Source organism: Alteromonas sp. ABV4_150 (genome assembly GCF_056311745.1).
This window is the reverse complement of sequence record NZ_CM149971.1, coordinates 2,364,016-2,479,358: the sequence shown is the minus strand read 5'-3', so window position 1 is coordinate 2,479,358 and position 115,343 is coordinate 2,364,016. Positions and strand designations below refer to the sequence as shown.

At 42.6% G+C, this 115,343-nt stretch carries 91 protein-coding genes, 2 tRNA genes and 3 rRNA genes (1 of these 96 running past the window's edge); 41 read left to right on the top strand and 55 right to left on the bottom strand.

The genetic code is table 11. The features are described from left to right. Together ACYX4M_RS10810 and dld are read right to left on the bottom strand one after the other, a co-directional pair. Nucleotides 1-1,887: the 5' portion of a BCCT family transporter gene (locus ACYX4M_RS10810; protein ID WP_476080109.1), read on the bottom strand. It extends 144 nt beyond the left edge of the window; the window shows 1,887 of its 2,031 coding nt (coding positions 1-1,887); it begins with the start codon at nt 1,885-1,887; its stop codon lies off the left edge, out of view. A 243-nt stretch (nt 1,888-2,130) separates the two neighbouring features. Continuing rightward, nucleotides 2,131-3,789 carry a D-lactate dehydrogenase gene (gene dld / locus ACYX4M_RS10805; RefSeq protein ID WP_476082869.1) on the bottom strand — a complete coding sequence of 553 codons (1,659 nt, stop codon included), beginning with the start codon at nt 3,787-3,789 and terminating at the stop codon, nt 2,131-2,133. Nucleotides 3,790-4,138: 349 nt separating this feature from the next. Between dld and ACYX4M_RS10800 the strand changes: the two genes are divergently transcribed. Continuing rightward, nucleotides 4,139-4,816: a helix-turn-helix transcriptional regulator gene (locus ACYX4M_RS10800; protein WP_476080108.1), complete on the top strand. Its 678-nt coding sequence runs from the start codon at nt 4,139-4,141 to the stop codon at nt 4,814-4,816. Nucleotides 4,817-4,853: 37 nt separating this feature from the next. On the opposite strand, the gene ACYX4M_RS10795 is transcribed toward ACYX4M_RS10800, so the two are convergent. From ACYX4M_RS10795 to ACYX4M_RS10775, 5 genes are read right to left on the bottom strand one after another with little or no spacing between them, the layout of a single operon-like run. Further along, nucleotides 4,854-5,615 carry a CsgG/HfaB family protein gene (locus ACYX4M_RS10795; protein WP_474871832.1) on the bottom strand — a complete coding sequence of 254 codons (762 nt, stop codon included), beginning with the start codon at nt 5,613-5,615 and terminating at the stop codon, nt 4,854-4,856. A gap of 8 nt (nt 5,616-5,623) precedes the next feature. Next, nucleotides 5,624-6,079 (bottom strand): curli assembly protein CsgF, encoded by a 456-nt coding sequence (locus ACYX4M_RS10790; RefSeq protein WP_474871834.1) that lies wholly within the window; start codon nt 6,077-6,079, stop codon nt 5,624-5,626. Then, a complete protein-coding gene (locus ACYX4M_RS10785; protein ID WP_474871836.1) occupies nt 6,073-6,465 on the bottom strand; it encodes a CsgE family curli-type amyloid fiber assembly protein in 393 nt (130 codons plus the stop codon). Before ACYX4M_RS10785 ends, ACYX4M_RS10790 begins: the two co-directional genes overlap by 7 nt. Before the next feature lie 55 nt (nt 6,466-6,520). Beyond that, entirely contained in the window at nt 6,521-7,966 is a 1,446-nt protein-coding gene (locus ACYX4M_RS10780; RefSeq protein WP_476080107.1) for an autotransporter outer membrane beta-barrel domain-containing protein, read from the bottom strand. Between the two features lie 30 nt (nt 7,967-7,996). Beyond that, nucleotides 7,997-8,509, bottom strand: a complete 513-nt coding sequence (locus tag ACYX4M_RS10775; protein ID WP_476080106.1) for a curlin subunit CsgB — start codon at nt 8,507-8,509, stop codon at nt 7,997-7,999. Between the two features lie 440 nt (nt 8,510-8,949). On the opposite strand from ACYX4M_RS10775, the gene ACYX4M_RS10770 reads away from it, so the two are divergent. From ACYX4M_RS10770 to ACYX4M_RS10745, 6 genes are all read left to right on the top strand, one after another. Further along, nucleotides 8,950-11,469, top strand: a complete 2,520-nt coding sequence (locus tag ACYX4M_RS10770; RefSeq protein ID WP_476080105.1) for a S8 family serine peptidase — start codon at nt 8,950-8,952, stop codon at nt 11,467-11,469. 208 nt (nt 11,470-11,677) lie between these two features. Continuing rightward, nucleotides 11,678-12,334 (top strand): response regulator, encoded by a 657-nt coding sequence (locus ACYX4M_RS10765; protein WP_476080104.1) that lies wholly within the window; start codon nt 11,678-11,680, stop codon nt 12,332-12,334. Further along, nucleotides 12,334-13,905: a sensor histidine kinase gene (locus ACYX4M_RS10760; protein ID WP_476080103.1), complete on the top strand. Its 1,572-nt coding sequence runs from the start codon at nt 12,334-12,336 to the stop codon at nt 13,903-13,905. Before ACYX4M_RS10765 ends, ACYX4M_RS10760 begins: the two co-directional genes overlap by 1 nt. A 290-nt stretch (nt 13,906-14,195) precedes the next feature. After that, complete coding sequence (locus ACYX4M_RS10755) at nt 14,196-14,951, top strand: SDR family NAD(P)-dependent oxidoreductase (protein WP_476080102.1); 756 nt, start codon at nt 14,196-14,198, stop codon at nt 14,949-14,951. 8 nt (nt 14,952-14,959) lie between these two features. After that, the gene (locus ACYX4M_RS10750; RefSeq protein ID WP_476080101.1) at nt 14,960-15,784 is read left to right on the top strand and encodes a 2-keto-4-pentenoate hydratase; all 825 of its coding nucleotides are present in this window, start codon (nt 14,960-14,962) and stop codon (nt 15,782-15,784) included. 101 nt (nt 15,785-15,885) lie between these two features. Then, nucleotides 15,886-16,704, top strand: a complete 819-nt coding sequence (locus ACYX4M_RS10745; protein ID WP_476080100.1) for a thioredoxin family protein — start codon at nt 15,886-15,888, stop codon at nt 16,702-16,704. A gap of 99 nt (nt 16,705-16,803) precedes the next feature. On the opposite strand, the gene ACYX4M_RS10740 is transcribed toward ACYX4M_RS10745, so the two are convergent. Next, nucleotides 16,804-18,252, bottom strand: coding sequence for a DEAD/DEAH box helicase (locus ACYX4M_RS10740; protein WP_476080099.1), 1,449 nt, complete (start codon nt 18,250-18,252; stop codon nt 16,804-16,806). Between the two features lie 555 nt (nt 18,253-18,807). Here ACYX4M_RS10740 and ACYX4M_RS10735 point away from each other — a divergent pair. Then, nucleotides 18,808-20,748 carry a bifunctional diguanylate cyclase/phosphodiesterase gene (locus ACYX4M_RS10735; protein ID WP_476080098.1) on the top strand — a complete coding sequence of 647 codons (1,941 nt, stop codon included), beginning with the start codon at nt 18,808-18,810 and terminating at the stop codon, nt 20,746-20,748. Between the two features lie 11 nt (nt 20,749-20,759). On the opposite strand, the gene ACYX4M_RS10730 is transcribed toward ACYX4M_RS10735, so the two are convergent. The 5 genes from ACYX4M_RS10730 to ACYX4M_RS10710 all read right to left on the bottom strand — a co-directional run bounded on the left by ACYX4M_RS10730 (nt 20,760) and on the right by ACYX4M_RS10710 (nt 26,496). Further along, nucleotides 20,760-21,188 carry a hypothetical protein gene (locus ACYX4M_RS10730; RefSeq protein ID WP_476080097.1) on the bottom strand — a complete coding sequence of 143 codons (429 nt, stop codon included), beginning with the start codon at nt 21,186-21,188 and terminating at the stop codon, nt 20,760-20,762. Beyond that, entirely contained in the window at nt 21,188-22,444 is a 1,257-nt protein-coding gene (locus ACYX4M_RS10725; RefSeq protein ID WP_476080096.1) for a hypothetical protein, read from the bottom strand. The genes ACYX4M_RS10730 and ACYX4M_RS10725 overlap by 1 nt, the downstream gene beginning before the upstream one ends. A gap of 109 nt (nt 22,445-22,553) precedes the next feature. After that, nucleotides 22,554-23,165 (bottom strand): bifunctional 4-hydroxy-2-oxoglutarate aldolase/2-dehydro-3-deoxy-phosphogluconate aldolase, encoded by a 612-nt coding sequence (gene eda / locus ACYX4M_RS10720; RefSeq protein ID WP_476080095.1) that lies wholly within the window; start codon nt 23,163-23,165, stop codon nt 22,554-22,556. 90 nt (nt 23,166-23,255) lie between these two features. Beyond that, on the bottom strand, nt 23,256-24,182 hold the full coding sequence (locus tag ACYX4M_RS10715) for a sugar kinase (RefSeq protein WP_476080094.1): 927 nt from the start codon (nt 24,180-24,182) through the stop codon (nt 23,256-23,258). A gap of 85 nt (nt 24,183-24,267) precedes the next feature. Then, nucleotides 24,268-26,496 carry a polysaccharide lyase 6 family protein gene (locus tag ACYX4M_RS10710; protein ID WP_476080093.1) on the bottom strand — a complete coding sequence of 743 codons (2,229 nt, stop codon included), beginning with the start codon at nt 26,494-26,496 and terminating at the stop codon, nt 24,268-24,270. 372 nt (nt 26,497-26,868) lie between these two features. On the opposite strand from ACYX4M_RS10710, the gene ACYX4M_RS10705 reads away from it, so the two are divergent. Then, nucleotides 26,869-27,600: a FadR/GntR family transcriptional regulator gene (locus ACYX4M_RS10705; RefSeq protein WP_476080092.1), complete on the top strand. Its 732-nt coding sequence runs from the start codon at nt 26,869-26,871 to the stop codon at nt 27,598-27,600. Between the two features lie 642 nt (nt 27,601-28,242). Then, nucleotides 28,243-29,568: a mechanosensitive ion channel family protein gene (locus ACYX4M_RS10700; protein ID WP_476080091.1), complete on the top strand. Its 1,326-nt coding sequence runs from the start codon at nt 28,243-28,245 to the stop codon at nt 29,566-29,568. A gap of 52 nt (nt 29,569-29,620) precedes the next feature. On the opposite strand, the gene ACYX4M_RS10695 is transcribed toward ACYX4M_RS10700, so the two are convergent. Further along, nucleotides 29,621-30,187 carry a hypothetical protein gene (locus ACYX4M_RS10695; RefSeq protein ID WP_476080090.1) on the bottom strand — a complete coding sequence of 189 codons (567 nt, stop codon included), beginning with the start codon at nt 30,185-30,187 and terminating at the stop codon, nt 29,621-29,623. Between the two features lie 120 nt (nt 30,188-30,307). Next, complete coding sequence (gene katG, locus ACYX4M_RS10690) at nt 30,308-32,608, bottom strand: catalase/peroxidase HPI (RefSeq protein WP_476080089.1); 2,301 nt, start codon at nt 32,606-32,608, stop codon at nt 30,308-30,310. 510 nt (nt 32,609-33,118) lie between these two features. On the opposite strand from katG, the gene ACYX4M_RS10685 reads away from it, so the two are divergent. Beyond that, complete coding sequence (locus ACYX4M_RS10685; protein WP_476080088.1) at nt 33,119-33,715, top strand: porin family protein; 597 nt, start codon at nt 33,119-33,121, stop codon at nt 33,713-33,715. Nucleotides 33,716-33,794: 79 nt separating this feature from the next. Here the strand turns inward: ACYX4M_RS10685 and ACYX4M_RS10680 are convergent, their stop codons facing one another. Next, nucleotides 33,795-35,537: a PAS domain S-box protein gene (locus tag ACYX4M_RS10680; protein ID WP_476080087.1), complete on the bottom strand. Its 1,743-nt coding sequence runs from the start codon at nt 35,535-35,537 to the stop codon at nt 33,795-33,797. Nucleotides 35,538-35,789: 252 nt separating this feature from the next. On the opposite strand from ACYX4M_RS10680, the gene ACYX4M_RS10675 reads away from it, so the two are divergent. Further along, entirely contained in the window at nt 35,790-38,006 is a 2,217-nt protein-coding gene (locus ACYX4M_RS10675) for a VTT domain-containing protein (protein WP_476080086.1), read from the top strand. Beyond that, nucleotides 37,994-38,701, top strand: coding sequence for an endonuclease/exonuclease/phosphatase family protein (locus tag ACYX4M_RS10670; RefSeq protein WP_476080085.1), 708 nt, complete (start codon nt 37,994-37,996; stop codon nt 38,699-38,701). Before ACYX4M_RS10675 ends, ACYX4M_RS10670 begins: the two co-directional genes overlap by 13 nt. Before the next feature lie 49 nt (nt 38,702-38,750). Here ACYX4M_RS10670 and ACYX4M_RS10665 read toward each other — a convergent pair whose 3' ends face one another. Next, nucleotides 38,751-39,731 carry a LysR family transcriptional regulator gene (locus ACYX4M_RS10665; protein ID WP_476080084.1) on the bottom strand — a complete coding sequence of 327 codons (981 nt, stop codon included), beginning with the start codon at nt 39,729-39,731 and terminating at the stop codon, nt 38,751-38,753. A 398-nt stretch (nt 39,732-40,129) separates the two neighbouring features. Here ACYX4M_RS10665 and ACYX4M_RS10660 point away from each other — a divergent pair, with 398 nt between their 5' ends. The 6 genes from ACYX4M_RS10660 (at nt 40,130) to ACYX4M_RS10635 (ending at nt 47,370) form a co-directional block, all read left to right on the top strand. Beyond that, nucleotides 40,130-42,730, top strand: a complete 2,601-nt coding sequence (locus ACYX4M_RS10660; protein ID WP_476080083.1) for a TonB-dependent receptor plug domain-containing protein — start codon at nt 40,130-40,132, stop codon at nt 42,728-42,730. A gap of 115 nt (nt 42,731-42,845) precedes the next feature. Further along, complete coding sequence (locus tag ACYX4M_RS10655) at nt 42,846-43,667, top strand: sulfite exporter TauE/SafE family protein (protein ID WP_476080082.1); 822 nt, start codon at nt 42,846-42,848, stop codon at nt 43,665-43,667. Between the two features lie 19 nt (nt 43,668-43,686). Next, the gene (locus ACYX4M_RS10650) at nt 43,687-44,865 is read left to right on the top strand and encodes a pyridoxal phosphate-dependent aminotransferase (RefSeq protein ID WP_476080081.1); all 1,179 of its coding nucleotides are present in this window, start codon (nt 43,687-43,689) and stop codon (nt 44,863-44,865) included. Between the two features lie 248 nt (nt 44,866-45,113). After that, on the top strand, nt 45,114-45,479 hold the full coding sequence (locus ACYX4M_RS10645; protein WP_476080080.1) for a response regulator: 366 nt from the start codon (nt 45,114-45,116) through the stop codon (nt 45,477-45,479). Then, the gene (locus ACYX4M_RS10640) at nt 45,476-46,060 is read left to right on the top strand and encodes a chemotaxis protein CheX (RefSeq protein WP_476080079.1); all 585 of its coding nucleotides are present in this window, start codon (nt 45,476-45,478) and stop codon (nt 46,058-46,060) included. Before ACYX4M_RS10645 ends, ACYX4M_RS10640 begins: the two co-directional genes overlap by 4 nt. Continuing rightward, a complete protein-coding gene (locus tag ACYX4M_RS10635) occupies nt 46,060-47,370 on the top strand; it encodes a sensor histidine kinase (protein WP_476080078.1) in 1,311 nt (436 codons plus the stop codon). Before ACYX4M_RS10640 ends, ACYX4M_RS10635 begins: the two co-directional genes overlap by 1 nt. A 65-nt stretch (nt 47,371-47,435) precedes the next feature. On the opposite strand, the gene ACYX4M_RS10630 is transcribed toward ACYX4M_RS10635, so the two are convergent. Further along, nucleotides 47,436-48,467, bottom strand: coding sequence for an MBL fold metallo-hydrolase (locus tag ACYX4M_RS10630; protein WP_476082868.1), 1,032 nt, complete (start codon nt 48,465-48,467; stop codon nt 47,436-47,438). 436 nt (nt 48,468-48,903) lie between these two features. Between ACYX4M_RS10630 and ACYX4M_RS10625 the strand changes: the two genes are divergently transcribed. The 3 genes from ACYX4M_RS10625 (at nt 48,904) to ACYX4M_RS10615 (ending at nt 54,202) form a co-directional block, all read left to right on the top strand. Then, on the top strand, nt 48,904-51,273 hold the full coding sequence (locus ACYX4M_RS10625; RefSeq protein ID WP_476080077.1) for a DNA polymerase II: 2,370 nt from the start codon (nt 48,904-48,906) through the stop codon (nt 51,271-51,273). A 256-nt stretch (nt 51,274-51,529) separates the two neighbouring features. Then, entirely contained in the window at nt 51,530-52,108 is a 579-nt protein-coding gene (locus ACYX4M_RS10620; RefSeq protein WP_476080076.1) for an EF-hand domain-containing protein, read from the top strand. 357 nt (nt 52,109-52,465) lie between these two features. After that, on the top strand, nt 52,466-54,202 hold the full coding sequence (locus tag ACYX4M_RS10615; RefSeq protein ID WP_476080075.1) for an AMP-binding protein: 1,737 nt from the start codon (nt 52,466-52,468) through the stop codon (nt 54,200-54,202). 247 nt (nt 54,203-54,449) lie between these two features. On the opposite strand, the gene rrf is transcribed toward ACYX4M_RS10615, so the two are convergent. The 5 genes from rrf to ACYX4M_RS10590 form a co-directional block, all read right to left on the bottom strand. Next, nucleotides 54,450-54,565: ribosomal RNA gene (rrf, locus tag ACYX4M_RS10610) — 5S ribosomal RNA — on the bottom strand. A 124-nt stretch (nt 54,566-54,689) separates the two neighbouring features. Further along, a 23S ribosomal RNA gene (locus ACYX4M_RS10605) occupies nt 54,690-57,565 on the bottom strand. 349 nt (nt 57,566-57,914) lie between these two features. Then, nucleotides 57,915-57,991 (bottom strand) — tRNA-Ile (locus ACYX4M_RS10600). Nucleotides 57,992-58,037: 46 nt separating this feature from the next. Continuing rightward, nucleotides 58,038-58,113 (bottom strand) — tRNA-Ala (locus ACYX4M_RS10595). A 78-nt stretch (nt 58,114-58,191) separates the two neighbouring features. Beyond that, a 16S ribosomal RNA gene (locus ACYX4M_RS10590) occupies nt 58,192-59,724 on the bottom strand. Together the 16S, 23S and 5S rRNA genes with 2 tRNA genes alongside form the textbook arrangement of a ribosomal RNA operon. Before the next feature lie 493 nt (nt 59,725-60,217). On the opposite strand from ACYX4M_RS10590, the gene ACYX4M_RS10585 reads away from it, so the two are divergent. After that, nucleotides 60,218-60,682, top strand: coding sequence for an RNA recognition motif domain-containing protein (locus tag ACYX4M_RS10585; protein WP_269918397.1), 465 nt, complete (start codon nt 60,218-60,220; stop codon nt 60,680-60,682). A 76-nt stretch (nt 60,683-60,758) separates the two neighbouring features. Here the strand turns inward: ACYX4M_RS10585 and ACYX4M_RS10580 are convergent, their stop codons facing one another. Further along, nucleotides 60,759-62,075: a DUF5610 domain-containing protein gene (locus tag ACYX4M_RS10580; RefSeq protein ID WP_476080074.1), complete on the bottom strand. Its 1,317-nt coding sequence runs from the start codon at nt 62,073-62,075 to the stop codon at nt 60,759-60,761. Between the two features lie 190 nt (nt 62,076-62,265). Here ACYX4M_RS10580 and trmA point away from each other — a divergent pair, with 190 nt between their 5' ends. Continuing rightward, entirely contained in the window at nt 62,266-63,363 is a 1,098-nt protein-coding gene (gene trmA / locus ACYX4M_RS10575) for a tRNA (uridine(54)-C5)-methyltransferase TrmA (RefSeq protein ID WP_476080073.1), read from the top strand. Nucleotides 63,364-63,441: 78 nt separating this feature from the next. Here trmA and fabR read toward each other — a convergent pair whose 3' ends face one another. Further along, the gene (gene fabR, locus ACYX4M_RS10570) at nt 63,442-64,035 is read right to left on the bottom strand and encodes an HTH-type transcriptional repressor FabR (protein ID WP_269918394.1); all 594 of its coding nucleotides are present in this window, start codon (nt 64,033-64,035) and stop codon (nt 63,442-63,444) included. Nucleotides 64,036-64,374: 339 nt separating this feature from the next. Between fabR and ACYX4M_RS10565 the strand changes: the two genes are divergently transcribed. Further along, complete coding sequence (locus tag ACYX4M_RS10565) at nt 64,375-65,502, top strand: acyl-CoA desaturase (RefSeq protein WP_476080072.1); 1,128 nt, start codon at nt 64,375-64,377, stop codon at nt 65,500-65,502. 183 nt (nt 65,503-65,685) lie between these two features. Continuing rightward, a complete protein-coding gene (gene sthA / locus ACYX4M_RS10560) occupies nt 65,686-67,107 on the top strand; it encodes a Si-specific NAD(P)(+) transhydrogenase (protein ID WP_476080071.1) in 1,422 nt (473 codons plus the stop codon). Nucleotides 67,108-67,161: 54 nt separating this feature from the next. Here sthA and ACYX4M_RS10555 read toward each other — a convergent pair whose 3' ends face one another. After that, on the bottom strand, nt 67,162-67,467 hold the full coding sequence (locus tag ACYX4M_RS10555) for a hypothetical protein (protein ID WP_025254039.1): 306 nt from the start codon (nt 67,465-67,467) through the stop codon (nt 67,162-67,164). Nucleotides 67,468-67,580: 113 nt separating this feature from the next. Here ACYX4M_RS10555 and ACYX4M_RS10550 point away from each other — a divergent pair, with 113 nt between their 5' ends. Further along, complete coding sequence (locus ACYX4M_RS10550; protein WP_476080070.1) at nt 67,581-68,159, top strand: uracil-DNA glycosylase family protein; 579 nt, start codon at nt 67,581-67,583, stop codon at nt 68,157-68,159. Here ACYX4M_RS10550 and ACYX4M_RS10545 read toward each other — a convergent pair. Beyond that, nucleotides 68,156-70,381, bottom strand: a complete 2,226-nt coding sequence (locus ACYX4M_RS10545; protein WP_476080069.1) for a bifunctional diguanylate cyclase/phosphodiesterase — start codon at nt 70,379-70,381, stop codon at nt 68,156-68,158. The genes ACYX4M_RS10550 and ACYX4M_RS10545 overlap by 4 nt on opposite strands. Nucleotides 70,382-70,523: 142 nt before the next feature. Here ACYX4M_RS10545 and ACYX4M_RS10540 point away from each other — a divergent pair, with 142 nt between their 5' ends. Continuing rightward, the gene (locus ACYX4M_RS10540; RefSeq protein ID WP_476080068.1) at nt 70,524-71,435 is read left to right on the top strand and encodes a TIGR03899 family protein; all 912 of its coding nucleotides are present in this window, start codon (nt 70,524-70,526) and stop codon (nt 71,433-71,435) included. Here ACYX4M_RS10540 and ACYX4M_RS10535 read toward each other — a convergent pair. From ACYX4M_RS10535 to dusA, 10 genes are all read right to left on the bottom strand, one after another. Then, a complete protein-coding gene (locus tag ACYX4M_RS10535; protein WP_476080067.1) occupies nt 71,432-72,178 on the bottom strand; it encodes a phosphoadenylyl-sulfate reductase in 747 nt (248 codons plus the stop codon). The genes ACYX4M_RS10540 and ACYX4M_RS10535 overlap by 4 nt on opposite strands. Beyond that, entirely contained in the window at nt 72,168-73,889 is a 1,722-nt protein-coding gene (gene cysI / locus ACYX4M_RS10530) for an assimilatory sulfite reductase (NADPH) hemoprotein subunit (protein WP_118492179.1), read from the bottom strand. The genes ACYX4M_RS10535 and cysI overlap by 11 nt, the downstream gene beginning before the upstream one ends. Next, complete coding sequence (locus ACYX4M_RS10525) at nt 73,889-75,712, bottom strand: assimilatory sulfite reductase (NADPH) flavoprotein subunit (RefSeq protein ID WP_476080066.1); 1,824 nt, start codon at nt 75,710-75,712, stop codon at nt 73,889-73,891. The genes cysI and ACYX4M_RS10525 overlap by 1 nt, the downstream gene beginning before the upstream one ends. A 199-nt stretch (nt 75,713-75,911) precedes the next feature. Continuing rightward, nucleotides 75,912-76,667: a TIGR04219 family outer membrane beta-barrel protein gene (locus ACYX4M_RS10520; RefSeq protein ID WP_476080065.1), complete on the bottom strand. Its 756-nt coding sequence runs from the start codon at nt 76,665-76,667 to the stop codon at nt 75,912-75,914. Between the two features lie 3 nt (nt 76,668-76,670). After that, nucleotides 76,671-77,663 carry a DUF2333 family protein gene (locus ACYX4M_RS10515; RefSeq protein WP_474874469.1) on the bottom strand — a complete coding sequence of 331 codons (993 nt, stop codon included), beginning with the start codon at nt 77,661-77,663 and terminating at the stop codon, nt 76,671-76,673. 156 nt (nt 77,664-77,819) lie between these two features. Further along, nucleotides 77,820-78,182, bottom strand: a complete 363-nt coding sequence (locus tag ACYX4M_RS10510; RefSeq protein WP_474874468.1) for a hypothetical protein — start codon at nt 78,180-78,182, stop codon at nt 77,820-77,822. Next, a complete protein-coding gene (locus tag ACYX4M_RS10505) occupies nt 78,182-78,382 on the bottom strand; it encodes a PspC domain-containing protein (RefSeq protein WP_476080064.1) in 201 nt (66 codons plus the stop codon). Before ACYX4M_RS10505 ends, ACYX4M_RS10510 begins: the two co-directional genes overlap by 1 nt. A gap of 62 nt (nt 78,383-78,444) precedes the next feature. After that, nucleotides 78,445-79,113 carry a phage shock protein PspA gene (pspA, locus tag ACYX4M_RS10500; RefSeq protein WP_476080063.1) on the bottom strand — a complete coding sequence of 223 codons (669 nt, stop codon included), beginning with the start codon at nt 79,111-79,113 and terminating at the stop codon, nt 78,445-78,447. A 344-nt stretch (nt 79,114-79,457) separates the two neighbouring features. Further along, entirely contained in the window at nt 79,458-79,742 is a 285-nt protein-coding gene (locus ACYX4M_RS10495) for a hypothetical protein (RefSeq protein ID WP_476080062.1), read from the bottom strand. Nucleotides 79,743-79,934: 192 nt separating this feature from the next. Further along, on the bottom strand, nt 79,935-80,981 hold the full coding sequence (gene dusA / locus ACYX4M_RS10490) for a tRNA dihydrouridine(20/20a) synthase DusA (RefSeq protein ID WP_476080061.1): 1,047 nt from the start codon (nt 80,979-80,981) through the stop codon (nt 79,935-79,937). A 79-nt stretch (nt 80,982-81,060) separates the two neighbouring features. On the opposite strand from dusA, the gene ACYX4M_RS10485 reads away from it, so the two are divergent. Both ACYX4M_RS10485 and ACYX4M_RS10480 read left to right on the top strand, forming a co-directional pair. Next, complete coding sequence (locus ACYX4M_RS10485) at nt 81,061-82,203, top strand: tyrosine-type recombinase/integrase (RefSeq protein ID WP_476080060.1); 1,143 nt, start codon at nt 81,061-81,063, stop codon at nt 82,201-82,203. Between the two features lie 140 nt (nt 82,204-82,343). Continuing rightward, complete coding sequence (locus ACYX4M_RS10480; RefSeq protein ID WP_476080059.1) at nt 82,344-83,498, top strand: site-specific integrase; 1,155 nt, start codon at nt 82,344-82,346, stop codon at nt 83,496-83,498. A 207-nt stretch (nt 83,499-83,705) separates the two neighbouring features. On the opposite strand, the gene ACYX4M_RS10475 is transcribed toward ACYX4M_RS10480, so the two are convergent. The 7 genes from ACYX4M_RS10475 to ACYX4M_RS10445 form a co-directional block, all read right to left on the bottom strand. Continuing rightward, nucleotides 83,706-84,722, bottom strand: coding sequence for a hypothetical protein (locus tag ACYX4M_RS10475; RefSeq protein ID WP_476080058.1), 1,017 nt, complete (start codon nt 84,720-84,722; stop codon nt 83,706-83,708). A gap of 364 nt (nt 84,723-85,086) precedes the next feature. Beyond that, the gene (locus tag ACYX4M_RS10470) at nt 85,087-86,247 is read right to left on the bottom strand and encodes an IS30 family transposase (RefSeq protein WP_476080057.1); all 1,161 of its coding nucleotides are present in this window, start codon (nt 86,245-86,247) and stop codon (nt 85,087-85,089) included. A gap of 218 nt (nt 86,248-86,465) precedes the next feature. Continuing rightward, complete coding sequence (locus ACYX4M_RS10465; RefSeq protein WP_476080056.1) at nt 86,466-87,572, bottom strand: hypothetical protein; 1,107 nt, start codon at nt 87,570-87,572, stop codon at nt 86,466-86,468. A 415-nt stretch (nt 87,573-87,987) separates the two neighbouring features. Then, a complete protein-coding gene (locus ACYX4M_RS10460; RefSeq protein ID WP_476080055.1) occupies nt 87,988-88,665 on the bottom strand; it encodes a cold-shock protein in 678 nt (225 codons plus the stop codon). Nucleotides 88,666-88,755: 90 nt separating this feature from the next. Continuing rightward, nucleotides 88,756-89,583 (bottom strand): hypothetical protein, encoded by an 828-nt coding sequence (locus ACYX4M_RS10455; RefSeq protein ID WP_476080054.1) that lies wholly within the window; start codon nt 89,581-89,583, stop codon nt 88,756-88,758. 482 nt (nt 89,584-90,065) lie between these two features. Then, entirely contained in the window at nt 90,066-90,836 is a 771-nt protein-coding gene (locus tag ACYX4M_RS10450) for an HNH endonuclease (protein WP_476080053.1), read from the bottom strand. A 729-nt stretch (nt 90,837-91,565) separates the two neighbouring features. Further along, on the bottom strand, nt 91,566-91,937 hold the full coding sequence (locus tag ACYX4M_RS10445) for a hypothetical protein (RefSeq protein WP_476080052.1): 372 nt from the start codon (nt 91,935-91,937) through the stop codon (nt 91,566-91,568). A 906-nt stretch (nt 91,938-92,843) separates the two neighbouring features. Between ACYX4M_RS10445 and ACYX4M_RS10440 the strand changes: the two genes are divergently transcribed. Further along, nucleotides 92,844-93,713 carry a hypothetical protein gene (locus ACYX4M_RS10440; protein ID WP_476080051.1) on the top strand — a complete coding sequence of 290 codons (870 nt, stop codon included), beginning with the start codon at nt 92,844-92,846 and terminating at the stop codon, nt 93,711-93,713. Between the two features lie 392 nt (nt 93,714-94,105). Here the strand turns inward: ACYX4M_RS10440 and ACYX4M_RS10435 are convergent, their stop codons facing one another. From ACYX4M_RS10435 to ACYX4M_RS10415, 5 genes are all read right to left on the bottom strand, one after another. Continuing rightward, on the bottom strand, nt 94,106-94,366 hold the full coding sequence (locus ACYX4M_RS10435; RefSeq protein WP_100972921.1) for a hypothetical protein: 261 nt from the start codon (nt 94,364-94,366) through the stop codon (nt 94,106-94,108). 129 nt (nt 94,367-94,495) lie between these two features. After that, nucleotides 94,496-95,287, bottom strand: coding sequence for a hypothetical protein (locus ACYX4M_RS10430; RefSeq protein ID WP_476080050.1), 792 nt, complete (start codon nt 95,285-95,287; stop codon nt 94,496-94,498). 277 nt (nt 95,288-95,564) lie between these two features. After that, nucleotides 95,565-96,533: a hypothetical protein gene (locus ACYX4M_RS10425; RefSeq protein ID WP_476080049.1), complete on the bottom strand. Its 969-nt coding sequence runs from the start codon at nt 96,531-96,533 to the stop codon at nt 95,565-95,567. A 12-nt stretch (nt 96,534-96,545) separates the two neighbouring features. Next, entirely contained in the window at nt 96,546-98,447 is a 1,902-nt protein-coding gene (locus tag ACYX4M_RS10420; protein ID WP_476080048.1) for a nuclease-related domain-containing DEAD/DEAH box helicase, read from the bottom strand. Nucleotides 98,448-98,714: 267 nt separating this feature from the next. Continuing rightward, nucleotides 98,715-99,542: a DUF5655 domain-containing protein gene (locus ACYX4M_RS10415; RefSeq protein WP_476080047.1), complete on the bottom strand. Its 828-nt coding sequence runs from the start codon at nt 99,540-99,542 to the stop codon at nt 98,715-98,717. A 349-nt stretch (nt 99,543-99,891) separates the two neighbouring features. Between ACYX4M_RS10415 and ACYX4M_RS10410 the strand changes: the two genes are divergently transcribed. Then, complete coding sequence (locus ACYX4M_RS10410; RefSeq protein ID WP_476080046.1) at nt 99,892-100,938, top strand: hypothetical protein; 1,047 nt, start codon at nt 99,892-99,894, stop codon at nt 100,936-100,938. A gap of 119 nt (nt 100,939-101,057) precedes the next feature. Here the strand turns inward: ACYX4M_RS10410 and ACYX4M_RS10405 are convergent, their stop codons facing one another. Both ACYX4M_RS10405 and ACYX4M_RS10400 read right to left on the bottom strand, forming a co-directional pair. Next, nucleotides 101,058-101,450: a hypothetical protein gene (locus ACYX4M_RS10405; RefSeq protein WP_476080045.1), complete on the bottom strand. Its 393-nt coding sequence runs from the start codon at nt 101,448-101,450 to the stop codon at nt 101,058-101,060. Between the two features lie 39 nt (nt 101,451-101,489). Further along, nucleotides 101,490-101,813: a hypothetical protein gene (locus tag ACYX4M_RS10400; protein WP_476080044.1), complete on the bottom strand. Its 324-nt coding sequence runs from the start codon at nt 101,811-101,813 to the stop codon at nt 101,490-101,492. A gap of 108 nt (nt 101,814-101,921) precedes the next feature. Here ACYX4M_RS10400 and ACYX4M_RS10395 point away from each other — a divergent pair, with 108 nt between their 5' ends. Together ACYX4M_RS10395 and ACYX4M_RS10390 are read left to right on the top strand one after the other, a co-directional pair. After that, nucleotides 101,922-102,248 (top strand): hypothetical protein, encoded by a 327-nt coding sequence (locus ACYX4M_RS10395; protein ID WP_476080043.1) that lies wholly within the window; start codon nt 101,922-101,924, stop codon nt 102,246-102,248. Nucleotides 102,249-102,608: 360 nt separating this feature from the next. Then, complete coding sequence (locus ACYX4M_RS10390; protein ID WP_476080042.1) at nt 102,609-103,163, top strand: hypothetical protein; 555 nt, start codon at nt 102,609-102,611, stop codon at nt 103,161-103,163. Nucleotides 103,164-103,238: 75 nt separating this feature from the next. On the opposite strand, the gene ACYX4M_RS10385 is transcribed toward ACYX4M_RS10390, so the two are convergent. Together ACYX4M_RS10385 and ACYX4M_RS10380 are read right to left on the bottom strand one after the other, a co-directional pair. Then, on the bottom strand, nt 103,239-104,396 hold the full coding sequence (locus tag ACYX4M_RS10385) for a hypothetical protein (protein WP_476080041.1): 1,158 nt from the start codon (nt 104,394-104,396) through the stop codon (nt 103,239-103,241). Beyond that, entirely contained in the window at nt 104,396-104,827 is a 432-nt protein-coding gene (locus ACYX4M_RS10380; RefSeq protein ID WP_476080040.1) for a hypothetical protein, read from the bottom strand. Before ACYX4M_RS10380 ends, ACYX4M_RS10385 begins: the two co-directional genes overlap by 1 nt. 786 nt (nt 104,828-105,613) lie before the next feature. On the opposite strand from ACYX4M_RS10380, the gene ACYX4M_RS10375 reads away from it, so the two are divergent. Genes ACYX4M_RS10375 through ACYX4M_RS10360 form a run of 4 tightly spaced genes read left to right on the top strand, consistent with a single transcriptional unit; the run spans nt 105,614 to nt 110,563 of the window. Next, nucleotides 105,614-106,165 (top strand): hypothetical protein, encoded by a 552-nt coding sequence (locus ACYX4M_RS10375; protein WP_476080039.1) that lies wholly within the window; start codon nt 105,614-105,616, stop codon nt 106,163-106,165. 3 nt (nt 106,166-106,168) lie between these two features. Beyond that, nucleotides 106,169-107,932 carry an OmpA family protein gene (locus ACYX4M_RS10370; protein ID WP_476080038.1) on the top strand — a complete coding sequence of 588 codons (1,764 nt, stop codon included), beginning with the start codon at nt 106,169-106,171 and terminating at the stop codon, nt 107,930-107,932. A gap of 15 nt (nt 107,933-107,947) precedes the next feature. Continuing rightward, nucleotides 107,948-108,433: a Rab family GTPase gene (locus ACYX4M_RS10365; RefSeq protein WP_476080037.1), complete on the top strand. Its 486-nt coding sequence runs from the start codon at nt 107,948-107,950 to the stop codon at nt 108,431-108,433. 9 nt (nt 108,434-108,442) lie between these two features. Further along, nucleotides 108,443-110,563 carry a putative bifunctional diguanylate cyclase/phosphodiesterase gene (locus ACYX4M_RS10360; RefSeq protein ID WP_476080036.1) on the top strand — a complete coding sequence of 707 codons (2,121 nt, stop codon included), beginning with the start codon at nt 108,443-108,445 and terminating at the stop codon, nt 110,561-110,563. A gap of 86 nt (nt 110,564-110,649) precedes the next feature. Here the strand turns inward: ACYX4M_RS10360 and fghA are convergent, their stop codons facing one another. Beyond that, entirely contained in the window at nt 110,650-111,492 is an 843-nt protein-coding gene (fghA, locus tag ACYX4M_RS10355) for an S-formylglutathione hydrolase (RefSeq protein ID WP_476080035.1), read from the bottom strand. A gap of 113 nt (nt 111,493-111,605) precedes the next feature. Between fghA and ACYX4M_RS10350 the strand changes: the two genes are divergently transcribed. The 3 genes from ACYX4M_RS10350 to ACYX4M_RS10340 are packed head-to-tail and all read left to right on the top strand — an operon-like array spanning nt 111,606 to nt 114,808. After that, nucleotides 111,606-112,520, top strand: coding sequence for an acyltransferase (locus ACYX4M_RS10350; protein WP_476080034.1), 915 nt, complete (start codon nt 111,606-111,608; stop codon nt 112,518-112,520). Beyond that, the gene (locus ACYX4M_RS10345) at nt 112,517-113,410 is read left to right on the top strand and encodes an acyltransferase (protein WP_476080033.1); all 894 of its coding nucleotides are present in this window, start codon (nt 112,517-112,519) and stop codon (nt 113,408-113,410) included. The genes ACYX4M_RS10350 and ACYX4M_RS10345 overlap by 4 nt, the downstream gene beginning before the upstream one ends. A gap of 3 nt (nt 113,411-113,413) precedes the next feature. Further along, nucleotides 113,414-114,808 (top strand): mechanosensitive ion channel family protein, encoded by a 1,395-nt coding sequence (locus ACYX4M_RS10340; protein ID WP_476080032.1) that lies wholly within the window; start codon nt 113,414-113,416, stop codon nt 114,806-114,808. Between the two features lie 76 nt (nt 114,809-114,884). Here the strand turns inward: ACYX4M_RS10340 and ACYX4M_RS10335 are convergent, their stop codons facing one another. Then, a complete protein-coding gene (locus ACYX4M_RS10335) occupies nt 114,885-115,076 on the bottom strand; it encodes a hypothetical protein (RefSeq protein WP_476080031.1) in 192 nt (63 codons plus the stop codon). Between the last annotated feature and the right edge of the window lie 267 nt (nt 115,077-115,343).

Sequence of the window (115,343 nt, the reverse complement as noted above, 5' to 3'; positions counted from 1 at the left end):
ATCGTAAGCTTGCCCTCCGCGGCGAAGGAACACTTCAGCGCGAAAATATTTTTCCGACTCGTCTTCTTCTGAACGCAGCTCTGCGTAGCTAAACCCTGGCACTAAATATTCAGTCATACGAATATCGTAGATAAAATCCATGTGATCGTGACGCTCAACAGTGAAGGTGGCCCTTCCCGTTTCCTCATCAAGCTTAACAAACGCTTCCCACTCTCGCGCTTTCAAAGCAGCTTGTACGTCTTTCATCGCTGCAATCACGGTTGTATCAATAAACTCATGCACCTCATTTCGGCTGGGGTAATCGACCATTGCTGCGAGTCGGCCTTTTAGGCTAGTCGAGCGGCCGTGATTTCTATTAAGCGTATTCGCCTTCAAACTGTTATTTCGGTAGCCTTCAATGACAAGCGCACGCCATAGACCTGCTGCAGACGCTAGCATAATGAAGGCGAATGGTAATGCGCTCGCAATGGTCATCGTTTGCAGGGCATTCAGTCCACCAGCCAACAGCAACACTGCAGCAACGGTTCCTTCCAGACACGCCCAGAATATACGCTGCCAAACCGGGCTTTCTTCTTTACCACCAGAAGCAAGAGAATCGATAACCAGCGACCCAGAATCTGATGACGTCACGAAGAACGTAATGATCAACAACACGGTTAAGCCTGACATGATTGACGCGCCAGGTAGCAAGTCATAAAGTTTGAACAACGCAACCGCTTCGTTTTCCTGCACATCGCTAATGAGTGTAGCAACACCTTGGTTCATAATGGCATTTAGCGCGGTGTCGCCAAACACGGAAAACCAAAGAAAGGTGAACATGGTAGGCACAAGCATTACACCAAAAACAAACTGCCTAATGGTTCTGCCTCGACTTATTTTGGCGATAAACATGCCTACAAACGGCGCCCAAGCGATGGTCCAGCCAAAAATAAACAGCGTCCAGTTACCAATCCAATCGCTGCGACTATAGGCCTGAAGATTAAAGGTGCGCTCAATGATGCCGTTAATATAACTTCCTGTGTTCTGTAGAAAGGTTTCTAAAATATGAACCGTTTCTCCGAAGATAAAGACGGTACTCATAAGCGATACAGCTAGAACCATATTAAGAATTGATAGCCTTTTAATGCCTTTATCCATTCCCGCAATTACCGATATAGTTGCTGCGATAGTCACAATAGCAATGGTGCCTACTTGCACCATAATGTCGATAGGAATGTCGCCGGAAAGGTAGTTGAGCCCCGCGTTTATTTGCGTTACAGAAAGACCAAGCGTAGTAGCAATACCAAACAAAGTACCCAGAATAGCGAATACATCTACAGCATGACCGATAGGACCATAAATTTTATCCCCTATCAGCGGATACAAAGCCGAACGTATAGATAACGGCAAGCCATGTCGAAAAGCAAAATAGGCAAGAACCAAACCGACTAGCCCGTAGATCGCCCAGATGTGAAAACCCCAATGGAAAAATGCGATTTGCATAGCTTGCTTAGCAGCGTCGACCGTTTCAGCTGCTCCTGCAGGCGGCGAAGAATAGTGTAGTACGGGCTCTGCCACGCCGAAGTAGAGCAGCGCTACGCCGTAGCCCGCAGAAAACAACATAGAAAACCATTCGGGAAAGCTATATTGGGGCTCTGCATGGTCTGGCCCTAATCTTATATTTCCCCAACTTGAAGACGCCACCGACACGATAAAGACCAAGAAGATGGCTACCGATAACATATAGAACCAGCCAAACGTTTGGGTTATCCATGCCAACGTACTGTCGAAGGCCTTTCCGGCAAGTTCGGGGTTACTAATCGTTCCGATAACCAATAGCAAAATAATAGCAACGGCGGGAAGAAATACAGGAAGTAGAATCGTGGAGTTGTTTACTTGACCTTTCATAGCAAATCCCTTTTCACTAACAGGTAAACTAATAACCTGTGAAAGTTTAAACACTTTCTTTTGTTACTAGCGGGGATCGAGTTTGGTTCAGGTCAGGCCAGATTAGACAAGGTGGTGGTGATCTCAGGACTTGTTTGTAAAACTAACTGCAAAAGGTAAGTTAGAAAGAATAAGGGTTCTGCATGGCTTCAGTTTAGAAAACGCCAAGCAGAACCTTATGAGGTGTTTTAATTCATCAGGCTGTTAATGATGCCCACCACAACATCCACCTTCTTGCTCAGCCCAGTTTTTAAGTTTGGTGGTTTTGCCTATGCCAGGGTTAAAGCTGTTAGTTGGGTCGAGTTCGCGATAGAAGTTCTTAAGCGCATCTTTGGCAAAGTACTCATGACCCACATTGTGCTCTGCAGGATACTCAGCGCTTCTTGCATCAAAGGTTTCTAGAATTTTGCCTTTTAACAATTTTGCGTCGGCGCCTTTCTTCAATACATAGTTTTGGTGCATTACGTGACAAAACAAATGACCGTAATAGAGTTTGGTATCTATCTGGTCGTCTATTTCTTTAGGCAATATTTCAAACCAATCAGGGTCGTTACGGCGAAGTGCAACGTCTATGGTCATCATAGCGCCCACGTCTTTACTGTGCATCACGTGGTAGCGACCTATTGCTCCACCGGCAACAAAGCGGTGTAAAATCGCTTTATCTGCTTCTTCCTCGGTACATTCAAAGTAGCCACCTTCATTGGTTTTAAAGAACTCATCTAGATAGGCTTTAGCTTCATCTACCCCGTCGTTGCTCATTTCCAAAATCCAGTGATGCTGATATTTGTCCCTAAACGCTTCCATGCGCTTGGGTAAGTGATTAGGAAAAATATAGCTCATGTACTGCATGACGCGGTCTGACATTTTGTTGGGTAAAAAACCTAACTTGTCGGTAAATGCGTCAAATTTGCGCTTAAATGCAAACAGCTTAGGAATAAATTTGGCGCCAAGCTTGCTGATAACGATAAACATATCTTTACCGTATTTCTTTGATACGTCGTAGCAGTCACGGTGAAGGTACTCACCCGAGTCTGGCAAGTTCTTGAAAGTAGAAAGTATGTCGCGACGCACTTTGGTAAACACTGCGGCGTCGTTAGACCCCACATAAAATACCTGCTTTTTCTCAGGAATAGGAAACGTGTCTAGCCTTACAGCAAAAACAGCTAGTTTGCCTGCACAGCCTGAAGCGTCGTGAAGTCGCCTGCCGTCGTTATTGAAGCGCGAAGGTGTGTCTGAATCAACGTCTCGAACTCGTTCATCATACTCGTTGTCTGATGCGCGAGCGTCAGGATGCTGAACGTCAGCTTCTGTATAACGCTTGCTTTCAAGGTTATTTAAAATCTCTTCGGGTTCGCTACCTAGGTTAATCCCCAGATTGTTTACCAAAGATAGATTGCCATTAGCGTCGATTTGGGCAAAAAGTGCGAGTTCAGTATAGGCAGGGCCTCGTTTAACCAAAGCGCCACCAGAGTTGTTGCAGATTCCACCGACGATGGATGCGCCAATACATGAAGACCCAATCACTGAGTGAGGTTCACGGCCGTAAGGCGCAAGCGTCTCTTCCAATCCAAATAAAGTACTTCCGGCAAGACCTACAATTTGTTTACCATTGTCCACCAGCTGAATCTCATCAATTCGCATGGTGCTTATGATAACAAGAGGCCTATCGTAATCTTTACCGTCTGGCGTAGACCCCCCCGTTAACCCTGTATTTGCCGCCTGCATAATTACCGCAACATCAGCATCAACACAAAGTTTCAATACGCGCCAAATTTCCACCAATGTTCCCGGTCTTACTACCGCTAGCGCCTCACCTGCGCCGAAGCGAAATCCTTTAGTATATGGCTGCCTTCTTCGCTTTATCAGTTAACAAATAGGCTTGCCCTACTACATCGCGCATAGATGCAATCAAAGACTGAGTGTCAACGTTTACGGTCATGATTCTCTCTGTGTTGAAATGTTGGAAGGATGAACTTGGTGATGAACTATACACTAACGCCATTTTTAACAAAGGGGGAAGACGTTTTTTATAGATATAATTTACTTATATTTAATGCGTTGTGCATTTCAAAATAGGTTATTTCTAAGAAACGCTTAGATGCGTTTTTCATCGTTACATTTTGTTACGCTTTGACGCTGCAAGTAAGACCACAGAAGTATTGTAAAGACACTTTTTAGTTCGTAAGGTTGATACACACGAAAAGGAGTTTTCATGTCACATCAAGCCTTCGTTTTAACAAGAAACAATTTCTCAGGCAATACCAGAGCAAAAGAGGCTTACGAACGGTTTCTTAGTATTTTGCCCAGCTGCGGTTTCACCGTCACAACAGGTGCCATCCAGCCGCCTCGAAGCGTACTTAATAACACCTATACCTTTTTTATTGATGCGCAGTATTGTGACTCTGCCGCTGTGTTCAATTTGCCTGTAGTCAACGATAACCCAGAGTTGAACAAAGTCATTTTCAATGTGCCAGAGTCTGACGTCGATTTTCATTATGCAGCACTACAACATGGTATTAACGGTATTTTCCATATTGAAGATAATTTAGAACTTCTGGTTCGCGGTGTTCAACAAGTCCAAGCAGGAAACAAATGGTTCAGTCGCGAGATAATGAGCCGCTATATTGATGCTAATCTCGTTGCAAAAACCAAGCCCATAGCAGCACTTCAATCGTCAACCACAGTGTTAACTAAACGGGAACTTGCCATTACACGTAAAATTGCCGATGGTGCGCAGAATCAAGAGATTGCAGACTGCTTGCATATCAGTGTGAATACAGTGAAAACACACGTGTACAGCATATTCAGAAAGACAGACTGTAGGAATCGAGTTGAACTCATTAAATGGTTTGATCATCAATTTAGTCATCCCCAACATGTGAATTACTAAACCGACAATCAACTGAAGTATGAATGATGAATGGCGCTTACGCTTTAGCGCGCCATACCCCTTTCTCCATTCCTTGTAATACTAGTTCACTTACCGCTTTCTCTATACTTTGCTTAACGCATTCAAACATGGGTTCGTTGGTGGTGTAACCCGTTTCGGCTTCAAGCAAACGTTTTAGCGAGACATACCTAAACAATCCCGCTCTCACCTCTTGGCTTAGCACTTTCTTAGATGTTGAAACCGACACCAATACTTGACCTGTTCTCACGTCAACGGCGCGCATGTAAATGGAAATTTGATCTTCCCTAAACAGCTCACTCGCTCCAATGCCAAAGTACTCTACACCAGCGCCGCCGGTACGAATATTGGTATCGTAGCTAATTATCCCACCTTCTATAATAATTCTAGCTGTAGTGAGTGGCGGCAACTCACCACTGTTACTGTCGTCAGCTCGAATAATTTTGCGTTCGGTAAGAATGTTTTGCAGTCCTTCACGCTCAACCGGCAAAAACCACGATGTTTCACTTAAAGTCTGAACAAGAATAGAGGTTGCGCCCTGAGTCACCGCAGTAGAAAACGAACTTGCCCCAGAGCTCGGCTTGTATTGCCCTGTCTGATCTCTAAACGCATACACAGAAACGGGAATTTGCCCCATAGGCGCGGGCAAGCTTTTTACTTCAGATAATGTGGCACTGTCTTTAATTACATCAGCGACCGTTGTATCAGGCGGTAGTGTATTGGTGATAGACTGACATCCTGTAAGCGCCATTGCCATTATTAAAAAAACGGTACTTCTCATGTGTTTCCTTACCCAAACCGTGGAATTTCGACGACAGTAACCTCACCTGTCAGTAAGTTAGTAATGTTCACAACAATGCTGTCAGGATTGCTTGTTATAAGCTCTACCTGAAAGTCACCACTAACAAAAATACTATCCTGATTGAATATGCTGTCTATCGGGTTGCCGTCTTCATCATATTCTTGTTCACCAAATGCAATATCCGTAATTTCTCGAACGATACGGTTAATGTAGGCACGTTCTAGTGACTCTTGAAGTCGCTCATCGTATGAGCGTTCGCTTAGTGGTGCGCTGTGCGCATTTTGCGAATTTGCTTTACTTAATAAAAATGAGCCGTTAAGTGGATTACCACCAAATGATGGATTTATCGGCTCATAGACTAATTCAGTTGCTTGCGTTGTCGCTGGCGCTGTTAGCGCAGTCGCTATGAATGTTGCAACCACTATCCTTTTAATCATTACCATTCGTCCCCTGCTAAATCTGGGCTTCTACTGTCTATACTCGCATTTGCCACCGCATCTAATACCAACATAATGGCTTGCTGTACTTTTTCATCTATCGGAACTTGCCTACGCCCCATGTACGTTTGGTAGACCACTTTGTTGTCATAAATTACTGATAATAAGGTACCTGCTTGTGGCACAATAATCTCTTTAACAATAAGGTTTTTACCCGAACTGTCTGGAACTTCTCGCCAGTATTGGCTTATTCGGGAGGCAAATTCGTGGCCCTGACGGCTTATACTGTTATCAAGCAACAGCCCGCCTAACCGAATTTCTTCTGCGTGAATCGGAGAAAAGAGCACACATAAAAACAGTGTGGAAAGAGAGAAACGGTACAAGTACTTCATTTTGATAAATATAGCCGGGCTCTCGCCCGGCTATTCACGCTGTCCGTTAGTACATTTACATCTGAACAACGGTAGCTACGTTATAGTCACCAACCTGCGTAACACTTACTGTGCCGCCATTGCCAGTGATACTACCCGTAACTAAGTTGTCGTTACCCATTTGCGTAACTTCAAAGGTATTCATATCGCCTGAAATAACAAACTGCCCACCCGTTTCATCTGTTACCCAGTTACCAACGCCTTCTTGCATGACGCTAACAACGTTTTCGTCACCGTTAATCAGCAAGTCGAGTAAGTTAAGCTCACCTGTTTGCGAAACCATAATGTCGTTAAAGCTTGATGAAACATTGCTCGCCAATTCAACTGACGCGTCATTTTCAACGCCTTCTTGAGACATTTCGATAATGTTGCCATCTGCGTAGTAACTTGCGTCACCAATACCAGCTTGCGCTAACGCCAAGTTACCATCACCATCTTGCTCAATTTCAACGGTATTAAGAATACCATCGAAATTAACTGTGCTGATTTCATTGGCATCGCCTACCTGCGTTAAGTCGAACTCGTTTAATAGACCAATCACGCCAGCGTAAGCCGTATTTCCTTCGCCCACTTGGTTAATTTCGAACGTATTAGATTCTCCGCCGATAGTTTCAACCGTAGCCAGGTTTACGTCACCGATTTGGTCAATATTTACTTCGTTGCCAGAACCTTCAAACGCACCCGTAGCTATTTCATTGCCGTCGCCGTCTTGTTCGAACTCAAGCACGTTACCGTCGCCAATCATAGTCCAACCGATCACATTCTGATCGCCATCTTGATCGACTTCAACTTCATTATCAGAACCAATTACAGTTAAATCTGAAATGTTGTAGTAACCATCTTGAATAACGTCAACTACGTTAGCATCGCCGCTTAGTTCGCGAACATATGATTCGTGCCACTCACCGCTTTGATCAACAAAAATCGTATTGTCGTTACCAGAAATCGCGTTATTAGCCCAGTTGCCACCATCACCCTGATACACTGACAAGGTATTTCCACTGCCCGAAATACTGTTTATAGAGCGATTAAAAATAAAACCGATAGGGCCGCCATCACCTAATTGAACAAGTGAGACCATGTTGTCGTCGCCTTCAACTACAAAATCTGCGGTACTGTTTAAACTGTCTTGCTCAGATTCCAAGAAGTTGCCATTTCCAGTAACGCTCGCGTAGAAGCTGTTGCCTGATTGCATTTGCGAAGCAAGAACTTCGTTTGCGTCACCCGTTACCTCAACAAATATGGCGTTTAGGTCGCCCTCCTGGCTTAAAACTGATTCATTACCTACTTCGTTTCCCTCTGGTGCCGTTTGGGTTAGCGTAATTTCATTGCCTTCTGCCGCAGCTACAAAATCTGCTGTGGCGTTAAAGTCGACAGTTTTAGTTGCTGGAACTTCCTGAGCTGACGCCCATCCTGACGCTGCTACTAAAAGCAATGCACTCGCTATTTTTGTTTTTTTCATTTTCACATTTGTCTCCCTATGGCAATCACATCATTCTTGATATTGTGTGATGTTAATCACCATTTCGTTCCCTATCTGATAAACAGTGAAAGACTGTTCACCCAATTGATTAACATTGGCAACATTGTCGAACCCATCTTGAATAATTTCGAAATAATTGTTGTTGTTTTGCTGCAGCAAATTCACAACGTTACCTTCACCTAGTTGAGTGATGATAGCTTCGTTATTACTGCCGTTTTGAACAACGTTAGATAGGTTGGCGCCGTTGCCGCTTTGGATAATGTTAGTTATGTTATTTAGCCCAAACTGACTGACAGCAATGAAGACCGTTTCATCGTCTATCGTAATAGCTTGAGCATTCAGACTCATTGAAAGAGAAGATTCCACCATGTCGGAACTTGTTGATAAATCGGACTGTTGGGCATGGACAGGGGAATTGACGGTTGAAAGACTACATACCGTTAAAGCTGAAAACACAGTGGCTTTTATTGCTCCTACGTGTTTGGTGCATTGGTATTGTTTAACCTTTAGTTTCTTGTCCATGAGAACGACTACTTCCTTAATTAACAACAAAGGTGACCCTTTTATAAAACGCTTTAAAAGCACGAGAAACCATCACTATTAAGTTGTATTTATAACGGCAAAATAACGTCTGCTGCCGTGAAACCTACGGGCTAGCGAAAAACACTCATACTTTAGTGCTAGATTTGACTAAAAATGACACAGGAAAAATACATTGGTTAGACCACCTATTTGCTTTGCGGTCCAACGCTTTGCATTCACTCTAATTTCTAATAAATAAGTACCACTTCACGTCATACCTCGACGTATTCCCTAATGGTTAAGTAGTATTTTTGAACAATATTTAAGGTTAGGGGTGGCAGGTTTTTAAATTTGCGTTATAAGTTTTAACCGTTAGTTATATCAGACCGAACGAGAAGGTTCTGTGATTAAAGCATTCTTGCTAATTATGGAATCTTATTATGAAAACAACGCCTTTTAAAACAGGCCTTTCAGCACTGTCATTAGCTCTACTTCCGCTAATGGCCTCTAGTCATGCTCACGCCGCAAAAGCCGAAATTTTCGACGATAGCGTTATCGTTGTGTACAAAGAAAATGTAAGCAAAGCGGAGAAAATGCGCGCACGTTCCTCAGTGGGCGCAAGAATTAGCGACGCTAATCGTGATGAAGTAGACGACCGTTTCTCTAACCTTTTAGACGGCCGAATTGCCAAACTAGAGCTTCGTGGCAAGTCTGTAAAAGACGCCATAGAAATCTTAAAGAAAAATCCAGCGATTAAAATCGCCGAGCCAAACTTCTTGTACCGCAAAGCTTTGGTGACTAACGATCCCTCTTACGGTGACCTATGGGGTTTGAATAACACCGGTCAAGCCGGCGGTACTGCAGATGTGGATATTGACGCACCAGAAGCATGGGATATTACTACCGGTGATAGCGATGTGGTCATCGGCGTTATCGATACGGGTGTTGACTACAATCATGAAGACCTTGCAGATAACGCATGGGTTAACCCAGGTGAAATTGCTGGAAACGGTATTGATGATGATGGCAACGGTTATATTGACGATGTTTACGGTATCGATGCCTTTAACGGCGATTCTGATCCTATGGACGATGATTCTCATGGTACGCATGTGGCCGGGACAATTGGCGCTGTGGGCGGAAACGGAATTGGCGTAGTCGGTGTAAACCATGACGTGTCAATCGCTGCATGTAAATTCTTAGGTCCTGACGGCGGTTCAACCGCTGGCGCTATTGAATGTATCGATTACTTCACCGACCTTAAAGAGAACCGCGGCATCAATATTAAAGCTACCAACAACAGCTGGGGTGGCGGCGGCTATAGTGAAGCGCTAGAAACTGCTATTGAAGAAGCTGGCCAAGCAGGTATTTTGTTTGTTGCTGCGGCAGGTAACTCTGGTTCAAACAACGACAACGTAGATAACTACCCGTCTAACTATGTCACTACAACAAACAGTCTGCTTGCAGTTGCTAGCCACACTCGTACTGACGGAGACAGCGGCTACTCATACGGTATTGAAACCGTAGACATCGCTGCGCCGGGGACAGCTATCCTATCTACAGTACCAGGTAACGGCTATGCAGCATACTCTGGTACATCAATGGCAACGCCACATGTTGCGGGTGCAGCAGCACTTGTGTGGTCGCTAAACCCAGAACTTACTCCATCTGAAATGAAAGAGCTGTTAATGTCTACAGGTGAAACTAGCCTATGGGCTGATGGTCGCACCGTATCTGGCAACCGCCTAAATGTACTTAACGCACTTGAAGAAGCTGATCCAACTCCAGGTTTTAAACTGGGCATTACACCTGGTTCAGCTGAAATTGAAGCGGGTGAAACCTACACCTTCACTATTGAAGTTGGTTCAATTGCTGGCTACGAAGAAGAAGTACAGCTATCGCTTGCAGAGCCAAGTGATATCGCGTCTTTAAGTGCAAGCTCGGCAATGCCTGGCGATACAGTAACACTGACCGTAGAGACATCTGAAGATACGCCTTGGGGTCCGTACAGCTTTACGGTTAACGGTGTAAGCGGTGATATTGAGAAATCTAAATCAGCGAATCTTTATGTTTACCCTCAAGGGCTAAACGAATTCCCTTACGCGTATTCTGGTGATGCTGTACCTACGTTACCGAATGAAGAAGATCCAGACGATGTTGGCGTGGACCTAGTGATTAACGTACCTGACGACTTAACCGTATTCGGTATGCAGGCGTCGGTAAATATCACACACACCTATAGCGGTGACCTCGTACTATCGCTGACCTCTCCTCAGGGTACGACCACCGTTCTTCGTCAGAATCAAGGTGGCGCTACAGATGATATTGTTGAGAGCTATAACTCTGATGCCTTTAACGGCGAAGTAGCAACAGGCGATTGGACCTTGAACGTGCTTGATACGTTCAACGGTGACAACGGCACTGTTAACACATGGAGCCTTGTGGTGACCGGTATTGGTGAAGTAGGCCCAACACCGCCTAACTCTGCGTTTACCTATGACGCTTCAGGCTTATCAGTAAGCTTTACTAATAACAGTAACGACGTTAATGGCGACATTGTCAGCTATAGCTGGGACTTTGGCGATGGATCTACTTCAACAGAAGAGAACCCAACGCATGTTTACGCGAGCACTGGCGCCTATGACGTAACCCTTACGGTTACCGACTCTGAAGGCCAAACTGGCGTATCAACAGAAACAGTATCAGTTTCAGATAGCAACATTGTTGCCGAGATTGACCGCGCTATGCTTTCTCGCTTCGGTTCACTACGTGTAGATTTATCTTATAGCGGCTCGATGGCCGATACGGTAATGATTTATCGCAATGGTGAGCTACTCGAAGAAGTAAGCAATTCTGGTCGCTATCGCGACAGAAGCAGGGGCGTCCAACCGGGTGAGTATACTTACACGGTTTGTGATGAAACCTCTGCATGCTCTGCACCAGTGTCTGTAAACCTTTAATGTAGTTTGCGTATCGCTGACGCGCTCTTCGTGACAGTTAGCGAATGATACGCTGAACAGTTAAGAGTTAAGCAATTGCCGGCCAAGGATAGGCCGGCTTTTTTTATTCTGAGAATTAAAGAGAGCACCAATCTAAGCCATCGGCTTATTCACTATAAGCCAAATACAACGTACACTTGATGCATTAAGAAATAATAAGCATTTTTTCATGCACATACTCATTATTGACGATCACGAAATTGTAAGGGATGGCATTAAAACACTCATCGAGCAAGAGTATGGCTGGCATGTTTCTTACGCAGTAAGCTCTCTGGATGCTCTTCCCTCCTTCGCTACTTTAGACGATATTGACGTTGCCATTCTAGATATCTCGTTGGCACAGGAAAGTGGTTTCGACACGCTAATAAAAATCAAGAAAGACACGCCGTTTATAAAGTGCTTAATGCTGAGCATGTATGATCACGTAGGCTATATCAGTAAAGCGCTTGAACTCGGCGCCGATGGCTACGTTACAAAGAATGCCGCCACTAAAGAATTGATGGACGCGTTGGAGTCTCTAGAAAAGGACGAGAATTATCTAAGCACAGATATTAGTAAAAAGTTAGCGTTTGGTGATAAGCGTTTAACCTCCATTCTTACAGAAAGAGAGAGGGAAGTTTTTTTATTGCTAGCTAAAGGTTTCCAACCCAAGCAAATTGCTTACTACATAGACACAGCGCCAAAGACAGTCATGGTTCACAGAACTAACATTTACAAAAAATTGAATGTTAAGTCTCAATTTGGCTTGCTTCGCATAGCATTAGAAACCGGATACTTAGATGTATCTGACGTTATCTATGACGACACCTTGGTCAAAGCGGATTAATGGATATCAGGCGGTATATCAACACTACCTATTTGGTAATGGGTTTGATATATACCGTTCTATTTCATGGCGTATGGCTATTTAGCACCCAGTTTGAAATTATATCAGGGACTGTGAGTTGGTATTTACCTGCTGGCGTTCGCTTAGCCGCCTTTTTGTTATTGCCGTTAGCAAGCTGGCCCTTGTTACTTTTTTCAGAAAAATTAACCCACTTCATTTTATTCCATCCAGGGGGCATTCTTGATAACACCGCCTTTTTAAGCGGAAGTGCCGGCTGGTATTTAGTGCACTTGTTCATATCACCCGCGGTAGTTTGCGGATGTATTTATGTCTTTAGACGCCGCTTTGCAGCACCTTATATCGATAATGTCCGAAGTACCCTTGCCACCTTGGCATTCGGCGTGCTGATAAGCGTAGCGCTAGGGGCAGTGTTTCTAGGCAGAAGGGCTATTGAAGTACAAACTGACGTAGCAGTTTTTCTTTCAATTTTGTTCGATTTTTCTCTTGGTGACTTTGTAGGAATTATTGTTCTTTGCCCCCTTCTATTTGCGCTATACACTCGCCAGTATATTAACAAAAATGAATCAACACTGTTTATAACCGCGGGGACATGGTTACTTACTTTAGTTTTCAGTAGTTATCTCTACTCACAAAATATTAATATCAGCTATCAAATTAAATACCTTGCGGTATTTCCTGCGCTCTTCTTATCCTATCGCTATGCTGTGTTCGGTAGTGCGCTATCTTGTTTGTTTATTGGTATTACAGCGTTTGTGGTAGCCAGTCAGAGCGCTTTACCTCCTATTGAACATCAATTTTATATTTTAGCGCTATGCGTAAGCTGTCTCATCCTAGGGTCTTCTATTAACCAGTCGAGTAAGTTGAATAAAAAACTGGCTCGAAACAACGAGGACCTTGAAATTGCAGTGCAAAATGCACAGGCCCTCGCAGCCAAGCTAGTGGCAGTACAAGAAGATGAAAGAAAGCGTTTATCTCGCGATCTGCACGACGATTTTGGCCACCGCATCGTCGATTTAAAACTTCAGTTATCATTGGTTGACACAACCAAAGACCACGACATCTTAATCGGCAAAATAGATGCTTTGTACCAGGCAATGAAAAAGAGCCTAGGCGGTTTACGCCCCTCTGGCATCGACACTCTTCCCATTGAGAGCGTGATCGAACGCTCCGACATCACAACTACGCTTAAGCGCGCAAAAATAGATTTTTCTTTCAATCTTAGCGGTACGCCTATTGCTTTTAAGCCCGAGCAGAAAATACATATTTATCGGATAGTTCAGGAGGCGGTAACTAATAGCATCAAGTACGCTAACGCAAAAACACTGTCTATTGATATTTCCTATGATTCCCAAAATGCTACCTTCACTGTAGCAGATGATGGTGAAGGCATACCCGAAACCATTGAGGATTCAGGTAAATTTAAGCCCACACTCGGCCTGCTTTCGATGAAAGAGCGCGCTAAGTTGATAGATGGAACGCTTAATATAAGCAACAATTACCCAATGGGGACTGTGATACGCCTTTCTATTTCTGCTAAAAATATCCAATAACATCGTCTACAGATTAAACCCAAACACAAAATTGGACTTACCAATAAGCACAATAAAGCTTAGATTTTTTCGTTTTACTGATTCTTACCAACGCTGTCCCCCTTTTACAAAAAATATAAATACCCTTTTAACTTTAGGAAGATAGATTTATTGAAAGCGCAAAAAACCTATACCGTTAAAAAGAAATTCATAAAACAATGACAAAAAACACACAAAACAGGTAGACCAATAAATTTTATTAACCTAAAATTGGCTTTACACAATGTAATACAAAATGAAGAGTTATTGTTATGACGAAGAAAGTAGCACTGGTAACTGGAGCAACAGGCGGCATCGGATTTGAAGTTGCTAAAAGACTTGGCCAAGACGGTTTCATTGTTGTTTTAAATGGCATTGAAGACGATAAGGGCGCAGAGCGTGTAAAAGAGCTTAGCGACTTAGGTATTGAAGCAGAATACTATGGCTTTGACGTTACAAGCGATGAAGCCGTTGATAAAAACGTAAAAGCGATTGGCGATAAATACGGTAAGATAGATGCCGTCGTTAATAACGCAGGCGGCCTTGGCGGACGCAGCCCAATGGAAGAGATGACAACAGAGTTTTATCGCTTTGTTATGGCACTGAACCTTGATAGTGCGTTCTTCGTTTCTCGTGCAGCTATTCCTTATTTAAAGAAATCTGACAGCGGCGCTATTGTAAATTACACATCTAATGCTGGTTGGAACGCTGGTGGCCCTGGTGCGGGTATCTATGGTGTTTCAAAAGGTGCGGTACATACGTTGACACGCGCGCTTGCTAAAGAACTTGCACCAGCCGGTATTCGTGTAAATGCTGTTTCTCCTGGCACCATTGACACGCCTTTCCATGCGCAAATTAAAGCAACGAAGCCTGAAGTATTTGCATCTTGGAAAGATAACATCATGCTTGGTCGCCTTGGGCAACCTGAAGAGGTCGCGTCTGTAGTGTCTTTCTTGGTAAGTGAAGATGCGTCATTTATTACTGCCGAAACCGTTCAAATTGGTGGCGGTCAGGCACTAGGGATTTAATCGTCACGATGTTTCCTGATAAACCACTAACAGAAGACGACCTGAAAACACTTTCGAGTACCTTGGTCAACGCACGTAAGCAAGCCACTGTATTAGAAACTTTTCCAGGTGATGTTCCGACAACCTTGGACGCGGCCTACCGCGTTCAAGACATGTCGCTTGAACAGTGGAACGACGAGATCACCGGCTGGAAAGTAGGCATGGTGATCCCCGAACTTCGCGACCAGATGGGCGCAGAGCGCTTAATGGGTCCAATTTTTAAAAAGGTTACCCATTTCATTGGTCGCCCCCATGCAGATAATGAATTCGTTGAACTAGAAGTCTACGCAGGCGGTATGGTTGCTGTTGAAGCCGAGCTGGTTTTTGAACTGGGAGAAGAAGTTACGCCCGGTTCAATTGATACAAAGGGACCATTGAAGCACCTAATCAAAGCTGTATATGCTGGTGTAGAAATAGCCAGTAGCCCTGTTATTGATTTAAATAGCTATGGCCCCACTGCCATCATCAGTGACTTTGGTGTAAACCAAGGTATGATAATTGGCGCCCCTATAGCGTCGTGGGATACAGTGATTGAGAAGATGCAAACATCAGTATTCATTAATAAAGATCACATCAATACTGCACCATCAAACAATGTACTGCGCGGGCCTATGGCGGCTGTTGCTTATTTAATTGACCAAGCTGCAGCGCGCAATATTACTCTTCCAAAAGGCTGTATGATTTGCTCAGGCGCTATTACTGGCGTACATGACACAGTGGCTGGTGCCACATCTACAGTCACTTTCGAGGGTGTTGGCAATATCAACATGAAGCTGATTCCTGTATCAGCTTAAACCGACCTGCTAAAGCGGTAGTTTACTACGCTCAATTACCGCTTTTCTCTTTGCTTTTTATGCTACATTGTTATTGATTTAACTACTATTTTGACCATTGTATGCAGAACACTTTCTTTAAACGTCAAGCCCAGTTGATTAAGCGATGCTTAACCATAGCTACTTTTATAGCCGCTTTCTCTGCCCTAAATGGCTGTGTCAGCACCCAGAATGAAACCCCTTATACTTACGCCCCTTCTTCGTCACCTTATCAAGACGTGGTTAACGCGCAGCAACGTGCTGTGGAGGAAAGCAAGCTACTTCTGGTTGTCCTGGGAGCACAGTGGTGCCATGACAGCACAGGCTTAGCTGAGCGCTTCGCAACAAAGGAAATGGATCTTATTCTACGCGCCCATTATGAAACTGTATTTGTTGACGTAGGAACGCTTGGAGACAGAAGAAATATAACCGAGCGATTCAACTATCCGATTTACTACGCAACACCGACTGTGATGGTTGTTGAGCCTAAAACCAGTGCTTTGTTAAACAGAACCACGATGGATATTTGGGGGCGGGCCGATAGCATCCCCTTATCAGAGTACATAACGTACTTTTCCCGTTTTCCTGCTATGACAGCTGCGCAGAAAGCCCCATTCATTAATTGGAAAGCAACGGGTGAGGAAGCCGCCTATAACAAAGAGCAGGCAATTAGGCTTCAAAGCGCGTATGACAAGCTTGGGCCTCTGCTTGCGCAAGATTTACAAGGCGATACTCCAGAAGGGCTTAACCAGCTATGGAAAGAAACCAAAGGCTTTCGTACTGAGCTACAACAAACACTCATTAAACGTGCTGAGCTCACGCTAGACGCTGCGAATAGCAACGGAGTAAACACCACGCCAGCGCTGCGCCATTACAACCCGTTTTCATGGGAGCATAACTAAAGCATTATTTTTTAGTTTCTAAGGAACATCAAAAAAGGGCCTTTTATACAAAAGGCCCTTTATCAATTAACCATAGCTTTATTGATAAAATATAACTATTTACGCTTTCGCGCTGTTTGCAGCCCTATTACTAGTTGAACTGTTGGACGGACTGTTTCTACGTTTAGCGGGTCGTCTAGCACCATTACCTTCGCTTCCTGAATGTCTTTGACCTGCAGGTTTACCGCCGCCACTGTTACGAGTATTTGGCTTGCCCCCGTGAGAGCTACCATTTCCACTACGGTTGCCCTGTCGTTGTCCCGCTTTCTTATTACCGCCAGTTGACCTGCCTGCACCGTTATCACCTTGAGATACTTTTGGTTTTTTCGGTTTTTTAGGCTTTTTCGGCTTAGAAAGCGTGGTAACAGGTACGGCTTGCTGAGGCTCAAAACCTTCAAGGGTTTTGCGAGGGAGCAGCTTTTGAATGAGTGTTTCGATATCTTTTAGGTTCTGTAATTCTTCGGCAGAAGCGAAAGACCAAGCTTGTCCGCTCGCACCAGCGCGCCCAGTACGACCAATTCTGTGAACGTAGTCAGCCGCTGTGTTCGGCAAATCCAGATTAATCACTATCGGCAGTTCGCTGATATCTATACCGCGTGCAGCGATATCGGTAGCCACCAGAACTTTAATCTCGCCACTTTTAAAATCAGCAAGGGCTTTGGTTCTTGCCCCCTGACTCTTGTTTCCGTGAATGGCTGCACTTGGAATTTTCGAGCGAGTCAGTTTTTCCGCAATTCGGTTAGCGCCATGCTTGGTACGACTGAAAACTAATACTTGCTGCCACTTTTGCTGTTTAATCAAACAAATCAGCGCAGTCGTCTTTTTAGACTTATCAATGGTTACCAAGTGCTGCTCGACAGCGTCCACCGTCGTATTGGCAGGGGCGGTAGAAATACTAACAGGATCACGAGTTATCGTTTTCGCCAGCGCCGTAATTTCATCAGAAAACGTGGCTGAGAAAAGTAGGCTCTGACGCTCCTGTGGCAATAGCTTCAACACCTTTTTAATGTCGTGAATAAAGCCCATATCAAGCATTCTGTCAGCTTCATCTAATACCAATACCTCAAGCTGTGAAAACTTCACGGCGTTTTGCTGATACAAATCGAGTAATCGTCCAGGAGTCGCAATTAGTACGTCCACGCCCTTACGAAGCTTCATCATTTGAGGGTTTATGCCTACACCACCGAATACCACAGCGGTCTTTAATGGTAAAAACTCACTAAATGCTCGAATGCTTTCTTCCACCTGAGCAGCAAGCTCGCGAGTTGGTGTTAAGATAAGCGCGCGAACATTATTGCCAGATACTGGCTTGCCAGACATCAGTCTTTGTAAAATAGGAAGTCCAAATCCCGCGGTTTTCCCTGTTCCCGTTTGCGCAGCCGCCAGCACATCCTTTCCTTGCAATACTTCTGGTATTGCCTTTTCCTGGATCGGTGATGGCGTACTAAACCCTCGTTTTTCAATAGCTTTTAACAAGGGTTCAGCGAGCCCTAATTGGGTAAATGACATTAACAAACTCCTGTCATAGGTATTTAAAAAATTTGCATACCGCAAAGGTATAAGCGTTAGTGCTTTATTGCTAACCGTGGGGGGTTATAGATTACTGGGAAAACCTAAAGAGACACGCCATTGCCAACTTGGCTTATTGGTGTTTGACATCAAGAAAAGAACGTAGGTGTTTACTCTTACAAATTGCGTGCGGAGTCTACCACTAAACACCTTAGGCCACCAGCGCATTTTTTGTTCGAAAAACGCTTGAGTTAAGCATGGCACTGACTCTGCACTCAATTTCGACCTAATTACTAATTAAGAAGTGATACAAACCGTCTATACTATAAAGGTAAATAAGTGACGGCCCTTTCCTACATTTTGTTAAAAGTCGTTATTGCCGGTCCATACAACTTAAAAGAGCGTTTTTTGAAAAGTCTCAGGTCAGAAATTTCGTTCAATACACTTGCGTCTGTCTCAATAGTTAGTGCCTTGATCATAGGTTTATCTATTTATGTCTACGAAAAGCTTTATATTGAGTTCGTGTCAGAGGAAGTTAATGCAATAGGCGTGAACATGGCTGTTGATCTTATTGACTATATTGAAGAACCTGCTGGCAGCCTGAATCAAACAGAAGTTTTGCTCCGCTTAGATGAATATGAATATGCGGAAGCCGCTTATATTTTCAGTAGTGACGATACGCTTTTAAATATATATGTAGGCCCCTCAGGCTTAAAAGACAGCGCTAAAAGTATCCAAACGGGAGGCAATCTGCCCCCCGAACATGCTAATTTTTACCGTAACATAGCCACTCTCCCTCTAGGTTTACATCGCACTTCAAATAAAGTGATTATAGTAAAAACCATAGGCGAAGACGTTTACCCAATGGGAAAGCTTGCGCTGCTGTTCAACCTTGAGGCGGCATTAAAAGCAAGCAGGCAAAGGTATATAATTTTGGTTACTCCTTCGGTAGCCTTTCTTATAGCAATCTCGCTTATTATTTCTGCGCGAGCACAACGTAAAGCATTGCGCCCACTTAATACGCTGATCGAAACCATGGATAGCGTGGTAGATGACAAAACTTATGATGTCAAAGTAGAGGAAGGAAATAAGAAAGAGATGCTAGCTTTGTCTCGTGCTTTCAATAATATGATGACAAACATCAAAGCGCAGTCTGAAGCTAATCGGCAAAAAACTGAAATGCTACAAAAGCAGCAGTCCCAGATGGAGCGACTTGCTAACTTTGATGCATTAACAGGGCTTCCCAACCGTCAGTGCTTAATGAAGCTTTTATCAGATGAGCTTATCAAAGCGCAGAGAAATAATTGTGAACTTGGTTTACTGTTCATTGATTTAGATGGTTTTAAATCTATTAACGATTCTTTTGGTCACGATACTGGGGATAGGTTTCTTCTACATATTAGTTCACTAATGGAAAACGCACTCAGTGAAAGATCAACTCTGGGGCGTTTAGGTGGCGATGAGTTTGTCGTTATCGTTCCGGAACTTACTTCATACACATACCTTGAAGATACGGCCCGAAAGATTTTGAATATCGTATCTAAGTCCCACACTGTCAACCAACTAAGGCTAGATTCAAGTGTGAGTATAGGGCTAGCGTTAGCGCGTGATTGTGATTATTCCGCGACCAACCTAATTACCAACGCAGATGTAGCTATGTACAAAGCTAAATACAGCGGTAAAGCAAGATATGTCTGGTTTACAGATGAAATGTTAGCCCATACTAAACGCAAAGTGCTTATTTCCTCCCGAATTACTGATGCTCTTGAAAACGATGCATTCTATCTCAGCTATCAAGCTAAGGTAGATGCAGACAAAAATGTCATTGGCTTCGAGACTCTACTCCGCTGGCAAGATGAGGTGTTAGGTCAAGTATCACCCGCTGAGTTCATCCCTATTGCCGAACAAACAGATAAGATATCAATAATAACCCTTTGGGTATTAAAGCAGCTTAGTCATGAATCTCCCATGCTGCTTAAAGCCTTTGGCAGCCATATAACGCTATCAGTTAACTTAAGCACACACGATTTGAATAATCATAATGTTATCGACTTTCTACTTAATGAGTTAGATACCGGAAGACTGCCTGCATCAAACTTAGAATTTGAAATTACTGAATCTGCTTATATGAACAATTTCAATGTGGCCACCCCGTTTTTTACAGCACTTAAAAAGTTTGGGTGCAAGATTGCTCTTGATGACTTTGGTACAGGTTACTCATCCCTAAGCTATTTAACACAGTTTGATATAGACACCCTAAAAATAGATAAAAGTTTTGTAAGTAAAATAAGTGAATCTAAGCAGTCAGAAATGATTACCAAGACCATTATTGAAATGGCGAAGAGCTTGAACTTTGCTGTTTGCGCCGAAGGTGTAGAAACCCATGAGCAGGCGCATTTTTTAATTAATCAAGGATGCAGTATGCTACAAGGGTTTCTTTATTATAAGCCGCTTCCACTAAAAGAGTTAGTCGATAACGTTACGGTGTATTCTTAACATACCTAAGCTTACTGACTGTTTAGAAGCTTTCGATAAACCACACTTACGTTTTTGGGTAATACTGTGTTTGCTGGGACATAACCAACGGCACCTTCGTGGTTACTTACGTAATTTATCACTTCCTCTAGATTATCGTATTCAACTGGCCGAGCTTGACGCCCACTGAAGCGCATTTGCGCCCAATAAGATTGAATGCGAGATTCGGGTAAAGCGATAACTTTTGCGTTAAAAATTGAGCGTATTCTATTGCCCGGGCTCATAGCAACAGGCTCTAACTCATAAGTAGTTGTTCCACTTTTCATGTAGAGATTGCGTATTTCAGCTTTTGTGAGCGAAAAGCCTTGGTCATCAACGTTAGCAACGACCCACACACCTTCGTTTGCAGCAGCTATTCGAATGCTTAACAAAAAGAGAAAAAAGACCGTATATCTTCGCATTAAAATATCCACTCTACTGCCACTTGATACAGGGTCGCGTTTCTATCGAAGCTGTCGTTTTTTACCTCATAAAATGATGTTCTGCCTTCTTCCCCATCTAGCAAAGATAACTCTGCCTTTAGTGCAATGTTCGTCTTCACATCCCATCTAGCGCCAAAGGTCCACGTATCTAGGTCATCTGTAGGAAAAAAGTTATTTAGCTGCTCTACAGCGAAATATAGTTGGTCGAGTTCAGGCGATACACCTACAGGAATAACATTATCAATGGTATTGAGTGATTGCCTAGATGAAGCATAAGTTAAGTGTAAAAGAACTTCATCAAGGTAGTAGCCATATGAAACATAGAAACTTTCCAAATTAGCAAGTACATCGATATCAGACGAGACCTTCATCCATTCGCCGCTTACATACCAGTTAAGCGTGTCATAGCTGGCTCCTAGTAAAAAAGATCCTGCACGATCATTGATATCAAACTTTTCCGCTATGGCGTCAAACCCAGCAGCTCTGAGTCCCTGCACGAGGGGCGCAATTTCGTCGATAGTTGTTTCAACTTTAGGCGCATTAACAGTGGCAGCTCTTAGCTGCAAACCACCATAGTTGACTTCAATAACGCCACCGAACAAGTTATCTACTTCAACATCTACATTGATACCGCTTGAAACTAGTTCATCCTCATACGTTCCATAGTAAGCCTCAAAATCCACTACAACATCGCCAAACGACCTTCTCAACCTTGCATTGCCGCCTTCATACTGAGAGAACAAGTAGCTACTATAAAGTTGCTGTGGTGCATTTATCCATGGGTATGCAAACCCAACATCGATAACATCAGAATACTTTAAAAAAGGGGTGCGCAACCGACCAACGTTAATTTGAAAACTTTCACTAGGTGAATAGGTTAAATACAGCCACTCTATTCCTGACTCTCTATCGTCGTCAGTATGTAAAAGAAGTTGAGCCGATGCGGAGAACGATGATGAGTAAGTATAATCAGCCTGCATGGCTATAAGGGATTTTTGGGAAAAGCTTATGTTGTCGTCATACCCTTCATAGGTAGCTTTTTGGGTATCAAGTTGGCCTGCAACCGCCCTTGCAAAACCTGAAAACTCAAGTTCATCTGCACGGCTGTCGGAAGCAGACAAAAATACGGCGGCTGCAATGGTGAAATGCAACGCTATCAATTTGATCATAGTCACTTTTTCATTCGGGTTGTATAAAGCTAGCGCAACTATGCTGTATGCGCGAAGCAACTTCATTAATGATAGCTCGATAAAGCTATAACACCAATTAATACGCAGAAAAATCAAAAAGCTGGCGAGTGTGCCAGCTTTCTAAGACATGAAAATTAGGAAGGTGACGTGTTCGTTAAACTTGCGAACATGCCTCTGTGATGAGGTTCCACTGTTTATCTGCTACCCATTGAGGTTTCGCTACCCAAGTGCCGCCTGCTGCAAATACATTACCTAGTGACAGATAGTCGTTAAAATTATCTGGCGACACACCACCCGTTGGACAAAATGTTGTATCTTTGAATAAACCACCGACAGCTTTTAAGAAAGAGGCACCACCTGACAAAGATGCTGGGAATAGCTTCATTTCCCTGAACCCATGTTCCCGCGCTAACACGATATCTGATACATTCGACACACCTGGAAGTACAGGTAAACCAGAATCTACCAGCATAGTCAGCAGACTCTCTGTTACCGCAGGCGTCACGATAAAGTCTGCCCCGGCATTTATCGCTGCGTCTAAAGATGCCTTATCGACGACGGTTCCAGCGCTTACGATCATGTCTGGCAACGCCTCTTTGATAGCGGTTATGCATTTAGCTGAATTCTCTGAACGCAACACAACTTCAACAGTGCTAAGGCCCGCTGCTGACATTGCTTTAGCAATGGCCACACCGTCTTCTACATTATCGGCTTGAATGATTGGGAGCAGGGTTTGACCGCCCATAATGTCTGATATTTTTCTCATGGTTTGTCTCTTCGTAATACGAGGGGCGGATGCCCTTATAAGTTCGATGTAGTGTTTTATTTTGTATTCGAATACTTCGCTTTTACTTACTTAAGCGAAAGATGTTGCTAGGTCGGCATAGGCCGTTTTATCTACGATGGCGCCAGGATGCTGAATCACAAAACCTGCACATTTAGCGGCTTTGTTTACGCAGTCTTCAGGGCTCTCGCCCGTTAGGTAAGCGCCTAGAAAAACACCGTTAAAAGCATCGCCAGCAGATGTAGTGTCAACAACGTTAGTGACAGGGGTTAGCCCTACTTCTGAAACTTCTCCCTTTTCGCCAACTAACGTTACAGCGCTGCTTCCATTTTTAATGACGAGTTGCTTAAATGAAAATGGCGCTAAAAAGTTTGTGATCTCTTCTACCGTTTCAAACCCATACAAGAAGTTAAAGTCTTCTACCCCAGGTAGCGCGATGTCTGCAATTTCAAACGCTTTTTCGTACAGTGCAGTGGCATCATCTCTACCTTTCCACAGAGCTGGACGGTGATTCATATCAAAAACAATTTTGGTCCCACTTTCTTTAAGCGTTGCAAGTAAACGCCAAAACTTCGGTAAGTCTTCAGTATTTAAAATAGCGAGCGAAATACCCGAAAATAACACCAAGTCTAACGCTGTCATCGACGCTTTATCGTCATCGGTAAGCAGGGACATTAAGCACTTCGCTGCAGAATCATTTCGCCAATATGTAAAAGAGCGTTCGCCATTTGCATCGGTATAAATTTTATAGAGCCCAATGTGCTTGTCTGGATGCTTGAACAAGAAGCGTGTATTTATCGATTCGCTCTGCGCAAAGTCGAGCATCTCTTTTGATAGCACATCGCTGCCGACAGCACTGACAAAATAGCTATCTAATTGTGGAAACGTGCGCTTAAGATAAACGGCAGAATTGAAAGTATCGCCAGCAAACCCTTCTTTTAATACACCGTTCACTTTTTTAAGCTCGGCCATGCACTCGCCAATAAAACCAACTCTCATATCATCCACCCTACGAACTCGTAGTTTTTAGTTTTAACGTAATAACTTTTTCTTTGCATAAGTTGCACGCTACGCTGAGCATTTTTTACTCAGGGCAGCGACATTCGTCTTTCGCTTTCAAGAAATCGACAATATTGATGTCTCTTGTATCTTTAAATGTGTTGCCGCTATGCGATGTTTGCGGCTCGCCAATGGTATGTGCAATTTTGACTGGCGCACTTGCACTGAACTCGTTATTTCGAATCTGTGTTTTTTGTACGCCGTGAAGAAATATGCTTGCTTTACGCTTGTTTCTTTTACCCAAACCTACATTTGTTAACACGTTCTTAGCTATCGATACCTTAGGCCCAAAAGTACTTTCGTCGGTGCCACCGCGATAGATAAGTGCTAGTGCCCCTTCAACATCGCTAAACGTGTTGTTTTCTAAATTCAACACTTCGACGTTATAGATACCTAAGTCATCTTTTTCTTTGTTTAACGCCAGTACGTGACCAGAGATAGTGTCAAATTGGCTGTTAGTAATAGATAACAAAGTTGCAAAGCTTCGGGCGCCAGCGGAAAAGAAGTGATAGCTATGGTTTATATCTAGGTCAGTTACTTTCACCTTATCCATAGTGAATCGGTAATTAGTTAACATGCCCCACTTTTTAGTGCGGATGAATGTATTTCCAGCCGCATCTGGCGCATCACTACCTGAAAGCGTTACGCCTTCAATTTCCAGTGAACCATTATCACTTATTTCAAAAAGTGCAGAGCGCTGGGGGCGGATTATGACTTTTGCGTTTTCGCTTGCTTTTACAGAGATAGTTTTAGTTATCTCAACAATTTTCTGCTCGCTGTAGACGCCATCACTAAGTGTTAGAACATCCCCATCTTTCGCGTTCGCGACCGCTCTAAAAAGCGTATTTACACCTGGCTGTACGGTAATTTCATTCCCCGAACTAAACGGCGTTTCGTATTCTTTTTTCTGATACCAGCTTGGCCCAACGTCTGCTTTATTAAGTGGTTTAACACTGTCGTCAGCGCCTACTTTCATCTCATCCATAAAAATACTGTTCGATGAAGATAGCTGTATATCGCTTCGTTTCGTAAAGCCTTTTTCAATTTGACTTTCTACGCTGTAGTTAGCCACATTGTTGGTAAATGCTATACCGCTAATGTCGTCAAAAAAGCTAAATGTAGTAGGTACTGTATTAGAGATAACAAGGTTATTAGAAAAAGCACTATCCACAGGTGGCGCTGAACGCTCTTCATCTGCACCAGCGGCCAATTGAATGTGCGATACATCAATAAAAGTGTTGTGATGTATATTCGCATTCATTACTTGATGGTAGCGATTTTGTGGTGAATTAGGCACACCATTCATTACTGTAAAACCACTTCCAAAGCGATAGCCAGTAAGCCCTTTAAACACGTTATTTGCTACTTCTTGGTCAGCGTTAATTACGCGTACCCCACCTGTGTTGGGAACGCCATTTCCTAAAAACACATTATTGGTAATTGTATTGCCGTTTCCATGTCTTAGCGTTAGCGTACCGCGAGATTCAATGAAAGTATTACCGTGTAGAACATTGCCACCTGATTTAACGCTGATAATTTCCACTTCGCCATTACATTGGTCAAACACATTGTTTTCAACTCGAGTGAAAGAGTTTTCCAGCGAATAATGACTGGTACCGATTCTTAAGGTTTCGCCACCATTTGAGCCTAATTCAGGTCTGTAGCCAAAATAGTTTTTGTCTATTTTGTGATAGTTTTCAATACTATCCTTTGTATCTAATCTTACAGCAACCGTTACTCCTCGGTTTCGCTTGCCCGCCAGGTACGAACTATCTAACCGATTGTGCTTTCCATAAAACGCTACCCAGTAATCATTTTCAAACTTGTCTGGCTTTGAATAGTCTTCAATAACGACTTCAGTAATACGAGTGTGATTAGCAACTTCGTTCTTACTTGTTCTGTAACTAATTACCGAACCTGATGGTGAATAACCGTCTTTAAATACAAGCCCAGATACGATCAAGTGGCTACCAGCAATCGAGAGATTTGACTGGCCGGAGAGAATAACACCACCTTTACTTTCTGCTCTTAGTGTAATTGGCTCTTGTTCACTACCTTGCGCTTTAAACTTAATCTCAAAATCACGGTAATTACCATTTTTCAGTACGATATCGTCGCCAGGAGCAACTTTCGCTAACGCTTTGAGGTAGCTTTTCTTAGAGTCAACTAAGTAGTCTTCGGCGTATGCCGCTGTATTAAAAGCCAATAGAGTAATCACCCCTAATGCTGACTTACAGACATTTGCTACTTTCATACATTCCCCACTTCGCTGGCAAAATCGGTGTCAATATCCACCGTGATAATGCTACTGACATTACTCAAATCGTATAAATCGCACATAAATTGCCAATCTTCTTTTGCAAAAACGCAATTATGCTGTTATTTATTTGTTACTGACCGCCTTAGAATCTAACCAATAAAAAGACCAAAAACAACCAATTTATTTTACCAATAAAATAAAATGTATTACCAATTAAGAAGAATTGTATGTTTACAAAGAGCTTGAGGGCAGAGTGTTCGGGGCTTTGCGCTTTATGCTAATTTCGATATACAATGGTCAGATAGAATAAATTTACCAATTGTCTCTTCTTTTTAGGTAAGCAACAGGCAAACAAGGGCTGTAAATATGAAGACTCGTCGTCTCTTCTGGAGCATAGTTGAAAAACTTGAAGCGCTAATCGATCAAGGAATTTACCCTGAAGGTAGTCGCTTACCCGCAGAAAGGGAACTCGCGGAGACCTATAACGTCAGTCGCCCTACTATCCGCGAAGCCATTATCGCATTGGAAGTACGAGAGCGAGTAGAGGTAAAAACCGGTTCTGGTGTGTATGTTTTGCATCAGAAAAAACAAGGTCAGATAGCCAAACCTATAAGTGCGTTCGAGCTTACTCAGGCGCGTGCGCTTGTGGAAGGTGAAGCTGCCGCACTTGCTGCCGCAACTATCTCAAATGAAGAATTAGAAGCGCTAAAGCAAACCTTAGTTGAGATGCAAACCCCTCAAAAAGCCGATGAGGCGGATCAACGCTTCCATCAGATAATTTCTCAAGCGACACGCAATAACGCCATAATGCTTTCGGTTGAAAATTTGTGGGAATTGAGAAGAACTGTTCCCCAAGTCATATCTGCCTACAGCGATGTGTGCTCACAAGGCGAAGAGCAGAGGCTGCAGGAGCACACACTTATCTACGATGCTATTGCTAGCAAAGATACAGCCGGTGCAAGGCGGGCAATGCATCAGCACTTTAATCGCCTTATCAACGCGCTTTTTGATGCGAGCGAAGCAAAAGCATTAGAAGAAATAAAGCGCAAGACTGATGAAACGCGCGGTCTCTACTCAATTGCTCATCTTAGACAGTAGTTGCGGCTACGCACTTTTCTTATTACAAAATAAAACAGGCTTCTTATTTCTAAGAAGCCTGTTTGCTTTGTAGGGTACTTTTGAGAGTAACTGTTTTTATTATTTTTGCTTTAAAGCGCAAAACAAAAACTACGGTTTGCTATTGAGTTTACACTCTTTAACGTGCCGTTCTTCGTATAAGCGCATAGATAAGCTAGTCCACACTCTGCTCAAACAAGCAGCAGAAAACAAATTCATATTACAATTCGGCCTTACCAGATGTCAACCAATTATTATTACCAATATTCTGGAGGTTTAATTTTTTCTATCTAGTCGACAAAAAATCATTAAGTAATAATATTATCGCTTTGTGACCACTTTACTGCCACCCAAATAAAAAACCTTTTATTTCAGAGTCATAAACACAACGTCCTTCGCTCACTCTATATCTGAAAGATTATTTCGGGCGAAAGCTATCGTGTATTAGCTGTAAAGATCGCCAAAACCTGTATGACCAGTGATAGATGTTCAAACGATATATGTTGATTGGATGAAAAAAGCTTTACCCTATCTGATATTAAAGATAAAAAGCGTGCAAGGATTCCACGCTCATTTAGCAACACCCGCACTTACGTTGCGCGGTAATTAAATTAAGTAGACCACATGAATGTTGATAGTTTAACTCAGCACTTAGAAGAGAAGTTAGCCATAGTCAAAGCATCGGTAATGTCTGATAGCTTTATTATTCAGCTTACAACCATTGTTGTGATTTATTGCTGCGCTTATCTACTTGCTAAACAAGTAAAAAAGCCGTTTAAGCTTATGCGAGAAAAGCCACAGAATGGTGCACATACCATGAGCGGCCTTTTGTACAACCTTGGTGAGGCACTGTTTCCGCTTATCACTATAAGCACACTGAAGATTACTACCGTATTAGGTGCACAATTTCAGTTTGATGCATGGCTATTAGAAATAGCTGTTGTCGTCGCATTGATGCTATTTGTAAGCTCATTAATTAAAGGCTTTGTTGAAAACAACACGATAGCGGCCTTCATGCGCTGGGTAGGTCTTCCTGTCTTGTTTTTACACCTTATCGGCTTACTTCCGTTAATTACTTCAGCACTAGAGTCCATAGCTATATCTATTGGCAACGTTGAAGTTTCGGCTTATGGCGTTACTAGAGTACTCCTTTTCGGTGCTTTGCTGTTTTGGCTAGGCCGAAGCTCCAATGCTATTGGACAAGATATCATTAGAAACCAAAAGTCTCTTGATGTTTCTACAAAGGAAGTGTTCGCCAAGCTATTTGAAGTGGCTCTTTTCTGTATTGTGTTTCTTCTATTGCTTAACGTAATGGGGATCAACCTTACAGCGCTAGCTGTGTTCGGCGGGGCTTTGGGTGTGGGTTTGGGTCTAGGGCTTCAATCCATCGCCTCAAATTTTATTTCGGGTATTATTATTCTGTTGGACAAATCGTTAACCGTTGGCGATTACGTTGAACTGGAAGACGGACGTAAAGGTATCGTTAGAGAGTTTAAAATGCGCTATGCCGTGTTGGAAACTTATGACGGCAAAGACATCCTAGTGCCAAACGAGAAGTTTATTAGCTCTTTGCTAATAAACTGGACGCATAAAGATCCAAAGCAACGATATCGCATTGACTTTTCAGTTGCCTATAAAACCGATATCCGCGCAATGGTAGAAATCATAAAGGAAGCGGTATCTGAGCACCCGCAAGTGATCAGTGGCGATAATATCCCTTTTGAAGAACTACCGGACTGTGAAATAGACAGTTTTGGCGACTCTGGCGTAAACATGTTTGTTGAGTTCTGGATGGAAGGTGTAGACGATGGCAAAAACCGCGTAGGAGGTGATTTGCTGCTTACTGTTTTTGAAACACTACGTGAGCACGATATTGAGATCCCTTTCCCTCAACGAGAAGTTCGGGTTATCAACGAGCAGAGTATCGGTATCCGAAATATCACGCCATAGTGCTCAAAGCGATTATTACGGTGTTTTAATTATGGTCTACTCTTCGCGCTTGCTAGAACCTAGCGCGGAGGGTATCCCACTGCCATTCTTGAGTAAACAGACCAAGCGTTTGAGCAAACTTTTTATAGTCTTCTTTACCCATTGCCGACGCTACCGTCTTCAATTGAGATTTCGCTTTTATAGCTTTAACCTGAAGCAACTCTAACCGCTTATCCGCACTTGAATCGAAGTTCTCGCTAATGATGGCATTCGCTTTATCGGTAGCCTCCCATGCGGTGATCACATATCCCACCAGCTTAATGTAAACCCCGACCATTCCTTTTCTTTCGAAAATATTCTCGAACATAGAGCCAGATAACAATTTATGAAAGCTTGCTTCTGTCTCAAAGGCAACGAATGACTCTGCGTTTTTGAGTTCTTCTAACACATTGTGCAGAAGTTTTATGTGAGCGGCGGAATTAATAGCATTGTCATTTAATGCATTAATATCCTCACTTAGCATTTCTAAGTTTACCAAGGTACGTTGAAGGCTAGCCATCGCGATATTTGTCTGTTGAGGCAAAAAGTAAAGATTCAGTGTATCGAAATAAAGAAAGCTTTGCGACGCTCCCAAGGCCATTTTAGTTACATTAACAATATATTAAGTAACTGTGAATTCAGCGTAGAAAAAGGGCGCCGAAGCGCCCTTTTAAACTTTGATACTATCGCTAAGAAGTTCGCGATAGCAGACTCGCTCTATCTATTTACCTAGGCTGGCATTTAGGTCGTGACGTAAGTCAAAGCGGTCTAGTGTCATCACTTTAGTCCATGCATCCACAAAGTCTTCAACAAAACGTTTCTTCGCATTGTCGTAAGCATAAACTTCGGCTACAGCACGTAGTTCGCTGTTCGAACCAAAAATGAGGTCTACAGGTGTACCTGTGTACATAACTTCACCTGTGCTTCTGTTCACGCCTTCATATACCGATGGGTTATCAGTTTTTCTCCACTTAACACCCATATCAAGTAGGGTTACGAAGAAATCGTTATTAAGCGTGCCTACTTTGTCAGTGAATACACCGTGTTTGGCATCACCTACGTTAGCCCCTAGTGAACGTAACCCACCTAATAATACGGTCATTTCAGGTACAGTTAGGTTCAGTTGATCAGCCTTGTCTACCAACATGTCAGTTGGCGAACGATAGCTACCTTCAGCATTGTAGTAGTTTCTGAACGCGTCAGCTGTTGGCTCTAGCAAAGAGAAAGAGTTCACGTCTGTCTGCTCTTGAGTTGCATCTGTACGGCCCGGTACTACAGGTACGTTCACATTAACACCCGCGTCAGCTGCCGCTTTTTCGATAGCCGCAGCACCACCGATAACTATCAAATCGGCAAGTGACACTTTCTTCTTAGAGAACATGCGCGAGTTGTAGTCTTCCTGCAGTTCTTTAAGCTTAGACACTACAGCTTTTACCGTTTCTGGCTCGTTGGCTTCCCAGCTCATTTGCGGCTCTAGCGCAATACGTGCACCATTTGCACCACCACGTAAATCAGAAGCACGGAAACTTGCCGCTGCTGCCCACGCTGTTTTTACTAGCTGCTGAACCGTAAGGCCACTATCCAAGATGTCTGCTTTAAGCTTTTTAACGTCTTTATCAGAGATCATCTTATAGTCAGCTTTAGGCACTGGGTCTTGCCAGATGAAGTTCTCTTCTGGGATGTCGTTACCCAAGTAACGTGCCTTAGGACCCATATCGCGGTGAGTTAGCTTGAACCACGCTTTAGCAAATGCTGTTTGGTACTCTTTAGGATCTGCCAAGAAGCGCTCGGCAATTTTTCGATACTCTGGATCGTACTTAAGCGCCAAGTCAGCTGTAGTCATTACAGGTGGATTTTTCTTACCTTCAACGTGCGCATCTGGCACTGATTTGTGAAGCGATTCATCTGTAGGGATCCACTGAATAGCACCGGCTGGACTACGCGTTTGCTTCCACTCAAAACCAAGTAAGTTCTGAAGATATAAGCTCGTCCATTTAGTTGGCAACTGTGTCCACGCACCTTCTAAACCACTGGTAACTGTGTCTTCAGCATTGCCTTTACCACAGTTGTTTTTCCAGCCTAGTCCCTGCTCTTCTAAGCCTGCGCCACCCGGCTCAGCCTCTAGGCAATCAGATGGTTTGTGTGCACCATGCATTTTTCCAAATGTATGACCTCCAGCAATTAGCGCCACAGTCTCTTCGTCGTTCATCGCCATGCGACCAAATGCAGTGCGAATGTTTTTCGCAGACCCCATTGGATCAGGTACACCTTTAGGACCTTCAGGGTTAACGTATATTAGGCCCATGTGCGTAGCACCCAATGGACGCTGAAGCTTACCGTCGCGCTCTTCACGGTCGCTAGCTAGCATTTCTACTTCCGGCCCCCAGTACACCATATCAGGTTCCCAATCGTCGGTACGACCACCGGCGAAGCCATAAGTATCAAAGCCCATGTTTTCCATGCCCACGGTACCGGCAAGGATCATTAAGTCACCCCAAGATAAACTTTCACCGTATTTTTGTTTGATTGGCCAAAGTAAACGACGGGCTTTATCTAGGTTGCCGTTGTCAGGCCAGCTATTTAATGGGTCAAAACGCATTTGACCACCATCACCACCACCGCGACCGTCTAATGTACGATAGGTACCCGCGCTGTGCCATGAGAGCCGAATAAAGAAAGGGCCGTAGTTGCCAAAGTCTGCAGGCCACCAGTCTTGAGATGTGGTAAGCAGTTCGTTTACGTCTTTTTTCACTTCATCGAGATCAAGTTTTGCAAACGCTTTGGCGTAACTAAAATTTTCACCAAGTGGATTTGAACGGTTGTCATGGTCTCGAAGCGGTGACAGATCAAGTTGATCGGGCCACCAAAACTGGTTTGTTTTCGCTTGGAACGCTTTAGACATGCCCGTGCCTTTAGCACCAGCGGGTTTACTGATTTGGTCGTTGGCTATGGCACCTGTCGCTCCCAACGAAAGCGCAACTAGCGCTGATAGCGTGGTCTTTCTGAACCTATTTAATGTCATGGTCTTTTCCCATCTGAGTTTGTTTTAGTTACCAAACGGTAGGCACCTTCAGCACTACCAGTCTGTTAACATATTGTTTACCTCATAAGCTTTTAAAAGATAGACACGCTTGCGCATTATTTACAGTTGATAAAATGAATTTAACTGATTGGAAAATCCAATCAAAATAAAATCACTATATTTCAGTAACTTAAATTCATCTTTTATTATTAGCGCTAGTAGTGATTAAAAGATAATCGCTCTACTTCTAGTAGCAACACGTGACTATGAATCTCTTTCAGACTTCATGAAAAATTTTCTCCTGGTATTTGACAGTCATCTTCATGTTCAATCGAAAATGTATAATAAACAGACAATTACGCAACCATATCTGTAAACTTTGCCCTAATTTGAAATGAATATTGAAATTTCTACTATGGCACAGCAGTTGAAACATTAAGTGTGTAATCAGGACACATTGGCTTCGTACGAGAAGCTGGTGAAATATCAAGAAGTAATGAGGATGAACTTATGAAAAACACACTTAAAACACTTACTGGACTTGCTACTGTGGCTTCTATCAGCGCGATGGCATCGTTCGGCGCACACGCTCAGACAAATCAAATTGAAGCAAAAGACAGTGGTTTTTATGTAGGTGGTAATTACGGTTACCTACGCGTTGAGGGCGAAGACGATTTTGATGACGACAAAGACGTTTGGCAAGGTCTTGTAGGCTACAAGTTTAACGAATGGATTGCTATTGAAGGTGGCTATATCGATTTTGGTGACTACGGTAACGATATCGCAGGCGCTGAGACAGATGGTTACACCGCCGCTATTAAAGGTATTCTTCCATTAACCGAACGCTTCTCTCTTTATGCTAAAGCTGGCCAACTATGGTCAGAGACAGAATACAACTTCGCAGGTATTTCACGTGATAACGATGACGAGAGTCTTTTCGTCGGTGCAGGTCTGAGCTATGCCGTTACCAGCAACTTCCTAGTAAATGCTGAGTACACGGTATATGACACTGAATTAGATGCAGATGAAGCATTTGATGATATCGACGACACTGACTTTGAAACTGATCTTAAACAAGCAAGCATCGGTGTAGAGTACCGCTTTTAATTGAACACGATGCAACCGTTTTGAATTTTAAACGGATAATTTATGAAAGCCTTCGTAGCTTAACGAAGGCTTTTTTGTGTTAACCATCTATGCGCTGAATAAGTTGTGCTAACTCTTCTATTTTCGATACCGTTGTTTTAACAAGGTTATCAATTTCATTTGACGATGATTGTGAGTTACCTGCCAGTGTCCTTACTTCATCAGCAACGACAGCAAAACCTCGCCCCATTTCTCCGGCTCTGGCCGCTTCAATAGCTGCATTTAGCGCTAACAAATTAGTCTGTTCGGAAATTGAGTTAATTGTTCCCACAATATTACTGATAGTTTGACTGGTAACCAATAGCTCTTTCATTGCGTCTTGCGTATCGTTCACCGCTTGCTTTCTAGACGTGACGTTAATAGCGAAAAATACGTAGCGCGTTATTTGCCCATTGAAATTTTTAAGCGCACTTATTCGTGCATCAAAGGCCAGGTAATTATCCCCTAAATCAAATTCTGCGATTTTTGAGACGAATCCTGACGTTTCTAATGCCGATTTGTCCTCTGCACTTAACCCCCCCATAACCTCATTAGCAAATGCCTCTGTACTCATTACACCATTCAAGGTTTCGCGCAGTAATTTGTTCGCCTCAATGATTTTTCCGTTAGGCTCCATTTCAAGCAGCACTAGTGCACTTCCGATGGCCTTCAACTTGTTAGTAAAGTCGAGTGCCATTTGCTTAACACGAGTTATATCAGCCTGCACTGCAATGAAGTTAACTAAATTGCCCTGTTTAAAAACGGGGTTAATTGATAGTGAAGTCCAGTATGGCGTTCCGTCTTTTCTATAATTGAGAATTTCATCGTAAAAGGCTTCGCGGTTCTTAATTTTTTGTCGTATAACACTGACGGTTCTCTGATCAGTTTCTTCACCTTGCAAAAACGACCCCGGCTTCTTGCCTTTCACTTCTTCAAGCTGCCACCCCGTCAATCGATAGAAGCCATTATTAACATATTCTATAAGGCCATTAGCGTCAGATATTATGACGGCGTTATCCGTTTCATTCGCTACGAGAGAAAGCATGCGCTGCATCTCTCGCTGTTCAACCTCTTCGGTAACGTCTTTTATAAAGGCCGTATACAAAGTTCTATCAGCTAATCTTACTTTTGATAACGAAAGCCTGCCCCAGAGGCTCTTCCCGTCTTTTCTCTCTACCTTTACCTCACGGCTCGTACCAACAATTTTGTCTTGGCCGGTTTCTCTATTCGCGTTCACATAATTGTCGTGGTTGGCCTGTATTTCTTGGGGCACAAGCATCTTTACATTTTGACCAATGACTTCATTTCGCCCGTATCCCCAAAGCTTTTCAGCCGATGCATTGAACAAGGTTACATTATTGTTCTCGTCTATACACACCACTGCATCTAACGCTTGCTCTAGGGTTTGCTCCACAATTTCACGAGATTCACGCTCTTCTGTAACATCGCGTACAAACGCCGTGTAATGCTTTTTGCCTTGCACAACGACTTGTGACAAGGCGAGTTGAACCCAAATTCGCTCACCGTTTTTGGTTTCCAGTTCAACCTCTCGTGAACTTCCAACAATCTTATTTACGTTGGTTTGTCTGTGTGAGTTGACGTAGCTATCGTGATTCGCTTTGTGTTCCTGAGGTACAAGTATTTTTATATTCTTTCCCATTACCTCGCTCGGCGTATAACCCCATAGTTTTTGAGCTGCGTCATTATAAAACGTGATGTTATTTTTCTCATCAATAGTCACGACCGCGAGTATCGACTGTTCTAGTGCCTGCTTAGATGCGTTTTCTTTGGAAAAAAACTTCATTGACCTTAACCTTTCGTATAACCCTAAAGTTATATAGAAGACATTACGACCTTTTGCCAATACTAAACATGGAACGCGTTCTATCGTGAAAAAATTACACAAACTAGACCATGAAAAATACACACAATTTTCTTTAAAAGTAAATTAAACATTTAAATCAACCACTTAAAACAAGGAAATTCATCAAGTATTGAGGTACGGATTCTGCAACAACACGTGAATAGATAGATTTAATATAATAGGTAAGGAACCATGCAATCAGGTAAGAGTGTTTTTCAACCAGGTCAAAACTGTTGGGTAGAGAGCAAAGCTCGCTTCTCTACTCCTCTGATAGATTGCGGAAACTATTACAAAGCCTTGCATAGCTCAATTGTTAAAGCAAAGCACAGCATTTTTATTGTTGGTTGGGATATTGATAGTCGTATCCGATTATTGCGAGGTGACGACGAAGCTAACAGCGAAGCACCAAGTGTCATTAGTGATCTGCTGAAATGGAAAGCAGAACAAAACCCTGACATCAGGATTTACCTACTGCGCTGGGACTCTTCTTTAGCCTTCTTCGCTCAGCGCGAGATGTGGGCAAAAGAAGTGTGGGAAGAGAAAACGCCTGACAATGTTCAAACAGAATTAGACGATACCATTCCAATGGGCGGGAGCCAGCATCAAAAGATCGTGGTTGTTGACGACGAGCTTGTTTTTTCAGGCGGTATGGATGTATCAACTAACCGTTGGGATACGCGAGACCACCCTGTAGTGTCTGAAGAAAGGGATGGGCCTGATGGCGAATACGGTCCTTTACACGATGTTCAAATGGTTTCAAGCGGTCCTGTCGTTGCCGACTTTGCACAACTTGTCAGATGGAGATGGCAGCGGGTAGCCGAAGACACCCCTATTAATATTCGTGAAGATGCGCGTAATGATGAGAATGCACCTTTGCCTGAAGCATGGCCAGAAGATTACCCGCCTCTTTTTGAAAACGTAGAGTGTGCCCTTGCCCGCACCATTCCCTTTATGGACGAAGTAGAGCCAGCACAAGAAGTACGTCACATGTTGCTTGATCTTATTGGTGAGGCTGAATCGCTCATTTATATCGAAAATCAGTTTACGACTCGCCAAGAAATTGCTGAAGCGCTAAACAGACAGCTGAAATTAAAGCCCGACCTTTCGGTTATCATTGTTAGTTCTTACGAGCCAAAAGGTAAGTTTGAATGTGAAGCATTTTGGGCAAGCCGTATCGAATTTAAAGCGATTCTGGAAAAAGGCATAGATCCTAAACGAGTAAAATTGACTTACTCTTCAATCGAAGACATGCAGGGGCGAAAAGCGTACAAACGCATTCACTCTAAGGTGATGACCATTGATAACAAATATCTCGTTATTGGGTCTTCAAACCTAAGTAATCGTTCAATGACCCTCGACACGGAAATCGATACGGTTTTATTCGGCAATAGCAGAGACAACCAAGCTTGCATAGAACAAGTAAGAAATGACTTACTTGCAGAGCATACAGGTCGTGACATAGATGCAATGCCAGAGATATTCAACAACCAATATCCTGTTGAAGCGCTAATGCAGGGTCAGATCGCACATGGCTATGTGCTTACCGAAGTTCGTGATGAGGTGTTCACGGAACACTCGGTGAAAAATGTATTTCGCGCCCTATCAGATCCAGAGGAACCGCTTATTTCAGTACCCACATTTGATGGTGACGCGCTACCCGCGCGTAACCCAAAGCGTCGCAGCATAATGATTTTAATTGGTGTTGCAATTATCGCAGTACTTGGTGGGTTGATGTTCTGGGCAAGCCAATCGATCCCATGGTTAAGCTCAGACAGCATCAACGCCTTTTTAGAAAAAAGTAGAGGCACTTATTTTGCTCTTCCAACAGTTTTACTCGTGTATGTAGTTGGTGGTGTTCTATTCTTCCCGGTGACCGTACTCTCGTTGGCTGTAGCCGCCATTTTTGGCCCAATTTGGGGGCCTATTTACGGCATGATGGGAGCGCTAATGAGCTCAGCAATTATGTTTGGTGTTGGAAAGCTATCGGGCAATGCCGGCCTTAGGAAAATTGGCGGACCTAAAGTAGCAGCCGTCGATGAAAAACTAAAACGCAGTGGCGTGGTTGGCGTAGCGGCAATTCGCATGTTGCCTATCGCTCCGTTTAGTCTGGTGAACTTAGTCGCCGGCATTTCATCTATAGGCATTTTCCAGTTTTTAGTAGGTACGTTTTTGGGCATGTTCCCCCCTATGATTGCCAAGGGCTTAGTTGGCGACTCAATTGCCCAGATTTGGCAGAACCCGTCAATCGAAACCATTAGCTACCTGGTGGGAGGCATCATTTTGTGGGGGCTAATGATTTGGGGTTCGCAAAAATTCGCACGCTATTATCAAGCTCGAAAAGAGGCCAATACTGATACGGGTGAAAGTAGTAACAATAGTAAGGATGAGGCTGAAAAATGTGCCGCATAATAACCTACAATATCCATAGCGGTGTTGGCAGGGATAAGCAGCACGACTATAAGCGTATTGGACAGTTCCTAGCAAACAGCGGTGCAGACGTAGTCTTGCTCCAAGAAATGGATACGCGCCCGCCCGAACGAGACACAGCGCAAGATGTCAACGACATCTGCGCTGGTAACACGTTTAAACTTATCCCATCACCAGCAATTCGAGAGCCTGATGGCTGGTATGGCAACGCAATTTTGACGCGTTTTGATGTATTGGAACACGACACCATAGATGTGAGTCAAACAGGTCGACAGCCAAGGAACGTGCAGGTTGTTGAATTAAAGACTGAGAAAACACCTCTGACGGTGGTCAACACCCATAAAGGACTCAAGAAGCTTGAGCGTCGTTCGCAGTTTACAATGCTTCACGAACATCTGTCGCGGCGTTTACAAGAGAAACAAAACCCGCTTTTTCTAGCGGGTGACTTTAATGAATGGCAGTTTTTTTCAAGGGCCTTTACGGCTTTAAATGATTTACTATTGCAGCAAAAAGTGGGGGCTACGTTTCCTAGCAACTTCCCCGTATTTTCACTCGATCGCGTATGGGTAACTGAAGATATAAAAGTAAAGTCATGTAGGAAGCTTAAGAACGAACAAACCAAGGTTTTATCCGATCATCTACCTGTGTTAGTTGATATCGTTCTGCCCGAAGCGTGAATTAGTCGACTTTATATTCACTCAAGCACGGTGTGCTCGATTACGCTGATTACGCTGATTTCGCTACAAAGGATGATGCCGCAAATTCTAAGGTACCGCACCAATGTTTGAGCGCATTTTCCTTAGCAACCACTTTTCGAATAATATCGATAATTTGCTGATATTCTTGTGATGCTTTTCTCTGTCTGTTTGTAGCAGCCAGCACAGTTCGATGCATTTCAGGTTGGGTGATTTTTAGGGTTGATACTAATCCCGATTCTTTCAAATGAAAAATAGCTGAAGTGGGTAATATCATTACCCCTTCCCCTTGCATTACTTGCCTTAACCCTGTCATTAACTGCCCCGAATAAGCAAGATCATGCTTAAGGCTCACTCCGGTGGCTTTTTCGTAATCAGCAATAAGCTGACCAAGTGCATCTTTATTTCCAGGCGATAATAGAGGTAGTTCACTTATTTCCCAGAATTTTATCATTGATTTATCTTTGAGCTTGGCGTACTCGGGATAAGCTGAGGAACCAGTAAAAACGAGATGTAGCTCTTCTTGAATAAGAGGGGTCACGCTCATAAATTTAGGTTCTATCGCCTGCTGGTAAGTTAAAGCAATATCTACCTGTTTTGATTCGAGCCAATCGTTGATGGTGTATGAAGGCCCAGTGCTGATCTCTACTTTCAACGCTTTATGGTTACTCGTTATTTCAGTTAATAACGGCAGGGAAAGTACGTTGCCAATTGACGGAAGCATTCCTATTTTTATTACTTTTTGCTGTTCTCCCTGAAATGCTTGCAACGCTGATTTCACGTTGTCAATCTCCCCCATTATTTTCTCTGCGTGTTTGTAAAATACTTCTCCAGCGGGCGTTAAGCTTATACCCGAAAAACTTCGTTCTAGCAGCGTTGCTTTGACTTCTCGCTCCAAGCTTGCAAGTTGCTGACTAATAGCAGGCTGAGCAATATCTAAGGCTCTTGCCGCTGCAGCAATACTGCCTCGCTGTACTGTGGTTATAAAGTAATGTAGCTGTTTAGAGTGCACTTAACCCCCTTTTGGAAGGCAATAGAGAATAGCCTGGCGTAACTGCATTTGAAGTCAGCAAGGTATATGCCATTCCAATAGGTTATATGAAGCGAAAATGTAAATAAAAGCGCTCACTGAAGGGTTAAAAAAATCTCACATTAGATGCTACCTAAGTCTAATATCAAGAAAACCGTAAGTTTCCAGAGGGGTCAATGTTTTTCTTATACCCCTGAATATTCTTCTTTCTTCCACCAGCAGCAAAGAGTTTTTAGCCTAGTCCCTGTACACGAGTTACCCAATAACAATTACAAGATGTGTATGCATCAATGTGGTGCTCGTGCGTGCCTAGAAAGAGTGCAGATCCAATTAATCCGCATTCATAAATTAAGTAGCAATAAGCACGATTGGGAACACTAATGAATCAAAAGAAACTTCACACTGCAGTACGTTACGCACTTACCGGATTGACCCTTTTCACTACTTCAATGCTCGTACAGGCGCAAGAAACCAGCGAGGAAACAACTGAAGCAAAAGATCTAGAGCGTATAGCCGTTGTAGGCGCTCGTGGTGCGCCGCGCTCAGTTACAAGTTCGCCCGTTCCCGTTGACGTGTTAACCGCAGAAGACGTTGAAGCCGTTGCGTTTACCGACATGAACAACGTTCTAATGACCCTTGTACCTTCCTACTCTGTTGGCAGACAGCCTATCTCAGACGGCGGCACCTTTATTCGTCCAGCGACGCTTCGAGGCATGCCTACAGACAAAACCTTGGTTTTGGTGAACTCTAAACGCCGTCACAGAGCAGCGCTTGTTTCAATTGGTGGCTCTGGTACTCAAGGTCCAGATATCGCTACTATTCCTACAGCAGCAATCCAAAGTGTTGAGGTATTGCGAGACGGTGCGGCAGCTCAGTATGGTTCGGATGCCATCGCGGGGGTAATTAACTTCCAACTTAAAAACAATACTGAGGGCGGCTCTTTCACCATTGATTATGGTAGCTACTATGAAGGTGATGGCGACCAGATTACCGTTACAGGAAACAAAGGTTTCGCCCTTGGTGACGATGGATTCTTCAGCATTTCAGCCGAATACTCAGATAGTGAAGCGACCTATAGAGGCGAACAATATTGTGAACCCTGGTTTTGTGTAGACGAGCAGTCAGCCGAGTACATCGCTGATGCTACCGCTATGGCCAACAGTGTGCATGGTTCAGACGTAGTACAACCATGGGGGCAACCTAATACCAGCGGAAAACGCGTCTTTTTCAACGCTGGGTACGCGCTAAGTTCTGAAGCTGAACTCTATGCTTTTGGTAACTATTCTGAAAGTGAAGGCGACGGGTCTTTTTACTATCGCTATCCTGGTAACGGGACTATTGAAGACATTCGTCTTGAAGACGGTTCTATTTGGAACCCCACAGAATTTTTCCCAGGTGGATTCACTCCTCGCTTCTTCGGTGATGTAACCGATTATTCAATGGTGGGTGGAATAAAAGGCATGTCGGGAGATCTTACCTACGATATTAGCGGTCGTTATGGCAACAATGAAATTTCCTACACCTTAGCAAACACCATCAACCCTTCACTTGGCAATGAGTCGCCTACTTCATTTGAACCCGGCGATTTAACTAATGAAGAAACCCAAATTCAAGCAGATTTCACCTACGATCTGAGTGAGTACGTACTCGCCTTTGGGGCTAGCTATCTAGATGAGTCTTATGAAATTTCAGAGGGTGAAGAAAGCTCGTATTTTGCAGGTCCTTACGCTACCTCTGATCCATATGGCTTTTGTGATGGAACCACCGCTACTACCGCAGGTTTAGCCGTTATCGCAAACGGTTCAACATTGAACTGTGCTGACCCAGATGATGCTGTCTATACCGTAGTTGGAGTAGGCTCTAACGGTTTCCCGGGTTATTCACCGGACTACTCCGGTTCATACGAACGCGATTCTTATGCTGTGTACACAGATATTTCAGGTGACATTACTGACGAGCTATTTGCCCAGGCAGCATTGCGCTATGAGGACTATTCAGACTTTGGCTCTGAGGTAGTTTACAAAGTCGCGGCATTTTATCAATTAAGCGACGATGTAGGCTTTAGATCTTCATTTGGTACAGGCTTCCGCGCCCCCACTCCTGGTCAGCAGGGTACAACTAACGTATCGACTCGCTTACCTAATGGTTTCCCTGTAGCAACGGGCTTATTCCCAGCGGGCGGTGATGTAGCACAAGCACTAGGAGCAGAAGAACTTTCGCCTGAAAAGTCGACGAACTTTACATTAGGTATGACGGCTAACTATGGTGACTTAACCCTTACCGTAGATTACTACAATATCAAATTAGAGGACCGCCTTTACTCTGTATCCACACGCGATGTATCTACAACTGTTGTCACAGACCCAAATGCTGAAGGTTACGATGCTTATCAAAATTACCTAGCCCTTGCTGGAGCTAACGTGTCCGGTGCTGAGTCAATCGGTGGTGTTTTCTTCTTCCAAAACGCATTCGATACTGTTACCGAAGGTTTGGACGTCGTAGGTACATACAAGATGGAAACTAAGTATGGCTCAACCGTTTTAACTGGCTCTGTCAATTACAATAAAACAGAGTTTGATTCAGACGCCAGCGAGTTCCTAGATCCTGAAGATCGGTTCGATTTTGAGAATAGTACACCCGAAATGCGCGGAGTTTTCTCAGTCACTCATAGCTATGACGTATGGTCAGCGGTTGCTCGCCTTAGCTACTTCGGCGAGTACGAAAACGCGGGGAGTGATGACGGAGAGAATGTAAACTTAGACAGTATTCAAACCTTCGGGGACGAGTTTATGTTTGATATCGAAGGCTCTTACCTAATTAGCGAAAACCTTACTCTTTCAGTAGGTATCAGAAATCTCTTCGACAACTACCCAGATGTAAGTACTAACGGCGATGCCTGTTGTGGTGAAGTTTACGACTCGGGTTCCATCGTCGACTGGCAGGGTGGGTACTATTACACACGCCTAGCTGCTCGTTTTTAACAGAGTAAAAAAACACCGGCGCAAGCCGGTGTTTACGTTTTCAAATAATTGTACATAAGAAAAAGTTAATAGGTTACTCAATGTTCAAAACTGTATTATGTGGGGTGAAAAACTGATGGAAATAGAGCTACTGTGGTTTGTAGTTACTTTGTGTATAACCGGTGCTATTGCTGGTATTACCGCAGGTCTATTCGGCAATGGTGGAGGCTTTGTTGTTGTTCCAGCTCTCCTTGCTGTTTTTCCTTTCTTTACCCCTCCTTCTGAATCTCTAGTGAAAGTTGCGATAGGCACATCATTGGCATCAATAGTGGTTTCTAGCGCGCGTTCTGTTATGGCGCATAGAGCCAAAGGCGCCGTAGATTTTGACATCCTAAAGTCCTGGAGTATTTGGCTTATTCTTGGCGTTGGCGGAGGCTTACTAATAGCAAATAACTCTAGCGCAAATGGCTTAACCGTAGTATTTGCAGCAGGTGTGCTTCTTTACTCTGTATATTTTCTTTTCCCTGAATTTGTTGTGCGTCCCGGTCTTGTTTTCGATATGCCTAAAGGCATAGGCAAAGCGGTACTAGCATTTATATTGGGCGGTTTCTCTGCGTTACTGGGCATTGGGGGCGGCACGCCAACCGTCATAACTATGGTGATGTGCCAACGTACTATTCAGCAAGCTGTTGCTACCGCTGCCGGCGTTGGCTTCCTGATAGGCTTACCAGGTGCCATCGGTTTTCTATTTATGAAGCATCCAGAAACGGCCTCTCTACCTGTTGGCACTATCGGATACATCAACATTCCAGCGCTCATTGCTATCAGCATAGGCGCAATCTTTACTGCACCTATCGGTGCGAAGATGGCACATAACTTTAGCGAAAAAAAGCTAAAGCGATTGTTTGGCATTTATCTCGTCATTGTTTCAAGCGCAATGTTCTATAAAGCCATTTAAAATAAAAAGGAGAATATCTGTGAGTTATAACCGTTCTAGGCGTTTATTTTTAGGTGGCTCGGCAGCAGCATCAGCCATAGGAGCGACTGGTTTTAGCAATTTGGTTAACGCCCAATCTACAAGTGCTGCGACAAGTGAAGCGGCATCTGTCATTTATGGCCCAAAACCTGGCGTAGCGAAGCTCAACGCTAACGAAAACCCATTCGGGCCTAGCCCAAAGGCGCTGAATGCCATTGCTCAAGCCTCTGCTAAAGGTGGTGCTTATTACGCTTATCCCGCAGCTATGACGCTGTTAGATATGATAGCCGAGCGTCATGGCATTACCCGTAAGAATATTTCACTAAGCGCAGGGTCTAGCCCAATTCTTTCCTACGCTGCCGTTGCTGCCAGTAAAAACGGTAAAATTCTTGGGCCAGATCTTTTTTGGGACACAACGTCAAAAGCTCCTGAGAAACAAGGTGCGCCTGAAATAGTAAGAATTGCTAATACAGCAGATCTCGATATCGACCTTGACGCTCTATACGCCGCTATCAATGACTCGATCGGTATGGTGCATATCTGTAACCCTAACAACCCCACAGGTAAAGTGCTTGACCCAAGCAAGCTTCGCGAATTTTGTATTAAAGCCTCTAAAAAGACACTTGTTTTAGTTGATGAAGCCTATAACGAACTCATCGATGAGCCACCAAAACACTCAATGATTCCCCTCGTTAAAGCAGGACACAATGTCATTGTAGCGAGAACCTTTTCAAAGATTTATGGCTTAGCAGGTATGCGCGTAGGTTATCTGATAGCTTCTGAGGAAAACACTGAGTGGATTAACCGCTACGGTATGGGCGGCTATACCTTGAATCAAGCAGGCCTTGCCGCTGCTATCGCCAGCTACAATGACGATGCCTTTTTAACGTTTTCTAAAGAAAAAATTTATGAAGGTAAATCTATGGTTATGGACGCCGTTAAGGCTAACGGTTTGACAGCCCTCCCCTCTAGTACTAATTTTATTTTTGTTAATCTTGGTGATGGCAATGCCGAGTATTTTAGACAAGCTATGGCTGAAAAAGACGTACTTATCCGAGGCATTTATCGTACTTATAATAATTGGTCTCGAGTGAGCATGGGGAAAATAGCAGACGTTAAACGTTATGTTGATGCGATTCCTGCCGCTTTAGAAAAAATGCAGTTAATGCAAAAAAGTTAATTATTGAGGGTGTGTGCCAAAGTCGGTGCCCCCCGTTTTTGAGCTGCAACTTCCTTCTCCGCGACTTATCAATTCAACTTAAAGTCTAATACGCACAAAAGTCACCTTTGTCATATACTCTAATCACTCAATAAACAGATAGAGCACACTACAACAATAATTTTCGTAGGTATTGTTGCAGTAACGCAAAAGTTGCACATACTTTATCAAGAAGGCATTACGTTAAATGCCGCTCAAGGAGGCTGTAAATGTCACTTTCTGTACTAGTTGCTGATGATTCTAAGTTGTCGAGGCGCAGTGTTATACGCTCCCTCCCCCAAGACTTGGAGTACGACATAACCGAGGCAACAAACGGGCAAGAAGCGATTAGTGCACTTTCTGAGAGCGATTTTGCACTCGTTCTCTTAGACCTTACCATGCCAGAAGTGGATGGCGTTGGCGTGCTGGAGTTTTTACATGCAAGATCCAATATGCCAAACGTAATTGTAATAAGCGCTGATTTTCAGCCTGAAAAACAAAAAATTGTGATGTCTTTAGGCGCAAAGCGTTTTCTTCGCAAACCTTTAGACAAAGAAGAATTAGCAATGGCACTGTTTGAGTTGGGGTATTTATGAGCATTGTACTACCACTGGATGAAGAGCAAAGAGATGCCCTTCAAGAGCTGCTTAATATTTCAATGGGGCAAGCTGCAAATTCCCTCGCTCAACTTATAGAAACAAAAATCGATATTTCTATTCCTAAAATTTCAGCCGTCACGCCTACTCAGCTCTACAGTCTTCTGTTTGAAACTGAAGATGCTTTCTATACTCGTCAGTCTTTTTTAGGCGACGTTCATGGTGAAGTCATGTCTGTGCTATCACGGGCAGGTTTAAGTGAAGTCGCAACTTTGATGGATTACGACGAACCGTTAAGCAAGGAAGATATTCAAGAAATCATTTTGGAGCTTTGCAATATTTTAGCGGGCGCGTGTTTAGCTGGCCTTTCTGATCAGTTAGAGCTTACTACCAACTTAAACATGCCTACTTTGTTTTTGCCTGATAAAGCAAACTTTGACGAGCTCAAGTGGCAGCATAGCTTGGTAATGGAAGTACAGTTCGTTATTGCAATTTCCTCTTTTAGCATGCGTGTTGTATTTTGTTTAGATGATGAGTCTCTTGCTCGCATGAAAGACACATTGGATGAGTTACTCGCATAATGTTTGAACAACTGGTAGGTAAGTTACCTGTCGGAATTGGTGTGGTCGATGAAAACTTTAACGTCGTTTATCTAAACGACTTTTTTTTAGACAGACTCCCCCACAAAATGCGCGAGTGTTATAAAGACACGCCCGTGGTTGAATTGTTTCAAGGGCAAGGTAAGTTCCTCAAGCGAAGACTAAAATCAGTATTTGTATTGCAGCATCCAAGCTTTAGCTATTGGGAGCAAAGGCCTCATATATTTCCATTTAAAAGCTCTCGGCCTATAACGGGCGAAGAAACGCAGATGTACCAAAATATGGAAATCTTGCCCATTAAAGATAAAAAAACTGGGCAACGTTTGGCCTGCATATTTCTGCAAGATGTAACCGCCCAAGCAAGTTATTTCAGAGCCCAACAAAAACTTTCCGAAGCTCTAAAAAAAGAACACGAGGCGCAGCGAAAGCTGATTCGTAAACTCGATACTGCCCAAAGCCAGCTAATCCAAGCCGAAAAGATGGCTTCCACCGGGCAACTCGCAGCAGGTATAGCCCATGAAATTAACAACCCTATTGGCTTTGTAAATGCCAACCTCAATACATTAGATCAATACGCATCGCACCTTCTTGCGATTTGTGACGGTGTTAAAGGGCAAATTGAGCTCTTCAATGACGAGCTTAAGGAACAGGTAGACGCCTTATTTGAATCGAATCACTATGACCTACTGAAAGACGATATCACGGAGCTAATTGCAGAGTCTACTGAAGGGCTTACACGGGTAAAAGACATTGTCGAAAACCTTAAAAACTTCTCATTAGAAACTGCCGAAGGTATGCAGACTGTAGATATTTGCGCCATATGTGATCAGCTCATCACGCTCATTTCGGCCCAATACAGCGCCCCCCAATATAAAATCGACTGTGAGAAAGAAAAAGTGGAGGTTATGGGAAATCCAGGGCCATTGAAACAGGCGCTGATGAACGTAATGATTAACGCCGCACAAGCGATAGACGGTAAGGGCTTCATAAAGCTCACTGTAATTGATGCTGCTCAATCAGTAACGATTAAAATACTGGACTCAGGTTGCGGTATCCCAGCCAAACACTTAAAACGCATTTTCGAGCCTTTTTTCACCACCAAACCCGAGGGGCAAGGTCAAGGACTGGGCCTTTCCGTAGCTTACACAGCCATAGAACAACACCATGGTAAAATATCTGTTAGCAGTAAAGAAGCAAAAGGAACTGTCGTAGAAATTACGATACCTAAAGCCCCAGCCGCGCCAGCGCCTTCAAGCGAAGAAAATGAAACGGAAGACTCTCAGACAGTTTAGACACTCATTGTTAGAAAATGACAAAAAACTATTAACACCTTAAGATATCGGGCTATCAGTCTTATTTAGCTCGCTAGCTTACTCGCTTCACACGCCTTAAATATATACACACCTTCCTCATTAAGTGTTCGCGAAATACACCCTTCATTTAACAGGTAATTAAGGTGAGACAAACACTCGGCCACCGCGAACACCATGTTACGGCTTGAAAGCTTGCGCTTAAACATAACTGGTAATAGTTCCACTACCGTTCGAGGCTTCTCACAAGCATCTAATAAGGCTCTAAGGTGCTCGTGGTGATGTGCAATGAGCGTGTCTACTCGCTCGTGAAGACCAATAAAGGGAAGCTTATGTGCGGGTAATACTGTTGTATTTTGCGGCAAACTTTTAAATTGGGGCAACGTATCTAGGTAATCAGCTAAAGTATTAGCGTCAGGCTCCGTTGAATAGGCGCCAATATTGGGTGTAATGATGGGTAGAATGTGATCACCAGAAATAAGAATATTTTTCTTTTCATTGTAAAGGCAGGCGTGTTCAGGAGAATGGCCGCGACCAACCATAACTTTCCATTCATTGTCGCCAAGCGATAACGTCATACCATGTTTTAAACGGGTGTAACTTATAGGAATTGGGGACACAACACTGCTGTACCCGTTACCCTCGCCTGACGTCAGCTTTGTAATCATTGATTCATCAAGCCCTACCCGTCGGTAATATAATGCATCCCTCTCATTAGTGGCACCGTTTCTACCTGCTGCGAAGGCTCGCGCAGTGAAATATTCAGTTTGGGTCATATAAAAGGGTACGTCACACGTATCAGCAATCCAACCTGCTAACCCTACATGATCAGGGTGTAAGTGCGTAACAATAACGCCAACGATCGGCTCGTCTAGTTGTTCAAATATACCCTTCCAAAGGGATTTGGTGGTGGACGTTCCGATGCCAGTATCAATCACTACCCAGCCGTCTTCACCACGAATCAAATACAGATTAATATGATCAAGCTCAAAGGGAAGAGGCATAGTTAGCCAAAGTACGCCTTCGGCTACTTCAATTACCTCGCCCGACTCTACCTGTTTGTCGAATAGATACTCCATATCGCCCTCACTTTTTATAACCTGCACCTTTTCATATTCGCTGAGTCGTTCCACTGTTCCCAATGGCTGTTGAAATAGCTTTGGTACGACTGGCTTGTATCGAAAAAGATTTACTCGATAATGCTTATGCGTAAGCCCAGAACTATGTTGTTCGTTTGATACCTTGGTTTTAATGCAAGATAATTAGCACAAGTCTCGTTCTAACTCGCTCTGCTTACAAAAACAAACATATCTGTCGAATAGAGATCTATAGGAGCCGGTGATAACAAACGCTATACTATGGTCTTCGGTCCTTATAGCACACGTATTTTGTTAACTTTTGTGCCTTGCACTGAATACGGAAGTTCATGGTTATTAAAATTTAAGTAGTGTCGACGCCCGTAGGACTCTCCTAATAAATTGACACTTTAAAAAAGCGGTTAGTAAAAACAAATTCATGCCAGCCCCAGTAATACAGCAAGGGTTCATTCTCAACAAAAGTACGTTTACCCAGCGTGGTAAAGTATATGTTGAACTGTGGGTCAAAACCGCCAACAACAGCGCTAGATTAATATCGTCTCCTCAAAACCCCACTTGCTTCGTGTCCCTTGACCAATCTGCAGCATTGAACGACATTGCAGCTCGCATTCCAGCTAAGATCATAATTTCAGAAGATGGTTTTTACACACTAGAACAAGTTCCTGTGGCTACGGTCAAGACCGCCACCGAATCGCACATGCATCAGCTTCGTCAACGCGCCCAAGAGCACAGTATTGTATTGTATGAAGCTGATATTCGCGTAGCCGATCGCTATTTGATGGAGCGCTTTGTATATGGCGCAGTGGAGTTTGTTGCTCCACAAGTTGTCGATGATACGTCACAAATTGTTATAGAGAATGCGCAGATAAGGCCCTGCCATTTCAGACCTTCTTTTACATCATTAAGTATAGATATTGAGTGTAATGAGCACGAGGAGCTGTTCAGCATTGCACTAGCAGGCAAAGAAAAAAGTGTAGTGATACTTGTTTGTCCACCAAGCTTTATTGGACAGACATTAAAGGAGCAAGAAGACAGTCCATACACGCTCATTACGGTAAGCTCTGAAAAAGAACTGCTTGAGGCCTTTTTTTCACACCTTACCTCCTACGACCCAGACATTATTTTGGGTTGGAACGTTAAGCAGTTTGATATGGCTGTGCTGGGCCGCCGTGCTAAGGCCAATTCGCTTAATTATGCTATAGGCCGCCATGGCCGAGAGGCTTCAGTAAGACAGTGGGAAGATCAAACGATCGTTGATGTACCTGGTCGGTGCGTGATTGATGGTATTGAAGCGCTTAAAACCATGACCTATCAATTTGAATCCTTTTCTCTTGACCACGTATCCGAAGAACTGCTCAGCGAAAATAAGCTTATTCAAGCGACCGACAAGCTTGAAGCCATTAAGCGTCTTTATCACGATGACCCCATTGCACTTGCTAACTACAACTTTAAAGACACCGAGCTGGTAAACCGCATTCAGGACAAAACCCAGTTTATTGATTTTTTAGCATTACGCAGCATTCTTACGGGTTTAGATATGAGTCGCCCCGGTGGTTCGGTAGCGGCGTTTTTAAATGTTTATTTGCCTAAGCTACACCGCAAGTATTATGTTGCTGGAGTAAGACCTGAAAATGGCGGTTTAGCTAGTCCGGGTGGTTATGTCATGCGCTCCCAACCTGGCCTGTACAAAGATGTTTTAGTACTCGATTTTAAAAGCCTATACCCTTCTATAATTCGAACGTTCAAAATAGACCCGCTGGGGCTTGCCGAAGGCCTTAAGTCTCCTGGCACCGCTATAGAAGGCTTCAAGGGTGCAGTTTTTAGCCGTGAATCACATTTTCTACCTTCTATTATTGAAAACCTATGGCTTCAGCGCGACGAAGCCAAAAAACAGAAAGATGCGCCACGCTCTCAAGCGATTAAGATATTGATGAACTCCTTCTATGGAGTACTTGGTAGCGGAGGCTGTCCTTTCTACGACCCTCGTCTAGCGAGTTCAATTACTTTGCGTGGGCATGAGATCATGCAAACTACCGCTAGTTGGATTGAGGAGCTAGGCTATACAGTCATTTACGGTGATACCGATTCAACCTTTGTGCATGTAGAAGGAAATACTTCTCTCGGTACGCCTTCTGAAACCGGTCGCGAGCTTGCAAAAATTATTAATCAGAAGTGGGCTGAGTTACTTAAGCTTCAGTTCGACATTGACTGCCATTTGGAGATTGAGTTTGAATCTCATTTTTCTACCTTCTTTATGCCAACAATTCGTGGCTCTTCTGAAGGCAGTAAGAAGCGCTACGCAGGGATGAAAGACGGTGAGCTTGTCTTTAAAGGCCTAGAGAACGTGCGTTCAGATTGGACAGTGCTTGCTAAAGTGTTCCAATACGAACTATACAAAAGAGTTTTTACCAATGAACCTGTAAAACAGTACATCAACAAAACCCTAAACGCAGTAAAAGCGGGAAAGATGGATGACGAGTTAGTGTATAAAAAGCGACTCAGAAAACCACTTTCTTCGTACGTAAAGTCTCTTCCCCCTCACGTAAAAGCGGCGAGACGGGCCGACAAGTTATTTGAAGAAAAGGGATTGCCACTTCGCTACCAATCTAATACTTCCATAGCCTATGTAATTACTGTTCAAGGGCCACAAACAGTAGAAACTATCTCTGCGCCGCTTGACTATGACCATTATATCGAGAAACAGATAAAACCCATTGCGGATAGTATTTTGCCAATGATATCCCTTAGCTTTGAACGCATAGCTAACACCCAACTTTCCTTATTTTAATTACGTTCATCTGTATGAAGATCTTTCAGGCTTCGTTACAAATTAACAAAAGCATTCCAGCCTCGATCTTTTCTCCTATTAAGTTATTATTCGCATTTTCAATATCTTACCTCTTTGGCACGACAAGTGAATAAAGTATCTGTGAGTAACTAAATAGGTTTGTGCGAAGGTTTAACTTCAATCAACATGCGTTCAATTTAGTGATTAGGGCAATTGATAGCCCGTGTTCGCAAACAGAAACAGAAGGAATTTGATTATGAAGATCACAAAGTTAAGTATGATTACTAGTGCCGTTGTTGCCGCTACACTTTCTGCATCAGCACTCGCAGGTCACCATGAAGAAAAAATTTCTAAGAGCTTTAATGCGCTCGACCAAGACGGTAATGGCTACATCGTAGGCTCAGAGTCATCAGGTATTATCGACAGCAAGTTAGTGTCAAAGATGGATACCGACGGTGACAGCATGATTAGCCGCGCAGAGTTCAACACATTTGTTGATGAAAAACCATCTATGTTCAGTGACGAGGTTATCACTCAAGTTCAAACAGCAGGTACTACAGACGCTGTGCTAACTGAAGAAGGCAATCCAGCACTTTTTTCTAAAGCTGATAATGAAATGATTTCAGAAAAGAATAAAGAGTTGCGCACTGAGATGTCTGCAACGGCCAATACTAAGTTCACTAAAATCGACAAGGATAGCGATGGTAAAATCAGTGAGAAGGAACTAGAAATGGCCGACGTTGAAGGCGACTTTGATTCAATGGATGAAGATGGTGATTCGTACATAACCCGTATGGAATACCGTACCTATTTTGAAGAGATTGAATCAGAATAGTTAAACTAAGTAATTCATAGTATTCCCAACTATGTAGCCCCGCTTAAAGTGCGGGGCTTTTTTATTTTCTTTCTCGACATATAGCCCACGTAACTCCTTAATTAGCCCCATTTAGAAAAAGTCCTGCGACGAAACGTCAATATTACTCGTTGAACAACACCATATACGACTAACATCTTGTCGACAAAACTCATTTGCAACAATATTGTTAATAATGATTAAATATTTTGTAATGCAATTACGTGATATGTAATCAGCACAATATTCGTAATTGTGTATTTCACTTAAGAATACTTAATAGTGGCTATCATAAATTACATTTAAATCAGATGCGTACGCGCATGGAGGCAAGGAATAATGGAATCAAATAAACAGTCAAACACTGTATTTCCACTTCAAAAAAGTGAGTTTAGAGGTCCTAGTAATGCCGATCTCACATCACTCACAATTGGTCAATATTTCAAAAAGGTTGTCGACAATTATAGTGATAACCCTGCAATCATCGTAAAACATCAAGATGTTCACTGGACTTATCAGCAATACTGGCATGAAGTAGAACGTGTGGCTTATGGTTTACTTGCCAATGGTGTGGAGCCCGGTGATCGAGTTGGGATATGGTCCCCCAATAACATCGAATGGTCACTGGTACAAATGGCCACGGCCCGGATTGGCGCGATTATGGTGTGTCTCAACCCCGCTTATCGTCCTGATGAATTGGCCTTTGCTATCAACAATGTTGGGGTAAAGCATTTAGTGATGGCGCAGTCTTTTAAGCAATCAAATTACGTCGCCATGCTGAAAGAACTTGCACCTGAAATAGACAGCCAAGATAAGAACACACCAAAACGTCCTCTAACGCTTGCTAAGCTGCCTTCACTTAAATATGTATACACTATTGGCGATAAGCCTGTAGAAGGATTAGAGGCTTTTTCTGCATTGCAAATAGAACCAACGGAAGCGCTTCAATCTAAATTGGAGGCCGTTGAATCGAAACTTAGCGCAGACGACAACATCAATATCCAGTTTACTTCCGGAACGACGGGAAATCCGAAAGGCGCAACGTTAACGCACGGAAACATTCTAAATAACGGGTTATTAGTATCACAAGCAATGAGATTCACACACAAAGACAAACTTTGTATTCCAGTACCGCTCTACCACTGCTTTGGAATGGTATTGGGAAACTTAGTTTGCTTAGCATCAGGAGCATGCGCAGTATTCCCTGGAGAGTCATTCGACCCTGAGACAACGCTGCGTACAGTAGCAGAAGAAAAGTGTACTGCATTACATGGGGTTCCTACTATGTTTATTGCTGAGCTCGAGCTTCCTAACTTTAGAAGCTTCGATTTGTCTTCACTAAGAACAGGTGTAATGGCGGGTAGTACGTGCCCAGAGGAACTTATGCGTAAGGTTCATAGTGAATTTCATATGAAAGAGGTAGTTATAGGGTACGGGCAAACTGAGTGTAGTCCTATTAATCACATTACCGACATCACCTCTCCATTCGAGAAACAGGTTAAAACAGTCGGCCGAGCTATGCCTCATACCGAAGTGAAAATTATCGACGCACAAGGCAGCACTGTTCCAATCGGAGAGCCAGGTGAGATTTGCGCGAGAGGCTACTGTGTGATGAAAGGGTACTGGGGTGACGAAGCCAAAACAAAGGCTACTATAGACAATGAAAACTGGCTTCATTCAGGCGACCTTGGAGAAATGGATGAAGAAGGCTATGTCACTATTGTTGGTAGAATAAAGGACATGATAATTCGTGGCGGCGAAAACATTTATCCAAGAGAAATCGAAGAGGTGCTGTACCAACATGACGATGTATCTGACGCTGCTGTATTTGGCATACCCGATAACAAATATGGCGAGCAAGTGTGCCTTTGGCTCAAAGCAAAAGACAATCGGCGGGTAGATGAAGAGCAAATACGAGACTACTTAAAATCAAAACTAGCCTACTTTAAAGTGCCTAAATACATCAGTGTTGTAAAAGAGTACCCCATGACAGTAACAGGAAAGCTTCAGAAGTTTAAAATGCGTGAACACATGATAGAAACTCTGAAGAAACAAGCCCTACAAACCGAAGCCTAACCCCTACAAATAGTGGGGGCACAGTAGATTTGTATATCTCTAAAAAATGGGGTCAGAGTACTTTATTACTTTAAACATCAGAACATAGTTATTCCATTATTCCCCAGTGCCGCTAAATCAAAGAAATGTACTCTGACCCCATTTTGGTGTTTTGCTGGGGGAATGGGGATTAATGTACTCTGACCCCATCATTTTTCTTTCTTCCAAACGCAAAAAACCCGCCGTTAGGCGGGTTCTTCTTAATGGGACCTGGCAGTGTCCTACTCTCACATGGGGAAACCCCACACTACCATCGGCGCTAATACGTTTCACTTCTGAGTTCGGAATGGAGTCAGGTGGTACCGTATCGCTATGGCTGCCAGGAAAAACTGGTAACAATTTGGGAAAGATAATATTAATTCAATCAGTGAGTAACTGCTTTTTACTCTTACTTGCTTACTTTAGCTTGTCTACAACACTCAGAAGTCCAAAGCTTCTTGGGCGTTGTATGGTTAAGCCTCTCGGGCAATTAGTACAGGTTAGCTTAACGCCTTACAACGCTTCCACACCCTGCCTATCAACGTCATCGTCTATAACAACCCTTCCAGAACTTAAAGTTCAGGGATGACTCATCTTTGGGCCGGCTTCCCGCTTAGATGCTTTCAGCGGTTATCCGTTCCGAACATAGCTACCGGGCAATGCGATTGGCATCACAACCCGAACACCAGCGGTTCGTCCACTCCGGTCCTCTCGTACTAGGAGCAGCTCCCATCAATCATCCAACGCCCACACCAGATAGGGACCGAACTGTCTCACGACGTTCTAAACCCAGCTCGCGTACCACTTTAAATGGCGAACAGCCATACCCTTGGGACCGACTTCAGCCCCAGGATGTGATGAGCCGACATCGAGGTGCCAAACACCGCCGTCGATATGAACTCTTGGGCGGTATCAGCCTGTTATCCCCGGAGTACCTTTTATCCGTTGAGCGATGGCCCTTCCATACAGAACCACCGGATCACTATGACCTACTTTCGTACCTGCTCGACGTGTCTGTCTCGCAGTTAAGCTAGCTTATGCCATTGCACTAACCTCACGATGTCCGACCGTGATTAGCTAACCTTCGTGCTCCTCCGTTACTATTTGGGAGGAGACCGCCCCAGTCAAACTACCCACCAGACACTGTCCACAATCCCGATAAGGGACCAATGTTAGAACATCAAACATACAAGGGTGGTATTTCAAGGACGGCTCCACACAATCTAGCGACTGTGCTTCAAAGCCTCCCACCTATCCTACACATGTAGGTTCAATGTTCAGTGCCAAGCTGTAGTAAAGGTTCACGGGGTCTTTCCGTCTAGGTGCGGGTACACAGCATCTTCACTGCGATTTCAATTTCACTGAGTCTCGGGTGGAGACAGCGTGGCCATGGTTACACCATTCGTGCAGGTCGGAACTTACCCGACAAGGAATTTCGCTACCTTAGGACCGTTATAGTTACGGCCGCCGTTTACCGGGGCTTCGATCAAGAGCTTCGTCCGAAAACTAACCCCATCAATTAACCTTCCGGCACCGGGCAGGTGTCACACCCTATACGTCCTCTTACGAGTTTGCAGAGTGCTGTGTTTTTAATAAACAGTCCCAGCCACCTGGTCACTGCGGCCTCCATTTGCTTACCACGCGAAGTGTTCACAAACAGAGGCGTACCTTCTCCCGAAGTTACGGTACAATTTTGCCGAGTTCCTTCACCCGAGTTCTCTCAAGCGCCTTAGTATTCTCTACCTGACCACCTGTGTCGGTTTGGGGTACGGTTCATATAATCATAAGTTTAGAAGCTTTTCCTGGAAGCAGGGCATCAACAACTTCACTCCCTTGGGAGCTCGTCTCGTGTCTCGGCCTTGAAAACCCGGATTTACCTAAGTCTTCAGCCTACGCACTTTCACTTGGACAACCAACGCCAAGCTTGCCTAGCCTTCTCCGTCCCTCCATCACTGATTATATAAGTACGGGAATATTAACCCGTTTCCCATCGACTACGCATTTCTGCCTCGCCTTAGGGGCCGACTTACCCTGCCCTGATTAGCATGGGACAGGAAACCTTGGTCTTCCGGCGTGGGAGTTTTTCACTCCCATTATCGTTACTCATGTCAGCATTCGCACTTGTGATATGTCCAGCAAGCTTTACAACTCACCTTCATCCACTTACACAACGCTCCCCTACCCAGCATGTAAACATGCTGCCGCAGCTTCGGTATATTGCTTAGCCCCGTTACATCTTCCGCGCAGGCCGACTCGACTAGTGAGCTATTACGCTTTCTTTAAAGGGTGGCTGCTTCTAAGCCAACCTCCTAGCTGTCTATGCCTTCCCACATCGTTTCCCACTTAGCAATATTTTGGGACCTTAGCTGGCGGTCTGGGTTGTTTCCCTCTCCACGACGGACGTTAGCACCCGCCGTGTGTCTCCCGGATAGTTCTCATTGGTATTCGGAGTTTGCAAAGGGTTGGTAAGTCGGGATGACCCCCTAGCCTTAACAGTGCTCTACCCCCAATGGAATTCGTCCGAGGCTCTACCTAAATAGATTTCGGGGAGAACCAGCTATCTCCCGGTTTGATTGGCCTTTCACCCCCAGCCACAAGTCATCCCCTGACTTTTCAACGTCAGTGGGTTCGGTCCTCCAGTTGATGTTACTCAACCTTCAACCTGCTCATGGCTAGATCACCGGGTTTCGGGTCTATACCTAGCAACTAAACGCGCAGTTAACACTCGCTTTCGCTACGGCTCCGCTATTCGCTTAACCTTGCTACTAAATATAAGTCGCTGACCCATTATACAAAAGGTACGCAGTCACCCCGAAGGGCTCCCACTGCTTGTACGTATACGGTTTCAGGTTCTATTTCACTCCCCTCACAGGGGTTCTTTTCGCCTTTCCCTCACGGTACTGGTTCACTATCGGTCAGTTAGGAGTATTTAGCCTTGGAGGATGGTCCCCCCATATTCAGTCAAGATAACACGTGTCCCGACCTACTCGATTTCACTGTAAAGATTGCGTCGTGTACAGGGCTATCACCTTGTATCGCTCCTCTTCCCAAAGGATTCCACTACATCCAATACAGCTTAAGGGCTGTTCCCCGTTCGCTCGCCGCTACTAGGGGAATCTCAATTGATTTCTTTTCCTAAGGGTACTTAGATGTTTCAGTTCCCCTCGTTCGCCTCGTTACGCTATGTATTCACGTAACGATACCTATAAATAGGTGGGTTTCCCCATTCGGACATCTGTGGCTCAAATGCATTTTGTCGGCTCACCACAGCTTTTCGCAGACTTACACGTCCTTCATCGCCTCTAACTGCCAAGGCATCCACCGTATACGCTTCGTCACTTAACCATACAACCCCAAACAGCCTTTTGACTTCTGTCTAAGTTATGTCGCATGAATGACAAGCTAATCGGAAGAATTGCCTTGCTATCAATAAATTGATAACAAGCAATTCAGTCAAGTAGAGTAAAAAGTTCATCTTTCGATTTCTCAGTTACTCAATTTTGATTGATTACTATTAATATCAGCTTTCCAAATTGTTAAAGAACATTCGATGTTTCCTGCAGAAGCAGTACTTTCATCTTTAGAGTAAAAAACCCTAATCAATGCTTACTGAAACAGTAAATATTCATTAGGATTTCGGGTCCAACGTGACACGTTTCTACCTTTGTTACCTTCCTTTTTTAAAGCAAGGAAATGGTAGGCTTGGGCAGACTTGAACTGCCGACCTCACCCTTATCAGGGGTGCGCTCTAACCAGCTGAGCTACAAGCCTTCAGTATACTGCACTTAAACGTTGTTCAAGCTCAGATTCAAGTAGATGGTGGAGCTAAGCAGGATCGAACTGCTGACCTCCTGAATGCAAATCAGGCGCTCTCCCAGCTGAGCTATAGCCCCATAAACTTGTGTCGTTCTTCATTTTAAACAAGACTATCTGTGTAGGCACTGCATCAAGTGCGTCTATCGACGTAATGGTAAGGAGGTGATCCAACCCCAGGTTCCCCTAGGGTTACCTTGTTACGACTTCACCCCAGTCATGAAACACAAAGTGGTAATCGTCCTCCCGAAGGTTAGACTAACTACTTCTTTTGCATCCCACTCCCATGGTGTGACGGGCGGTGTGTACAAGGCCCGGGAACGTATTCACCGCAGTATTCTGACCTGCGATTACTAGCGATTCCGACTTCATGGAGTCGAGTTGCAGACTCCAATCCGGACTACGACATTCTTTAAGGGGTCCGCTCCACATCACTGTCTCGCTTCCCTCTGTAAATGCCATTGTAGCACGTGTGTAGCCCTACACGTAAGGGCCATGATGACTTGACGTCGTCCCCACCTTCCTCCGGTTTGTCACCGGCAGTCTCCTTAGAGTGCCCAACTTAAGGCTGGCAACTAAGGACAAGGGTTGCGCTCGTTGCGGGACTTAACCCAACATCTCACGACACGAGCTGACGACAGCCATGCAGCACCTGTGTCTGAGTTCCCGAAGGCACGAAACTATCTCTAGTAACTTCTCAGCATGTCAAGTGTAGGTAAGGTTCTTCGCGTTGCATCGAATTAAACCACATGCTCCACCGCTTGTGCGGGCCCCCGTCAATTCATTTGAGTTTTAACCTTGCGGCCGTACTCCCCAGGCGGTCTACTTAGCGCGTTAGCTTCGCTACTCACGACTTAAAGTCACAAACAGCTAGTAGACAGCGTTTACGGTGTGGACTACCAGGGTATCTAATCCTGTTCGCTACCCACACTTTCGCACATGAGCGTCAGTCTTTGGCCAGGGAGTCGCCTTCGCCACTGATGTTCCTCCAGATATCTACGCATTTCACCGCTACACCTGGAATTCCACTCCCCTCTCCAAGACTCTAGTCTGCCAGTTCTAAATGACCATCCCAGGTTGAGCCCGGGGCTTTCACATCTAGCTTAACAAACCGCCTGCGTGCGCTTTACGCCCAGTAATTCCGATTAACGCTCGCACCCTCCGTATTACCGCGGCTGCTGGCACGGAGTTAGCCGGTGCTTCTTCTGTTGTTAACGTCACGGCTAGCAGGTATTAACTACTAACTTTTCCTCACAACTGAAAGTGCTTTACAACCCGAAGGCCTTCTTCACACACGCGGCATGGCTGCATCAGGGTTTCCCCCATTGTGCAATATTCCCCACTGCTGCCTCCCGTAGGAGTCTGGGCCGTGTCTCAGTCCCAGTGTGGCTGATCTTCCTCTCAGAACAGCTAGAGATCGTTGCCTTGGTAAGCCTTTACCTTACCAACTAGCTAATCTCACTTGGGCCTCTCTTTGCGCCGGAGCCTAAGCCCCGTTTGGTCCGTAGACATTATGCGGTATTAGCAGTCGTTTCCAACTGTTATCCCCCTCGCAAAGGCAAGTTCCCAAGCATTACTCACCCGTCCGCCACTCGTCATCTTCTAGCAAGCTAGAAATGTTACCGTTCGACTTGCATGTGTTAGGCCTGCCGCCAGCGTTCAATCTGAGCCATGATCAAACTCTTCAATTAAATATATCGAAATATGAATCGTCGTTGTGACACTCTTAACGAGTGCCCACACAGATTGTCTTGTCTAAATTGTTAAAGAACGTTGCGACTTCGTCGCAATTCACTAGAAGCTGCTGCCGCTTCTTAGTGACTCACCCTGTTCGAGTGAGGTGCGCATTTTACATCGTTTATTTTCGATGTCAACCATGTTTTTAAACTTTTTATTTGTTTGAAAACTTGGTTTCGCACTCGATTCAAAGTTGACTTTGTTTTTCTCGAAGCCCTCTCAGAACGTGGAGCGCATTATAGATACCTCTTGAGAAAGATCAACACTTAAATTGGATTTTTTTGCATTTTAAGACACTTTTGATGTTAACCGCTCATTTCTACATCATTTCTATGGGTTCAATGCATCTTTAGACTAGTTTTTTCACATTTTATTGTTCAAATTGTTACAAATGAGTAAACTATATACAGCCTCCAACACCATAATAAACAATAGAAAGGTAGGTATATGAAAGTAGGCTTTATTCAATGCGCTGTAATTAGCGCTATTTTTGCAATTGCAGGGTATTTGTTATTTTCTTCTGCTAGTTTAAACGTCCATGTTCCACTTACCGTATCGGCAGCTCTGCTGATAAGCGGTATCGTCACTCCTTGGCTAGCGTCTCTTATTCAAAGTCCATCTTCCTCAGATGCCAGAGCACACACCAATAACGGATCAGTCGAGACTTTATATGTGGGTAACTTACCCTATAGAGCGAACGAGAATGCAGTAAAGGAATACTTCAGTAGCTTTATCGAAGTACAATCAGTTCGTTTGATGAAGGATCGCAAAACCGGGAAAAGAAAAGGTTACGGTTTTATTGAGGTTGTCACTGATGATCTAAGTAGTGTTATCGATAAAACTAACGACTCCATCTTCCAGGAACGAACATTAAAAGTACGCCCTGCAAAAGACAAAGTCGAACACGCGTAATTTTTAATTCGTAGCTTTTAGTCATGTAAAAAGACCCGGTAAGCTTGCGCTTCCGGGCTTTTTATTATCTCAGGCTTTAGCTCTCGCTGGTTTCAGCCGATTGAGGAAGGCCTTCTAATAAGGTTTGGTTAAACGAACGAAATCTATTTATAGCGGATATAAGGTCAGGAACTTGAACATCTTCCATCTCGTTTATAATGCCAGCTATTAACGCATTGTAGTCTTCACTACTTTCTAACTTACTTTCTGCGTTAGCAAAGGTATCCATCATCTTCTCTAGATATTGAGCGATTGGACTAACCACATTACCGTACTTCGCGTTGTCGCTTTTATCTTCGTTATAGTGCTGAATATTTTCGTATGTCTTTAGCACTTCTGTTTGTGTTGTTCTATTTAGTTGTAGTGCGTAACCAACCAACTCTTTATCATCAAAGCCTAAACTCAGTGCTTCTTCAAATGCCTTGTCGATATCACCACTATAGAAGGTGTCGGCTAGATCCTGCACTTGCCCAACTAAATCAGCTATCGATTCCAACTCATCTTCATCAAGTTCTCCTTTCAATGAAAAACTTATGCCGCTTCTTTCATAATATTGATAAGAGGTTTGTTGAGAATAGCTTGCCGAAAAACCACTTTCACTTTGCTCACCACTACCGTCAGATTGCTCTTGAGATGCCTGAGCTTGAAAATTAAGTTGCTGAGAAGCCTGGAAAGAACGCAGGCTTTCAAAACTAAAGCTCACTTCATCACCATCTTTAGTTCGAATCAACAAACTACCGCTTTTTTCGTCCGATGCTGCAACAGCTTCCAACGAAGACAGCTGGACAGCATTAGGCTGCTGTCGTCCAAAGATATCGGTTTCTAGATCATCAATACCCGTATCAATAAGATCCCGGCTTTTCGTTATACCTTGCTCAATCTCATCATTCATAAACCCAGCGAGATCTTTTTCTGCCATTGCGAAACCTCGGCTTACTCCATCTCTTGCTTGGCTAAAGAGCCCGGCAAGCTTTTCTTCGCTGGCACCTCCATCAGCTGCGCCGCGAATAACACTGCCTACGAACTTAAGTACATTTCGGGCTACTTTTTCAAAATCGAATAAGCCGTTTGACTTTTCTTCAAGATTTTTCTCTTTGGTTTCTTGTGGTTTTTGCCCATCTATTTCCAACGCTTGATTAATATTGCTACTTACCACGCGCAAGCCGATACTCGTTTGGCTACTTGAAACAGATACTGAAGCCGCTTGTTGCTTCGAGAACTCAGCGGCTTGCTGCAATCCATCTTGCTGCAACTGCTTTTTAAGCGCTTCATTCGGGTGAACCGTTGCCTTTTGATCCGCTTTCTGATCAACCTTTTGGTCTCCCATAAAAGCTTTTATTTGACCCACGTTCATAATTTGATCCTCACTATCCTCATTCTTATTATCGGCAAAGAATCAATATTGTTTAATTTTAATACAGTATTTTTTTCTAAAAGCTATTTAGGTAATCACGCTAATTAATAATGAAGAAGTCGGGAGCGCTTGTTGCAGTTATTTTTTAAGGGACTACAATTCGCGACCTCAACAATGAATGGAGAATTTTATGACCACCACTGAACAACAACGCTATCAAGATCAGTTAGACGAAAAAGTTAATCGTCTCGGTGCGTTGCTTTCTCCATTCAATGCCCCAGAGCTTTCAGTGTTCCCATCTCAGCCAACGCACTATCGTATGCGTGCGGAGTTTAGAGTATGGCATGAGGGTGATGACTTATTTCACATAATGTTTAATCAGGAAACAAAAGAAAAATATCGTGTGGATAGCTTTCCTCCTGCGTGTAAAGCAATAAACGTTGCAATGGAACTTCTGCTTGAAGAAGTAAGACCAAACGAAACTCTAAGAAAAAAGTTATTTCAAATCGACTACCTTTCTGCACTGTCTGGCGAACTTGTTATAAGCCTTTTATACCATCGTCAATTAGATGAAGAATGGCAAGTGGCTGCAAAAGCATTACAAGCAACACTTGAGACTCACTTTCCCAAAGTAAACATCATCGGTCGCGCTAGAAAACAAAAACTCATTATCGACAACGATTTTGTGATTGAGCGTTTGCCTGTAAACGGTAGAGAATTCGTTTTCAAACATATAGAAAACAGTTTTACCCAGCCTAACGCTGAAGTGAACTGTAAAATGATTGAATGGGCTCTAGATTGTGTAAAGCCGCTTTCGGGCGATTTACTGGAAATGTATTGTGGTGCCGGCAACTTTTCACTTCCGTTAGCCCTTCACTTTGATAATGTAGTGGGTACCGAAATAGCTAAACCTTCGGTGCAGGCTGCTCAGTTTAACATTGAGCAAAATCAGCTTAATAATGTGAAGATCGTAAGACTCGCCGCTGAAGAATTCACTCAAGCTATGAAAGGTGAACGTACGTTTAGTCGCTTAGAAGGCATAGATTTAAGTACTTACAATTTCACCACTGTATTGGTCGACCCTCCAAGAGCCGGATTAGATGAAGATTCACTTAGAATGATTCAGGATTACGATAATATTGTATACATCTCATGTAACCCCGAAACTTTGGCGCAGAACCTTGAGCTTTTGAGCGAAACTCATAACGTGGCGCAGTCTGCGCTTTTCGATCAATTCCCATTCACTCATCATATTGAGGCTGGGGTTCTTCTTACACGCAAAAGCTAATTTGCGTGTAAGTAAGGAAAAAGCTCACACTGAAATATAATTTGGAAGAACACTTTATACTGTAAATTCTTTTCCGCGCTAGGCTTTTTGCGTAGCGCCCACTTGAACAAAGCGAAGTTGCGCTTTCACTCTTTCGCCGATTTCACTTCTAAGCTTATCATCTGCTTCTAATGCTTCAGCTCCGGCACTAAAGACCAGTCTTACCATTGCATCGGCTTGTAACTGGGCGCAGGCGTATTCCACGCCTTGCTGTTCGATAATGTAGTCAGTAAGTTCATCAATGAAATGTTGAATTTCTCTGAATACTGCAAGTCGGTAAGCCGACGACGTACCGGTATGCTCTCGCAGTAATAATCGAAATACATTTGTATTGGCCGCGATGAACTCCATGAAGGTTTCAACAGAGGTATGGATGACGCCGCCGCCTGAAGCTATGCGCCTTCTAGCCTGACGCATAAGCTGGCGAAGCGCTAAACCCGCTTCGTCCACCAGCGTTAAACCCAACTCGTCCATATCTTTAAAGTGTCGATAAAAAGACGTGGGAGCAATACCGGCCTCTCGGGCAACTTCACGCAAGCTAATTGCCGATAGACTGCGATTTTCGTCTAGCAATGAAAATGCAGCATGAATAATATTTTGGCGGGTTTTTAGTTTCTGTTCTTGTCGGCTCACGTTCGCACCCTGTGTTCATTAACTTTTAATGGTCTGATGATTTTTAGTTTTAGAGACTATTCTCAACGTCATCTGAATAACCATTAACGCAATCGAACCTCGTACATCAAAGACTAGCACGCCTAGTTTATCGCAACACGTACTAGTGGGGGAAGAGAAACAAAATCATCTCTTTTATAAACAAGGGTTAAGCATTAATTCGTATATTTTCTCTGCGATTTGGCCTCCCTCGGCTATAATTAAACTTTACACATGTAAGCAGAACTAATCAGAGTTTTGCTTGCCTGAAGCCTCGTAAAAAGATAAATTAGCGAACAGTTGTAAGCCAAGTTGTATAAAATGAAAAAACCTCCTCTTATCCTTACTAATGTGCTGGTATTTATAATATCAGGCGCAATTGCATTTATAGGTGTGCCGCTTTGGGTGGCATATCAGGGTATCGATTGGACAGAAATCGGTACCGCTATATTCCTATTCTATTTCACCGGTATGTCGATAACTGCTGGGTATCATCGCTTGTGGTCACATAAAACCTACGATGCCAACATTGTAGTTCGTGTCGTATTAGCGATTGGTGGTGCCATGGCCCTGCAAAATAGTATATTGCATTGGTCGTCAGATCATCGCGTTCACCATCGCCATGTAGATGACAACGACAAAGACCCCTACTCTGCAAAGAAAGGGCTTTGGTTTGCGCACATCGGCTGGATGTTACGGGAGTATCAAGCTAAGCGTTACGATGATTACAGCAACTGTAAAGATCTACAAAAAGATAGCGTTGTAATGTGGCAGCACAAATACTACTTGCCTATCGTACTCGCTGCTAACTTCGGTATCACTGGTCTGCTGGGTTATCTGAACGGCGACGTTATGGGCATGATCTTGGTGGCCGGCGTTTTGCGATTGGTGCTAGTACACCATGTTACCTTCTTCATTAACTCACTTGCTCACTTCTGGGGTAGTCAGCCTTATACAGATAAGAATACGGCACGTGATAATGGCGTTTTAGCATTCTTTACTTTCGGTGAGGGTTATCACAACTACCACCATATATTTGAGTACGACTACCGCAATGGCATTCGTTGGTACCAGTTTGATCCTACCAAATGGCTAATTAAAGGGCTCTCTTATGTAGGTTTAACGTCGAATCTTCGCAAAGTACCTGAAGAGCGCATCGAAAAAGCCTTGGCGGCCATGCAGCTTCAAAGGGCAAGTGAAAAAGTATCGTTACTGCCGAATGCGGAAGAAATGATGCACACTATTCAAGAAGAGTACGACCTGCTCATGCAGCGAATGAGTGAATATTACGCAACGAAAAAGCGCGTTATGCGAGTTAAGAAGCGTACATTAAAACGCAGCATTGAAGGGTTAGAGCTTGCTTATAAATATAAAGAGATGAAGCACGCCTTTGCAGTGCAGAAAGAGAAATGGACGCAGCTGCAAAGCCTGTCATTACAAATGGCGTAGTATTACGCGTTCATCTACATCATACGTTTCAAACAAAAACCACATAAGTATATGCTTATGTGGTTTTTTTTATTCTATAGTAGGATAGGGTCGTTATACTAAAACTAGACTCACTTATTTTGTATTGCGGATCACTTGTTTGATCAGCCGCGTAATACGAAGATAACAAAAGGGGAAAGCAAGATGGCAACGAAGCAAAAAACTAAAGCTCCGTCTTATCATTACGACGCGATAGTTGTAGGCACTGGCCCTGGTGGAGAGGGTGTTGCTATGCAGCTTGCCAAGGCTGGAAAAAAAGTGGCTGTTGTAGAACGCTATGAGGCAGTTGGCGGTGGCTGTACTCATTGGGGAACCATTCCATCTAAAGCACTTCGTCATTCTGTCAGTCGTCTTATTGAATACAATACGTCTCCACTGTTTGCCGACAACCACTTAAGTAAAAGCCTTACGTTTTCCGACATTATGAGCCATGCTAGTGGTGTAGTGAAAAGCCAAACTCGCCTGCGTTCTTCTTTTTATGATAGAAACCGAGTTACGCTCTTTCACGGTGAAGCCAGCTTTGTCGATGCGCATACGTTAGAGATAACCCGAAAAGATGGCTCGAAAGATACCGTCACAGCAGGTCAAATTGCCATTGCAACAGGTTCTCGCCCCTATTGCCCTAAAGATATCGATTTTAATCACCCGCGTATTTATAACTCTGACACCATCTTATCTTTAGATCACGATCCTAAGTCCATCATAATTTATGGTGCAGGTGTAATCGGGTCGGAATATGCCAGTATCTTTAGAGGCTTGGGCGTAAAAGTCGATCTAGTTAATATGCGAGATCGTTTACTGTCATTCTTAGATGACGAGATCTCTGATGCGCTAAGTTACCACTTATGGAACAACGGTGTACTTATTCGTCACAACGAAACCTACTCTTCTGTCGAGGCTACCGATGAATCAGTGATTTTAAATCTAGAGTCAGGCAAGCGCATGCGGGCTGATTGCTTATTGTTTGCCAACGGGCGTACGGGCAACACAGATACCCTGAAACTTGAGAATATTGGTTTAAAAGCTGATGGTAGAGGCCAACTCAAGGTTAACGAAAGTTATCAAACTGAAGTAGATAACGTATTTGCTGTTGGCGATGTGATTGGTTACCCAAGTTTGGCATCTGCAGCATATAACCAAGGTCGATTTGCCGCTGAAGCCATGCTCGGCATCAATACACATTCAGCGTTAGTAGAGGATATTCCGTCTGGTATCTATACTATTCCGGAAATTAGTTCAGTAGGTAAGACAGAACAAGAACTTACCGCAGCCAAAGTACCTTATGAGGTGGGAAGAGCCCAATTCAAGCATTTGGCCAGAGCGCAGATTGCATCAACGCAAACGGGTAGCCTTAAAATTCTATTTCACCGGGAAACGAAAGAAATACTGGGCATTCACTGCTTTGGTGAACGTGCCTCTGAAATTGTTCATATCGGCCAAGCCATCATGCAGCAAAAAGGCGAAGGCAACACGATCGACTATTTCGTCAACACCACATTTAACTATCCGACCATGGCTGAAGCCTATCGAGTTGCTGCCATCAACGGACTAAATAGGATTTTTTAACAGATACAAAAAAGCCGGCGAAATCGTCGCCGGCTTATATGCGTTAACTAATAATTAGTTACGGTTCGCAGCAAGCGCGTTAAGCGAGTCTTTATGTGCTACGATGTCGATGTGCATATTTTCTTGATCGAATGTCATTGTTGCAATGGCGTAGTCACCCTGACTTTCGCTTGCAATGTCGATCAGCTTTGCTTGTGCATCACGGAAACGAATGTTATTGCCGATTTGATCTGACATACATTGGTTATTCATTTCGAATGTTTTCGCATCCATGCAATCGAAAAGCTGGTTCTCACCAGATTCCGCATGCGCAATACCAAAGGCTGCTGATAGAGCTAATGTTAGTACTACTTTACGCATGTTTCTTCTCCTGTGTTACAGTCTAATACTGTAGTATTAAAGATACTGTATATACATTCGATAGTCAAATTTAGATCACACTAATATGACAGAAGTATGACAAAGAGAAATAATTGGAGAAAATTTTGAAAGGCCACGATGCGTTGGTGACCAAAACAAAGAATTGCACAATATGCGCGCCTCACCTACCTCACAAACCTAACCCCATTTTTAATACTTCACCATCGACAAAAATTCTTATTATTGGGCAAGCGCCAGGGCTTAAAGCTCACGAAAGAAGTATTGCGTTTAACGATCCCAGCGGAGATCGCTTGCGAGAATGGCTGGCTGTATCTAAAGAAACTTTTTATAACCCGCGCTTAATCTCTGTACTGCCCATGGGGTTTTGCTTTCCAGGGTATAAAAACGGTGCTGATGCCCCGCCCAGAAAAGAGTGTGCACCGACTTGGCACGATGCTTTTCTCACTTACTTAAAACCGAAAGTCACGCTTTACGTAGGCCGTTACTCGCAGCAGTATTATCTGCCCCAGTACAAAACTTTAACTGAAGCAGTAGGCGCGCCGACAAATACACACTTCGTTTTACCTCACCCGTCTGGTAGGAATAACAGGTGGCTTGCTAAAAACCCTTGGTTCGAGCTGACTATACTTCCCAAATTGCAGCGTACTATTTTTTCAGCTTTATCTGATTAGTCGTGCGATTCAAGAAACGTTAGAAGTGCTTCAAATGGCATGGGCTTGGCGTATAAATAACCTTGGGCCTCATCACAACCTAGTTTAATCATATAGCTTGCTTGCTCTCTTTTTTCCACGCCCTCGGCAATGGTCAGTAAGCCCAGCTTGTTTCCTAAGGTTACTATGGTTTCCGCAAGTACAGCATTGGCCCCTGGCTTGATGTCTTTAACGAAAGAACGATCGACTTTCAAACGGTCTAAAGGAAGCTGCTGCAAATAGCTCATGGACGAAAAACCGGTCCCAAAGTCATCAATAGCGATTTTAACACCAAACTCTTTCAACACACGCAAAGCATCTATCACAATTTGCGGCTCGTCCATTACAACACTTTCAGTTATTTCAAGCTCTAACAGGCTGGGTTCACAGTTAGCTTTTGACAGCGCATGTTTAACTTTTTCAACAAATAATCTATCGCGAAACTGAGGAATAGATATGTTTACAGCGACTCTTAGGTGCCCATAACCCTTTTCCTTTAGCTCTTGTAATCGGCGACATGACTCTTCGAGTACCCATTCACCAATATCAACAATAAGACCAGAGTATTCAGCAAGGGGGACAAAAACAGCTGGAGAGATATAACCACCCTCTCCATCTGGCCAGCGAAGCAGGCCTTCCATACCTACTACTTTTTCATTGAGCAAATCAACTTGGGGCTGAAACCATAGCTCTAGCTTTCTAGCCGCAAAGTCGTTCCTCAGTTGGCGGATCATATCCAAACGCCATGTGGTCTGATCCTCAATATCTTTAGCGTAATACTCAAAGTTATCCGTCAGTTTTTTCTTAGCGCGGTTTAACGCAATATTAGAGCGCTTTAAAATCTCGATACCAATATGGCGTTTATTGTCTAATTTGCAAAATCCGACTGTTACATTCACAGGTAGCGTGTGGTCACCAACTTTAAAAGAAGACTGGAACAGTGCGTTTATAGCTTCTGGACAGACTAGCTCATCGGGACCGATAAGACCAAAAACATCAGCTCCGATACGTCCTTTCTTAACTCGTCCGTCAAACGACGTTTGAAAGCGCTCGCTAATTGCACGCAACAACTCGTTGCCAACTTCTTGTCCTAGCCCATCATTAACATCGGAAAAATGATTAACATCGATAAGCGCAACACTAAAATTTTCTCCAGCAAACAAGTGAGGCTTGTCTAGCATGTTAATAAATTCATTGCGGTTTGGTAATCGAGTTAACCAATCTCTGAACGCTGCATTTCTTAGTTCATGAAAGAGATTGACGTTTTCATAACCCACCGAAATGCTGGATAAAAATACTTCTAAAAGGTTTTTATCCAGTTCACTTATTTCGTGAGTTTGCCTGACGTATACAGCAGCTTCGAACCCTGCGCGGTTAATATAAAGCACAGAACAGGTTGGCTCAAATATGTGCTTTTTAAGCCGTAAACAACGGTTTATATTTTCTTCAATTTCAATGTTGTTAACGTCTACAACTGGGTGATTGATAAATTTCGCATATTCACCCGCGGCACCGAGGACATATACTTGTTCGTCGTCTTGGTCTAAAAGGGAGCCGGCTCGGGCACACAACAGCCCTTCAGAGTCGAGACCTATAAGAGAACTAATTTGCGTGACAACACCTTCGCAAAACTCTTTGACCGAATGCTCTTCAAACAAATTAGCCGAAGAGGTGATTATCTTTTCTAAACCAGCGCGACTTTGACTTATAGTTATAATTTGCTGGTAAGAGCGTAGCGAAGAGATAATGGTCGTAAGTAGCTTGGAGCGCGTAAGTTCAGTTTTCGTTTTGTAGTCGTTAATATCGTAAACTTTAATGACTTGCTCTTCAGGTGCATAACCTGGCTGCCCTGTACGCAAAATGATACGGGGCTCGTTCAGTTTCATGTCTTCACGAATATATTTAACGACATCAAAGCCGGCATCGTCGGTTTCCATAACAACATCAAGCAAAATGATAGCGATACTGTTACCGAATTCATGAAGCTTTTCTTTTGCCTGTTTTGCAGAATAGGCGTGAATGAAGTTTAATTTGCGATCGTTTACGGTGAGATCAGATAGCGCCAGACGTGTTACCGTATGAATTTCTTCATCATCATCGACTATAAGAATGTTCCAGTCTTTGCCCAGTAATACAGGCTCTGCAACTGAATCATCATCATCTAAAAAAATTAACTCGTCGTTATCGTAATCCATTGCCGACATTACCGCTCATTTCCCCGATACATAGAAACCAAGAATACATCACTTACTGTACTAAGAATACAATCGCATTGATTAATGGGTTACGCAATGCAATAGTGCCCTCATGTTACATGCTCATTTACATTCATTTAATTAAACCAATATGAAGATTACTCCTCAGCACTTGCACACTGAGATAAAAAAAGCTCAGAACACCGAAGCGGCTAGCGCTCGCACTAAAGCGACCATTGACCAGTCTGCTGCTGAGAAGGTAGAAAGCTCGGTCAAAAACGATGCCAGCCGTCAGCGCATGCTGTCGTGGTTTGCTAGAGTAGGGATTAGCCCATCCATGCTGTCTCCTGATCCCAAAAAGCAAAAGCATGCGCTGGAACGAAGGAAACAAATTCTAGAAACTCAAAAAGCGAACAATCTTCAAACTGTACTAAATATAGCACTAAATGTTTCAATCAACGAACAAACTAGTGACAATCTTGATGCAGATTGGTTTTTTGCTTTCAGCACCATGGCCGAGGAGATTTACAGCCAACCAATGCAAGAATTGTGGGGCAAAATTTTTGCCGTTGAAGTCGCCCGTCCCGGGAGCTTTTCACTTCGTACTCTACAATTGCTAAAAACACTCACCCATAGAGATGCAAAAGTATTTAATAAGGCCGTGAATGTAGCAAGTCGAAGGAGCAATGATGCCGTTCCGCGCATATTAGTGGGCTATCATAAACGCAAAGGCCTATTCTCGTTTCTTAAAAAGCCAACTCCAGAGCAACTCAATCTAGCCTCTGTTGGTCTTAGTTATCCCGATTTGCTGTCGCTTCAGGAAATGAAGTTAATTTATGCAAGCGAAATCGAGAGTGGAGAATATATAGAGGGACAACAATTCACGTGGCGATGTGTTAACGAAAATATTACGCTGACGTGCAAAACGTCGGGAGTTGCGTTGGTATATTATAAATTCACTCCCGTTGGAAGTGAGCTTTACAAACTGGTTACAAAATCTGCTAACGAAACGTATCTACAAGAATTAAGAAAAGTATTAGGAGAGGTATTTAACATAAGTTAAATACCGTCACCAAACTCGTGTAATCCGCATTCACGTTTTAACCCGAAGAAACGAGTATCTTGTTCACTCATCCCCTCTTGCAGCGACTGCGTTGTATGCCAATCACCAATTGACACATAACCTTGCTCCCAAAGCGGGTGGTAAGATAAGTCATTGTCTTTAAGGTAATAGTGAAGGTCTTTGTTACTCCAATCGATAATCGGATACAGCTTGAACTGCTGCCCTACTTTTTGTAGAACAGGCAGCTTGCCACGGGCATCAGATTGACTTCTGCGCAAACCTGCGAACCAGGTACCCGCATTCAGTTCACCCAACGCACGCTGCATTGGTTCAACTTTGTTCATCTTGTTGTATTTTTCAATGCCTTCGATGCCTTGTTCCCACATCCTACCAAAGCGCGCTTCTTGCCACGCAGATGACATTTTTGCACTATAAACGTGTAGGTTTAAATTAAGCTTCTCGACCAATTCATCAATAAACTTATAGGTTTCTGGAAACAGATAGCCGGTATCGGTAAGCACAACGGGGATATCCGGTTGTGCTTGAGTAAGCATGTGCAGCATAACTGCCGACTGCGCTCCGAAACTCGAAGACACAATATGAGTATCGGGCAAGTTGTCCAGCGCCCAAGCTACTCGCTCTTGCGCTGTCATTTTTTCCAACATATCGTTGATATCAGCAAGGGCTTCTTTGCTGATATCAAGCGTAAGTGGTTGCTGCTTTTCTGCTGTATTATTCGTCATAGAAATCCCGTGCGGAGTCTACTACTGGTTTTACAACACCAGCGCGAACAACATAATCACCAAAGGCCTCGCCACTCTCACGCTCTTTAGCCCATTGACCAAGTAGCGTATCTAACTCCGCCATGATTTCTTGTTCGCTAATATTTTCACGATACATACGTGGTATGCGTGTACCTTCTCGATTGCCGCCTAAGTGCAAGTTGTACTTGCCTGGGCCCTTACCAACCAAGCCAACTTCTGACAACATTGCGCGACCACAGCCATTAGGGCAGCCTGTTACGCGGAAGATAACACTGTCTTCTTCTAACCCGTGTTTGGCAAGCAAGCCTTCTAGCTCGGTAACAGCATCTGGCAGGTAACGCTCAGCTTCTGCCATAGCCAGTGGACAAGTTGGCAATGCAACACAAGCCATAGAATCTAGACGCTGATTAGAAACACTTGGCGCAATAAGACCATGCTCACGAGCTAAGGCTTCTACTTTGTCTTTGTCTTGGGGTGGAACACCAGCAATGATTAGGTTCTGGTTTGCGGTTAAGCGGAAATCCCCTTTATGGATTTTGGCAATTTCTGCACAACCTGTTTTTAGCGTTTTACCTGGGTAATCCAAAATACGACCATTTTCGATGAACACAGTCAGGTGGTATTTGCCGTCAATACCTTCAACCCAACCAAAGCGGTCACCTCGGTCTGTAAATTCGTAAGGGCGGCTATCTTGGAAAGTCACGCCCGCGCGCTTTTCAACTTCAGCTTTGAAGTTGTCTACACCAACACGCTCTAGGGTGTATTTGGTTTTTGCATTTTTACGATTAACACGGTTACCCCAATCACGCTGTGTGGTTACCACCGCAGCGGCAACGTCTAGCGTGTTTTCCAGCGGTATAAATCCGAAGTCAGAGGCTTTGCGCGGGTACGTGCTCTTATCGCCGTGAGTCATTGCAAGACCACCACCAACAAGCACGTTAAAGCCAACTAGCTGACCATTTTCTGCAATCGCAACAAAGTTAAGGTCGTTTGCGTGAACATCAACGTCGTTTTGCGGAGGAATAACCACGGTAGTTTTAAACTTACGCGGCAGATAGTTATCACCCAAAATAGGCTCAACAGGCTTTTCAGTTGTCTCGACTTTTTCACCATCCAACCAAATTTCAGCATAGGCGCGAGTTTTAGGAAGTAAGTGTTCACTTATCTTTTTAGCCCATTCAAACGCCTGAAGGTGAAGCTCAGATTCAACCGGATTTGACGTACACAGTACGTTTCGGTTTACATCACCTGCCGTTGCAATAGAGTCAATGCCAGCCTTGTTCAGCATTTGGTGCATAGACTTAATCTTAGGCTTTAACACACCGTGAAACTGAAATGTTTGACGCGTGGTCAAACGAATACTGCCATACATAGTGTGGTCAGCGGCAAACTTATCGATAGCTAACCATTGATCAGGCGTGATTACGCCACCCGGTAAACGCGCGCGCAGCATCACATTGTGAAGCGGCTCAAGTTTTTGCTTTGCACGCTCAGCGCGGATATCACGGTCATCTTGCTGGTACATACCGTGGAAGCGGATAAGCTGGAAGTTATCAGCCGTGAAGCCACCTGTAAGATCATCTTTGAGATCCGTAGTGATGGTGCCGCGCAAATTATTACTTTCACGCTTTAAGCGCTCGTTGTCAGCCAGTTTGCCCTCAACGATAAATGGTGATTTTTCGTTACTCATTAATAGACATCCTTCTGATAACGTTTCGCTTTTCGTAACTCTACAATATAGGCTTTAGCATCGGCTTCAGATTTTCCGCCGTGCTCTTGCACGATACTAATAAGGGCATTTTCTACATCTTTCGCCATGTGCATTGCATCACCACACACGTAAAAGTGTGCGCCCTGCTCTAGCCATTCGTACACTTCTTTACCGTTTTCTAATAAGCGGTGCTGAACATATACTTTTTCTTCTTGGTCACGAGAGAATGCAAGCGTAATTTTATCTAGCAGACCTTCTTTAACGTAACCTTGCCACTCTACCTGGTATAGGAAATCTTGCGTAAAATTAGGGTTGCCGAAGAACAACCAATTTTTGCCCTCAGCGCCTTGCACATCACGCTCTTGCATGAACGATCTAAACGGCGCAATACCCGTACCTGGGCCAACCATGATGACGGGTGTATTCGGGTCTTCTGGCAAACGGAAGTTATCGTTGTTTTCAACGAAAACTTCTACCTCACCATTTTCTTCTAAATATTCGCACAAGAAGCCAGACGCACCACCTTGATGACGGTGGCCAAACGCTTCATAGTCAACGTGAGCTACCGTTAAGTGCACTTCATCTTCCACGTCAGCTTGGCTCGATGCTATTGAGTACAAGCGTGGTGTTAATGGGCGCAATGCATCAACAAGCTGCTGTTCAGACAGCTTTCCTGGGTGGTCGCGCACAATATCAATGATTTGACGCTCAGCCATGTAAGTACGCAGCTGCGCTTTATCTTCCATCAAGGTCGCTAACGATTCAGAGCCGGTCGCTTCTTGATAAGACTTAATGAAATTAGGGTAGCTTAAGGTTAATTCAAGCTTGGACGTTAATGCATCAGTTAACGACATTGTCGCATCACCTACAGATACTTCAGCATTGCCATCTAACGACAAAATACTAATAAGCTCTGATACTAACGAAGCAGCGTTCTTGAACCAAACGCCTAGCGCGTCACCTGGTTTGTAGGTAATTCCACTATCTTCAAGACTTATTTCAATGTGACGGATATCTTTAACTGAATCGCGACCCGTAATCTTCTGGGCATCAATTAACGTTGCTTTAAATGGCGCTTTTTTAGTGTAAGTCTGTGCTGCTACACCCTGCACTGCTGCGCCAGTTTGCGCCGCTACCGCAGCCTGTGGTGCTGCGCTAAAGTCATCTTTTAAAGATTCAATCAGCTTATTGAGCCAAGCCTCGGCTTCAGCTTCATAATCAACATCACAATCAAGGCGCTCAACAATAGGCTTACCACCTAACTTACCTAAGCGCTCATCAAAGTCTTTACCTGTTTGGCAGAAAAACTCATAACTGCTATCACCTAGACCCAACACGGCGTATTTAGTGCTTGTCAGCTTAGGTGCTTTTTTACCTGCTAAGAATTCGTGCAGTTCGATGGCATCATCGGGTGCATCGCCTTCACCGTGGGTACTTACAAATACCGCCACGTGAGTTTCTGCTTTTAAGTTGCGAGGCTTGTAGTCAGCCATGCTAACAAGCTTACTGTTAAAGCCTGCTTCCTCTGCTTTGGCTTGACACTGCGCAGCAACACCCTTCGCATTACCCGTTTGTGAGCCATACAAAATAGTTAGCGTTGGTGCATCACCGGCTACCGCAGGGGCACTTTGTAACGCTGGGGCAACCGAACCACCTTGAGCAGCCGCCATGCCTGCAGCATAGCCACTTACCCAAGTAAGTTGATCACGATTTAAGCCTGCAATGGCTTGCGTAATCGCATTCCACTGCTGTTCGTTTAATACCGCGCCTGGCGCTGAGTTCGAATTAGAATCTTGTGACATAGTCTTTTAGCCTTTTATCAATGGCGCTAAGGCTAACGGCTTTCTACAAGAAGAGAAAAGAATAAATGAAACTTTTTTATTACTGAAAGTGCTAATGACTGTGTGAATAGGTAATAACGTACGTGAACATTCCCCCCGGGAAATAAAAAAGGCGTGAACTGCATAAGCAGCCACGCCTTTAAAAACATATAGTTAGTACTTAAAAATGAAGTTCTAAGCCTGCAAATACGCCGTCAAATTCCATGTCAGCGTAAACATCATCAAGGTCTTCAATATCAACCGTTACGTTTCTGTAACCAACTTGAAGAGTCATATCGACTGCTAAACTTTCTATGAATGAGTATTGGATTGCAGCTTGATAATCACTTAGTTCATGATCATCAAATGATAAATAACTACCTTCAAAATATGCAGATAGCCCTGTGAACGGCAGCCCTAGCTGCACTTTTGAATACGCCATAGGCACTATGCCCGAAAATTCAGCCGAGCCGCTAGTGTTACTGTCTGTCTCAACAACACTTAAAGCACCATCAATATATTTTGCATTTACGCCAAGATCAAAGCTGACCAAGTCGTTATCAAACAACTCGTAATACAATATGAAATCTGTTGCATCAAGCTCTATATCAGTGTTTACAACAGCATCACTTCGGAACAACTCATCATCAAAAGTGAATTCAGATTGAAGCGCTGTAGTCCCAGAATTATCTAACGTAGTGTGATTTATCTTCACATTCGGTAAGAAAGGCACCGGGTGTTCAAAGGCAATATATAACGCCGTATTGGTTTCATCATCAAAGTTGAAATCAGCAGTGTTGTTACTATCTGCAAAACCGCCCTGAGTGTCGGTTTGCCAAACTTGAGCTCCAACGTAAACGCCTGCGATAGTGTCTGCTTGAGATGAAACTGAAAATAATGCGCATCCCAATGCGGCAGCTATAAGACCTTTTTTCATTAATTATCCTTGATTAAGAAGTTCTGATATTTCAATTAAAGCAGCGTTTGCGCGAGAAATATAGTTAGCCATAACTAAAGAGTGATTAGCTAACATACCAAAGCCACTGCCGTTTAAAATCATCGGACTGTAAACAGACTGTTGTGTTGCTTCCAGTTCGCGAATGATTTGCTGAAGACTCACTAGGGCATTCTTATCTTCAAGCACATCGTTAAATTCAATTTCTACGGCTTTAAGAAAGTGTAGTAAAGCCCATGTTGCACCGCGCGCTTCATAAAAATTATCATCTAACTTCCACCAGCTTGTCTGTACAACTCGTTGGTTGCTGCTAGGCGTAGATTGCTTTGCGTTAGCGTCACCAGCTAAATCTGTATTAACTCTCGCAGATCCTACGCTGGCGCTTAATCTTTGTGAATAGCTACCCAACCGTTTTTCAACCTGCTTCAACCATTCTCGCAGGTTATCTGCTCGGGTATAGAACTGACTGTCTGAATTACGTGTGTTTGCCAACTCGTCTCGATATTTTTTAAGAAGCTCGATACCTTCAGCATAGCTTGATTCAGACGAAGGTAATGCCCAGCTTTTATGATCCATATTGAATTTAGGGTGGGCTTTTGTCAGGTATGGGTTTTCAATGGATTGAGATTGAGAGCGGCTGAAATCTTTGCGCATAGAAAGCGCGAGATCTCGCACCATCTCTAGTGCACCAAACTCCCACGCAGGCATGTTATCTAAAAAGACACCAGGAGGAATGACATCATTTGAAAGGTAACCACCAGGCTTATCTAGCAAAGTTTCTGACACATCAATCATAGTAGTGGTCAATGTGTAACCCGCTATGTTGGTAGGGTTTTCAACGGGTGAGTTCTGTTCCAAACGTTTTCTAACATCATACGTGTCTGGAGATAAACTCCAATACCACCCGATTAACCAGAACAGTAAAAAAATCACCACAGCGACAATCGCTATCTGTTTTGAGTTAATAGATTGTCTCATATAAACACCAACCTTCCTTTTAAATAACAAATAGCCGACGGTGGTCAGCTATTTGAAACAACTAATATTACGTGAAAAATGCGAAACCTTTATGACGGTTACCGGTATAACACCACCTTTTACTACGTTAACACAATTTAAATTTATTTATGTTAATTATAAAGTGTGGCGCATGTTTACGTCATTTTGTCGCCTATAAGCAGCAGATTTACGATTTTTCAGAGCATATAGCGCGATACCGATTAGTATAATTGGCCAGAAAGCACTGACACCCAACACCAGCAAAGCCAAAAAGCCTGCACCTAAAGCTAAAAGAATCGTACCCATAACGCTTATAGCAACAACAAAGCCCACTATGGCAAGGGCAACACCAATTAACGAAAGCACTGCCACGTTTTCCCAAGGACTTAGCAACTCGTCAGACATAACAAGGTGCATGCCGAGCCAGCTATCTACAAGGCTTCCCAAACAATTCACCAAAATAATGGCGATGACTAACGCAATTAAAAAGTTTTTCATTACACTAATCTCGGTAGTAGGATAACGGCAGCCACGTAAGCTACTAGCGTGATGGGGGTGGCGATAAATAAACCCACTATCGCTGCCGCTCTTACCCATACTGCATCGATATCAAAATAACGTGCAACACCTGCACACACACCTGAAATAATGCCAGAATCAAGGTCTCTATAAATTCGCTTCTGTGATGGTACTTTCATCATCTTCTCCAAAAATGTTTCTTTCGATATCTACAATATAGGCTGGCGGTAGCCAAGGTCGCTTAAGCGACCTTTTTCTTCTTAAGTTCTGCCAGTTCCTTTTCAATCGCTTCGTCTGCTTCCATTGCGTCGAACTCAGCTTGTAATGACGTTGCTTCATTAGACTTCGTTAAGTCATATGCATCCACTTGCGCTTCAAGATGGTCAATACGCTGTTCGTAGCTTTCAAAACGCATCATTGCATCGTCAATTTTTCCTTCGTGGTCAGCCTGCTTCACCTTCAAGCGTGTTTGCGCTGAATTTTTGCGCTGAACTAAGGTTTTTTGCTTAGCTTTGGCTTCTGCTAATTTACTGTTCAACCTTGCAGTATCGCCTTGAATTTTTTCGATACTTTCTGCAAGTTGCGCTTCTTGCTCTTTAAGAGAGTCAAGTTTCGAGACATACTTCTGCTTCTCTATAAGCGCCGCTTTCGCCAAGGACTCTTTGTCGTTGTTCATTGCAATCTGCGCTTTATGCTGCCAACTATCAACTTGTTTGTTTGCTGCTTCCATATGACGCGCTAGTGTTTTTTGCTGAGCAATAAAGCGCGCCGCGTCGGTGCGAACCTCAACCAGGGTTTCTTCCATTTCTTGAATAATCAAACGAATGATTTTTTCAGGATCTTCAGCTTTATCCAACATCGCGTTGATGTTTGCTTGAACAATATCGTTAATGCGTGAAAACATACCCATGATTCTTTCTCCGTTAAAAATAGTGTTGTGGCTTCCAGCATTTAATCTCTTGTACACATTGCTAGCTGCCGCTGACTGAGTTCTCCTCAACACTATTAGTATTACAATGACTATGCCATTTATTTATACTATTGATATATATAGAATTTTTTAAGCATGTAGCTTAAAGCTGCTTTTTAAGCATAAGTTAAGTTGCGATAAATTAGTGTATTTAACCAACCCTATTGTTAAATTGACCACTTCCGATTTCATGGCATTTATGTCTTTCCCTAATAAACTTATTTCACTGTTGAATAGACACAAAAAAAGCGCCCGTAGGCGCTTTTATCAATGCTGATTGAACATTAATCAGCGTCTTTATCTGTATCTTGGTTGTCCGCTTCCGTGGCGGCTAAGTCGGTAACACTAACTTTACCGCTTCCACGTACCTCTTGCGGGCTCAATTCAAAGTGGTAGGTGGCGTTAGCCACTGCTTGGTATACATCAGACTTTATCTCTTGTGTAGTTGTAGTTACTGCATTTGAAACTACATGCGTCAAAAATGTTTGAAGCACTGACTCTTCTGCATTTGCTACACCGCTTGTCATGCTTGCTGTCAGTAAAGTTGCTGCGATTAGTGAAGTTTTCATGTTATCCCTCTAGATTTAGTCAGTGCAACAACACGTTGTCGTCGCGATACTTAGAGGATTGCGAGAGGTATGCCAACTCCTTGAGTACAACTTAAGCGTCTGATTTTTAAGAACTTAAAGAAAGGCCCGCAAAAATGCGAGCCTTGGTGAAAATTGCACAAATATTAAACTTTGGTCAAAAGTACTAAGTTTTTAGTCTTTTTGACTATTGTATTCAGCAACTTCTTTTTGTGCGCTCTCTACGGCATCTAAAGCATTGAGAAGTAGATTAGGATCTGGATTTTTACCTGTACCATTTTGGCTTAAGTATCTTCGCCAAATTCGCCCCCCCGCTTGCCCTTGATAAAGGCCTAGAATGTGGCGAGCTGCATGCCATGGCTTAAAATACGGATCCTCTTGGCGCTCAATGTACTCCTGCATTTGAAGTACTATTTCACGACGTGACAGACTCTGTGCATTAGCATCGCCAAATATGTCTTTATCAACGGTAGACATGATATAGGGGTTTGCATAAACCTCACGCCCTACCATAACACCGTCAACGCTCTCTAGCTGTTGCTGGGTTTCAGCGAGCGTTTTTATACCACCGTTAATGCTAATTGATAATTCAGGGCGCGCCTGTTTTAGTCTGTGGACCCTAGGGTAATTCAAAGGCGGAATTTCACGGTTTTCTTTTGGGCTTAGACCTTGTAACCAGGCTTTTCTTGCATGAACGATAAAGGTGTCACACCCAGCGTCTGCCACTATATCGATGAAACGAGCAAAGTCTTCATCTTCGTCCATGTCGTCAATACCGATACGGCATTTTACCGTTACGGGGATATCTACAGCAGCCTGCATAGCCTTGACACAGCTAGCTACCACTTCAGGTTGCGCCATCAAACAGGCTCCGAAGCTGCCGTTTTTTACTCTATCACTTGGACAGCCTACGTTTATATTGACTTCATCGTAGCCGCGCGCTTGTGATAACTCAGCACACTTAGCCATGTCTGCGGGATCACTGCCGCCTAGTTGAACTGCCACTGGATGTTCTTCTTGGTTGTAACCAAGATAATCACCTTTCCCGTAAATGATCGCGCCTGTAGTGACCATTTCAGTATAAAGCAGCGTGTGCTTAGACATTAATCGTAAAAAGTAGCGACAGTGGCGGTCTGTCCAATCCAGCATTGGGGCGACAGAGAAGCGCCTGTCGATAGCAGGTCTAACACAATTCTCATTTAAAACTTTAATATCAGGCACTTACAGCAGTCCTCAAATAATCACCAATGCCAAAAGCATTGGACTTTTCACGGTTTTTAGTCCCCATTAAGGGAACGCGGTGCCCAAATGGTGGAATAATTTTCCGCTTTGGCGCACCCTCTACAATGGGTCAAATAAGATGGCTAATATTAGCATAACTAAGGGAACGAGAAAAAATGGAGTTTCCTTTACAGCAAGGGTTAGACAGAAGCAAAGTGGCATTATTACGTTTTCTAAAAGTAAAACATTCAATACTAAATCAGCGGCTAACAAATGGGCGAAAGAAACCGCTCATAAGGTGGAAAATAATACAAAAGACGAGCCGTATTCCTACATCGATATATCTTTAGGAGAGTTAATTCAAAATTATATTAAAGCCAAAGATGGCTCAGATAAGCCTTTAGGACGAACGGCGCGATATAGTCTAAACCAACTATGCCGCTATCCTATCGCAAAGGTAATTGCTAGTAGATTGAATTCAAATGACATCGTTGATTTTTGTCTTGAGCGCAGAAAAAAGACTGCTTCACAAACAATATCTATAGATGTGAGCTGTTTAAGAAAGGTACTGCGAGTTGCAAAGTCAATGTTTCACGTAGCCGCTGATGACAGTGCCGTGATAAACGCATACCCCGCTCTTCACGATTTAAAACTAATTGATAAGTCAAATAAACGTGACCGACGAGTCAGCGCTGATGAATATTCAGCGCTTCTCAGAGAGTTTCAAAAAATGTCTTATCACCACTGTAACGAGATCCCATACACAGATATGTTCATGATGTCTTTACTAACGTGTTGTCGTATTGGTGAACTTTGTGAGCTTAAATGGAAAGACTTGAATGTAGAGCAACGCCATATTTTAGTAAGAAACCGGAAAAGTCCTAGCGGTTCACAAAACAACAATTCGATATTACCGCTTTTAGGGAAAAGCCTTTCTATCATCCTTAGACAACCTAAGTTCGAAGAGCGTATATTTCCATATAACCCTAGAAGCGTGACGGCTGGTTTTCGACGCGCTCGTAAACGACTTGGAATAGTAGACTTACGATATCATGACCTTAGGCGAGAGGGAGCTAGTCGTTTAATTGAAGCTGGAATGTCAGTAGAAGAAACATCACGGATAACGGGTCATAAAGATCTGAACATTCTCTGGAATGTGTATGTTTCGATTACACCAGAGCACATTCAAAGGCGCTTTGAAAAATTAAGAGTGCTCACTTAATAAACAGCTTGTTCAAAAAACAAACCTCCGGTAATTATTTTACAACTATTTATTCTCACTAGTGTGTTACCGCGAGATTTTTTATTTTTGGTGTATAAAATACGTGATCTCTTTTTTTTTAATCAATGAGATCACGTTATATGCACAAGAAATTCCGCGTTAAAACTAATGGCCATATTCAGGCAATAATCGAAAATCGCGCTAAAGATGCGACGGTAAAGTCCAAGTCAAAAACTTTCGCAAGCAGGGCGGAAGCAGAGGCTTGGGCAGAAAATATGTTGGTGTTAATGGAGAGACAATACCAGCAAGCTAAAGGCCAAGTGAATGAGCTTTCAGAAACTCAGCTAAAGCGAGTCGTTTTTAGAAACCACCAGCCTAAGTTAGACGCAAAATCGTCAGTTAAAGACGTTATCAATGCCTATTTGAGCTATACAAACTCAATGCCGTTGCCCGCTTCAAGTACAACACAAGATGCACTGCGTACGATTTGTAGATATCAACTCGCCAATTATCCGCTCTGCTTCGTCGGCTACGAGGCTCTAGAACAATACTGTAAAGAGCGAAATGTCACATGCAGTTCGTCAACTACTCGTATCGAAATTAGTTCGTTGAAACGGGCGTTAAGAGAGTTACGAGAAATGAATAAGTTTTCAAAAGCTACTGATAGCGAACAACTAGAAGCACAGTTTGAGAGCAGTTATGCAACGCTAAAGAAAAATGGGTTAATTTCCGACTCGAAGTCTCGCAACAGAAGAATTAAAGACCGGAACGAGTTTAGAAGACTTCTTAGTTCTGCGAAGGAATTTTCCAGCCGAAACAAAAGTGGCGTTAGATATGATTACCTTATTCTTCTATATATCGAAACGACGCTACGCGCATCTGAACTTCTATCATTACTCTGGGAGGATATCGATTTTAACAGGCACTGCTTTACCATTGCAGTCGGAAAAAATGTTCGTCCAGGCAGCAGTGGAACGAAGGAAGCGCCAAGAGTAGTGCCTCTTACAAAACGTGCCTATAGAATCTTAAAGACACTGAAAGGTGAAGGTGACAAGGCTGGTTTAGTTTTCAACATAACTACGAAGTATTTGACGACACTGTTCCCCAGAATCAAAGCACATGCAGGTATAACTGGGCTTCAACTCAGAGACCTGCGGCGTGAGGGCGTATCACGAATGGTTGAGAAGGGGTATAGCGTGTTAGAAATCGCTGTTTTCACAGGCCATAAAGATATCGATATGATCGTAAAAATTTACAACGCTGCCCGAGCGGTGAATATTTCTAGATGGAAGTAACTTGGTCGAAGGCCTATTGAACAAACCATTGTTTCACCGTTGGTCTATTGATGGCTTTGAGTAACAACAAGCCTTAAATGCAACTGAAACAATTGGTAGTTCGCAACGTTATGAATTTCTTAAACACTGCATTTTTACGATGTATTAGATACTTGTAGCGTTTAAAACAGAAGGGCATCCATATGGGGATGCCCTTAATACAAAATGCTAGCCCTCGATTCGCTTATCAATGAACAGTGTTCTGTAGTTTGAAGAAAAGCCGTATGTTTCGCCTTTGAACGTTACAAATTTGGTTTTATACTCGTTTCTGCCTTGTACCCAAGGGATCTGCCTTGATACGCCTCGATAAAACTGTCTGGACATGATCGTGTTCCACTCACCCTTGCCTTGATAAAAGACTACCCCATTATCAAGCTCTACCGTCACAAATTCACCGTTTTCAAAAGTCAATCGGCCTGCTGCGATGGTAACTCTGTGAGCATTTGGTTCTGACATGAAACTAGGCTTAAAGCCTAATGCTAAGCTCTCGATGGTATCTTCGCTGTCGATCTTCTTGAAGCCCTCTGAAATGACTACAGCTTGAATATACATCGGTGTTTTGCCTTCTACAAACTTGCTCTCATCTTTTAGCTTGCCTTCGAAAATAAGAAACGGATTTTTGAAGTTTTCATGTGTTAGATTGCCAAGATGTTCAAAGGTATAGCCCATTTCATCAAAGGTCTGTTCGATTGCGTCGGCTGTAATTTCAACGGCTACTTCGCGAGCTTGATTTTCATTCTCAATCTTCTGGCCGTTTACCTCTTTGGGCAACCAAATTTGACCGATATTGTCATAAGCCCCATCAAAGATAAAATTGACTACACGAAATGCAGCATCGAACCCTGCTGCCGCATATTGACCTTGTGCGCTAAATGGGTTGTCTGTTATGAGTGATGCGCCCACTAACCCAAATGCTGGTGCTTCAAATTCCCACTCGCTGGCTTGTTGTAAAAGCTCCTGACGGTATTCTTTTCTGTCATCGTAGTCCATAAGATGACGTGCAATATAGCGAACAGACTGTAGTTCCTGTTTGCCCTCTGGTGTCTTTTCAATAATCTCAGCAGGTGTTGCATTAGCTAGCGCATTATTCTGCGTAATTACCAATGGGTCTGTTTCTGTGCTTGTGCAACCCGACAGTGCAATTGCTGCTGCCAGTCCTACTGTGAGGTGTAGTTTGATTTTCATGTGTCTAATCCCTTATTCGTTAGTTGTTTTTTTAAGGGGGGGTATATTCGCATTATCTGATATATTGTCAAAAAAAATTATTTGCTATCATGGAAAGACTAAAAAAGGTACAGAACTAGCTATTAAGAATGAAACACAGGTAAATTAAGCTCGCCAATGCTTTATTAAGCAGGTGTTTGAGGTCTTTCCGTGCATCGAAGCAAAGTTTCTAGTGAGAAAAAGATAAGAATTTTGAAGTGAATGGTTGAGATAATTATTTGGGAGAAGCTAACTTATTTACTTCAATTGGATTGGTTACAATCTAACCTTACACTTTTAGTGATTGAGTGAAGCAAAACCTGACAGGCCGCTATGAGCCTTGAGTTCAATCAATGGGCGCAACACATCGGTTAAATTTCTGTGCTGGTGTTTCATAGTCTAACGTTTTTCTTGGTCTTTCGTTAAGTTGTCTCGCTACACTGCTAAGTTTTTGTTGGCTGTGTACTGATAAGTCGGTACTTTTTGGAAAATACTGCCGTAGTAATCGATTGGTGTTTTCATTGGAACCACGTTGCCACGGTGAGTAAGGATCACAAAGATAGACTTTTATGTCAGTGGCTAGAGTGAATTGTTTATGATCTTTAATTTCTCTCCCTCTGTCCCAAGTTAGAGATTTATATAGTTCCTTAGGTAGCTTTTGAGCGTGCTTAAAAAGAGCAGCAATCACGGTCGACGTTTTACTATCATCCACTTTTGCCAGCATTACGAATCGAGAGTGCCTCTCTACTAGTGTCGCTATGTAACTGTTGTTAGAGCCACATATAAGGTCGCCTTCCCAGTGACCAGGTATCGCTCTATCTTCAACTGATGCAGGTCGCTCACTTATAGAAACGGCGTCAGGAATTTTTCCTAGACCTAACCTTTTCAGTGAAGATTGACGCGACTTGCGAACCACTCTTTTTGAACGCAAACACTTTTGCAGTTCTTTCTTTAGAGCGCCTCGCGTCTGAATGAAGAGTGTTTTATAGATGGTTTCGTGAGACACGTACATTTCCTGATTATCGGGGTATTGTCGCTTTAACCAACCTGCAATTTGTTGTGGTGACCATGCCCTTTTAAGCTTAACAGCTATTAGTTTACATAACTCTGGGGATCCAACTAACTTACATGGCTTAGGTCTCAATGCCTCATCCCATGCTCGTTGTTCAGCTTTTACGGCACGGTAGTGCTTCAATCCACCATTTCTTTTTACTTCACGGCTAATTGTAGATGGCGCTCTGGACAAACGTCTGGCAATTTCTCGAATGGATTGTTTATCGACTAAGCATCGTGATATTTCTTCTCTTTCATCAAGCGAGAGAGACTGTGGATGTCTTTTTCGTTCTGGTGGCCGATACCCACCAGTTTGATAAATAGTTGGCATAATAGAGGAGTGAAAGCGATCAAACATTCTAGCGATATCATGCAGCGAATCCCCTCGCTTATATCTGTCCCAAATAAGTGCTTTCTGTTCTGGCGAGTAATAGATACGTTTTCTTTGTTTCATGGCAACATTCCTCCTTTAATAAGGATAGCGTTGCACTCACCAATTGAACTCAAGGCGTTTAGCGGACATTGGATATTTTTGACTCGCGAGACCGCTTCAGACAATTTGCAGACGTTCAGGGTTTGAGTGTTATACTGCAAATTTTTGCCAGAAAAGTTAGTTGGTAACGTTTAAGTCTGTTCATTTAAGTCAAAGGAAGTCCTTAGCTGTACTAGCTTTTACTTTTTGGTTTTATTGTTAAACTTTCTGTTTACTTCAATGTGTTTTGAAATAGAAATAATGTTACTTTTTATAACTGATAATAGTAAAGATTTATCATCCGTATTATAAAGCCACCCACCATATTGAGTCGCATCATTTAGCTTATACTTTCCAAATCTCCGTAAGCTATTAGGTATTTTTTTTGACCTGTAGTTAGAAATGCTTCTTTCCATTGCTTTATTTATACTAAGCATTTGTTGATCCCAGACTTTTAAATCCGAGTGACTAGGTGAATAGATTTCTCTTGGAAACCTTCTGAGAGCCTTCAAAAAGATATCGTGTTCAAATGGAACATAATTCAATGCTTCCATTTTATAAAAAAGTCTCATTTGGTTTTTACCGTCGATACCATGCTCCTTGCTAAATGAAGCTAGGGAAGTAACTATTTTCTCTACTTTTTCATCATTCGATAGACTCTGAAATGACTCACTTATTATTTCGGTCTTGCTGGCTATCGCTTCAATAAGTTGAGTGGACTTTTGAATTTCTTCAATTGAGCTTGAGGTATAATTTTCTATGATAGAAAATTGCTCTATGAGTTTCCGTTGCTGGCTTTCAGCTTGACTATCGAGCAGAACAGTCAAGTCCTCTACAGTCTTGGCTAACTTACCTATGTTCTTTATAACTTCAGACTGTGTTTTGTTCACTATTGCGGCACCTTCGCTATTTAAGTAAATAGAGACAACAACACCCGCAAATATTGATAAGACTGCAGCGGATATCGAGATTAGAACTGATTTCTTAGTAGAAGCTTTCAGTTCATGTTGTAGTTCTCCCTTTGGCTTTTCAAATAACTCTTTTACCAATGGCCTATAATCTTCTTCTTGAAACTTTTTTAGCTGCTCTAGTCTATGCTCAATTTCCGAGAACTTTTCTGTGGCCTCAACCTCTCTAACACTTGCCTCTTTCGTTTTTCTTTCAGCTTCTATTAGTTTTTTCTGGAGGGTATCTAACTGGGATTCATAACTGGAAGACATTTCAGCTAATTCTTTACCAAGATCATCAAATATGGTTTCACTTTCTCTGAACTTCTCTAGGAATCGATCAATACGTTCTTTTTCCATAACTTTGAATATCTCCTGATAAATCTTACAGTTTATTCGGTAGCAGCCTCAGTAGTACCCTTCTACGTTTTTCTTTTTAAAAATATCAGAAAAATCTGATATTTTAAATTTTTATGTAATATGATTTTCTATTAAGCTAACCTAATTTGGGGAAGCAAAGCCTTACCTCCTAGGAAATTTAAGATAGTCGGTATTCGTACATCGTTAGAAAGAGACTACTTCCTAAACAGTAATAACGGACGATGATTTGGTAATAGTTGAAAATAGAAAACTCAGTCGAAAAGGTCAGAAATGGGTACTCTTATGCCGTTTAATTGCAAATGTTTGAACAGCAGCTTCTGGCACATAGCTTCCAGTCATATGAAGTTCAGATCTTTTCATCGATACTGTTAGACCAGATATGAGCTATTACATGTTATGTATGGCTGTAGAGGTAGTAGATAATGAATAAGAACAGAAGTAACCCACCCATACTTTTCCCAAATTCAAAGGTTAACTGGCTCTGACGTGAACCAAGCTCCTTTGCTATTACTTGCTCACCGCTCCTTGATATAGCGTCTAAAGCGCTATCTAGCTTATTTTGTGCAGCATCTTTTTCGGCTTCGCAGCTGAATGTCACCTCTTCAGTTACGACGGCCAAAGTAGCTGAAAATGCATGTTTTGAAAAGCGGTAGTTACCTTGAGAAAAAGTGCGCTTTTCGTGTTGAACGTTGACTATAGCGTTAGCGCCGACCTCGTACGCCATGCACTCCAAATCATCTCGCTTATCGTTAGGGTTTCTCGAAAACGCCGTAATCACATCAATAGTATGTTCGACCGATAATTTATTAGGTAATGACCTGTAGGTCTTAAAAGGTGTTAATTGTTTTCCTCGAATTACGGGCTGAATGCAAAGCGATTTCGCAGTCAATCCTTTAGGCGATGGAGTCGGGTCAAACGTTACCGTCGCGCCCTTTGCGATATAACGTTCATGACATTTGTCTTCAAGGAAACTTAGGTGGAAAAAATAATCTTCACCATCGATGCCTTTAATAAAGCCAAATTTTTTTGGGGCCACATAGCTTATGATATGACCTTTTTGCATATTGCTCATGTAAATCATCTTATATTAGAGTCAGGTAACATCACGCGCTTACTGTTACACGTATTCAATTGCAATATTAATATTGCATCTGGTGTTCATCTAAGCTGCTTGAACCTGATTACCCTGAGGAACATCAAGCGTCAACTTGTTTATAATACCAAATATTACTTTTGCGACGTTTTTGTAGTCATCACCTGAGGTTTCATAAAGATCGATGTAATGGTTTTCTGTTACGCCGAAATCCCTTGTTACAACCTTGAGAACGCGCGAATCAACTGGCAATTCGCACTTTACCACTGTCGAGTATTTAAATGATTGAGGAGTATCAGAGTTTTTTTCCTTGTATTCAAATCGATTGCCATAAAATGTCCAAGTTTCGTCAGCCTCAAGTACACCGCTTTCATACTGAGCAAAAATATTCTTTTTTTCCTCGATAGTTATTCTCGATACACTAACAGACATGAATACTCCTATTGCAAAACCAACAAGGCCGAAGTAAATAAAGGGGCCATCTGAAAAGAAGAGCCATATAAGAAATGCAAAAAATAACGCCCCTAGAGTTGTCTGAAACCCTTCTGTTATTAAATCACCAATAGAAAGCCCATCACTTGGGATTTCGTTATAACGTTTCAGTTCTAACTTCACTTCACCGAAGTTGACATCCACTTCAATACTATTTAGTTCTTCCATTATGTTTTCAAAAAGACTTTGATAATCTAATTCTTTAATCGTGCCACCATCTACATGTGCTAAAGTATTACGTGCGTGACCGATTGTTCTGATATTACGCAACAATGATGGAGGTAGATGATCTTTGACTGAATCAGCTTTGGTAATTAACCCCGTGCCTTCCGCTGCAAATTTGTCGTTCAGTAGTGTTTCAATTTTTTTAGTAAATGATATTAATACTTCTAGTGAGTAAGTCACGCGAGCGTCCTTATTTCTAATTATTATTGGCAGTCTATTATCGAACATTTTTGTAAACGTATTCAACAGGTAAGTCTATTTGTATGAGGCTGCTAGTTAATTCATTATTACCATATGCGAGTATTAAAGTGTTGCAAGAGCAAACAAAATATCAACAACATCTTGCCTATCTTTTTAGCTCTTTTTTCAATCAAATCGATCACCCAACTGAATAGCTATTCTACGTTTTTAGGTTTACGCGACATTTTTCTAATTCGTCGCTCTTAATTGCTCCAGTTGCCTGTAACAGGCTCAAACCTCTCGGTTTACAATTTGATATATTCTCTATTTGCTCCCCCCTGTAATTCCTGTAAAAATATCTTGTAAAGATCATATTGCTAGGTAGATTTGGCGTGAGGAGAAAGTGGCAGATAGGATATGAGCTAGTACATTTCAATCTATGAAGCGTAACCTCTGAAACACTTTCTTACCTCAGAAAATTACTATTTCCTAAACACATTTTCCCGATGAAATCGCAGATAAGGCCTATGTTTTTCTTCAACTTTAACTGACTGCTCTTCAAATATCCCAAAGGCTTGCGCTGATTCAAATTTTATTGAAATCAATATAGACCCATCGTCATTGAAGCTTATTAGACCTTGATCAAAAGCCCTATCGATATTGGGTGATAACAGGAGTCCGTTATATACGTCCAGCCTCTCTTTGTTGTCACAAACCGACCAAGGCTTTATATGAGATGCAATTAATAGCTCAAGTTTGTCTGCGCCACTTACTGCACATGCTTTCCAATACGATATTAAAGACTTTCGGAATTCTCCTTGCCCACATCTCGCATCTATTAATTGCTTTCGAAGCGTTCGGTTAACTTGCGTTCGTTCAATATCTTCAATATCAGCTAAAGTGCCTAAGGCACTGCTGGCTCTGAAGGTAAAGGGTATTAATTCCTCAAATTTAAAGCTTTCCTCCACCTGTTCATCGCTCAAGGATGTGATAGTGACGGACGCCCTATCCTTTTCAGGATCAAGTTTGTCGTAAGAAAGAAGACAGTCGGGGTTTCCTGGGCGGTGTTCAAAATGTGCAGGGTCTTTACCCTCTTTCATCAACACTATGTTGCTATGGCATATATGGCAGCGGCGAATAACGTCTTTGCTGCGCTCATAATGCCTTAAGTTTGATACTGGTATGTATCTCCAATCGCCGCAAATGAACGCTTCACATATTTCTTTGCCAAGCTCTAAGATATTTTCTTCCATACTTTCGTCTTCCTTGATGTTTAATTCATTATGACTAACTCTTTGATTTCTAACTCTCCGGCATAAAGTTAGAATAACGCGCTAGTAGCTTGCATATCGTAGGCGCTATTTTCGAAGGATGCCAATTACTGATGTATTTTTTCTCAAAAATTAGAGTTTTATTCTTTTGTATATTTTTGAACGGTTGTGTTTCATTCCCTAGCAATTTCCCACCTATGGACTCAAAAGAGTACCTAGTTATCCCCAAAGTATTAAAGGTCAATAATCCTTTCAATACCCATTACGTAGGCGAAGGTAGATATAAACTAATGGGAACCATAGATGATGAGCGGTTCTACAAACCTCAAGATCCTACTCTTTTCAGTCATGATCCGATGCGATACTTAAGAGTAAATATTCACAAGAAGAATGAGGTCTGTGTGCTTTATGTGGACTTAGTCAATTGTATAGAGACTCAATACGAAATCATTAACAGCGAAATAGAGCAATAATGGTTACATTGGGTCAATCATTTTGAAGCTATATCTGGTAACCCTCAAGCTAAGCTACCTAGCGCTAAAATAAAAAAATGCCCGCACTTTGCGGGCAAAATTTTGAGGACATAAGGAGCGCTGACTACCTGTCAGTCTTAATATATTTCTCTATCAACCGTTCGATAGCGGGTAGTAGCCAGATAGCCAAAGCCACGATAAATAACAACACTAATAAACCAGTCTGAAATGCACTCATCTACCAATCGCTATCAATTCCAGACAAGTCGCTACAGCCAAACTCATCAATACCACTATCCAATGATGAACCGTCGCATATCCAATCAGTATCAAAGTGGATATCCATGCCGCAACTCAAACTACTATCGATAGAACAGTCATCAGATGAAGAACTCAAATCACAGAAGTCTGACAAATCGGTTCCCCTTGGATTTCCTTCGACGTCAATAATACCCGGGCAACTCTTGATGCCGCTTGAGATCAAAGGCAATCCGGTGGCTTCATTTACCCCGCATATTTCCATCTCGTTTTCATCGGTAAAATCAGAGGCAATAGCCTCCTCACCGTCGTCAGCACAGTGTCCAAACAATTTTAGGCTCAGTAACGACATCACTTTTTCCTCGCTTTCAAATATTAATCGTCCTATTGAAAGTTAATGAAAAATATAATATTTTCAATTTCATTGACTGCAACGTTCAGCAACAATGATATTGCAGCTTAACTTCTTAAATCCTCTTTCCTTCTCTTTTATTTTTTCACCTTATTTGGCTCTCACAGCGCAAAAAGCGTTGTCGCGACAACTAGAAATTCAAACGACTTGGAGCAAAAGCGACGTCTTACTTTTACGGAATACACACTTCGTTTGAGCGAACGTATTGTCTAACAAACGTTGTACACAAAAAAACGTAAATTATGCTTTTAGCTCAAACTGGCGTTCTGAAAGCGAAGCGTAAGCATCACTGCGAATTGCAAATTCGTCTGTAAAAAGCTCGTTATGAAACAACGTAACAGTTCGCGTAGAAAGACAATTGCGAAGCACATTTGATTACGAAGCAGGCGCATGTTCGCAGCTGCGAACTAACCCCTGTTTTGTTTTTTCCTCAGAAAAAATTTGATAAATGGTGCGACAGCGCTATGAATCAAACTCTTGCACAGAGCGAAGCGAATGCAGTGAACCCGTATGTATGAAATACATTGACGTGAACGTGCAAAATGGGGTTAGTGCGCAGCACAAGAACATGCGCCATTAGCGTTAGTGCTAGCCGCAATTGCGGCGTAGAGTCACTGCGTTGACGAACGTCAATATCAGCAGTGACGTGCACTATAAGCGTGTTAGCTCACAACGAGTGTTGTGAGCGTAGTCCTTAACACCAGTTTTTTGTTGGGAGATCAATAGGGGCGAGCAAGCAGTCATGATATCCCGACATAAAAACCAACAGATACATCTTCTACTTCAATATTTCTCGCCCTTTGAGCCTTTTTTCTAATGACTATTTTTAGATTTAAGGGAGAAATCATGTCTGAAAGTCGTATTACTAAAAGTATTCTTGAACGCTACGAAATCTGCTTCAATATTGATATGCAATATCAACCTGCGCTCAGTAATATTCAACGGAGTCGCAATAAAATACGTTTTGCACTAATAAATGCCGCTCGATTCGGATTTGTATCAGCGCTAGTGTGTGAGCAAACTTGGGGAGTAACAAGGGCCAAAGTCCTGGAATTTTTAGGTAAGCTTGTTTCTCAAGGATACTTAGCGTTAGTCCAAACAGAACGCGCTGCGGATAGGCGAATTTATGTTTTAACTTATAAAGGTGCTCAGTTTGCATCTGAAATGATGCGTCTTGATGTGCCATTTCGTTCGGCTAAAGAGCCGATAACACAAGTAAATCAAAATGCGATAATGCATGACTCTATTTTAAGTTTTGTTCTTAACGAAGGAATTAATAACAAAACCTCAGAAGGTTTAGCCAAGCCACTTTGGACTTCGTTTTTAACAGAAATGGAATTCAAAAGACTGTATCCATCTGCAACGGTAAAAAATGTTGATGGCTTGGTATTACTGCCGACGGGAGAAGTCTCCGCTGTGGAGCTTGAGGCTTCCTTTAAAAGGAAGGCACAGCACGAGGCCACTCTGCTAAAATTGAAAGATGCGCTAATCAGTGATAGCCCGCTTTACGATAAGGTGTTCATCATCACTTGCTCGGAACGCATCAATGCTGACACTCAGCGCTTCTATGAGCAACTATTGAAAGAGCTTCCTAATCGCATCGATAGAAAAACGAAACAGCCGTTGTTAGCTCAGCGTGACGCCGCTTTGCTTCGTGAGAGAATAATCTTTAGAACAAAGTTTATAGCCGCAATCGAGCGGATTTTTTATCGGTAGATGACGGGTCAAGAAATAGAAAAAGAGCACCTTTCGGTGCTCTCAATAATTACTTAAGAAATTTCTTACGAAGCCTTACTTCTTGTAGATAGATTGCAAGAGCTATCAGATATATTAGTAATATACAGATAGCCCCCTTAAGTCCAATGAATGGGTATGAGCTATGCGCCTCAAACCCAGTGATCATTTGAAATATCCAAATGACAAAAATTACGTCCCCTAAACTCATCAAAAATTTAGTAATCATGTCTAATGCCATGACGACAAGATGTTGTTGCTTAGTCATTTGTCCTCCTAAGTTGCTTATGACTTGCTTAAGTAACTAAGAACGACTGATGAGAATTTTCGGAGAATAAGAAAACGGACATAGAATGCCCGTCAGTAAGATCGCTTTATTCGTCTGCCATAAACCGCAGAACAATGCCTGCCGACAAAGCGAAAAATAGCGACGCAGCTATACACACACAGTTGTAGTAAAAATACTCATTCAACTCAAAGTTAGCTTCAGCAGCAGGTTTCCAATCGAGCAGTACAGAGACTATCTCATGCCAGAATGGAAATAGTGCAAACGCAAGGAATATATATCCGAGTGTCATGCTATTTTTTGAGAATTTAATAAGTGTGTTAAAAGCTATTTCTTTCGTGATCTTCATGTCGATCTCCTTAGTTAGTCCTAACGTTACATAGAACCACCAAGTGGGAATTAACATAGAAGTCACCAATTAATATTATTGATGATTGAATAACTCTCTGCTTTTTACGTCATCTTTTTACTTAAGGAGTTAAAACTTGTGACCCGAGCGAGGTATAGATACAACCGAACTGACACGATTTTTCACTATTCCTACAACTAACTCATAAACCATTTCAGCAGCATCTCTCTCGGAAGTTAACATTTCAATTAACTCCCTTTCGCCTAGCGCTTCTTGCTCTTTGCGAAAAATTTCCCAACTGACAAAGGTAATTACGCTTACCCGAGTCCCCTCGCATTTAAGCAAAAACCCCCCAACATGTTTAAAATACATCCAAGTTTCGGAGTTGTTTTTCATTGGTACGTTAGAGCTACCACCTCTTAGTTGTAGTGTATGAGTCAAAAGCCGCGCTATTCTGTGCAATGCGACCTCTAACTTTTCTGGTTTCATTCTCAAAAGAATTCTCGAAATAGAATGAATCGTGAAACCAATGAAAAAGTTAAATCCCACTGATTTTTGTGGCTTTTTTAGATGTATTAACGTGTTATTACACAGAACTAAACCTTGGCTTACAAAAAAACCGTTTATTGATATTGAATGTAATTTTCGCCCATCCATAAGGTTAAGTTGCTCTTCACAGGCGAAAAAAAATAACGAGAAATTTCTCTTAATGTTTTGGATTGCACTTTTCTTAGATCTAACATTAGTAACATTTCCAATGACTTCGGAAAAAATATCATCGAAACTGTCTGGTTCACCGTAAAGTGCTACTGTAGTCACAGCTTTTCTAGTGTGCGATTTAACAGATTTGTAAAAACGTCTTGCTAATCCATCTGCTAACCTTTCATTTAATGAAAGCTTTTTTACGACTAATCTGTCCATTGCTATTGCATTCCTAGCTTAAAAAATTTTTATTTTCAGCGAAAAAGCAGGCATCGAAATGCCTGCTTTTTTTCCATTTTTTTGCTCTGCCGATCATCAGATATCTCTCAAGCAGCGCATTCGTGCCGAGATATCAACCAACGAACCTAGCGTTGGCTCTTCACTGCAAATACAACAAGGTAAGCAGCCGGAGACCTTTGATGGCATCCAATCACGTTGCGAATTCTAGGAAATTCGCGGGTTGGCAGTTTACGAAGTGATGGTTGAGCACACTTATTTATGAATTAATGGCTTCAACACTACTTAGATTCTTTGGAAGAGAAATATTATTATTCAATTGAGGGGCTTCCATTTTTTGAAAGAAATCGCTAACTATTATTCGTAACTCCGCGTTCATAGCATCAACTTTCTGAGTATCGTTCCGCCAATAGTTCAAGACTTTTGAAAGTCTTCCAAATGGAAGGTACTTTTTTTTAATTCTATCGACAGAAATTATAAACGTATTTAGCACACGTTTTATTTTCGCCTCTTGCAACAATAACGTATGGTAATCTCTGTGAGCCATATCATATTGTTTTTCAATGGATAGAATTTCCTGTTCTATTAGTTTCCTTTTCCGCTCTAGTTTGAGAGCACTACGATATGTGAAATAGCCAGCCAATAAAGCTACTGGAGCCATTACAATCAAGGCTAATACTCCAGCCCCGCCAGCCATACCTGCACCTCCAGCAACAATTGCTCCACCGCCAAACCAAGCTAATGTTGCATTGAAAGCAGCGACTCCTGATAACCCGCCAATTGCGGTGCCTGTGGAAGCAGTACCCAGTGCAGCCACTATCACCCAGCCAGCACCTGCAAAAGTGCCACCGCCTACTGCGCCAATGCTACCCAACGAAAACGCTTTTAGAGCAAACAATTTGTCTTCAGTTAGGCCACTTAAACCTGCTAGTTTTTGTTGCTCATTCAGTTCGAGTTCTAAAGAAGCTACTTTCTTGTCTTTCATAATGCTTTTAAAACAAAAGTTAAGACTAGTTGAAACCGCTTTTAGCTGAGCTTTAACCCTTTTTATAATCAAGTTCCGTTTGTTAATAAAGGTGTTGGTCTCTTTCACAAGACTTCGATATTGATTCTCGGCATTTCTTAGCTTTGAACGCTCTGAATCATAATGCATATAGTTGAATAGAGTTAGACACTCCAAGGTTAGCCTTCCGATGAATTTTAATAAAATCCAGATAGCGCTTAACATCAACATACTCCTTTAAGCTATCATGTCTTCAAAGAAACTAGTGAATTGAGAAGATTTACAATGTAATACAATCAGATTGGTTTTGGCCCGCGTAATTCCGGTATAAACAACTTCTGGGGTATCTTGCGGTTGAATTATTAAAAAAACCGTCTCGGCCTCCAAGCCTTTAAAGCTGTGAATGGTAGAGATTTTTATAAGGCCAGAATTTTGAAAGAAAAAGGTTTTCTTTCTTCTTCTCAGTTTCTCAATGGATTCATTATTATATCTATTCTGTTGCTTAAGCGATTCTATTTCCTCTTCGGTTTCAAACATGATTTTTGTTTTTTCACGAGTCGATATCTCATTGTTTATTTTAAAAAGAGGGTCTACTTGGGAAGCGACTATAGCGACATCATTTGGATGAAATTTTTCTTTACGTATTAACGAATCGATGGTTTTTGAGATTTCTTCTGCATCAAACTGATCTGGAATGGTTTTACTGATTAGAACTTCAGAACGAAAGTCCAAACCGTCTTGATTCATAGAAAACTCAAATACTTCTGAATCCCTGTATTTATTAACTAAAAAAGTCGTTTGAAAATTCGAAAAAAGCCTTACTAAGGGAGTATTAATATCCGAACGATAGGACTTTTTTAGTTCTTTCCATGTGCCAAAACCATTTACTATAGAAGATTCGCGTTTACTATCATCTCTTTCATAAATATTCTGCGACTGATCACCAAACAATACCATTTCACCGTTATCTTTAAGAAAAATATTGCGAATCACTTTTATCCAATCTGGTTCATAGTCTTGAACTTCATCAAGCAAAATTGTTGCGTACTTCGTTACATCAATGCCTTCAAATAACTTTGTGCTTTTGAAGACCTTACTCATTTTTTCCTTGTCAGTTCCTTTAAAGCGTTTCATCTCTTCAGAAAAGCTAATATTGTGCTCATTCATTTGTGACTTTATAAAGGCATGGTAATGAATAATTTCTATTTCTTGAGCAACTTTCTTACCGTATAACCTGCTTATTGCATCCCTAATATAATGCCTGATAGTAATATTGTAGGTTAGTATTAGCACCCGCTCGCCATGTCTAGATAATGCATTGATCGCTCGTTGCGCTAGTATGGTAGTTTTTCCGCACCCAGCAACGCCCTTAACTTTGCTCAGCGCAGCTTTGCTATATGTCAGTGGTAGCTGTTTCTTATCAAAGTTAATTTTCTCAGCTTGGCTTTTCACGAACTCTGGTGGCATAAGCCGCCGTTTTAAATCATCATAAATGTCATCGGTAAATAGAATGTGGTTAGACATCTGTTTAAGTTTATTAACAAGTTTGTCTATCATGTCTAGACCTATTGACATGTTGAGGTCTCGATTTAATCGCTTTTTTTGTACTGACCAATAGTTAACCCGCTTTTCATATTCAAAGGTTGGAAGGTCGGCGCGAATACGGTTTGTTTGATTTATTTGGTCTGTCGCTGCGCCAATAGCCTCAAAATAAAAGTGGTTAAGACTTTCGCGAGTTGCTTTGTGAAAATAAACAGAGACCCCGATAAGGTTGAAAAAGTTACTATTGATTACTTCCCGTAAACCTAAAAGCGGAATATGTAAGTCATACATATTTTTTTTATAGGTAAATACTTGCTGATGCGGCGAACTCTTTACTGTGTTTTCTATTCTCCATGTATTGTTTGCATCCACGCTAAAATTAGATAAATTCCAATCTTTAACTTCAACAATGAATGCTCCTGCGCCCTTTTTTAAGATGACTATGTCTGGTCTGTCACCATCTAAAAAGGAGTTAAAGAATATCTCGTAATTATCATCTAATTTTTCTTCCAGCTCTTTAAGAAGGTGTATTTCACCTTCTTCTGGCTTTACCCGAAGGCAGTTAATTATCTGCCATTCTGGATATAATACAGCCATACTACGTCCCTTTTATAATCCTTAACACTGATTGCTAATCCAACGCAATAATTCCCCTACTGCCCTGCTCTCAATCCCTTTAAGGGTATCCCTAATACGAATCGCTTCTTCCAAAGAAAGCACGCCTGTTATCCCCCTCATAGTGAATGTCACTAAAAGGCGGTAGCGCTAACTGCTTGGGGCTTCAATGCCCTTCTATCAAGACTTCTATATTGCCCGAGATTGTAACATTACCCGAGGTTTTAAGCCTCTTCGCATTGAAAAAAATCAGCTTTCTTCAAACGCTTTCTGTATGAGAATTTTTGCTTTATTCGCCTGCTCTTCATTGCGAATTTCAACCTCTAGGTCACCCGTCCCCCAATGACCGACATTACGTACATCTTTTGTAAAGCCGTTTTCAAGTTCTATGGAGGCAGGATCAAGCTTAAGCCAGATGATCACGCGAGGATCTTTATTTGGCACAATGCTGACACATGCGAGGTTTTTGATTCTTTTGAATGCGGTGTACAACTTTAAGTCTTTGCGAACGATGTCATCGCTCAGCGATTCTGTAAATAAACACAGTTCGTCAAAAAGTGATAGCAATGTTTCGCTACACTGACTCTTAGCCTTTTCCAACGTCCAGTCGTAAGCTGACGCCTTCTTTGCTTCTGCCTGTATTGAGGTAACAGTGACTGGCTCTTGAGCAGCAGGCTTGGAGGATATCTGGGTATTCACTAGCTCAAGGAGCAGTAAATCATTAGAAAAATACTTGTAGCGCATTAGCTCGATATTACGATCTATCTGCTTAATGGCGTACTCATCATAGCGGTTAAAATCTGAAGCGATGCACACAAGGCGTGCGCCAGACCACTCAATTGTATCGGCAACATCGTTACCCAGCACTGACATCGCTAGTAACTTGAAATCAGCTTTGTGATCTAGCAGCCAGTCCAGATAAAACAGACCTTGGTTTATCACATTTTCATTCGAGTGCCGTTTGTACTCGATAATGACAGGACATCCGTTCTCGTCTAATCCTAGGCTATCTATGCGACCACCATTAGATGTTGCAAACTCAGTAGCCAAGAAACGGATACTAAGAAACGTATCCATATTCGCTTCTATCTGCTTCTGAAGCTCCCGTTCAAGCTTTGCAGATTTCGGAGTTAACTCTTCAACTGAATCTGGTAGCGTTCTGAATAATTTGATGTCGCTCGTTTATGCTTCCTGCATTTTATTGCCACTGCATCTGGCCAGGGGTATTGTTGCTTAAGAATACTCTATTCATGATATCTTAATTTCAAGCAGTACCTTAAGTATCCGAGCACTTCAACTATGCACTCTTTAATAACACCTAAGAGTTCACACCTAGATTCCGCAAGATTAAGACTATACACTCGCGCATTTTGAACATAACATAAAGGGTTTACTGAATTAAAAATTATAAAAAACGGAGTAGTACGTGTTAAGGACGGCTTTTATTCTTCTTTTAGCAGCATTTTCATATAACTCTCACTCGCACACTTTAAATATTGTAGAAAAGAGGCATAAAGCAGAGTCTTATATTTACATGAATGGACTTTATGAGGACTGCACACCGCATTTTAATAATAACCTACGAATCTCTTACACTGAAGAGACAACATTTACGGTTAAGGACGAATACGGAGAACAACGTTTGGAAATGAATGAAGGCTCCTCTAAAAAAGTTTGGTATGACGAAAAGTGTAATATTCTGCGGTCAGAAACGCCGTTCTTCGATAAAACAAAAGTTACTGAGTACAAGTTTGTTAAAAAAAGTAAAGATGAAATCCAAACTCACGAATTTAAAGACGGATATTTGTGGCGAGCTTATGCTACTAAACTTAAAAACGGCAGAGTAGAATCACAATCCCAAGAATATTTTAGCCCTGAACTCAAACTTGAAGTATACGATCCCCAAAAAGCTCAGAAAAAAACGGTCAATGCTTTGAAGTACCACTCTGATGGAAGATTAAAAGCAGTGCTTTACTACGATAAAAGCGGTGAGATTGCCAAAACTTGGAACTTTTTTTACAAACCAAGCCTTATACAAGTATTTGAAGAAGATATCGATAGTGGTTATCAGTGGCGCTTAGATATTCAAATAGAACGCGAAAAGGTGCTTTCAACTAAGTATTATCCATATTATGCAAAAGCTTTTCGAAAACCCGAAACAGAGGTCGAATATAAATATAGCGAGTCAGATAAGCTAAAGTCTATAATATCCCTAGATAGATATTTCAATTCAATTTTACGATATGAAATAGATGTTGAGACGCTAGAAAGTGTAGTTAGTCAAAAATACACGTTGCCTTTTGGCTCAGATTCAGTTTATGAACCAAAAGCTTTTACGAATACTTTTGAATTCTATGACAACGGAATGTATAAAAAAAGAACGATAAAAACATACAAGAAACTAAATGGTGAATGGGTTGCAGATAAAACAAGTGATGTAATAGTTAAAAAAAGGAAAGTAGAATATCACTAAATAATCATCATAAAGAGGCGGTAAAACACCCTCTTCGCTAAATCTTGTATCACGTAGAAACTAAAAATATTTAAGTTTTTAAGATACCAAAAAAGGGCGACTCTAATGAGTCGCCAGTATTATTTAGATAGTTTTTTCCATCGTGCTTTACACGCAATCATCCAAGTTTCAGCATCAATACCGAATATGCTCTCTACCTCATCAGAAAAATGTTTCAAAAAACCGTTTATCTCTTGATGGTAAGAAAGCAGTAGAGAAAGCGCTTCTTTTCCTTGGCGGTATTTACCACCTCCGTCATTCATTTCCTGCTCAAGAGAATGGCTGATTGATATCCCCAGCCATCTGCCGACATTATCGCGATGCAAATAAATGTATCGCTGGTAATTCAACACAACGCCTGTTGGTTCATCAGTCACATTCGCTAATAATAGGATTGTTGAGTCATCTCCTTCAAATGGCGACTTAGAGCGTCGTTGATATTTCCTGATGATGGATGTTTTTAAGTCTTGCATTTTGTTACTCCTGTTTTGTCCTTAGAAGTAACTAGGCTTCTAGATGGGAAACTCCTCTCTTTCTTCAGTGTGAAAGTCCAACTTCATCTGTTTTGAGAAAAAATCTAAATCGCCTTCTGTCCACTCGGCATAAAGCTCAGGCTCGCTCAATACAACGCCGATGAGTTCACGTATCACCGGAAAATACGCAGGATTCGACACAATGTGATTTTGCAAAATAACATTCATAATAACGTCTTCAATGTGCTGATTGTTTCTGTATTGACTTCCATCGAACTCATCTCGATAAGCCATAAATGCATTTGCCATGTTATTGAAAATTTCGGATACGATTGCGGAGCATAGATATGTATTTGTAGTCATGAATTTTCCTTTTTGTTGTTATTCATAATTACTTAGTCTCCCTATCAGAAAAATTTCCCTATTACTGACTTATTAAAAGATAAGACTAATCAGGAAAGGAAATAAGACATGACACACCTATCGCTCATTGAACAGCCAAAGCGTTGCATTTCAGATGATGAGGACTACATTGCTTTATACGAGAGTGAAGGCTCCTATATCTATTACGTGAGAAATTATGCAGCTCAAACTGAGTTTCTGCTGCTAAGCATGGATTTAGTGATGTCTTTGGACGAGAAGTTAAGAACCGTAGCGGGCGTTTATTTCACATCTCACTTTTCGGTTCTGAAGCATTTCGAGTCAGAGGTTACACAGCACGTACTTACAAGTGCACTCTTGCCTCACTTTCATTACTTGTTCAACTGTAGTGTTTCAAAGTTCATCAAAAGACTTTGAACTACTGAAGCCAGCTTTTCGCTGGCTTTATTTTTGCCTAACAGACGAATCCAAAACCTTCGTTCCTGTCGTTTCTCCACTCGTAAACGCTTCGATGAATCGCGACGAAGCTAAATAGTTCAACTTCAAACAACAACATCCTAGCTCCTAACTAATAGCCACCAAACTTAATTTCCAAACAAATTTGATTTTAAGGCGCTTTGTGTATGCCTAATCGCTAACATTTACCAAGAAGTAAGTTTTGAGAATGTCTTCGCTCACATCGCAGATTATTTTCAAAAAAGCGCAAATGAGGTTGTGTTTATTTCTCGCTTTTCCAAATACACTTTTAACTGTCAGAACAAAATGAGGCTGTACTCGATGGTAACCACTTTATTTTCATTACTGGTTCAACAATTCAATAATGCGTATGTACAACCAAGTGATATCTCAACGTGGTTTGCAGCGAAACCTGCTTCGAAGACGCTTCTTACCGATCTGGCAAAGTATTTCGCACAGTCGAAGGAATTGGATTGTGATATTTCGTTGATGCAAGTGGCTAAGGATTTAGTCGCAAGCAAGTCAGCTAAACTGAGTACCCAAAAAAATATGCAAGATATCAGTCTTCACGAACAGTCTGTAGATACGCTAAACGCGTCAATGTCGAAACTCCAACTAGCCACCTTTTTCTTTCAGCAGCTCGGCAATCGCGCAGTTGTTCCATTTGCTGAAGCTGCACAACTTTTTCAAATTTCCTCTGGTTCGGCGGAAGCAAAGCTAAAGAGTGGAGCTTATAAAGATTTGTACTACATGGAAGTCGAGAAAGGAAATCGCAAGTCTCGTCCCCTGGTAAGCGTGCTAGATCTTGCTGATTTTATTTACAAGAAGAGAGAGGTGGTGGTTCTTGGTGATGTGCCGTCTCCTGAAAGTAGATAAGAATCGCATGAATCGGGAAGAGATGGAGAATTTCTCCACCTCTTCTTATCTGGTTATCGTTTACTCGTTTTTAGCTTAATCAGCGGAGCAAAAAAACCAGTTTCTCTTGGTATCCCACGTAAGTGTTCCGGAGTTTGCTTGAATTCCGTCCATCATAGGGATGTTAGTAGCGCTAATCCCGCGCTCCTTGAATGCATAACCAGAAAGCCTAATTTGGAGTCTTTCTTTATCTGGTGACGCGCCTTCGATAAATCCTATCAATTGACCATCAGCCTTGTAATTCTGTATTGGCCCACCATTGTAAGGATCTATTGCTAGCCTGCGTCGCGCTTGAAACATTAACGTTCCATTTTTGCAAACTTTTCTACCAATAGTCTCCGGCTCTCCAAGAAGAAGTAACTCTTCAGCACGTCTACGCTTTTCAAGTTTAGCGAGTTCGGCAGCTTGTCTTCTTTCCTCTCTCAAGCGAGCCTCCCTCTCAATCGCACGTTTTTCTTTTTCTTTTTTACGAGCGATTGCCAGCTTTTCTGCCTCGGCTTCCTCTTGCTTTTTAAGAGACAGCAAACTTGCGAACTCCGAATTAATGTACTCTTCGTTAGTAGCGCCTCTAACTATTGATACTAGCTCTACAATACTATAAGGATTGTTTAACTTTAGCGGTAACTCTACTTTCGAAAGTGACTTATAATCAGGGTTAGAGTTTTGTACGTTGTTCACAAGCGAGTTATAGCTAGTGGAGGCGCTAGCGAGTTCTATCAAAGCTTCTTTGTGATTATTCCAGAAGCCCCAACTTGCTCTGGTAAAACCTGAAGACCTATACCAATTACCAGTTTTTTCGTTATACGAACTAGACATTAGCCCATTGTAATTCCGTATACTTACTACAACCTCATACTCTCTTCCAGGTAAAGGCCGAAAGCTACTCACTCCATTTTCGCAAACGTCATTTTTGCTAATAATTGTATAACAGGTTCGCGAATTCAAACTCCCTTCTCGAACCGCCTCGACTTTTTCTATTAAGAAATATTCCGAATTATCCCATCCCTTGGATTTAGCCGTAACTTTAAGATCAATACCTCTAGGTAATGCTTTTTGTATAGAACTGATCGTTGGGCGAAATGTAGATTCTTCACTTTTTAGATGGTTTGTCGAACCTGCGCAGCCAGCCAGCGCTAAGACGCTAAATATTGAGACTGCTTTAATTTTAAATTTTTGTGCAATTGTAGTAATCATTATATCCCCCTGAACTTCGGAGTTGAGCTACATTGGCGAGAAGAACCTTCTATTAAGAATGTGACGGACGGATAAAGACTCAGATCTACCGTGTGAGTTTGTGTAGATGCATAATGTTTAGTATTTACATCTCTTGCTAAACGATAGTAGCACGTAACATCTACTTCATAGACACCAGGGCCAGTTGCAAAGTAAGCAATAGGTTTGTACCAAACATGCTCGTATATTTTAGTGCCGTTGTGCCTGATCCCCGACACTTCAAATGCCCATTGGTCTATATTGGTAGAATTTAGAGAATGATCGGTTAAACCTTTAACTTTAATTTCTCTTTCATCTTCCTCTGAAAAATTACCATTTGAAGCAGTACAAGCCGTTAAGAAAGAAGTTACTAGAAGTGAAACTGCGATTGTTTTTGTATTGTTTTTAAACACTTTTTTACATCCTGTAAAATAAAAGCGTCAAACAATAATGTATCTTAAAGTCATTTTCCACCAAAACTTTAATTAAGCAAAAAACTGGTAGAAAGCCTATAGACAAACCAATTTCTACCAGTTTTACAACTATGTCCGTCAACCACATTTTGATGTCGCGGGCGCTTTAAAGCTATCGTTGGATACCCTCAGTCTAAATCATTGTGAGATAAGTGCACTTTAATCTTGATATGTTGCTTGAGTTTATTAGCATGGTTTTGCGAGACTTTCGCACTAACGCGGGGACTAATAGGTGGAATTACATTGAGGGAGCGCTGCTTAAAACCTTATATTTAAAGGGCTAGAGAAGAACTGCTCGTACAGTCCAGCATTGGGGCGACAGAGAACTTACGATTTAATGGAGTGATAGACACGACAGGAACCTCAGACACAATTATTACTTATAAACCTCGCTTAGACGCGAGCGGCGTATAGTACCTATGTTCAATAAAAAAACAATGTCGCTTGCCATTATTTGATAGGCCTATTCCAGTCTAAAAAAACAGTTCAAATCGCATGTTACATAAGAAAGTATTTATGGCTCATTCAACTTACTGAAAATATGGCGCTTTTTTGTGTAAGAATTTTTGTAGATATTTGCCACTATTATGCTTTTAGCTTATTTCAAAGTAAGTGATTAGCGGCTATTGTATAAAGACAAACCTAAAATTATTAGCATAGACAAAAATGTGATCGCAGGCTATTTGCTACTAATAGTAAACGTACTGCACCTTCCGGAGACATTTTATGGCGGACAAAAAGCCGAAGGACCAGCAAGCGCAAGACGTTAACGCAACACAGAGCGCTCCTCAACCCGCTGACGAACTTGCTCAACTTAGAGAAATATTATTTGGCCAAACAAACCGTGCTTTTCGCGCAGATCTTTCTGCTCTAGAGTCACGAGTGAACGACAGCTTTACTAAACTAAACGCACACCTTGATGACCAGCTCAACGATATACGTAAGCTTATCGACCAGCAGATCACCGAACTTTCAAACCAGTTAGCCAGTGCCAATGACAATCACAGTAACGTGCAAGAGCAGTTACAGCACACTACAGATAAGCTACAAAGCGAATTAGAAATAGCCGAAACCGCTGCGAAGAACGACAACGACGCGCTAGAAGCACATGTGGTGAAAGAGTTGGAATCACTCGACAACCTGTTCAGCAAGCGCCATCAAGAGTTGTTAGAAAAGCTTCAGCAGGTTACCAGTGAGCTTTCAGAGAGTAAAACTGACAGAAAGACACTGGCAAACTTGCTTTCAACCATGGCAACCAACCTCGCTACCGATCATTAATTAATGAGTGACAAGGTGCCGCCGTCTGAATTGCAGGATAACTCTCTTGAAAAAGTTAGAGAGCTGCTTATTGGACGGGATGACAAGTTTGTTCAAGAGAAGCTAAAGCACGATGCCAAAGGCATCGTGACTAATGTCGTCTCCGAAGCACTGTTTGATCGAGAAACAAAAGATGGTTCGGTTAACAAGGTTTTAGTTCCCCTTGTTGAAAAGTCGCTGCACCGGTCTATAGAAGCCAATAGCGAAAAAATCGTGGGCACGCTTTATCCGTTAGTCGGTACGCTTGTAAGAAAAGCCGTTTCTTCGTTTCTAGTGGAGTTTATTGAGCGAACCAACGCATTAATCGAAAATAGCTTCAGTCCCAAAAGTATCTCTTGGCGCTTCAAAGCCTGGCAGTCTGGCGTTAAATACTCGGAATATGTCGCGTCGCAAATCTATCAGTATCAAGTTCAGCAGCTGCTCGTCATTCACCGTGAAACCGGCACTTTACTTCACAGTATCTCGTCCGATCCGGAAAAAGAAAAAGATGCAGATCTCATTTCTTCGATGCTTGTCGCCATCAATGACTTCGTTGCGGATGCGTTTGGCGTAACAGCTACCGAATCTGAAAACGAGCTAGGCGAGATAAAAACAGAAGATTTTACACTACTGATTAAAATTGGTCCGCAAGCACTGCTGGTTGCTGCAGTTACTGGAAGTATTCCGCCTGAAGTACGGGGTAAACTTCAGCAGGCTCTGGAGGAATTTCATCAGTTTTACCAACAACCTTTAATTCATTATGAAGGCGACAATGCTCCTTTTGAGGGATGCGAAACTATTCTTGCGGATTGCTTGATCAGTGAAAGGAAAGAAGGTGAAGGTAAAAAATCGAAACGCATGATAGGCGCTGTCGTGCTAATGGTAATCTTTGCCGTGCTAGCAGTGCTGTCGTTTATGAGATTGTCTCTAAGTGTTCTCAAAAGCGATATGCACGAGCTTACTCCTCCGCCAGGTATCGTAGTTACAGATACTTATATTTCTCACGGGAGAATACATGCCAAAGTGCTACGGGACCCCATAGCCACCGACATAGAAAAGTGGCTAAATGAAAATGACATTGATACGGAAAAGGTCACAATAATTGAAGAGCCCTTTGTCTCTCTAAAAACCAGCATGGTTGAACAAAAGCTCGAAAGGCTCATTACCGGCTATCCACTCAGCGAAGCAGAAAGCATTTCAGTTGATAAAGGTGATAACGGCAGATTCTTGATATCAGGAACTGTATTTAACACCACCGCGATAGAGCTTACTCGGCAAATAAGTGCAATCCCTGGTATATCGTCGATTTCTATGGACACTAATGCCCTTAAAGTGAAACAGGCATACGATGTTGATCAAGCTGTGGTTCAAAAAGCGACTTTAAATCGACTCGTTAACAAGGTTTCTTCACAAAGTGTACTTTTTGCTACTAACCAAGAGGCGCTTTCTGAAGTACAGTTAGCAAAACTAGAAGCGCTAGCAAACGACATAAAACAATTGCTTACGCTCGCAGACAAGACAAATACGGTTGTGAGTATTGTTGTGATGGGCGCCAGTGACAACTCTGGCTCAAGCGCACGCAATCGCGCCTTGAGCCAAAAACGAGCAGAGAATGTTGTGAATTCATTAATTTCACTTGGCGTAGAAAGTGATATTCTTATACCCGTAAGCTTAGGAGAGCTGCCATTGAAGAATGCATCAATGGGGCGGTCAGTTATGTTAAATGTTTTAATATCCAATGAGCAATAGTAAGGAAGCTTTGCGGTGATACAGAAAAAAGTTTGTATTCTAGGGCCCACTGGTGTTGGTAAAACAAGCCTAGTAAAGCAGTTTGTTGAAGGTATTTTTTCTGAAAAGTACAAGACAACTATTGGCGTCAAAATAGACAAAAAACAAGTCAATAAAGAAGGACGAGGTGTTCAGCTTCTCCTTTGGGACTTAGAGGGTATCGATAGATACTGTGGCTTTAATCCTCGCTACCTTCGCGGCGCCAGTGCTTATATTATCGTGGTTGACCAAACCCGTTCTCAATCCCTACTCGAGGGTATAGAAATTCTTGAGCTCGCCCGAGAGCACTATCCTGACATTCCCGCCTTTTTCGTGGTTAATAAAACTGACCTTCCTACCAGTTGGCATTGGAGTGAGGAGGAATTGGATAATTACGCGCAGAGGTTTGCATCACTTACCAAAACAAGTGCGAAAACTGGTGAAAATGTAGAAAAGTTATTCAATACGATTGCATTTTGGTAGGAGAATGCCATGGATATCCATTTACTGAATGCGTTGGGCATCACTAACTGCGCGTTGTTTAAGTTCAACTCTGAAACCGATATTGCGTGTTTAACACCCGAAATTCCATGGTTAGCTGACGTTGTTTCGCTCGACGATAACAACAAACTGCACAAGAAACACATCTCCTCTATCTATTTAGATGACTTTTTTACTGACGCTGACGAGGTTTGGAAAGGTAACACCTCGTTTACGCTATCTTCGGGCTTTTGGACAGAACAAAGCGAACATCAGGTTTTGCGTCTAGAAGCCTTGGCGATAAATAGCGGCTCAGGCTCTCGCTACCTCGTGCTGAAAAACGTTGAAGAGCAATTTGATGAAAAACGACAAACGCTGCAAGCGGCTCGTGAACTACTGTTAAGCCACCATGAAATTGTAGGGCAGCATGAATACATTAGGCACAAGTTGAACAATGTATTGCGCAAAAACACTCGATTACAAAAGCTAGTTCCCCCCATACAGCAAGCTATACATAATCTAGAAACGGGCGTTGTTATTTTAGATAATGAGGGCGCGTTAATTTTAGACAACAAAGCATCACATCGGCTTCTGCTCTGTAATAGCACTACACCAAGCTCTCTTCGTATCGGCGAGCTGATAAAAGACATCGATGCGCCATCTACTTTTCTACCAGCGTTAGTACAGCGCAAAACACCATGGCAAGGTGAAATATATTGGCAACCAGTAGACGATTATAAAGTCTGGCTTCAAGTTACCATTCATCCGGTGCTACAAGGCGATGAGCTCACTCACTGGGTATACCTATTTACTGATATCACGCACATACACAGTAAAGAGCAAAACGTGCTTACCGCCAGCGGTATGGATTCGTTAACAAAAGTTGCGAACCGGAATTCGTTTACCAGCACGATAAGGCGGCTGATACAGGAAGAAACCCCTTTTAAGTTGTTTATCATTGATATTTGCGACTTCAAAAAGATTAATGAGGCGCTGAGCTATCAATCTGGGGATGAAATTTTAAAGTCTTTTGCTTTACGGCTACAAACCTTCGTTGGCAACAGCGGATTTATTGCGAGAATCGGCAGTAACGAGTTTGCCCTCGTAAAACGAATAGATACTTTTAAAGATGTAAGCACTACCGAGTATGTTAAACAGCTTTTAACCAAACTCACCCAGACCTACATCGTGCTTAACGGCAACGAGACCAACCTAGGTGTTAATATTGGTGAGGCGAGTTTTCCACAGGACTGCTGTTCATCAGAAACGCTGCTGCAATGTTCAGATATTGCACTTCAAGCCGCTAAATATCAGGGCAGAAACGTCGTCCTTGCATACAGTGAAGAACTACAAAGGCAGCATCATGACATTCATGAGCTTGAAACAGAGCTTCGCAACGCCATTAAAAATAGCGAGCTTAAACTCTTTTTACAGCCTATCGTCGATCTCTCTTCTGGAAAAGTCGTAAAGTGTGAAGCGCTCGCAAGGTGGATAACGCCTGAAGATAAATTTATCTCGCCAGAAATATTTATTCCTTTGGCAGAGAAAAGTGAACTCATTTTCCCCTTTGGCGAATGGCTAATTAATGAAGCCTGTAATGCTATTGAAGCGTTAAAGGCAGCTAACTTAAACATTCGATTGGCAATTAATATATCAGGTCGCCAAGTATCAGATTTAACACTGCTGAATCAAATTAAAAACGCACTGGATGACCATCAACTACAAGGTTCGAACTTATCTATCGAATTAACGGAGAGCGTATTCGTTGATAGCCTAAACACAGTATCTGTTTTGCTTAACGAGCTCAGAGCTATGGGAATTACTGTATCGATTGACGATTTCGGTACGGGTTTCAGCTCGCTCGTTTATTTGAAAAAATTACCGATTGATGAGCTTAAGATTGACCGTTCTTTTGTGAGTGAACTTGAGAAAAATACCGACGACCAGGCTATCGTTCAGGCGATTCTCGGGCTTGCGAGTAATTTAAATATCAAAATTATTGCTGAAGGCATTGAAACGCCACAACAACAGCAGTTTCTAAAGAATCACCAATGCGCATACGGCCAAGGATATTTGTATCAGCAACCCGTTTCGATTGATGAGTTCATCTCACAGGCGCATAAGTTAACGTAACCTGAGGCCTTTTGATTAAACCTATAATAAGCAGCCGGAATGTCTTCCGGCTGCTTGATGCACTTTATTGGTTTAAATAAACACGCTCAAATTAAGCCCATATGGCCTGCGTGGAACTCTAGATGCTCTTCGATAAAAGAAGCAATGAAGAAATAACTATGATCGTAACCTTCATGCATATTCAGCGTAAGCTGCGTGTCTGATTGCTGCGCTGCGTGCACTAGCGATTGAGGCTTAAGTTGCTCGTGCAGGAACTCATCTTTTGTGCCCTGCTCGACAAGTAAAGGTACGCTATGGGTTTTGCTTGCTAACAGCAAAGATGCATCGTAGTCCTTCCACGTTGTCTTGTCTTCGCCTAGGTATCTGCCTAATGCTTTTTCCCCCCATGCGCAATCTGAGGGGTTCGAAATAGGGCTAAATGCCGATACAGATACGAACTTATTGGGATTGCGCATGCCGATAACAAGCGCACCGTGCCCGCCCATAGAATGTCCGCTAATCGCCCGCTCTTTAGTCACAGGGAATTCGCTTTCGATAAGCGCCGGCAGTTCATCAACAATGTAGCTATACATGTTGTAATGTTTGTCCCACGGAGCTTGAGTTGCGTCTACATAAAAGCCTGCTCCTAAACCGAAGTCATAAGACCCTTCTTCATCGTCTGGCACCCCATCACCACGAGGCGATGTATCAGGCGCAACAATAGCCATGCCTAGTTCCGCTGCCAGTTTCATTGCACCGGCTTTCTGCATAAAATTTTGGTCGGTACAAGTTAGGCCTGACAACCAATATAGAACCGGAACCGGTTTCTCTTTCGAGGCAAATGGGGGAAGAAAGATTGCGAAAGTCATGTCGCATTGTGTGGTTTCAGCTTTGTGGGTATAGCGCAAATGCTGTCCCCCAAATGCTTTATTTTCGCCAATAAGCTCCATTTCAGCTCCTTAAATTCATAAATTTGCACCTTTATTGTGGAATCAGTAAAGGCTCTATCGGATTTTAGATCAAGTTCGTTTACACTAAGCGCCTAATTTTTGAGGTAAGTACAATGGTAAAAGCCCTGTTGCATCATATTGTTGGCACTATTTCGGTTATCTGCTATTTCCTGAATACAGTTTTGTGGTCAACGCCTATATTCATACTCGCGATTTTTAAGTTAATCCCTTTTGCCCCATGGCGTCGCTTCATCTCCTATTTGCTTGACGCATGTGCCACTGCGTGGATTGGTGTCAATAACCTCAATCAGCGCATTAGTGGGCGTACCAAGTGGCAAGTAAACGGACTTGAAAAACTTACTCGAGACGATTGGTATCTCGTTATTGCTAATCATCAATCTTGGGTCGATATCTTAGTTCTTCAACGTGTATTCAACCGAAAGATCCCTTTTCTAAAGTTTTTCCTTAAAAAGGAATTGATCTATGTGCCGATACTAGGCCTTGCTTGGTGGGCGCTGGACTTTCCGTTTATGCGCCGATATTCAAAATCATTCTTGGCTAAAAACCCGCATCTGAAAGGGAAAGACATGGAAACCACGCGCAAAGCGTGCGAGAAGTTTCGCAATAAACCCGTCAGCATAATGAACTTCGTAGAAGGCACGCGCTTTACGCAAGCAAAGCATGACAAACAAGCTTCGCCGTTCGCTCATTTACTGAAGCCCAAAGCTGGCGGCGTGGCCTTTGTATTATCGGCTATGGGAGAACATTTGCATAAGCTTATCGACGTAACCATAGACTACCCGAATGGCGTCCCTTCTTTTTGGGACTTCGTTAGCGGTAAAGTGCGCGATATTCGTGTAAATATCAAAGTAATGCCTATTAAAGACATTATGGAAAATGGCGTATTTAACGATAATTACTTTGACGACCCACAAGTTCGCGCCCGTTTTCAAACATGGCTGAATGAACAATGGCACGCCAAAGATCAACTTTTAGATTCACTTAACGCAACTCAGAAACCGTTATGATTCGTGTAGTACTTGCGCCTTTTATCTTTGTTTTGCACACCACACTGCAAATTCTCAACCTCGCTCTATGGGGCGGACTAATTATCCTACTTGGCTTAGTAAAACTGCTGTTACCAAATGGAAGAATTAGAACTGCTTGGAACAAGGTTATGCATGCCTTAATGTTTAGCTTTGGACGGATTAGCGTACTTTTAATCAGGCTATTCAATAAGGTTGATATAGAGTGCTCGGTTCACGGTGAGCTCTCAAAAAACAGTTGGTACCTTATTATCGCCAACCATCTGAGCTATTTAGATATTATTCTGCTTATTGAATTTGCCACACACCGCATTCCCGCGCCTAAGTTCTTTCTCAAAAAAGAGCTCATCTGGTTACCCTTTGTGGGGTTAGGCGCTTGGGCGCTTGATATGCCTTTCATGCATAGGTACACCCGCGCATATTTGGAAAAAAATCCGGACAAAAAAGGCAAAGATTTAGAAACCACTAAAGCGTATTGCGAAAAGTTTAGAACGGTTCCTACTACAGTAATTAACTTTGTAGAAGGAACGCGCTTCACAACCCAAAAGCATTTATCTAAGCAAAGCCCTTACGAAAACCTACTGCCACCTAAAGCCGGCGGTGTGTCTTTCACGCTATCAGCTATGGGTGAACTGTTCACTAATGTGTTAGATATCTCGTTGCTTTATCCAGAAAACAAGCGCCACCCAATGATGGCAATGTTAAGCGGTCAAATGACAAAAATCGTCATTGACGTAAATGTTACACCCGTTCCCGAGTTGCAGCAGGAATCAGAACGCACTGAGTCTGAGTTTCGTCTTTATTTCCAAAAATGGTTGAATGGTCTGTGGGAAAATAAAGACAATCGAATAAAGAAACTGTTGGAGTTGTAAATAATGGAAGTCAGTGCTTCAGTACGCGATCATTTCATTCATTTGGTTAAAGACGTTTTTCCAAAATTGACCACTGAAGATCCGCTTTACAATTTGCTTGCTCTAGGCTCTATACTATTCGTAGCAGTCCTAATCTACGTGGTTGCGCGCCTGCTTGTGCGCCCTCAAATTGCTAACTGGGTATATAAGTCGAATAACAAGTGGGATAACGCGCTACAAGAGCACGGCTTTTTTAGGCGTTTAATGCACCTCTTCCCGGCTCTTTTTATTTACATCACCACACCTGTGCTGATTGATAACGAAGCTGTGATGCACGGAATGGTGATAAAGAGCGCTCAACTATACATGCTGTATAGTGGGCTATTGGCTTTGTATGCCATGCTAAGCACGGTAGAAGATGTGTACAATGCTTCAGCCCTATCTCGGCGCGCCCCTATCACAGGCTTCATTCAAGTAACAAAACTTGCCTTCGCTATTATTACCATACTGCTTAGTATTTCTTTAATTGTAGATAGAAGCCCGCTGCTTATTGTGTCTGGCTTAACAGCCATTGCAGCTGTGCTGCTATTAATATTCAGAGACACCATTTTAGGCTTTGTTGCCGGTATTCAAATTGCCGCCAACCGCATGTTTAATACAGGCGACTGGATTGCCATGCCTAAGTATGAAGTAGATGGTGAAATACTCGAAATAGGCCTTACTAACGTTAAGGTACAAAACTGGGACAAGACCATCTCTACACTGCCGACCTATAGCCTAACCACAGAAGCAGTAAAGAACTGGCGCGGAATGCAGGAGTCTGGTGGACGCCGAATTAAGCGTGCCATTTATATTGATGTGCACTCGATCAAACTCTGTGACAACGATATGCTAGAGCGATTTTCCAAAATTCGTTATATCAACGAATATATCGACAAGAAGAAAAATGAGCTAAGGGCTTATCACAGAGATTATTCGATTGATGAATCGGACCTGTTAAACAATCGTCGCCTTACTAACATTGGCACTTTTAGAGCTTACTTAGAGGCATACTTGCGTAAACACCCAGATATCAACCAAGAACTGACTCTTATGGTTAGGCAGTTACCGCCCAATGAGCTCGGTTTACCTTTAGAAATTTACTGCTTTAGTATTCAAAAAGACTGGGTTAAATACGAGAAAGTACAGGCCGATATTTTTGACCATGTCATGGCCATGCTGGATTTGTTCGACTTACGCGCTTATCAACGTGATGGGCATTTATCCTTGCTTGCTCATCGTGAACACAGCGTATTTAACAGCACTGACGAAAGCGATGCCCGACAGGAAACTGCTCAACACCGTATTGATGATAAAAGTGCTAAGGCGCCAAGAGAAGCTCAGGACAAAAACGAACACGACCGCAAAGACAACGACTAGTAGAACTGATATCACAATTGTTTAAAGGCGAAAAAAAACCGGCTGTAATAGCCGGTTTTTTCATAATGCTTATAGCTTAAGCCAGTGCGTAGGCCATCAGTAAGCAAAGCACTAAACCAGTAACACCAAAAAAACCGTACTCGATTTTTTCCTGCATACCTTCAGCACCTACTTTTGCAGTCATAAAGCCCATAACGATGCTGCTTAGCCCTAGCGTAAAGGCAATTAGCGCAACACCAAACATAATTGCATTAATCCAATCAGCCATTGTGATAACCCCTTAAAAATATTGGCGGTATTATGCACCAATAAATAAGATTTAACCATGCTTGGATTGGCTTAAATGTATCGCTATTGGTATTAATTGATCTTAGTCAAAACTACTAATTAATTAGCAATTTCACTAAATAGTGAATTTAAAATGGTTCTCAAAAACCGCCATAACAAGCTAACCAACTGAAAAATATATACTTTAAATTATGGCAAGGCCATTGCTCTGTTAAAGATATGCCAGCGAACAACGCTAGTGTTTATT

Excerpts from the sequence above, each read along its gene's own strand:
- ACYX4M_RS10390 (WP_476080042.1), top strand. The coding sequence starts at position 102,609 with ATGGTAACCACTTTATTTTCATTACTGGTTCAACAATTCAATAATGCG.
- ACYX4M_RS10340 (WP_476080032.1), top strand. The coding sequence starts at position 113,414 with ATGGAAGTCAGTGCTTCAGTACGCGATCATTTCATTCATTTGGTTAAA.
- ACYX4M_RS10545 (WP_476080069.1), bottom strand. The coding sequence starts at position 70,381 with ATGTCGGCAATGGATTACGATAACGACGAGTTAATTTTTTTAGATGAT.
- ACYX4M_RS10445 (WP_476080052.1), bottom strand. The coding sequence starts at position 91,937 with ATGTCGTTACTGAGCCTAAAATTGTTTGGACACTGTGCTGACGACGGT.
- ACYX4M_RS10405 (WP_476080045.1), bottom strand. The coding sequence starts at position 101,450 with ATGCAAGACTTAAAAACATCCATCATCAGGAAATATCAACGACGCTCT.
- ACYX4M_RS10460 (WP_476080055.1), bottom strand. The coding sequence starts at position 88,665 with ATGAGCAATATGCAAAAAGGTCATATCATAAGCTATGTGGCCCCAAAA.
- ACYX4M_RS10680 (WP_476080087.1), bottom strand. The coding sequence starts at position 35,537 with ATGAAGTTTTTTTCCAAAGAAAACGCATCTAAGCAGGCACTAGAACAG.
- ACYX4M_RS10535 (WP_476080067.1), bottom strand. The coding sequence starts at position 72,178 with ATGACGAATAATACAGCAGAAAAGCAGCAACCACTTACGCTTGATATC.
- ACYX4M_RS10520 (WP_476080065.1), bottom strand. The coding sequence starts at position 76,667 with ATGAAAAAAGGTCTTATAGCTGCCGCATTGGGATGCGCATTATTTTCA.
- ACYX4M_RS10615 (WP_476080075.1), top strand. The coding sequence starts at position 52,466 with ATGGAATCAAATAAACAGTCAAACACTGTATTTCCACTTCAAAAAAGT.
- ACYX4M_RS10630 (WP_476082868.1), bottom strand. The coding sequence starts at position 48,467 with ATGGAGTATCTATTCGACAAACAGGTAGAGTCGGGCGAGGTAATTGAA.
- ACYX4M_RS10770 (WP_476080105.1), top strand. The coding sequence starts at position 8,950 with ATGAAAACAACGCCTTTTAAAACAGGCCTTTCAGCACTGTCATTAGCT.
- pspA (WP_476080063.1), bottom strand. The coding sequence starts at position 79,113 with ATGGGTATGTTTTCACGCATTAACGATATTGTTCAAGCAAACATCAAC.
- ACYX4M_RS10375 (WP_476080039.1), top strand. The coding sequence starts at position 105,614 with ATGGCGGACAAAAAGCCGAAGGACCAGCAAGCGCAAGACGTTAACGCA.
- ACYX4M_RS10370 (WP_476080038.1), top strand. The coding sequence starts at position 106,169 with ATGAGTGACAAGGTGCCGCCGTCTGAATTGCAGGATAACTCTCTTGAA.
- ACYX4M_RS10715 (WP_476080094.1), bottom strand. The coding sequence starts at position 24,182 with ATGAGAGTTGGTTTTATTGGCGAGTGCATGGCCGAGCTTAAAAAAGTG.
- fghA (WP_476080035.1), bottom strand. The coding sequence starts at position 111,492 with ATGGAGCTTATTGGCGAAAATAAAGCATTTGGGGGACAGCATTTGCGC.
- ACYX4M_RS10625 (WP_476080077.1), top strand. The coding sequence starts at position 48,904 with ATGCCAGCCCCAGTAATACAGCAAGGGTTCATTCTCAACAAAAGTACG.
- ACYX4M_RS10360 (WP_476080036.1), top strand. The coding sequence starts at position 108,443 with ATGGATATCCATTTACTGAATGCGTTGGGCATCACTAACTGCGCGTTG.
- ACYX4M_RS10565 (WP_476080072.1), top strand. The coding sequence starts at position 64,375 with ATGAAAAAACCTCCTCTTATCCTTACTAATGTGCTGGTATTTATAATA.
- ACYX4M_RS10585 (WP_269918397.1), top strand. The coding sequence starts at position 60,218 with ATGAAAGTAGGCTTTATTCAATGCGCTGTAATTAGCGCTATTTTTGCA.
- ACYX4M_RS10785 (WP_474871836.1), bottom strand. The coding sequence starts at position 6,465 with ATGAAGTACTTGTACCGTTTCTCTCTTTCCACACTGTTTTTATGTGTG.
- ACYX4M_RS10655 (WP_476080082.1), top strand. The coding sequence starts at position 42,846 with ATGGAAATAGAGCTACTGTGGTTTGTAGTTACTTTGTGTATAACCGGT.
- ACYX4M_RS10645 (WP_476080080.1), top strand. The coding sequence starts at position 45,114 with ATGTCACTTTCTGTACTAGTTGCTGATGATTCTAAGTTGTCGAGGCGC.
- ACYX4M_RS10795 (WP_474871832.1), bottom strand. The coding sequence starts at position 5,615 with ATGAGAAGTACCGTTTTTTTAATAATGGCAATGGCGCTTACAGGATGT.
- ACYX4M_RS10780 (WP_476080107.1), bottom strand. The coding sequence starts at position 7,966 with ATGAAAAAAACAAAAATAGCGAGTGCATTGCTTTTAGTAGCAGCGTCA.
- ACYX4M_RS10465 (WP_476080056.1), bottom strand. The coding sequence starts at position 87,572 with ATGGAAAAAGAACGTATTGATCGATTCCTAGAGAAGTTCAGAGAAAGT.
- ACYX4M_RS10495 (WP_476080062.1), bottom strand. The coding sequence starts at position 79,742 with ATGAAAACTTCACTAATCGCAGCAACTTTACTGACAGCAAGCATGACA.
- ACYX4M_RS10425 (WP_476080049.1), bottom strand. The coding sequence starts at position 96,533 with ATGTTAAGCGCTATCTGGATTTTATTAAAATTCATCGGAAGGCTAACC.
- ACYX4M_RS10420 (WP_476080048.1), bottom strand. The coding sequence starts at position 98,447 with ATGGCTGTATTATATCCAGAATGGCAGATAATTAACTGCCTTCGGGTA.
- ACYX4M_RS10475 (WP_476080058.1), bottom strand. The coding sequence starts at position 84,722 with ATGAAAATCAAACTACACCTCACAGTAGGACTGGCAGCAGCAATTGCA.
- ACYX4M_RS10765 (WP_476080104.1), top strand. The coding sequence starts at position 11,678 with ATGCACATACTCATTATTGACGATCACGAAATTGTAAGGGATGGCATT.
- ACYX4M_RS10640 (WP_476080079.1), top strand. The coding sequence starts at position 45,476 with ATGAGCATTGTACTACCACTGGATGAAGAGCAAAGAGATGCCCTTCAA.
- ACYX4M_RS10745 (WP_476080100.1), top strand. The coding sequence starts at position 15,886 with ATGCAGAACACTTTCTTTAAACGTCAAGCCCAGTTGATTAAGCGATGC.
- ACYX4M_RS10790 (WP_474871834.1), bottom strand. The coding sequence starts at position 6,079 with ATGGTAATGATTAAAAGGATAGTGGTTGCAACATTCATAGCGACTGCG.
- trmA (WP_476080073.1), top strand. The coding sequence starts at position 62,266 with ATGACCACCACTGAACAACAACGCTATCAAGATCAGTTAGACGAAAAA.
- ACYX4M_RS10685 (WP_476080088.1), top strand. The coding sequence starts at position 33,119 with ATGAAAAACACACTTAAAACACTTACTGGACTTGCTACTGTGGCTTCT.
- ACYX4M_RS10675 (WP_476080086.1), top strand. The coding sequence starts at position 35,790 with ATGCAATCAGGTAAGAGTGTTTTTCAACCAGGTCAAAACTGTTGGGTA.
- ACYX4M_RS10515 (WP_474874469.1), bottom strand. The coding sequence starts at position 77,663 with ATGAGACAATCTATTAACTCAAAACAGATAGCGATTGTCGCTGTGGTG.
- ACYX4M_RS10730 (WP_476080097.1), bottom strand. The coding sequence starts at position 21,188 with ATGCGAAGATATACGGTCTTTTTTCTCTTTTTGTTAAGCATTCGAATA.
- ACYX4M_RS10470 (WP_476080057.1), bottom strand. The coding sequence starts at position 86,247 with ATGAAACAAAGAAAACGTATCTATTACTCGCCAGAACAGAAAGCACTT.
- ACYX4M_RS10660 (WP_476080083.1), top strand. The coding sequence starts at position 40,130 with ATGAATCAAAAGAAACTTCACACTGCAGTACGTTACGCACTTACCGGA.
- eda (WP_476080095.1), bottom strand. The coding sequence starts at position 23,165 with ATGAGAAAAATATCAGACATTATGGGCGGTCAAACCCTGCTCCCAATC.
- ACYX4M_RS10435 (WP_100972921.1), bottom strand. The coding sequence starts at position 94,366 with ATGAAGATCACGAAAGAAATAGCTTTTAACACACTTATTAAATTCTCA.
- ACYX4M_RS10620 (WP_476080076.1), top strand. The coding sequence starts at position 51,530 with ATGAAGATCACAAAGTTAAGTATGATTACTAGTGCCGTTGTTGCCGCT.
- ACYX4M_RS10440 (WP_476080051.1), top strand. The coding sequence starts at position 92,844 with ATGTCTGAAAGTCGTATTACTAAAAGTATTCTTGAACGCTACGAAATC.
- ACYX4M_RS10705 (WP_476080092.1), top strand. The coding sequence starts at position 26,869 with ATGAAGACTCGTCGTCTCTTCTGGAGCATAGTTGAAAAACTTGAAGCG.
- ACYX4M_RS10760 (WP_476080103.1), top strand. The coding sequence starts at position 12,334 with ATGGATATCAGGCGGTATATCAACACTACCTATTTGGTAATGGGTTTG.
- ACYX4M_RS10505 (WP_476080064.1), bottom strand. The coding sequence starts at position 78,382 with ATGAAAGTACCATCACAGAAGCGAATTTATAGAGACCTTGATTCTGGC.
- ACYX4M_RS10755 (WP_476080102.1), top strand. The coding sequence starts at position 14,196 with ATGACGAAGAAAGTAGCACTGGTAACTGGAGCAACAGGCGGCATCGGA.
- ACYX4M_RS10510 (WP_474874468.1), bottom strand. The coding sequence starts at position 78,182 with ATGAAAAACTTTTTAATTGCGTTAGTCATCGCCATTATTTTGGTGAAT.
- cysI (WP_118492179.1), bottom strand. The coding sequence starts at position 73,889 with ATGAGTAACGAAAAATCACCATTTATCGTTGAGGGCAAACTGGCTGAC.
- ACYX4M_RS10580 (WP_476080074.1), bottom strand. The coding sequence starts at position 62,075 with ATGAACGTGGGTCAAATAAAAGCTTTTATGGGAGACCAAAAGGTTGAT.
- ACYX4M_RS10450 (WP_476080053.1), bottom strand. The coding sequence starts at position 90,836 with ATGGAAGAAAATATCTTAGAGCTTGGCAAAGAAATATGTGAAGCGTTC.
- ACYX4M_RS10670 (WP_476080085.1), top strand. The coding sequence starts at position 37,994 with ATGTGCCGCATAATAACCTACAATATCCATAGCGGTGTTGGCAGGGAT.
- ACYX4M_RS10740 (WP_476080099.1), bottom strand. The coding sequence starts at position 18,252 with ATGTCATTTACCCAATTAGGGCTCGCTGAACCCTTGTTAAAAGCTATT.
- ACYX4M_RS10395 (WP_476080043.1), top strand. The coding sequence starts at position 101,922 with ATGACACACCTATCGCTCATTGAACAGCCAAAGCGTTGCATTTCAGAT.
- ACYX4M_RS10775 (WP_476080106.1), bottom strand. The coding sequence starts at position 8,509 with ATGGACAAGAAACTAAAGGTTAAACAATACCAATGCACCAAACACGTA.
- ACYX4M_RS10415 (WP_476080047.1), bottom strand. The coding sequence starts at position 99,542 with ATGGATACGTTTCTTAGTATCCGTTTCTTGGCTACTGAGTTTGCAACA.
- ACYX4M_RS10385 (WP_476080041.1), bottom strand. The coding sequence starts at position 104,396 with ATGATTACTACAATTGCACAAAAATTTAAAATTAAAGCAGTCTCAATA.
- sthA (WP_476080071.1), top strand. The coding sequence starts at position 65,686 with ATGGCAACGAAGCAAAAAACTAAAGCTCCGTCTTATCATTACGACGCG.
- ACYX4M_RS10800 (WP_476080108.1), top strand. The coding sequence starts at position 4,139 with ATGTCACATCAAGCCTTCGTTTTAACAAGAAACAATTTCTCAGGCAAT.
- ACYX4M_RS10555 (WP_025254039.1), bottom strand. The coding sequence starts at position 67,467 with ATGCGTAAAGTAGTACTAACATTAGCTCTATCAGCAGCCTTTGGTATT.
- ACYX4M_RS10750 (WP_476080101.1), top strand. The coding sequence starts at position 14,960 with ATGTTTCCTGATAAACCACTAACAGAAGACGACCTGAAAACACTTTCG.
- ACYX4M_RS10700 (WP_476080091.1), top strand. The coding sequence starts at position 28,243 with ATGAATGTTGATAGTTTAACTCAGCACTTAGAAGAGAAGTTAGCCATA.
- ACYX4M_RS10710 (WP_476080093.1), bottom strand. The coding sequence starts at position 26,496 with ATGAAAGTAGCAAATGTCTGTAAGTCAGCATTAGGGGTGATTACTCTA.
- ACYX4M_RS10540 (WP_476080068.1), top strand. The coding sequence starts at position 70,524 with ATGAAGATTACTCCTCAGCACTTGCACACTGAGATAAAAAAAGCTCAG.
- ACYX4M_RS10480 (WP_476080059.1), top strand. The coding sequence starts at position 82,344 with ATGCACAAGAAATTCCGCGTTAAAACTAATGGCCATATTCAGGCAATA.
- katG (WP_476080089.1), bottom strand. The coding sequence starts at position 32,608 with ATGACATTAAATAGGTTCAGAAAGACCACGCTATCAGCGCTAGTTGCG.
- ACYX4M_RS10735 (WP_476080098.1), top strand. The coding sequence starts at position 18,808 with ATGGCTGTTGATCTTATTGACTATATTGAAGAACCTGCTGGCAGCCTG.
- ACYX4M_RS10430 (WP_476080050.1), bottom strand. The coding sequence starts at position 95,287 with ATGGACAGATTAGTCGTAAAAAAGCTTTCATTAAATGAAAGGTTAGCA.
- ACYX4M_RS10350 (WP_476080034.1), top strand. The coding sequence starts at position 111,606 with ATGGTAAAAGCCCTGTTGCATCATATTGTTGGCACTATTTCGGTTATC.
- ACYX4M_RS10695 (WP_476080090.1), bottom strand. The coding sequence starts at position 30,187 with ATGGCCTTGGGAGCGTCGCAAAGCTTTCTTTATTTCGATACACTGAAT.
- ACYX4M_RS10725 (WP_476080096.1), bottom strand. The coding sequence starts at position 22,444 with ATGAAGTTGCTTCGCGCATACAGCATAGTTGCGCTAGCTTTATACAAC.
- ACYX4M_RS10335 (WP_476080031.1), bottom strand. The coding sequence starts at position 115,076 with ATGGCTGATTGGATTAATGCAATTATGTTTGGTGTTGCGCTAATTGCC.
- ACYX4M_RS10345 (WP_476080033.1), top strand. The coding sequence starts at position 112,517 with ATGATTCGTGTAGTACTTGCGCCTTTTATCTTTGTTTTGCACACCACA.
- ACYX4M_RS10400 (WP_476080044.1), bottom strand. The coding sequence starts at position 101,813 with ATGACTACAAATACATATCTATGCTCCGCAATCGTATCCGAAATTTTC.
- ACYX4M_RS10525 (WP_476080066.1), bottom strand. The coding sequence starts at position 75,712 with ATGTCACAAGATTCTAATTCGAACTCAGCGCCAGGCGCGGTATTAAAC.
- ACYX4M_RS10635 (WP_476080078.1), top strand. The coding sequence starts at position 46,060 with ATGTTTGAACAACTGGTAGGTAAGTTACCTGTCGGAATTGGTGTGGTC.